The following is an 82,984-nucleotide window of genomic DNA, read 5'->3' as shown; positions in this document are numbered from 1 at the left end:
TTCATTTGCAGGGGATTATATGGAGTATATTGCAAGAATTAAGGAGATAGATGGAAAACGTGCTTTAATAGAGGTTCGTTCCTTCAAGATCATCGAAGTTCCTAAGAATCCACCATTTCCAAGTTCCATAGATGTACTACCCGATCCACCCTTATCAACAGTAGTTCAGTTTGTATACGAAGCGTATTAAAATATATATAGTAGATAGCTTTTGTAGAAGGTAATTATACAATTTGCTCAATAAATATATAGGGAACTCTGAAAAGATTTCCCTATATATATTTATATAAATACTTTACTATTTAGATTTATCCATCTTAACTACTGGGATTATTACTTTGGTAATATGCTCGTCTACATTATTAACATCTAGGGGAGATATAATAAATTCTTCTGAGATATTACCAGCAATTTTATATCCATTTCTATTGATCCACTGTATTAATTTAATATGTGTATTAGCAATATTAGAATAATTACCTATATGAGTGGTAGTAGCCGCAGTAAAACCTCCAAATTTTCTATAATTATCGGCATTAATATTATTACTCCCAGGAGGATCAATCAATATACCAAATTCAATTTCTGAGTCCATAAATAAAAACTGTTCAAGGGGGTTTGAATGATATGTAACTATAATTAATCCCTTACTCTTTAAGTGTAGTTTATTACACAAATTAACAATCTCCACCCATCTCTTTATAGAAACTTCTGAGTTTGAATATTTCTTCATAACTTCTTTAGTATATAATAAGTCCATTTCAGGAATTTCTTCTATTTGTATATTCCGTCTATTGTCTACAACATTATCAATAGAACAGTAAGATATTAAATCAACACCTTCTTTAAGGCGTTCTAAAAAAGTATGCCCGTCATGGTAGATATTTTGAAGGGTGTTTATTTCTTCAGATATCTCTAGTAATTTAAGTTCAATACTCTTCCTTAGAGTTTCAGCGCTATTATCGTTTATTATTTCTTGAATCCTTTTAAGCTTAAATCCATACATTCTTAACTTACGAATTATACATAGTGTTATCATTTGGTCTTTACTATAATATCGATATTTACTACCTTCATCTCTGAATTCAGGTACAACCAATCTAATATCATCATAATATCGTAATGTTTTTTTAGGAACATTACAAATTTCTTCCACTTCACCTATTGAATATCTATTACCCTTTTTCATCTAAAATGTCCCCCTAGATATTTACTGATTTTATTAAGATATATAATGTTATTGATTGAGGAAATTGCATATGCGAATATCATCCTTAATTTGAATATTTAAGATATAGCATATTTGGTGGTATACCTTTGGAGATTTTCAAACTATATATAGTGGATGTTTTTTGTAGGAAGTAATTATGCAATTTGCTTCATTATAAAAAAAGTTCAATAGTTAAATAATATACATTTATTATAATTATAACAAGTATCTATATAAAGATTCAATAGAAAATATGGCATTAGAAGTCATTGGGTGGGGTTAACATATAAATATATTTTTTGAAAATCTCCAAAGCCATCCTTCGTGTATTATGGAATTATGTCAAGTAAGAGTTATGCAATTTCCTCAATATTCTAGAATTCACAAATTATTAAGGAAAAACTAGAAGGGAACCTATGACAATTAAGAGAACTATACAATAATAGATAGAATGTAGTTTTTAGAGAAAGTTAGGTATATATATGATTAATATAAAGTGGAATATAATCTGTACTATTATTGCACTAATGATTTTTTTATTCATAGAAAACAATTGGATTACTGTAACAAATTATATTATAGAGATAAAAAAGCTTCCTCGTGAATATGAAGAATTTAGGATAATACATCTCTCTGATATACATAATAAGATATTTGGTCAGAATAATTTAGTCAACATCATAAAAAAAAGAAATCCTAATATAATAGTGATCACAGGTGATTTGATTGATAGGAGACGTTACAATAAAGCTGCTGCCATAGGATTACTTGAGAAACTCCTAGATATGGCTCCCATATACTATGTAACGGGAAATCATGAATGGTGGTCAGGAAAATATGGGGAATTAAAAAGGAGTATTGAGGGTTTAGGAGTACATATTCTTAGTGATGATAAGGCTGAGATTAAATATGGGAACAAAATATTAAATATCATAGGAATTGATGATCCAGCAAAATATTATGAAGAATACTCAAAGCCCCATAATGGGTATAAAATAACAAATGAAAAAATTGATATTTTACTAGAAAATATAAATGAAGAACAGGTTACGATATTATTGTCACATAGACCAGAATTGTTTGAATTGTATAAAGAGAAAAATATTGATTTGATTCTATGTGGACATGCCCACGGGGGACAAATAAGACTTCCCTTTATAGGAGGTATAATAGCTCCTAATCAAGGATTATTTCCAAAATATGATGGTGGGAAATACAATTATAATGAAGTAAATATGATTGTAAATAGAGGATTAGGGAATAGTATAGCACCAATAAGAGTATTCAATAAACCGGAAGTGGGAGTCATCACATTAAAAAAGAAATAAAAGTGGGAAGGATATGAAAAACAGCTTATAGTAGATAACTATTATGAAAATGAATATAACAGAAAAGAGAGATATGAATATGAAAAAATATGGATTAATACTTATATCAGCTACTTTGATTTAAAGGGTTGAATTGATAATGATCAATATTCGATCTGTAGTGGAAGGGGTAAGGAGGATGAACTGTATATGAAGAGACTTAAATTGTTATTTTTTTCGCTATCGCCATTTGTTATAGGATATTTACTTAATTATGCAATGATAAAATATGATTGGTATGGGACGATAATCTCAATTATTGGTATCCTATTTTGTACATACTGGTTTTTTCTAGGATATAAATCCTATGATTATGTAAAAACAACTAGAGAATCGATTTTACTGGGTAATTGCTTTGCCATTATTAGTATGATTTTAATCATATTTCAGGTGGTATTTATGGGGCAATTTATGCTTAATGTGGTTGGATCTGCACCTCAGATGTTCTACTTACCAATAATAAGAGTGAGTTCATGGCTAGAAGAAAATTTACTATTTTTCATTTCAATTCATGATATGGTATTTACATTTATAGTATCCTTTGTTTTAATGATTGGAATATATTATACTGGTTACTCGATGAGGTTGAAAAAGAAAGGATGAAACCTTTTATAGCATTTAAATGGATTTACGATGATTTAAATCAGGTTAAAATGGCATAACAAACAATAATGTCATAACATTATTGTGGTTATATTTAAAAGAATAGGAGAATAAAATATGAGGATACTATCAATAATTGCTGCTATAGTTGCTTGTATAACTATAATATTGTTAACAGTTTTTGAAAAAAAAGAAAAGATAAAGCAAGGAACTATGATCTATAGAATAATTGAAATTATAGGTATGTATATTCCCATACTAGTGATTTCTGGATACTATGGCTATATGAAAACAGATACATTAAGGGAAACCATAATTGTAATAGGTGGAATATATATATGTCTTGCCCTATGGACCCTATTTCTTGGACTATGGAGAATGAAAAAATATAATTATATCATGTTTCCCATTGTAATATTAAGCTGCTACTTTATTTTAAACTTCATTACCCCTTATATGTTAGCCAGTTTAGAGAGCCGATTGTTATTAGGATTTGTAGGCGCTACATTGGGAACTTCGGTAGTGAATAATAAATATAAAGGAAGATTAATTATTTCTGGAATAATAGTTGGTTTAATTATAATAACGGCACCGACTAATTATCTAAAGGATTTTAAAAATAATAGTAAGGTCGAAAATATATCTTTTGAGTATGTAGAAAACCTTGGCTATGATATTACTGATAATGATAAAGTAATTATATTTGATAAGTCCACTAAAAATAATCCAATTCGCTTATGGCTGGTTAGGAAAAAGCCAGATGAGGATTGGACGCTTATGAGACATATTAAAATGACTTATTCTAATGGAGAAATTATAGAATTCAAGGTGGAAAAAGACCTTTCAAAGGAAGAAAAATAGCATGATTGATTCTACATACTTATTAATACAAATATTGCTTTGGAGACAAGAATTAGTTAAAATAGCTAAATGGAGGTTGACATGAATATATCTATTGAACGTGCATGTATTGATGATGCCTTAAAATTAATAGAAGTCCAAAATAAATGTTTTTATGATGATTATCTTTTATACGGCGAATGCCCTTCCTATAATGAGTCTAAAGAAGCTATAATAAGACAAATAGAAAATCGCATTGTATATAAGATTATTATTGATAGAGAAATAGTAGGAGATATTATAGTTCGTAAAAGAGAAAATAACAATTATTATCTAAGAGTTATATCTGTTATCCCCAAATTCCAGAGTCTAGGCATAGGGTCTAAAGCTATTGAATACATTGAGAAAGATAACCTTGATGCATTAGAGTGGGAACTCATTACCCCCCATAAAAGTTATCGTAATCATCATTTTTATGAAAAGATGGGCTATATAAAGATTGGTGAAATAGTACATTCTGATGTACTTACATTATGGCAATATAAAAAGCAAATGACTAAAGGATGATAATTATGAAAAGTGATATTAATCAGTTAAAATCAAGGGGTTATGTTGAAGATGAAGACCTTTTAAAATATGGATATGAAAGTAAAGAAGAACTATACAAATTATTGCAATCTAAGACTCCTATAGAAAGAACAATTGCATCAAAATTATTGATTAAGTATAAAGATACAGAGACAATGCTGGCTTTGATAAAAGCACTATCTAAGGAAAAAAAGCTGTATACAAAGATAGCTTTATCAGAGTCAGTAAGTGTATATGGCGAAAAAGCAAGTGAAGTATTGATCAAACATTTGGGGCTAGTAGGTAAAAATCAGCATGGGACACTTCCAAAAAAGAAATTTGGCAAAAATAATTATCCCCTACCAAGGGATATAATAGCTAGAACGATATGTAAGATAGGAACACCGGCATTAAAACATTTGAGATTATGCTTAAAAACCGGAGAATATCATCAGATACTTGAGGCTATTGATGCAATCGGTTTTATATCCTTTTATGAACATAATGAAGAAAGTTTTGATGATTTAATAGATTTATTTGATAGATATGAGTCCGATGATCTCATGATATGGAAACTGATTAGATCATTACAGTCCTTTGCCAATGAAGAAAGTACAAGGATACTAGATAATTATACTCAGTCAAATGTTATACAGCATAAATGGGAAGCAGAAAGAAGTCTAGAACAGATAAGAAGAATTAAAGTTAAAGATAATGGCTAAGATTGATACATAGGGTATAGGGTTTGGAGCTATGAAAACAATTTGCGGATAAAAAATAGTAACATATAGTAAAAGATAATAGAAAGAGTGATTGTAGATGATGGAAATATTCCTAATGCTGCTTGGATTTGGATATTTGATATACAAGATTGCTATTGAAATACCCAGAGATATAAAAAGAGTAGAGGAAAAAGTAGATATTTTAAAGCTACATTTACAGGAGATTAGCATCAAGATGGACAAAATAAATGATCGAGGAGGAAATAAGTGATTATCTATAGAGGGGCGAAGAAGAGTGAAAAAAATTTATTATATATTACTAGTTATCGGTGTAGCTATATTTTTCATTGGCTGTAATGAAAGTAAAGGAATCAACAATGGGCTTGAACCTATAAATATTGATATGAAGTATGGGGCAGATATTTCTGATGATGTTAAGCAGCTGTTGATATCCTATTTGAGAGATAAGGAAAATATCAAAGGAGATATTGGAAATTCAATAGATGTAAAGGAAATTAAAGTCGACTTATTTAGTAAGGAAAAAAAGATTCAATTGTATGAAGTGGTACTTGATTATGCTTGGTTACATGGCATTGTTGTTTTAAAAGATAATGAGATCATGGGTCTTTTATCGGGAATGACAAACAACGGATTGTTTTTAGGAGACTTAGATAATGATAATAATTATGAAATGGTTTATAGTACTGAAATCGGTTCAGGTATCATTAGAAATATAATTAAAGTAATGAAAATTGATAATGGACAGATATATTATATAGATATATACGAAGATAATAAGAGGATTGCAATATTACCAAACAAGTCAGACCAAAGATTATATATTCATTGGAATTACTTTGATCTGGATAGAATAGCAGAGGAGCCCATAGGGTATTTGAAGCTTAAAGATAATAAATTAATCATTGAAGGAGCCAACTGACATAGGAGGTGTTCTTATGGATTTATCAAATTGCCTACAATATACACATGAATATGAGGTGATGGGATGATTGGTTTAGCTTTAAAAACTACATTGTTATTTGCTACAGGGATTTTGCTAATGAGAATAATGGGAAAATCTGCAATTACTCAATTAACCCCCTATGATTTAATGGCTATAATAATTATTGGAACCGTTGTTGCTGAACCTTTAATTAGTACAAAACTAAAACCAACATTATTCGTATTAGGGGTTTTAGTAGCTTTGTATATGATATTTTCAAAACTATCATTAAACCAGTTTTTTAATAAGATATTATTAGGTAGACCTACTATTTTAATAAAGCATGGAAAAATTATTGAAGAAAATATTGAAAAAGAAAAAATTTCTTTAATTCAATTGACAGCAATGCTTAGAGTAAACGGCTATCCAAAGCTTGAAGAAGTGGAATATGCCATATTGGAGCCCACGGGGGAGGTCAGCATTCTTCCCAAAGGGGAAGTAAGGAGCGTTACAACTTCGGATTTAAATATAAAAACAAAATACGAAGGACTTCCTATCGGAGTGATTATTGATGGAAAGGTACAGGTAAGAAATCTACTACTTATAAATAAAGATGAAGAGTGGCTTCAAGGTAAATTAAAGGAGGAGGGTATAGGAGATATAAAGGATGTAATATATGCATATGCCAGTGATGAAACAGAGGATGTAGTTTTTGATATTAGAGGAAAATAATCCAGAATAAAAATTCTATTTAAATGCCTAGGATGTTTTTTTGTATACTTTTAAAAAGATATTGAACTTATAGAAATGAAATTATATAATGTTTATATATTCCTAAAATAACAAATTTTCTAAATATATTTACTGCAGTGAATATTGAACTTAGATTATTCATAGAAAATTTAAAACAAAATAATATACGTCTCTTCGAGTCTTTTTATCTAAGGGTTATTAGTCTATGATTTCAAGACCGATAGGGTACAATTGGAAACGGTTGTGCCTCCCAGTGTGGAAAGAAGAGATCGTGGTAAGGTACTGCTAAAATAATATGCAAATATTGTTTTGGTTTAGTTTACTATGATCAAATGAATAGAAACCATTAATAAATATACATTTTGATTTTTCAAATATCCAATTTCTTTAGGATATTTGAGAGAACAAAAGGTAAAATATTTTTTGGGATTTCCATAGCACCTTCTTTTTAATAAACTACTGGGATGTCACCGTTAATAAGGTTTATTAACAAGGGAGGTTTTTTTATGTCTAATGCTCACTTCAAAGTAAGAAAACCAGAAAATGAACCAGTACGATCCTATACTAAACAAAGCAGTGAAAGAGCTAGTCTTATGGCAAAAATTGAGGAATTAAAACAGAAACAAATTGAAATTCCCCTAATAATAGGTAGAAAAGAAGTATATACAGGTAATACACAAGAATGTGTGATCCCCCATAATAAAAATCATGTACTTGCTACTTATCATATGGCAGGTGAAAAAGAGATCCAAGCAGCAATTGAGGCAGCCTTGGATGCAAAAAAGCAGTGGGATAAGGTACCTTGGCAGCATAAGGCATCTATATTTTTGAAAGCGGCAGAGCTGCTGGCTGGACCGTGGAGATATACCCTTAATGCGGCAACTATGTTAGGACAAAGTAAAACAGCTCACCAAGCAGAAATCGATTCAGCCTGCGAGTTCATAGATTTTCTTAGATTTAATACTCATTTTATGTCAGAAATCTATAATGATCAGTTGGTTTCTACAAATGAGAGCTGGAATAGGATAGAGTACAGAGCCCTTGAAGGCTTTGTTTTCTCCGTAACTCCATTTAATTTCACAGCTATAGGAGGCAATTTGGCGGTGTCACCAGCTTTAATGGGCAATGTAGTGCTTTGGAAGCCATCGAGAACATCAGTCTATTCTAATTATTTTGTAATGAAATTATTGCAAGAAGCAGGATTGCCGGATGGTGTAATAAATTTCATTCCAAGCTCAGGAAGCTTAATTGGGAATGTAGTATTTAATAGCGAATGGCTTGCAGGCATACATTTTACAGGATCTACAGGAGTATTTAATACTATGTGGAAGACTATTGGTAAAAATATAGATAAGTATAGATCATATCCTAAGATTGTTGGAGAAACAGGAGGAAAGGATTTTGTTTTTGCCCATAGGCTTGCTAATATTAATAAGCTTGTTACTGCTTTAATAAGGGGGGCATTTGAATATCAGGGACAAAAGTGTTCAGCTGCTTCACGTGCTTACATACCTAAAAGCATATGGTCCGTTGTAAAATGTAAATTGATTAGTGAAGCTGCTACCATTAAAATAGGAGATGTAGAAGATTTTACTAATTTTATGGGTGCAGTTATAGATAAAAATTCATTTGATAATATTAAAGCATACATTGATTTTGCTCAAAATTCCAATGAAGCTGAGATTATTTGGGGAGGAGAATGCTATGACAGCGTAGGATATTTTATTGAACCTACAATCATAGTTACAACAAATCCATACTTCAAAACAATGACAGAGGAAATCTTCGGGCCTGTGCTTACTATATATGTCTATGATGACGAGAAGTTTGAAGAGACCCTTGAAATATGTAATGAATCAACTCCATATGCATTAACAGGTGCAATTTTTTCCCAGGATAGAATGGCCTTAATTGAGATGGAAAATATACTTAACTATGCAGCAGGAAATTTATACATCAATGATAAACCTACGGGGGCCGTCGTAGGACAGCAGCCATTTGGGGGAGGAAGAGCTTCAGGAACAAATGATAAGGCTGGAAGCAAGCTCAACCTACTAAGGTGGACAAATCCAAGGGTGATAAAGGAAACCTTTGATTCCGCCAATGATTATAGATACAAGTTTATGGAAGATATGTAAAGTAAATATATTATTATGATTTAGAGAATAGCATGGAAATTACCCTGCTATTCTTTTTTATATTATATAGGACGCAGTTATAAATCTACATACTGAGAATCCTTTTACGCTCCTCCTACAAATTTAAATAGAAAGAGGACAAAACGGGTTTGTAAGGGGAGCTAAAAGGAAACCTTGGTGATACTTTTAGTATTAATGCATCCTACCATTGTTTGAGTTTTCAACAATTTTTTTATATAAAGGATTATCACCCATATGCTCTCCAAGATAAGATAAAAGCTTTTCTGTATCATTTTTAAAGTATTCTAGCATTTTATCGGCAATATGGTCTATGACTTCGGGTTCTTCACATTCAGATACTACTTCAAATATCTCCGAGATGTTTTGGGCAAGCTGTGGGGCTTGATCACTTTGTGATTTATTACCTGGAACTATATTATTTTCTGCCATATATTTTACTGCGTCACAGAGGATCCAGCCTGTCCCCTCAACTGTTTTCATAAGATTATGTAGATGCTTTTGGTGTTCTGTTTTACCTACAGTCATGAAATATCTCCTTCCATAAAGTAAATTATATTAAATTTATTTTCCAATAAACATTTGGGTAAAAATCTTTCCGTATTTAGATCCTTCCTTTATACCTATACCTATGTGGGTAAAGTTTGCATTAAGTATGTTCTTTTTATGTCCTTCGGAATTCATTAAAGCGGTATGAGCATTTTTGACAGCAGCGTTTCCAGCTATATTTTCTCCAGCGTAAATATATTTTATCCCAAAGTTTTTTAGCATCTCAAAGGGACTACCATATGTGGGGGAATAATGGCTAAAATAGCTATTATCTATCATATCCTGGGACTTATTTCTAGCAACGTTACAAAGCTCTAAATCTACCTTTAAGGGGTCTAGACCTCGTTTTGATCTTTCGGCATTGACAAGCCTAACCATTTCCTGCTCATTAGGAGTTAATTTCTTAATATTAGAGTTTTGACCTTGTAGACTTGGCTTTTCCACTATGGGTTTTACCTCATTAGGATCAATCGCTCCAATCTTGCCATTGTCAAGAATGATAATATACCATTTACCTACTAAACCTGCCACATCTAAAACCATATCTTTTTTTACTGTTGTTACAACGGGAAAAGTTGTAGAGTTGCCGTTTCTAATATAAGCATTGTCTACGGAAACCTTTACCTTTTCAACATTTCCCTTTTTAAACATGGAAGATGCCTCTGGATTTAATGGCTTTTCCTGGGGGGATCTTACACAACCTCCAAGGAAAAGTAATAAAGCCAAACAGAAAATAAGCTTTGATAATTTAATTTTTCTCATAGAACCACCTCAAAATATATTATTTCCTGTTGTACTCAAAAAATGTATAAAGTCCTGTTTTTTACTTAGTATAGAAGTAGAAAACAGGGCTTTAAAGTATTCTAAATTATATTTTATATTTTCTAAGTTCAGCCTTTAAATTCAGAGTAAGTTTTTCTAGTTGCCCAACATAATCAAGCAGTTCAGTTATTTTATATGAGTATTCAGTAACACTGGCACTCATTTCCTCAGAAGAAGCAGAATTTTCTTCAGCAATAGCAGCCAAAGAGTGGATATTTTGGAATACTTCTGAGATTTTTTTAGTTTCATATGTAAGGTTATCAACTAGCTTTACAATACCATCTGATACGTCATTTATTTGCATAGTTGCATTTTTATTATCCTTAGCAACAACTTGAAGGGTCTGACTACTTTCTTCTAATTGCTCAAATTGATTGGCAACTTGATTAACCATATCCCTTACTTCCATTGTGAATTCATTTAAACTGCCATTTATTGTTTTTACTGCGATCTTGGAATCCTCCGCCAACTTTCTAATTTCATCAGCCACTACTGTAAAACCTCTACCCATTTCGCCGGCTCTAGCCGCTTCTATGGCTGCATTGAGTGCTAAAAGATTAGTTTGTTCAGATATTTGTTCTACGGCTATTACAATGCTGATTATATCCTGTACTTTATTAGACAATTCTTCACCTTGCTTATTAACAGCTCCAAAATTATCCTTGACGCTTAAAAGCATATTTGATACATCATGAAGTTCCTTATAGGATTTTTCTATATCATCTACAGCTTTTTCAAGCTGTTCTTTTCTAACACTTTCTTCCCCTGCCAGATTATTTAAGGTTTCGATATTTTCATTCAATACATAAACTGATTTTTCGGTTTCTTCGGCTTGATGAACAGCGCCATTTGCAACCTCATGGACGGCGTTTGCTATACCTTCAGATACATCCTTCATACTATTAGCAATACCTGAAAAGGTTTTGGTGAAGTTATATACATCATCCATTCCACCTTTGAGATAGATAAAATCTTTCTTTATGGTTCCTTTGATGCTATTAATATCTTCTACATAATTTTCAAATCTATCACCGGTTTTTATTTTTTTATTACCTATAAAATTTAATACTTCAAGCTTGCTTAATTCATCCGTTACAGATTTTAAAGGTGAGATCACAATATTGGAGAATATTAATGTTGAAACAAAAACTACACTTGAAAAAATAATACTCATTATTAGATCTGAGTAACCTGAGCCAATAAAAAGAGTTAAAAAAGATATTATAGTAGTTGGTAAAGCAATTTTTAGAGATAGATTTTTTATGAATCCTAAAGAAAGCATTTTGGATAATGTGAATTTTTTATATTCAGAAGTATCCTTTTCAAGCTTAATTTTTACCTTCATGAAACTTCTACCATCATCATATATGCCCTTTTCTAATACATCTATATTTATTTGTTCATTAAAAAACTTAGCGCTACCTTCTAGTAAACCTAGAAAATAGTCATACATTTTTCGCTTAGATTCATATAATAATTCTATTTCCTTATTCCCCGTTTCGGTGGCAATTATTCTAGGGGGTTTAGCACCTCGTATCATTTTTGTTAGTTGTGAATGAACATCATCCATCATCATTAGAAAGCCCTTTAAACTAAATCGCTCGAAATAGGATGGAAACCATTTACTAAAGGTTTCGATATTTCTTCTTCCCACCTCTCTCCAAATTTCACTGGGTTCTTTACTTAAAGAAGCAGCAATTTCATTGAAAATACCTTTAATTTCTTCGTATTGAATATCTTCAAGGGGAGTAATAATTCGACCAGTATCCCAACCAGCATTAATCAATGCTGAATCTACAACTTCATTGTCAAATAGGTCACGAAGAGTTTTTATCCATGTAGACACTACGGTACCTTTCATTTTTGTCCTCCTTTATTAGAAAAAAATATATATAGAGTAAATTGCATAATTACTTCATACAAAAACCATCTACTATATATAGTTTAAAAATCTCCAAAGGTATACCACCAAATATGCTATATCTTAAATATTCAAATTAAGGATGATATTCGCATATGCAATTCTGCCAAGTTACAGTCATGCAATTTCCTCTATAGATATTATAATATAATATAGTATATATTTGTGACATCAATATAATAAATACCACAAAAAATATTAGATAAACACGAAAGATACAAAATCATTTTTTTAGAAAATACTAGACATTATTTCAATAGATAAGGAAATTATGTAATTTGCTCAGTTATAAATGTATATGAACTTGACATGTAAAAATTGGGAAATTATAATATATATAGATTTCACAAAGTTAAACTTAATCTATATATCCCAAAACATCCAATGTTTCTAGGGAGTTTTGATGTGTATAAATTAGCTGTTTAATTGGAATATCTATGGATAACAAAAAAGAATAATAATTGACGATATAGAGACGACTTAGAGGTATAATATTAGAGTAACGAATATTACTAAATAGTGAATAATTTTAAATGCAAATCATTCTTTACAACTTATATAAACCGTACAATTTTTTAAAAATAAAATTCGAGGAGGAAATATAATGAAAACAGATGTGCAAATTGCTCAAGAGGCCAAAATGTTTCCAATAGTTGAAATAGGCAATAAGCTAAATTTAAGTGAAGATGATTTAGAGCTTTATGGCAAGTATAAAGCGAAGATTTCCTTAGATGTATATGAAAAATTAAAGGACAAGGAAGATGGAAAACTTATACTTGTAACTGCAATCAACCCTACACCAGCGGGTGAAGGGAAGACAACTACAAATGTAGGATTAAGCATGGGCTTAAATAAAATAGGCAAGAAGACAGTAACCACCTTAAGAGAGCCTTCCTTGGGACCTTGCTTTGGAGTTAAGGGTGGAGCAGCAGGGGGAGGATATGCTCAAGTCGTACCAATGGATGATATCAATCTTCACTTTACTGGAGATATTCATGCAATTACAACTGCGAACAATCTCTTAGCGGCTTTAATAGATAACCATATTCATCAAGGAAATAAGTTAAATATTGATCCTAGAAGGGTAACCTGGAAAAGGGCATTAGACATGAACGATAGAGCCTTAAGAAATATAGTAATAGGCTTAGGGGCAAGGGGCAATGGAGTTCCTAGGGAAGATGGATTTGATATTTCAGTTGCTTCTGAGATAATGGCCATACTTTGCCTTGCTATTGATATGGAAGACTTGAAAAATAGACTTTCTAGTATGATAATTGGATATACATACGAAAATGATCCAGTTACTGCAGGCCAGCTTGATGCTACAGGGGCTTTAACGCTACTGCTTAAAGATGCAATTAAGCCTAATCTAGTACAAACTCTAGAAAATACTCCGGCCATACTTCATGGAGGCCCATTTGCAAATATAGCCCATGGCTGTAATTCTGTTGTAGCTACTAAAATGGCTTTAAAGTTAGCTGACTATGTTGTGACTGAGGCAGGTTTTGGAGCTGACTTGGGGGCAGAAAAATTCTTCAATATAAAATGTAGATATGCAGGATTAAAACCGGATGCAGTGGTAATAGTAGCTACCGTAAGAGCCCTTAAAAACCATGGTGGTGTACATAAGACGGAATTAGCAGCAGAAAATCTTGAAGCTTTGGCTGAAGGCTTTGGAAACCTTGAAAAGCATATAGAAAATGTACAAAAATTTGGATTGCCAGTGGTTGTGGCATTAAATAAGTTCCCTACGGATACAGATGAAGAGCTTAAGCTTTTAGAAGATAGATGCAAAGAATTAGGTGCCAATGTTGTATTATCAGATGTATGGGCAAAAGGTGGAGATGGTGGAGTAGAGCTTGCTAAGAAGGTTGTGGAGTTAGTTGAAGCAAAAACTGCAAGCTTTAAACCAATCTATGATCTCGAGATATCGATAAAGGAAAAAATTGAGATTGTGGCTAAAGAAATATATGGTGCCGATGGAGTAGAGTTTTCCTCAAAGGCATTAAAAGAAATAGAAAAGTACGAAAGAATAGGATTAGACAAGCTTCCCGTTTGTATGGCTAAAACACAATATTCATTATCCGATAATCCAAAGCTTTTAGCTAGACCCAAAGGGTTTAAGATAACCGTTAAGGAAGTAAGAGCATCGGCGGGAGCAGGTTTCCTTGTGGTTCTTACTGGAAATATAATGACTATGCCTGGACTACCAAAGGTGCCAGCAGCAAATAGGATGGATATATTATCCGACGGAGAGATAGTAGGACTATTCTAGATAGAAAAGGCTAATATATTGGAACCAGGTAATTGTTGTGACATACACAATAATCGCCTGGTTTTTTTGAAGTTTTTTACGGATAAAGGGTATACAAATTTAGTTGTATATACTAAGTATAGGTATAAAATAAATGACAAAACATGACGAACTTAGACAAAGGATAATTCCTTATTGTATGGAATAAAGAAATGTAGAAAGAATAAGTATTAAATTTTGTACATGCATTATAGAATTTACTTATTGAGGAAATTGAATAATTGTAACTTGGGAAGTGTTGACTTAATGAATAAAGATATATTTAAAAAAATAGTATTAGTTTCCATAGGAACAACACTGATGGGACAAGTTTATATAAATCCCTTTAATTCAGATTTCAGAATATCCATAGGTATAGCCATTCTTATGTTTCTATTGGTAAAATTTCAAGATATATCGATTTTATTGACTACTTGTTGTACTGCTGTTTTTGTTTTTACCTTTAGATTTACGATTGATCTTATACAATTAAATGGAGCTTTAAGCATTTATGATATTGCTTTGAAGCATCTCCCCTCAGCAGTATTTTACATAGTATTTGGCTTTGCCCTGTATCAGTTAAATATAAGGAGATATAAAGAACAGCCTGTTTTCTTTATATTTTTAGTTGGAATCTCAGATATACTTTCAAATATTTCCGAAGTAGCGGTAAGACAGGAGTTCACAAAGAATTCAATAGAAATTATTTTAACCAGTATATTCACAGCAGGGTTTCTAAGAGCAACTATTGCCTTTATATTGTTTTCCAGTGTTAAAGCCTATAATATGCTTGTACTAAAGGAAGAGCATCAAGAGAGATATCATAATCTGATTCTACTTACCGCCAAGATGAAGGCAGAAATATTTTTCCTTAAGAAGACAATGCAGGATATAGAACAGGCAATGGAAAGGAGCTATTCCATATATACAGAGTTAAAGGATATAAAGGGTGATTTAGATAAAGAATATACTAATAGGCTAAGGGGGAGAATTTTAAATCTATCAAAGGATATACATGAAATCAAAAAAGATAATCAAAGGGTCGTATCGGGTATAGAGCGGTTGTTTCCAAAAGAAGAGAAGGAAAATTCAATCAAAGTATCAACCATTTTTCAGATGCTTAGTGGTAATACCATGAGGTATATTGAGGACATAGGAAAAGAAATTAATATAATAACGGATTATACGAATAATTTAAAAATAAAAGATTACTATGCAATCATATCAGTAATAAATAATCTTATAAGTAATAGCATAGATGCTATCCCCCATAATGGATATATAAAGATTTCTCAGTACACAGAAAAGGATTATGTAATATTTAAAATTATGGATTCAGGCATAGGAATAGGAAAAGAAGATATTGAAGTTGTTTTTCAGCCAGGTTTTTCTACAAAGTTTGATAGGAAAACTGGTCATATGTCTACGGGATTAGGGCTTACACATGTTAAGCATATTGTGGAAAACTACTTTGGAGGAAAAATTGAGATCGCTTCAAATATGGGACAAGGCACCAGTTTTATTATTTCTATTCCGATGAGTAAAGTAATTGGGAAGGAGGCTAATTAATGAAGCCATCATTTTATATTGTTGATGATGACCCGGGAATAAGAAGAATACTTTTAAATATTATTGATAATTATCGTCTTGGCTATGTTGTAGGTGAGGCAGAGGATGGGAATAGGGCCATAGCTCAGATAGGAGAAATGCTGCCGGATATAGCACTGGTAGACTTACTACTACCTTCGGTGGATGGAATAGAAATCGTCAAAGAAAGTAAAGAGAAAAATTTAAACACTCAGTTCATAATGATTTCTGAGGTGACATCTAAGGATATGATAGGTGATGCTTATCAAAATGGAATTGAGTACTTTATAAACAAGCCCATTAATGTTATAGAAGTGGTATCTATTATTAAAAAAGCTATTGAAACCTTAAATTTGAGGAAGGCCCTATCGGTTATAGGTAAAACAATGGAAAAAAGCAATTATAGTTTTTTTACAGACAATAAGCATAGAACAAAGGAAGTAAATAATGTGGTGGGGAATGAGACTAGGGATGAAATAACAAAAGTGTTTTTAGATATAGGGATTTTAGGCGAATCGGGAAGTAATGATCTAATGAATATGATTGAAATGATTATTGAAGAAAGAAGAATTCTAGGAGTAAAGTTTCATAGATATAAAACCGGTGATTTATATAGAAAATTAAATAATAAATATAAAGATGAAAATAAATCATCGGTTTCTATCAAGGGGATTGAGCAAAGAGTTAGAAGAGTTATACAATCGTCCTTAGAAAATATTTCGAGTTTAGGTATAGAGGACTATGGGAATATGAAGTTTGAGAAATATTCCACGTCACTTTTTGACTTTACTGAGGTAAAAAAACAAATGGATTTTATAAGAAAAAAGTCACAATATAAAGGAAAAATAAATGTAAAGAAATTTATTGAGGGATTAATAAGTCATATATCAAACTAATCTTAAATTATAGGAATATTAATTGGAAAGGCGCCATGGTGGCGTCTTTTTTGACGAAAGTATTAAAAATGGAAAATTCAGAAAAGTCCATGGCGTTTTGGTCGTTATGTGTAGTAAAACGTAGTTGCCGCCATATAATTTAAAAAGAAGTTAAAAAACTAAATTTGGGAGGAAGAGATGAAGAATAGAAGGAGTCTTACAACTAAAATTTTCATGGGCCTCATTACAGGACTTATTACAGGACTTATTCTTTATAACATAAAGGGTAATACGTTTGTAGATCAGTATGTTGTGGGCTTTTTATTCTATTTAGTTGGGAAGGTATTTATCAATTCTATCAAGATGATGGTTGTACCCTTAGTGTTTGTTTCATTGACAGTAGGTGCGGCTTCGGTTGGAGATATAAAAAAACTTAGTAGAATAGGTTCAAAAACACTTGGATTCTATATTGTTACCACAGCTGTAGCTATAACAATAGCAATTACACTAGCTTTAGTTATACAACCGGGAGTAGGGTTTAATCTACCTAGTGATGCCGAATACGTAGCTAAGGAAGCCCCAAAGCTAGTTGATGTTTTGATAGATATGATTCCAAAGAATCCGATAGATTCCCTAGCAAATGGAAATATGCTTCAGATTATAGTGTTTTCTATACTATTAGGGACAGCTATTACTGCACTTGGAGGTAAAGCTATTAAAGTTAGAGAAGGCTTTGAAGCCTTGGGAGAAGTGATTCTTAAGCTAGTTATGCTTATTATGAATCTTGCTCCATATGGTGTGTTTGCATTAGTAGCTGAAACCTTCTTTGAGCTTGGATATGATGCCATGCCTCCATTGCTCAAATATATGGGCTGTGTATTGTTAGCACTATTGATTCATGCTGTCTTAACATATCAGGGTTTATTATTTGCATTTACTAGATTAAATCCCATTAAATTTTTAAAGAACTTTTCACCGGCTATTATGGTATCATTCTCAACAGCAAGTTCGTCTTCCACTCTTCCAGTAACTATGGAAACAGCTGAGTTAAGGCTGGGGGTTTCAAAATCTGTATCTTCATTTACTTTACCTCTTGGGGCTACTATTAATATGGATGGTACAGCAATTATGCAGGGTGTCGCCACAGTGTTTCTTGCACAGGCCTACGGCCTATCCCTTGGAATAGGAGATTTATTGACAGTGGTTTTAACGGCTACACTTGCATCCATTGGAACCGCAGGGGTACCCGGTGTTGGATTGATAATGCTTTCCATGGTACTTTCGCAAATTGGCATACCCGTTGAAGGTATAGCAATCATAATGGGTATTGACAGAATACTAGATATGTGTAGAACGGCAATAAATGTGACCGGTGATGCTGCATGTACTTTGATTATAGCTAAGCAGGAGGGTGAGTTAAACCTAGCCATATATAATGCTAAAAATAGAAAAAGCCATTCTTGGATATCAAGTTGATCTCCAGGAACTTAAGTAGGAAGTTATATGTCTAGATTAAAGCTTTGACTGGATTCTCTATGCTTTGAAATCAGTTCAATGGGGAGATAATGATGTGAAAGAATAAATATAAAATAAAGGATATTTATCTGTAAGAATATAAAAAAATAAAATATCCTATTTATTGAAATAGGATATTTTATGATAAAATTCATTTTGAATTTTGTATTGTAATACTAAAGTTTTATCTGATTTATGATTAAAGGATTTTGTATGCTGTATAGGTAGTAATATTGAAATCGATAAAACTAAAGGTATGAGTAATTTAATTTTCTTCATCTATATCCCCCATTCCGAGTTTAAATTATTATGTGAGGAAATTGCATAACTCTTACTTGGCTAAACCTAATATGGGAATAACTTAAAGTCTATACTAAAATCCCTATAGATGGTTTTCATAGAAAGTAATTATGCAATTTGCTCATGTGTCAAATTTCAATTTACTTTTATTTATAATTAGTTTCTCACATTATTCTTTTTATATGTTAGAAATAGTAGGGGGATATGGAGAAATTTTTAATTTTTTAAAATTTCAGAAGGATAATTTCCTTATATGTAGAATATAGATATTAAGAAAACGTTACCAAATTTCTTGGCAATGCTATAGGGATTGCACCGAAAGGTGCTTATTTTTTTGTCTTTTTTTCCTTAACTTTTCTTTCTATATCATCGCTAAAGCTAACATGTTCATCGGTAAAGCTTAATCCTACCCCTACACCTTCTCTATTATGGACAGTTGGATTCTTTTTGCCAACAATACCTTTTCTATTTTTCCTAGTCATAAGAAACCTCCTCAAAATATTTAGTATTTTTCCATATATTTATTATGGGTAAAGAAGTATAATTATATGCTAAAAAAATAAGGAATATGTTTTATGTCTAGCTCCATTCTTATGGAAGAGCTTAAAAGAATCTCTATAACTAACATTCAGCATGTAACCTATCATTTAAAAACGTTTTAATCCTTTAGCTTTACAATATCTCTACATTTCCATCCAATTTATATATGACATCCTTTCTTTCAACAATAATTGTAATTTTTTCAAGTAACTCATCATCATTTTTAATATTTTTAAGTAGTTCCCTTGATGGATTTATAGCTATAGGATGTCCCAGCATTTTCAGCATGGAATAATCACCATTGGTATCTCCATAGGAGTAGCTTTCACTTAAATCAATATTATATTTGTTCACGAATTCCATTATAGCTTTGTGCTTGCTTTCCGAATCCCACATTTGAATGATTTCACCAGTAAAGTTATTGTTTTCATCTATTATGTATTGTGTTCCTCTATAATTGGTGACCTTGTATTTTTCTGCCATCCTTTGTACTAAATAGGCAGGACTTCCAGAAATAAAAAATATCTTATGATTCTGAGACTTATGCCAAGCGATTCTAGCTCTAGTATATCTATATACTTTATCTCCTTTAAGATCTATAACCTGGTTATTAATGAATTCCATGTGGCTTTTATTTAAACCCTTTATAGATTTAATATAAATTTGTGCTAGTTCTAACAAGTAATCATCAAAATTTCCACGCCTCTTTTGCCAGTCATAGTAAGTATGCTTTACATGATTATGCCATAGTGCAGGGTCTACTACTTCATATTTTAATAATTTTTTAAAATGCTCAATCATAAGGGAGTTCCTATATAAGGTTCCATCAATATCTAAAAAAGCACCTATATTTGTCATAAAATCACCTCTGAATAATATTGTAACAAAATTTTTTAAAAAAAATAGAATATGTAGTAAAAAAAGAAATAAAAATTTCTTCCAAAAATGATTAGTTATTAAAAAAAATGGTATTAATTAAATATACATATTCATATCCAAAATCCCTTTATAATACATATACAAATATATTAATATATATCCCCCTAGGTATATTTCTTTAAACTAAAATTGAAAATATTCACAGAAATTATTTGAAAATTATAAATCAAGCTTAAATAGGGACAGTGTATATAGGGTTTTCATAGCATAACTTAACTGTTTAACTGGAATATCTATAGGAAATTTGAGATGTAATTTGTTATATTTTATTATATGTTTTAAAATTTAACGAGGGGTGATGCTTCATGTTAATTGCAATGATCTATGCTCTTATAATGACAGTCTTCATTGGTTTCATAATTGAGAATTTTAAGCTCAGCTTTGATCTTAGAAAAGTAGAATCGATTAATTTAAAAATACAAAACATTATTTCTAAGATACTTTTAGATAAAAAATACTTTGATATATTCATTGTAAATGATATAAGAAAGGTTTTTAATGAAGAATTCCTTAATACAAATATGTTAGATAAATATGAATTATATAAAATAAATGATTCCAAAATAAAAGTAAGATATTCTAAGGGATATGTAATAGAAGAATTAGAAATATTAGCTTCTGAGGGAGAAGTTCAATTAATAGAGATAAATAAAGAGGTCATGGAATAATAGAAATCCGCGAAATTATTAAAAAAAGCAATAATTGAAAAACATTGTCAAAATGTTTAAAGCCATTAAACTAGGGTAAGTATAAAATACCACCCCCTTTTAAATGTTAATTTTATTAATATCCATCCACTAGCTCCTTTTAATGGGGGCTGTATCAAAAGCTAATTCCTTTAATTCAGCCCCCGGGATTTTTCAGAATGAATAAAGTTCTTCGTTATTCTGAAAAATCCCATTAGTTTTGTTTAGTTTAGAGTATTTATAGGAAGGTTAAAAAAAGTACAATTTAATTTTCTATAAATAATCTTGGTTTAATATATTCATCACATTGTTTATTATTCTTGCTGTTATTCCCCATATTATATGCTTATCATATTCGTAAAATGATATAGGATATTTGCCAGATCTGAAATTATAAACTTTGCCATTTTGAATTTTTTCAAAGGGAAAGTCCTCTGACATTTGTAGATTATTCTTCACAAAGTATGTTTCCGGTGAGTTGTTTACGAAAAAGTCCATGGGTACTGTGAAAATGGAACCTACCTCATCCAGATTAAAATTAATATTTTTGATATCTATATTTTTTATAAAACCCACAAATGGATATATTATTAAATTGAAAGGAGTTACTATGTAGTCAGTTTGTCCAATTATTTCTATATCCGATTCCTTTATATTTAATTCCTCACAAGTTTCTCTTATTGCGGATTGTAAAGGGGATTCATTCTCTTCAATTTTTCCACCTGGAAAGCAAATTTCTCCCGGTTGAGTTTTTAAACTTTCAGATCTTACTTCAAATAAAAGATGAATATTGTCATTTACATATATTAATGGAATCAATACCCCATAGGATTTATAATTACCTTCAGGAACAGGCTTTCTTGATTTCAGTTTATTATATATATTGTCTAGTTGCATAGAACCACCTCGATTAGTCATATTGTATATAAATATCTCTATTATTATAACATTTACATGAGGAAATTGCATAACTCTTACTTAAAACTCTTTATAGTATAAATCTAAAGTTTATATATACATTTCAGAATGTATATATATTTATATTATAGTCTAAAATACAAAAAGAGATTATTTTTGGAGGTGCTTATATGACAAATATGGATCACTTAAGTGTAATGAGTATCAGTATAGACCATAGAACTAACTCTGCCCCAAGGGTGCAAGAAATTTTAACAGAGCATGGGGAACTTATATTAGGTAGATTTGGGATACACGATCCTAGAGAAGAAAATACTGGTTTAATCACAGTTAACTTAAGGGGAGAACGAAGACGAATAAATAATATGATGGATGAATTAAAGGGCTTGGATGGTGTAAAAGTAAATCATATGGAAGCATAAATAAAGGTGCCTGTAGGCATCTTTATAGTTCTGAGTTGTAAGCTCTAAGGTTGGGATCATTCTTATAGGTTTTTTAGATAAAAAATTTTATTGTAAATCTACTAGTAATAGTGATTATACAAAACAAAGCAGTTCCATCAGGAACTGCTTAATTTACGATTGATAATTGGTAAAATATGTAAAAGTTTTTTAAGTAACCTTTTGACAATAGTATATACTAAAAATGCCATTATGGCAAGAAAAAGTTAGAAAAACTAAGAAAAATATAGGTTTGAAAATCTTACTATTGGTGTTAGCATTGACTTAAATTAATTGACGTTTTACGTTATTTTAAGTTTATTCATAAATTATATATAATTATTGGTACTTATTAAAGTTTAGGAGGATAAAGTATGTTAGCTAATAAGCATCCCGATTATATTGGGGAGAAAGATTATTTAAAGGATACATGCGGGTGTATAGATAAAGAAGGGATTTATTTACAGGAAGAGATACAAACATATAAAAACCAATTAGAAGGATTTAGAAAATTATCCGGGGGAGGATACAGCAACGAATATGAAATAACCAGTCATTTGTACGAGATAAATGCTAAAAAATTGGGGCTGCTTAAAAGAGCTAAAAACAAACCCTATTTTGGTAGAATAGATTTTCGACAATTGGGTAAAGATGAATTTGAACCATTCTATATTGGAAAAACTAGTCTTGTAAGAAGGGAAGATGATAAAAGGCTAATAATAGATTGGAGGGCTCCCATAGCAGGCTTATACTATAGTGGAGAGCTTGGTGAAGCCATGTATACAGCACCACAAGGCTTAATAATGGGAGATTTAGAACTAAAAAGACAATATGAAATTGAAGATAGACAGCTGGTTAATATATTTGATAAGGGCTTAACTCCAATGGATGAGTTTCTACAGAAGGCTCTGTGGCAAAAGAAGGACAATAGGTTAAAGGACATTGTCACGACAATACAGGGTGAACAGAATGATATTATACGGGCTGATAAAGGGGATGTAGTTATAGTACAGGGGGTTGCAGGGAGTGGGAAAACCACAATAGTTCTTCATAGAATTGCTTATCTAATGTATACCTATAAGGATATCTTAAAACCTGAAAATATTCTCATTATTGTACCGAATAATCTTTTTTTAAATTATATAGGCGATGTATTACCGGATTTGGGGGTAGAAGAAATTACTCAATCTACCTTTGAAGATATTGCAGTAAAGCTTCTAGAAGGAGAATATACATTTGTAGATAGTGAAGACAAGCTTTTAAAATTGTTAGATTATGATTCGTTTTCTTTTCATCAAAGGCGCAATATTAAGTTCTTTTCATCCTTTAAGGGTTCAACTCTTTTTAAAGAAATACTCGATAATTTTCTTGAAGACTTTATAAATACCTTGGTTCCACCAATTGATCTTAAAATAAATGACTATATTATTTATTCCTACACTGATATAAAAAAAATGTTCTATAAAGACTATAGCTATCTTCCTGTTTCATCAAGAATAGAAAGAATACGAAAATATTTTAAACAGACTTTAAATGAAAGGATAGATAGCTTAAAGGATAGGATTAATGGAAAATATAATGGGCTTGTTAGTGAAATAAAGAAACTTAGAAGTGATGAGAAAGAGCTAAGAAAAAAGCTTATAGAAATATATGATGAAAGGGATAGGCTTTTAAATTCAATAGATAGCAATATACAACCATCCATAGCTAAGTATTTTAAAATGTGGGGAGATATAAAAACAGAAGATTTGTATAGGGAGCTGTTGACTGATTACGCTCACCTAGATAAATACTGTAACGGGGAACTAGAGGAAGGGCATATAAATTTTATTATAGAGTATTCTAAAAGGATTTTTGATGGTGAATATTTTGAGAGAGAAGATTTACCTCCATTATTATATATGAAAAATAAATTGATGGGATTAAGCTTGAAAAAAAGATTCAGCCATATAGTCATTGATGAGGCCCAAGATTATAGTCCTCTACAAATGATGATCCTAAAGGAACTAAGTTCAAATAATTCCTTTACTATAGTCGGAGATCTATCCCAAGGGATTCACTCATATAGAGGTATAGATAATTGGAATGATATAATTAATAATGTGTTTAAAAATAGAAAAATAAATTATTTAACCATAAAAAAATGTTATAGGTCCACTATGGAAATAATGAATTTTGCAAATGAAGTAATAAGAAAATTAAATAAACCGGATATTACTTTGGCGGAGCCTGTCCTTAGGGCTGGAGAAAAGCCCTATATTATCCAAAAAGAAAGTAAAGAAGCAATTATAAATGAAATGGCTAAAAATATAGGAATACTACAGAATGAAGGGCATAGGTCAATTGCCATCATATGCAAGACCAGTATCCATAGTAATGAAGTTTATAAAAAAATAAATAAATTTCAGGTAAGGGATGTTCAGTTAATTATCCACAAGGATATAGAATATAAAGGTGGGGTAGTTATTATTCCGTCATATTTAGCTAAGGGATTAGAGTTCGATGCAGTAATGGTATATGATTGTTCTAAGGATATATATTTTAATGATGAACTCCATACAAAGCTATTTTATGTTGCAATAACAAGGGCACTGCACAAACTTTATATTTATTATAGAGAAGAACCCTCTGAGCTTATAAAGGGTATAAATGAAAATTACTATAACTTATTATAATAACCATGGTGACTATAGAAAACTATTTTATTTAAAAATTATGTTACAATAATAATTGGGATAACATTATATAGGAGGAAGAAATGATTAAAAGATTTGCTTCGTATTATAAGCCCCATAAAAAGCTTTTTATATTGGATATGATTTGTGCAATAGTTGTTGCAGCATTGGACTTAGTTTTTCCGATGTTTTCGAGAAGTTTTATAGATGATTTTATACCTAATGGTAAAATTAGATTAATAATTACCTTTACTATATTGATTATAGCAATGTATATTATTAGAATGATTTGTCAATTTATAATGCAATACTGGGGACATGTTATGGGATCGAGGATTGAGTTTGATATGCGAAAGGATTTATTTAAGCATATTCAGATTTTACCCTTTAAATATTTTGATGACAATAAAACTGGGCAAATTATGTCTAGACTTGTGGGAGATTTAAGGGAGATTGCTGAGACTGCCCATCATGGGCCAGAGGATATATTTATAGCTTCGATTATGATTATTGGGAGCTTTATAATTTTACTTAAAATTAATGTGATATTAACCCTAGTGGTATTTTTATTTGTTATATTACTTATATTATTTACTATCAACAAAAGAAAAGCTATGGCAATAGCCTTTAGAAATGTAAGAAGAAATCATGCGGATATAAATGCACAGTTGGAAAATAGTATTTCAGGTATAAGGCTTTCAAAATCCTTTGCAAATGAAGAATTTGAGATGGATAAATTTGAAATTAATAATATGGCATATAGAGAGTCCTGGACATTTGCTTATAAAGCTATGGGTGTTTTTTCATCGGGAACTCATTTTTTAGCGGATATGCTTAATGTAGTAGTTATTTCACTGGGGGGCATATTGAAATACTATGATATGATTAGTATGGGAGATTTAGTCGCATATCTTTTATACATGGCATTTATGCTTAGGCCCGTTAGAAGACTTATTCAATTTACTCAACAATTTCAATCTGGGATTGCGGGTTTTGAAAGATTTGTTGAATTAATGAATGTACAGTCAGACATAATTGATGGGGAAAATGCAATAGACTTAAAGAATCCAAAGGGAGAAATCAAATTTATCAATACATATTTTAGATATGGGGACAAGGATGAATGGGTATTAGAGGATGTGAACCTAAAGATCGATTCGGGAAAAACTATTGCCCTAGTAGGGCCTTCCGGTGTAGGCAAGACAACTATATCAAACTTGATACCTAGATTTTATGAAGCTCAAAAAGGAGATATCATAATTGACAACACAAATATTAAAGATATAAAATTACATTCCCTAAGAAAAAATATTGGTTTTGTCCAGCAGGATGTATTTATTTTCTGGGGAACAATAAGGGAAAATATACTGTATGGTAACCCCGATGCTACGGATAGGGAGATTGTAGAGGCCGCTAGAAAGGCAAATATACATGAGTTTATAATGGATCTTAAGAATGGATACGATACTATAGTTGGAGAACGAGGAGTAAAGCTTTCCGGTGGACAAAAACAAAGGATTGCTATAGCCAGGGTGTTTTTAAAGAATCCTCCTATATTGATATTAGATGAAGCCACATCATCCCTAGATAATGCTACGGAGCTTGCCATTCAGAAATCTATTGAGCATCTAGCTAAGGATAGAACAACCATTATCATAGCCCACAGATTATCTACTATAAAGAATGCCGATGAAATTTTAGTCCTCACTGACAACGGTATTAAGGAAAAGGGAAGCCATGAAGAATTAATTAAGCTTGAGGGGATTTATTGGGAGCTGTATAAGGCACAGTTTAAAGGACATATTCCACATATCATAAAATAATGGGGTGGTAGTCAATGAAGCATATTTTTGTTGTAGATGACGAGAAAAACATAAGGGAGCTTGTTAAGAAGTATCTTGAAAAAGAAGGCTATAAAGTAACACTTTTTGAAAATGGAATGAATTTATTAAGTAAAACCAAAGAGCTATGCCCGGATCTAATAGTTCTTGATATAATGATGCCTGGTATAGATGGTATAGAGCTTTGTAAAGAGATTAGAAAGACAAGCGATATTCCCATAATATTTATATCCGCCAAGGACGAAGAATTTGATAGGATATTAGGCTTAGAGATTGGCGGGGATGATTATCTTTCAAAGCCATTTAGTCCAAGGGAACTAGTTGTTAGAATAAAAAATATTTTCCGTCGGATGGGGAAAAATGAAAGGCTTGAAGAGGTAATAAAGTCAAAGGATATAGTTATCGATATAAAAAGAAGAACTGCGGAAAAAGATGGTAAAGAATTAAAGTTAACCACAAAGGAATATGAACTTATTGAGTTTCTCATTAAAAATAAAAATATTCCCTTTACAAGGGAGCAATTAATAGAAAATGTTTGGGGCTATGATTATTTAGGTGATCTAAGAGTAATTGATGACTTAGTAAAGAGAATAAGAAAGAAACTAAAAAATGTGGATTCTCATCTTGAGATAAGTACGGTGTGGGGATATGGATATAAAATTAGTGAGTAAAAGAGGGAAAATAGGGAAGAAGCTTATATTAAGCTATATGTTAGTTTTAATCATAGCCTTTTTAGTAGTTGGAGTTACCTTTAAGAGTATATTGACAAATTATCTAGTAGATCAAGCTAAAAAAGAACTTTTAGTGGAGGGTAAAAAGATTGCTCAAAATCTATCAAGAATACCTTTTCGGAGAGAAAGGATCAAAGAAAAGTTAGCAAATAACAGGTCTTTACAGATTTTAGGACGGCATATAGACGCTAGGATTATAGTTTTGGACAATGATGGGAATACAATATATACGAGTTTCAATGGTAGTGACAAAAAAATGTTAGCAATGCTTAGAAAAGCAGAAGAGTTTGAAGAAAAGGGGTATGTCACTGTTAAAGTGCCCATAAAGGGAAATAACAGCAGAAATATGGGTTATGTTGTATTGCTGACAAGGGTAATGGAATTAAATGGACTAAATAGTGTAAGGCTTCGTATGCTTTTGAAAAGCTTTTTAGTTGCAGCAGGGGTTGCCCTTATTGTCAGCTTATTTTTAGAAAGAAGTTTAGTTAAACCATTGATGAGGCTTAGAAACAAAATGAATAATTTCTCAGTTAAAAACTTTGATGAAAAAATATATATTAACACTAATGATGAAATAGAAGAATTGGCTAATAGCTTTAATATTATGGCTAATAAGCTAAAGAGTTATGATGAGCGGCAGAGAAGGTTTCTTCAGAATGCTTCCCATGAGCTTAAGACCCCCCTTATGTCCATCCAGGGCTATGCAGAGGGAATTAAGGATGGCGTAATAGAAGGAGACGATATAAATCAAAGTCTAGATATTATTATTGAAGAGAGTCAAAGAATGAAAAAATTAGTAGATGAAATTATTTATTTAACTAAGCTTGAAAATGTGGAGGAGATATTTGAGCTTAAAGAAGTTGACTTAGTTCAGATTGCAAATAATGCTATAAAGACCGTTAAATCATTGGCATTAGATAAGGGAATAGAAATACGTTTAGAAGCTGAAGGCGTAAAACTAGGCAACTATGACGAGGAAAAAATGAAAAGAGCCTTCATAAATCTAGTAGGAAATGGGATCAGATATGGAAATAGGATAGTATTTGTTAAAATAGAAGATGTGAGAAAATATACATTAATAGAAGTAATGGACGATGGACAAGGCTTTAAGAACGATGAAGAAAAAAAGATATTTGATAGATTTTATAAGGGTAAAAAAGGCGGAAGTGGAATAGGATTGGCAATAACCAAAGCAATAGTCGAAGGCCATGGAGGAACTATTTATGCCTATAACCATGAAAACCTTGGGGCGGCCTTTAGAATTAAGATACCTAAATCATAGGAAAGAGGAAACAAAATGAAACGTCTGGATGTAATTATAATAGCTGTAATAATTGTCATTTCCATAGCTTCATTAGGTGTTTTGAAAATATTTAATGATAAAAGCTATGAAGAAAAATACGTGCATATTTATGTGGATGGAGAATTGATAAAGACAATCCCCCTTGATGCTGCATCGGATGGGGAAGAATTTACTGTTAAAACTGAGCTAGGTATAAATATTATCAAAATTGAAAATGGAATGGTTGGAATAGTAGATGCGGATTGTCCCGATAAAATTTGTGTTAAAGACGGGCCCATAAGTAAACCAGGAGAAATACTTGTTTGTTTACCCCATAAGGTCGTTGTGGAGATAAAAGGGCATAGCAAAGGGGAAGTTGATGGGTTATCCTATTAGGGTGATAGAAGAAAATAGACTTTTTTACCCTAATAGGAGAAAACGGGGTTTGTAAAGGGAACCAAGGGGAAACCTCAGGGACTGCTTTTGTTCCCTAGGTTTTATTGGCGTACATTTATAAGATTTTTAATATAATCTATATCATTAAACAAATCCTTTAAATAACTATCTCCACAAAAATTAACTAAAAGCTCTAAATTTATAATCCCACTATAATTATTTTGTAATAAAAAATCAATCTGTTCTTTGAAATCAATATCACTTTTTTTAAGGGAAATATGGGATATTGACTTTTTTATATCTATTCCATGGATATGGCTATAGATTATATTTTCATAAAAGGCATTATCAAGGGGGGCTTTTCCCGGGTAATAATTAAATGAATCATGGCATATATCAAGGCATACACCTAGCTGAGAACCCTTGAATTCACTGGATATATATACTATATCCTCTCTAGAACTTCCGATTGCAGCTTCATTTTTGTTAAGTGTTTCTATAGCTAATTCAAGCTGAATATTTTTTTTATCTAAGAAATTCAAATACCAGTCAAGGAAGCTAAGGGTATTATAAAGAGCTTTTTCCTTGTTTGCGGGGTCTTTATAAACTGCTCCATGGATGGTTAATATAGATGGCTTGCATATAATACTTTGCATATCAGAAATAATAGATACTAAGGATTCATATTTACATTTGATATCTTTCCTGTATTCATTAAAATTCATTATTTCATATAGGAAATCATGGGCAAAGTATGGAACGTGATAATTTGTTTCAATATTTAGTTCATCACAAAGCTTCGCTATTTCACAATAGTTACTTCCAGGTAATATTGTTTTATCTGGACTAACTTCTATACTTGAAGCACCCATTTCATTTGTTTTAAATAGTAATTCATTAGGTGGGATTCTATCAAAAATTTTTTCATCTAGAGTAAATCCTATATTCATATTGAACCTCCAAATTATTTGATTGTATATAAAAAATTATCATAATGATATTATCTAATATTAAATAGACTTTGGCAAACCCTTATAGAATTTAAAACTTACTATTTGACCTAGGATATTTTTGGAATATATAATCTAATATAGATTTATGCTTAAAAAGAGGAGAGATTATTTTGATATTGATGATAGATAACTACGATTCCTTCACCTATAACCTTGTTCAGTATCTAGAATGCTTAAAGGAAGATGTTTTAGTTTATAGAAATGATGGGATAGATATAGATGAAATCCATAGGTTGAGACCACAGATGATAGTTTTATCACCAGGGCCATGTACACCTAATGAATCGGGAGTATGTATGGATGTAGTGCAGGAATTTAAAGGAAAAATTCCTATACTAGGTATATGTTTAGGACACCAGACTATTGGACAAGTATTTGGTGGAAAAGTTATAAAGGCTATTCAACCGGTTCATGGAAAGGTACATCCTATAAGACATACAAATAAGGGGGTATTTAAAGGATTAAATGATCCCCTTAAGGTTACGAGATATCATTCATTGGTTTTAGAAAGACAGAGTCTGCCAGAGTGCTTTGAAATAACTGCTGAAACCTTTGAAGGAGAAATAATGGGAATAAGGCACAAAGAATATTTGATAGAGGGTGTTCAATTCCATCCAGAAGCAATACTTACAGAAATGGGAATGGAGCTTTTAGAAAATTTCTTAAGGGAAGCTAAAAAGTTTATGATAAGCAGGTGAGCATATGATGAAGAAATTTATAATTGAAGAAATTGAAACAGATCTTAATAGCTTTGAGCTTTATTCTTTATTTAAAGATCATTCCTACAGTTTTTTCTTAGATAGTGGAATGGATCATGACTACTTGGGAAAATATTCTTTTATTGGGTTCGATCCCTTTATAGTCTTTAAATCTAAAGACGAAAATATTGATATTATAGAAGATAAAGAAATCAAGAGTTTTAAGGGCAATCCCTTTGCTCAATTAAATAAATTACTGGCTAAATATGATATGAACTATAAATGTGACCTTCCCTTTATTGGAGGAGTCGTTGGGTACTTTGGTTATGATCTATGTCACCAGATAGAGAAACTTCCAAGAACAGCAGTGGATGATGTAGATATACCCGATTGTTTTTTAGGGTTTTATGATGGTATTGTTATAATCGATCATAGAAGAAACAAGGTCTTTGTGGCTTCACTTGGAATAAAGGATGAAGCTAGAAAGGTTATAGATCCCATAATTAAAACAATTAAAGCTGGGGAAGGCAAAAGAATTAACATAAATATTGAATATGAGGAAAATAGAAAGGATTTCAAATCGAATTTTACTAGAGAGAGCTATATTAAAGCCCTTGAAAAGTTGAAGAATTATATAAAATGTGGAGATATATACCAAGCAAATCTCACTCAAAGATTTGAATGTGGATTAGATACTAGTCCCTATGAGCTTTATGGAAAGCTTAGAACCATAAATCCAGCTCCCTTTGCGAGCTTTATAGATTTTGGTGAAGGACACATTGTAAGCAGTTCCCCTGAAAGATTTATAAGGATCAAAGATAAAAGAGTTGAAACCAGACCCATAAAGGGAACAAGACCAAGGGGTAAAAACTCAGATGAGGATATAAGAAATAGAAAAGAGCTATTGTCCAGTGAAAAGGATAAAGCTGAGCTTCTCATGATAGTTGATCTTGAAAGAAATGATTTAGGGAGGATATCTAAAACGGGAACCGTGGAGGTAACACAGCTTTTTCATTTAGAAGAGTATCCCACGGTATACCACTTGGTATCAACAGTGATTGGGGAGATGAAGGATGAATGCCAAATAATAGATGTTATTACTTCTACCTTTCCCGGTGGATCAATTACTGGAGCCCCTAAGATTAGAGCAATGGAAATAATAGATGAACTGGAACCAACCCAAAGAAATGTTTATACTGGGTCTATTGGATATATAGGATTTAACGGTGAAATAGACCTTAATATAGTTATCAGAACTATACTATGTAAAAATGGGAAAGCATATTTTCAGGTAGGAGGAGGAATAGTTTGGGATTCCAATCCAGAGCTAGAATATGAAGAAACCCTCCACAAGGCAAAGGCCTTAATGATGGCATTGAATAGTAAATAGATTTGAATTGGAAGTGTTATTATGTATACATGCTTAAATGGGAAATTAATTCATATTGATAACGTCCATATATCACCACTCAATGAAGGCTTTTCTTATGGCTATGGACTTTTTGAAACCATTAAGGTTTATGAAGGAAAAATATTTTTTCTAAAAGAGCATATAGAAAGAATGGAAAAGGGAATTGATATTCTGAAACTTAGATTTATATACAATGAAGACATTATAAAAGGTTACTGTGAGGAGTTAATTAAAAAAAACAAACTGAGAAATGGTGGTTTGAAAATTTCCTATTTTAAAAACAATAATGACCCTTGCCTTTTAATTACTACTAGGCAAAATAACTATACGGAGGAGAACTACAAAAAAGGATTTAAGCTTTGCTTTGCTGATATTAGAAGAAACCCCTACTCTCCTATTGTTTATATTAAGTCCAATAACTACTTAGAAAATCTATTGGAGAGGCAAAGAGCTAAGGAAAGGGGATTTGATGAATCCATATTTTTAAATATAAATCAAAGGGTTTGCGAGGGAACCATATCTAATGTTTTCTTTATTAAAAACAAAACAGTTTATACACCTAGTATTGAGTGTGGCATTTTATCTGGAATACTTAGGGATAAGGTTATTAAGATAATAAATAATCTTGAGTTAAAGCTGGCAATCGGTGAATATGAAAAACGGGATATATACACTGCCGATGAAATCTTTCTAACTAATTCATTGATGGATATTATGCCTGTAGGTTTACTGGAAGATAAAGAATTTGACTTGAAAATTAATGGATTCACCATGGAGTTGATGAAAGAAATGAAGGCACTTTACAATTTAGAATTGTACAAATGAGGATTTCTAAATATTTAGAAATAAAATAATAATTGGACATTGACAGCCATATATAGAAAAGGTATGATTATACTATATTAATAACATCAGTGAAGAAAATATATCTATATAAATCCATAATTTGTATATAATTTGATTCAAATATGAAAATTAAGTGTTAAATTAGATTAATTGATAATATGGTGTTATAAACTTCGGATTTGGAGAGTAGAATATGAAAAAAATAAAGAAAAGGGATCAAGAGTATATAAAACAAAATAACTTAAAAATGATTCTAGATATTATTAGGAATAGACGCTCTATATCCAGGGCAGAAATTGTTAAGATAACAAACATGAGTCCCACTTCTGTTAGTAGAATTGTTGGGAAGTTGATTGATTTAGGATTAGTTAGAGAAACAGAAACCTCCTCGGGGGGAGTTGGAAGAAAAGCAATTCTATTAGATTTAAATTTAGAATCTGTGATAACCATAGGTGTATATATCAACAAGCATATTATTAATGTGGGAATTGTAAATTTTGGAGGTGAAATCTTATACAAGAATAAGATTGAACTTAACCCCAAGGATATATGTTCAGATACACTAATAGATAAAGCCTGTAGTCTTATTAGTGATACCATTAAGAATTCTAAAATAGATTCCTCGAAGATTATAGGTATAGGTGTTAGCTTGCCTGGTATCATTAACTCTAAGAATGGTGAGGTTGTTTTTTCAGCACCTTTAGGCTGGGAAAACGTAAACGTGGCACAAGCCATTGAGGGGAAACTAAATATTAAAACAATAGTAGATAATGATGTAAAGCTGGAGGCTTTAGCTGAAAGTTTGTATGGAGTAGGAAAAAATTCAGGAAAGACGGCTTTGGTTAACTTTGGAAGGGGTGTTGGATCAGCCCTAATAATAGATGGTGAAATATTCAGAGGCGTGACAAATATCGCAGGAGAAATAGGACATATAACCATTGATCCAAACGGGATTTTATGTGAGTGTGGAAGACGTGGATGCCTTCAAACATTTATAGTTGAAGATAATCTAATTGAAGAAGCAAATAAAGTAAGAAAGATAGTTGATGTAAAAGAAATATTTAAGGCGGCAAGTATTGGAGAAAGTTGGGCAGAAAGCATTTTAGAGCGTGCTGTAACATACATGTGTATAACTATCAATAATATAGTTTGTATGTATAACCCCGACACTATAGTTTTAAGAGGAAGTTTAGTTGAAGCATATCCAGAAATAATCAAAGAAGTTGAGGAAAAATGTAAAACATCTATTTGGGCCCCTCTTAGAGGAACTTTTAAAATATTGTATTCCGAGTTAAAAAGTGAGTCGGATATTATTGGGCCAGCGATCCTAGCTTTAGATGTTTGTTTGAGTCTGGATATTTAAAAATTTACATATGTATAAATTGAAGTTTTGACTAGAGGCTTTATAAGGTTTGGCTTTAGACTATTTACTTATATTTTCTATAGGGATTTTAGTATAGACTTTAACTTATACTATGAGGACCCTATACTCAATATTTATATTAAAATGACATAGTTTATTTTGATATTAAATATAGAAAATTTAGGTTTTAGTAGCATATATTATAAATGATGTATACAGGAGGTGAAATTAAAAAAGCTGCAACATGATAGGTTGAAATTAAAATAATTCAGAGGGATAACAAGAAATAAACTTCTGAAACACAATGTTTTCGTTAATTCTATGAACATTACTGAAGAAATTTAGAGGGGGACTTGTTTATGAAAAAACTAATTGCTTTATTTATGGTAATTATATTGTCTATTTCCGTTGTTGCATGTTCTAGCAATAACCAAGAAGTAGCTAAGGCACCGGAAGAGACAAAGGAAAACACAGCAGCAGAAAATGAAGATGTTAATATGACAATAGCAGTTAATGCCGAAATTATTTCCCTTGATCCACACGATATATCAGATACTTTATCAGGATCAGCAGCTAGTACAATGTATGAGTCACTATATGACTATAAGCTAGATATGACTTTAGAGCCTACTTTAGCTACAAGCTATGAAGTGTCTGAGGATGGACTGGAATATACCTTCCATATAAGAGAAGGAGTTACATTCCATGATGGAACTGCACTTAATGCAGAGGCCGTTAAATCTAACTTTGATAGAATTAGCAATAAAGATAATAACTTAAGAAGACGTAGAAGTCTTTTACATGTTGTTAGTACAGAAGTAATAGACGAATATACATTACTAATTAAATTAGATACTCCATTTGCACCAATGCTTAATAGAATTGCATCTATTTCAATAATTAGTCCAACTGCCCTTGAGAAGTATGGAAATGATGGAATTATTACCAACCCAGTTGGAACTGGTCCATATGTATTTGAAAAGTGGACTCCAGGAGATAAGATGGTTGTAAGAACCAACAAAAACTATTGGAGAGAAGGACCAAAGATTGATACCCTTACATTCAAACCTGTTGTTGAGAATGGTGCTAGAATAGCAATGTTACAAACAGGTGAGGCGGATTATATCTATCCAATGCCTACAGAGCAAGTTAAGGCTGTGGAAGGTGACAAGAATATAGAAATAATAGAAGGCCCTTCTACTATCGCAAGATTCACATTCTTAAATATGTCAAAGGATATTTTTTCAAATGTAAAGGTTAGACAAGCTATTAACCATGCTATAGATAAAAAAGCTTATGCTAAAGTTGTTAAGTCTGGTTATGCAGTACCACTTACTTCCCATGTACCTTCAACTATAAACTATCATGTAGCTCAGCCAGAGTATGAATATGACTTAGAAAAAGCTAAGAAGCTTATGGCTGAGGCAGGATATCCAGATGGATTTAAAACTCATATTTGGGCTCCAAACGATACTGAAAATATGAAAGGTATGCAGTTTATAAGTCAGCAATTAGCTCAGATAGGTATAGAGGTAGAAGTTGTTCCAATGGAAGAGGGAACTCTATCAGAGTCTATTTATTCACCTCAAACTCCAGAGGAATCTAAAGTTAATATGTGGTATGTAAGCTGGTCAGCTTTTGATTTCGATGGTGCAACTACTAAATTATTCCATAGTGCTAATATACCTCCAACAGCTCCTAATGTATCATACTACATGAGCCCTAAGGCAGATGAACTTATTGATGCAGGTGCTACAGAGGTAGATCCTGAAAAAAGAGCTAAAATATATGAAGAACTACAACAAGTTATCTGGAATGATGCACCATGGATATTCATGGGATCAGATGTATTATTATCAGCTAAGAGAAATACTACACAAGGAATCTTCGTTGATCCAAGTGGCGGCATAAAAGCTATAGACGCAGCTACTAGTAAATAGTGAATAAAATTAAGAGTAGTTAAAGCAATTTAACTGCTCTTTAAATTTCAATAGAGAGTGGGGGAAAAAGTGAAACAATATGTCCTAAAAAGACTTTTAAATATAATTCCCTTAATGATAGTGGTATCAATTATAATATTTATGTTTATTCATTTGATACCAGGGGATCCGGCTAGGATTGTAGCAGGACAAAAAGCAACTTTAGAAGAGATAGAGATAATGAGAGAACAGCTAGGTCTAAATGATCCTTATATTGTACAATATAAGAATTTTATGGTTGGAATATTGACAGGTAATTGGGGAAAATCAATTAAAACAGGACTACCGGTTTGGGAAGTCATAATGCCAAGGATGAAACCTACTTTAATTCTTGCGATATTCTCTATAGTATGGTCTGTGATTGCAGGAATAAGTATAGGTGTAGTATCTGCTATTAAGCGTGGAAAATTAATTGACTATATCGTTATGATCGCTGCATCATCGGGTATATCCCTTCCACTTTTTTGGCTAGGTCTTATGCTTATGCAAATATTCTCAGTAAAGCTTGGTTGGTTTCCCACAACAGGAGTAGATTCACTTTCAAGCTATGTATTACCTTCAATCACATTAGGTGCAGGTATTACAGCTATGATAGCACGTTACACCAGATCATCAATGATTGAAATATTAAAGGAAAATTACATTAGGACATCTAGGGCAAAGGGATTGAGCGAATTTATTGTTATAAATAAGCATGCCCTTAGAAATTCCCTTGTAGATGTAATAACCATAGTGGGGCTACAGTTTGGCTTTCTATTAGCAGGATCAGTACTAATAGAAACGGTTTTTGCAATACCTGGACTTGGACGACTACTCATAGATTCAATATTATTTAGAGATTATACAGTTGTTCAAACTGTTATGCTGATATTTACATTTCAGTTTATTATAATTAATTTAATTGTGGATGTGCTTTATGGAGTAGCTAATCCGAAGATTAGATATCAATAAGGAGAAATGATTATGGAAGAAGTTAAATATGAAGATTTTAAAATAGAAAATCCTATAAAGGAGTTTTCAAGGAAGTTTTTTAAAAAGAAGTCTGCCGTGGTATCCCTAGGCTTCATAATTTTTCTATTAATTTTAGCTGTTTTTCAGCCTACACCATATGATATCTCTGCGACTGATTATGACAATTTGTTGAGCCCTCCAAATTCAGAACATTTATTTGGCACTGATGAATATGGTAGAGATGTATTCAGTCGCATTATCACAGGGACGAGATTATCATTATCCGTTGCATTAACAGCTGTTACTACAGGTGCTATTATTGGTTCTATCCTAGGAATTATTGCAGGCTATTATGGAGGCTTATTAGAGAGTCTAATAATGAGATTCTGTGATATTTTATTCTCATTTCCAGGTCTTCTATTGGCCATAGGCATTGTTGCCATAATAGGACCAGGCTTAACCAATGTGGTTATAGCAATATCAATCTATGGTATACCAACCTTTACTAGGATTATTAGAAGTTCTACATTATCAATAAAGGAGCTTCTATATATAGAAGCTAGTAGATCAATTGGTGTAAGCGACACTAGACTATTGGTAAAACATGTTTTCCCTGGCACTCTACCATCACTTATAGTTGCTTATACAATGAGAATGGGTACTGCTATTATATCCGCAGCTTCCCTTAGTTTTCTAGGGTTTGGAGCAAGTCCGACTAATCCTGACTGGGGTGCTATGTTATCAACGGGTAGAGATTATATTGGAGTTTCACCACATATGTTATTATATCCAGGACTTATGATATTTTTTACAGTGTTAGCTTTTAATTTATTGGGTGATGGGCTCAGAGACACTCTAGACCCTAAACTAGATTAAGGAGGGGAAATGGTGTCAGAAAAATTATTAGATGTAAAGAATTTAAAAACAGAATTTCATACGGATAAAGGAAGCCTCGTTGCAGTAAATGATGTATCTTTTTATGTAAAAAAGGAAGAAATTGTTGGACTTGTTGGTGAGTCCGGCAGTGGGAAATCGGTTACATCCTTATCTGTTTTAGGACTATTACCGGAGAATGGTAATGTAGCAGCTGGGGAGATATTATTAGAAAATAAAGATTTATTAAAAATGAATAAACATGAAATTAAAAACATTAGGGGTAGAGATGTAGCCATGATTTTTCAAGATCCTATGTCATCCCTTAATCCGGTATTAAAAATTGGTGAACAGCTTATGGAGTGTACAAAGCTTCATTTGAAATATGATAATAGTAGGGCAAGAGAACATGCTATCGACATGATAAAGCGGGTGGGAATACCTGTTCCAGAAGATGTGATGAATAGATATCCTCATCAACTATCAGGTGGTATGTCTCAAAGAATAATGATAGCCATGGCAATGTCCTGTAATCCCAAGTTGTTAATTGCAGATGAACCTACAACAGCCCTAGATGTTACAATTCAAGCACAAGTTATGGAGCTAATGGTGGAGTTAAAAGAAAAAAATAAAATTGGGGTATTACTTATTACCCATGATTTAGGTGTAGTTGCTGAAATGTGTGACAGAGTGATGGTTATGTATTGTGGTAGGATTGTAGAGATGGCTGACGTTGTTACTTTATTCAGCAATCCATTACATCCCTATACTAAGGGATTAATCGCATCTGTACCTAGAATAGGAAGAAATGTAGATGAATTACCATATATTGCTGGTAGAGTTCCTGATTTGTCTCAAATGCCAAAGGGATGTAAATTTGCGCCAAGATGTAGTCAAGCAATGGAAATATGCCATAGAGAAGAGCCTAAGCTTACTGCTGTAGGTGATAATAGGCAGTGTCGTTGTCATCTAATACAGGGGAGGAGTGAGACTAATGAGTAATCCTCTTATTCAATTAAAGGATATTTATAAGACGTTTCTGGCATCAAAGACATTATTTGGAGAGAACAAATATGTACATGCTTTAAATGGGGTTTCTCTTGATATAAAAAGTGGCGAGACTCTTTCTATTGTAGGTGAAAGTGGATGCGGCAAGAGTACCATGGGTAGAATCCTTAATAAACTATTAAATGCAGATTCTGGAGAAGTTTGGTTTGAAAATCAGAATATAACCGATTATTCGCCTACACAAATGAGACCTATTAGGAAAAAGATGCAAATGGTTTTTCAAGATCCATACGGTAGTCTTAATCCTAGAATGAAAATTAAAGATATAGTAGGGGAACCCTTATTGGTACATACGGATATGTCCAAAAAGGAAAGATACGATACTGTTATAAAGCTTCTGGAAACCGTAGGACTTAATGAAAGACATGCACAGGGCTATGCCCATGAGTTTTCAGGTGGACAAAGACAGAGGATAGGTATAGCTAGGGCATTAACAGTTAATCCCCAACTCATAATTGCCGATGAGCCTGTATCAGCTCTTGATGTTTCAATACAAGCCCAGGTAATAAATATATTTAAGAGGCTACAAAAAGAATTTAATTTAACTTATTTATTTATATCCCATGACTTAAGTGTAGTAGAGATGATATCCGATAGGATTGGTGTAATGTATCTTGGATATTTGGTGGAAATAACCACTAAGGAAAAACTATATAAGAATCCATTACATCCCTATACACAAGCATTATTATCGGCTGTACCTATTGCAGATCCTACCCATAAAAGACAGCGTATAATATTAAAGGGGGATATACCTAGTCCTATTGATATGCCGAAGGGGTGTCCTTTTAGTACTAGATGTATGTATGCAAAGGATGAATGTTTTAAAACAATGCCACCTCTTTTGGAAGTCGAGCCTGGACATAAAGTTGCATGTCATTTAAAGACATCATAATGAATGGAGGATGAATTATAATGAAGAGAATCTTAATTGCAGGGATGCATCACGAATCAAATTCCTTTAATCCAATAACAGCTGGTGAAAAAGATTTTAATGTGACATATGGAAACGATGTTTTTAATAATCTACGCAGAAACAACTCATTAACAGGAATTATAGAGACTTTACAGGGAAAAGGATATGAAATAATTCCCACTGTATTTGCTAGAGCAGTTCCTAATGGTGAGATAGATCATGATTTCTATATGAAGATAAAAAACGAGATTATAAAGAGAGCAAAGGCAGCTCAAAAAGAGGCTCCCCTAGATGCTATAACCCTTTCTTTACATGGATCTATGAGAGTTAAGGGGCAAGGAGAGGCAGAAGGATATTTTCTGGAAGAATTAAGGAGTATATTTCCCGATATACCTATCTTTTCTTCCCTTGATATGCACACCACTATGACTAAAAGAATGCATGATAATTGTGATGGTTTTGTAGGATATAAATGTGCCCCCCATACCGATTGCTTTGAGACAGGTGAACATGCTGCAAAGATGACAATAGATGCCCTTGAGAATAATGTTAATGCAAAATCAGCTTGGGTTAGGGTGCCAATTTTGATTGCTGGAGAACAGTCGTCAACTAATGTGGAGCCAATGATAGAACTTATAGAAGCACTCAGAGAATGTGAGAAAAAAGAAGGTGTGTTGGCCGCTTCATATTTAATGGGTTTTCCTTGGGCGGATAACGAAGATAGTTCTATTGCTGTTTACGTAGTTGCAGATGGCGACCATGAGCTAGCTCAAAAAGAAGCAGTAAGATTGGCACAGCTTATTTGGTCTAAAAAGGATGATTTTTGTTTCCATACAGAAACATATCATGAAAAGGAAGCTTTAGATGTTGCCTTTGAGGCCGTAAAAGAAGGTAAACTACCTATTTATATCTCTGATTCTGGAGACAATCCAACCGCTGGGGCATCTTCTGATTGTACTGATTTTTTAAAATTAATTATGTCCGATGATAGGACCAATAACCTCAAAAAACCTGTAATATATGGTGGAATATATGACCCAATAGCTACAAAACAATGTGAGGGACGAGTAGGTGAGGATATAACACTTACATTCGGTGCAAAATTTGATACAGTGACTACATCTCCTATTACTGCAACTGGAACAGTCAAGGCTTATATTAAGGATTGGTCTAGGGAAGGAATGATTAAAGGAGATTTGGCGTTGTTTAGTAGCTGTGGAGTGGATATAGTAATTGCTGAGGCCCATGTGGGATATACATTACCTGAGATGTTTACGGATTTAGGAGTTGATCCTAAAGAGGCAGAAATAGTAGTTTGTAAACTTGGATATCTTACACATCAGCAGAGCTTAGTAGCTAAACGTAGTATAATGGCACTTACTAAGGGAAGTACAAATGAAGATTTAAAAACCCTTGATTATAGAAAAGTCAAGAGACCAATATTTCCATTAGATAGTGACTTTGAATATAACGCCTTGGATAATTTGATACCACAGGGGGTATAAGCCTATGATATTAGAAGTATGTGTTGACTCTTATACATCTATGATGACAGCTAAAGATGCCGGAGCTGATAGGATAGAATTATGTTCTGCCCTAAATATAGGTGGATTGACACCAAGCTATGGGCTAATGCAGAGAGCAAAGGAAATTAAAGATATAGAAGTTTTTGTCATGATACGTCCTCGCAGTGGAGATTTTTTATACGATAATAATGAGTTTGAAACAATGAAGCAGGATATCAGTATTGCAAAACAAATTGGATTTGATGGTATTGTCACTGGTATTTTATTGTCTGATGGTAGGATAGATATTGATAGGATGAGGGAACTTGTAAAGGTTGCATACCCCCTTAAGGTAGTGCTTCATAGAGCCTTCGATGATGCAAAAAATCCTATAGAAGATATTCCTAGTCTTATTGAAATGGGAATATGCAGAATTCTCACATCAGGACAAGGGTCAAATGCGTTAAAGGGTGCAGATTACATCGCAAAGATACAAGAAAAGTTTGGCGACTCCATAACCATTATGCCCGGTTGTGGAATAAATGCTGGCAATATAAAAGAGATGTATAAAATAACCAAATGTACTCATTACCATTTGTCCGGCAAGGTGAATGTTGGTAGTCAAATGGAATATAGAGAGTGTATTAAAAGAATGGATACTCCGGAGAGTGAATTTGTGGTGGAAAGAGCAGATTATGATCTCATCAAGAAGGCAAGGGATATTATTGATAATATAAAAAATGATATGGCGGGAGCAAGTAAAGTTTAGATTATAACTTATATATTTATTGGAGGAGTTGCATGAGAAAGGTAGCTTGTTTTGACATCGGAGGTACTTTTATTAAGTATGGAGTGGTAAATGAGCAAGGAGAGATTCTAGCTAAATCAAAATTAAACACACCAAGGAATAATTGTAAAGAAGAAATACCAAAATTAATTATAAAGCAAATAAATGAATTAAATAAGTATCATAATATTAATTCTGTAGGTATCAGTACTGCTGGCAAGGTTGACAGTAAAAATGGAGAAATAATATTTGCAAGTGAAAATTTACCAGGATATACGGGCACAAAGCTTTCCAAAGAAGTAAAAATTAAAACTGGACTGGAGTGTTTTGTCGAGAATGATGTAAATTCTGCAGCGTTAGCAGAGAGTTGGAAGGGTGCAGGCAAGGGGGTAAGTACCTTTGTATGTATTACCCTTGGAACTGGAGTAGGTGGAGCTATAATAATCAATGATGAGCTTTACCAAGGAGTTATGGGAGGCTCGGGAGAAGTAGGGCACATGATCATTAATGAATCCGGAGATGATTGCAACTGTGGCAGCAAAGGCTGTTTTGAGAGATATGCCTCCACCGCTGCATTGATAAGAAACTATACATTAAAGTCAGGTCTATCTGAACAAAGTTTGAGCGGTAAGGATATTTTTAATAAAATTAAAAATGGTGATGAGAGGGCAATAGAATCATATAAAGAATTTTTAAATCATATTGTTACAGGTCTTGTTAATATAACCCATATATTTGATCCAGGGCTTATTGTTTTAGGGGGAGGAATCTCTGACCAAGGGAAGCCATTTCTTGATGATATAAATGAATTGTTTAAAGAACGTGTTATGCCCTCATATGGAGAATATACAAGAATTGTTCAAGCCCAGCTTGGAAATGATGCAGGTATTTTAGGAGCATGTTATATTGCATTGAATCATAATAAAGAAGTTTGAATCCGATATGGTGGATAGCTTTCGGTACGATAAAAATGTAAGCGCAAGACATCAAAATAATGATGTTTAGCACTTACACTTTTTTTATGCAAAAAATTTGTTGGTTTAATTAATAATATAAATGTCATTCAATTCAATATTATGTTTGACCCCAATTATTTTAAAGATGTATAATCAAGTGAGGAAATTGCATAACTCTTACTTGGCAGAATTACATATACGAATATCATCCTTGATTTAATTGCTTAAGATATAAGCATATTTGATGGTATAGCTTTGAGGATTTTAAAACTACATGTAGTAGATGGTTTTTATAGAAAGTAATTATGCAATTTGCTCAAGTGTAAATACTTTGGAATAATATAAACATTGCAGATTAAGTAAATATAAAATATAGGGGAAGAAAGCTTTATAGGGTGATGTATATGGAAACGGAAAAAATATTTTATGAGAAACTAAATTGTATTTTAAAGGGAGAAAATGTTTTAAGCATACTTATGATAGGTGCAGGAGTAAAGATAGAAAATGAATATTTAGATACCTTGAGGGATATAGATCTTTTTGTTATTACAGATGAAGACTATGAATTTGAAAGGGAAGTGATTAGGATAGAGGGTGTATCATTTGATATATCCTATATGTCCTTGAAATCATTTGAAAAAGCTATTAACGATGAAATCCCCTTCTTAATAAATTCCCTACAAAGTTATAAATTTGTATATAATACTAATAAGAATTTAATAAAGCTTTTAGAAAAGATAAAACATATATATATGAGGGGACCAAAAAAATTAGAGAAGGATGAAATAGATTATATAAGATTCAAGCTCTATCAAAATTTTGAGGATATATTAAATAGAAAAAAAGATGTATTAAGTGTAAAATTTTTAATGAATAATCTTTACTATAATGCTTTAACTTCCTATTATAAGCTTCACGGTTATTGGATACCAAAGGACAAAAAAATATTAAAAAGCATACAAAAATTTGACTATATTATATATAATTTATGTATAGAGTTTATTAAAGAAGAAGAGGTAAATGAAAAGCTTAAAATACTTAATGAAATAATTGATTATGTACTGGAGCCCTATGGTGGAGTTATAAAAGTTTGGAAAAGAAACAGGTTTCTATTAATATGAAGTGGAGAGAGGGAAAAATATGGACAAGCAGAGAATTGAAAAGGCAGTTAAAGAAATTTTAGCAGCTATTGGAGAAAATCCTGATAGAGAGGGATTGAAGGATACACCAAAAAGGATTGCAAATATGTATGAGGAAATATTTGCTGGATTAAATGAAGATCCGGGTAAGCATCTGGAAATATATTTTCAAGATGAGAAGCATGAAGAGCTAGTTTTGGTAAAGGATATCCCATTTTATTCAATGTGTGAGCATCATTTTGCTCCTTTTTTCGGGAAGGCCCATGTCGGATATCTACCTAAAAATGGCAAGCTTACTGGACTTAGCAAGCTTGCAAGAGTCGTTGAAACCGTTGCTAGAAGACCACAGCTTCAAGAAAGGCTTACTGCAACTATTGCAGAAACCATTGTGGAAAAGCTTGACCCCCATGGCGTGATAGTTGTTGTAGAGGCAGAGCATATGTGTATGACCATGAGGGGTATAAAAAAATCGGGATCAAAAACTGTAACCTCCGCAGTGAGAGGATTATTCAATAAGGATGCCAAAGCCAGGGCAGAAGCTATGTCATTGATAAATTTCGGTAGATAATGGGGGATAAAATGAGAAATATAAATTATAAATTCCATAGAAGAATAGATATAAAATGTGGCAAGCATGAATTGAAGCTAGGCAGCCGTACCTTTATAATGGGTATATTAAATGCTACCCCGGATTCCTTTTCAGATGGTGGAGAGTATATTGATGTAGAGAAAGCCATAAAACATGCTAAGGAAATGGTCATGGAAGGAGCCCATATAATTGATATTGGAGGAGAATCCACACGACCTGGGTCTAAGGAAGTAGATGGGGAGGAAGAATTGAGAAGAGTACTTCCCATTGTAAAAAGGCTTGTTAAAGAGGTAGATGTACCTATATCAGTAGACACCTATAAAGCTCAGGTAGCAGAGAAAGCTTTAGGAGCCGGTGCCCATATTATTAATGATGTTTGGGGTCTACAAAGAGACCCAGACTTAGCATCAGTAGTAGCTAAGTATAATGCTGTAGTTGTTGCAATGCATAATCAAAATGGTACTGAATATAAAAATGATATTATGGAAGAAATTTGTGGTTTTTTAAAAAAGTCCATAGATATAGCTTTAAAAGCTGGCGTGAAAAGGGAAAACATAATATTAGATCCAGGTATAGGGTTTGGGAAGACTCCTGAGCAGAATATGGTGGTTATGTCTAGGCTTGGAGAGCTTAATGATTTAGGTTATCCAACTTTGCTAGGCACGTCAAGAAAGTCAATGATTGGTAAAATACTTGATCTGCCACCAAAGGAAAGAGTTGAAGGTACACTTGCTACTACAGTAATGGGAATAATGCAAGGTATGGATATAGTAAGGGTACACGATATAAAAGAAAATGTAAGAACAGCTAAGGTTACTGATGCTATCATAAGGAGATTTTAATATGGATAAGATAATAATGAAAAATCTAGCCTTTTTTGGATATCATGGTGTTTTGCAGGAAGAAAACACATTGGGGCAAAAATTTTTTGTGGATATAGAGATCTTTGTGGATTTAAGGAAGGCTGGTTTGAGTGACCGAGTAGAGGACACAGTACATTATGGAGAAGTCTATGAAAAGGTTAAGGACATTGTGGAAAATAAAAGATTCAAACTTATAGAAGCATTGGCTGAAAACATAGCTAAGACCATATTGGAGGATTTTTTAACAGTAAATGAGATTTGTGTCAAGATCAGAAAACCTGAAGCTCCAGTAAAGGGAATATTTGACTATTTTGCAGTAGAAATAAGGAGAATAAGAAATGCATAAAGCTTATTTGGGTCTTGGAAGTAATATAGGTGAAAAGAAAGAAAATATTGATAGTGCCGTGGACATGCTTAAACAGCATAAATCAATAGAGGTCAAAAATATTTCTTCGTACTATGAAACAGAACCCGTGGGATATGAGGATCAAGACTGGTTTGTAAATGTAGTTGTGGAAATAGAAACGAATTTGGAGCCCTATCAACTTTTAGAATTTTGCGGCTCTATTGAGGAAAAACTAAAAAGAAAAAGAATAATCAGATGGGGACCAAGAACTATAGATGTTGATATATTAGTATATGAAGGATTTACATCCCAAGATGAAAGGCTTACTTTACCCCATCCACGCATGACGGAGAGAGCCTTTGTAATGGTTCCACTATATGAGATTGCACCAAATATTGATATTAACAATGAAAATATAAAGCAGATACTAAAAAATTTAGAAGGGGAAGAAATAAGGAAGATTGATTATGATAGATAAAAGAATCCTAAATGGAGAACAAGTGATAGTCAAGGTGGGAAAATTAAATATTGGAGGAAATAATCCTCCGGTTATGATAGCCGGGCCCTGTGCGGTGGAATCCAAAGAGCAGGTTATGGAAACTGCTTTAGCCCTTAAAGAAGTTGGAGTGGATATATTAAGGGGAGGGGTTTTTAAGCCTAGGACTAGTCCCTATGCATTTCAAGGACTTGGTTTAAAGGGCCTTGAATATTTAAAGTTGGCAGGAGAAAGGATAGGAACTCCCATCATAACGGAGCTTATGGATGGGAAGAATTTGGATGCCATCGTTGAATATTCCGATGTTATTCAAATAGGATCAAGGAATATGTATAACTATTCCCTATTAAAAGAAGTCGGAAAAATTAGTAAGCCCGTTCTTTTAAAGAGGGGAATGAGTGCTTCTATAAAGGAATGGGTAATGGCTGCTGAGTATATAGCTGCTTATGGAAATAAAAATATCATACTTTGTGAAAGAGGCATAAGAACCTTTGAGGTTTATACAAGAAATACACTAGATTTAGCTGCTGTCCCTATTATGAAAGGGGAAACAGGATTGCCAATTATAGTAGACCCAAGTCATGGAACGGGGCGTAAAGAACTCATTATGCCCATGTCAAAGGCTGCCTTGGCCTGTGGAGCAAATGGTTTAATGATAGAAGTACATATCGATCCCCAGAATGCTTTAAGCGATGGACAACAATCCATTAAACCAGAAGAATATAAGGAAATTTTTTCAGAATTAAATAAAGACTGATATAAATGGAGAAATTCCATAAAAAATGTTGTTTATCCATATATGACTTTTGAGATTGTAAAACTATATATAGGGTTTTTTACAAAAGATAATTATGCAATTTGGTCAAATAATAAGATGTCTATCTTTACGATAATAAAGATAGACATCTTATTTTGTCATTTTATTTAATACTACATGAAGGTATCACCATAATATTTTTTGTGTTAATAAATCTTCCTATACTTGTGGGCTTATATTTTGGTTAAATTTTTACTTTTCTCTGCCGCAGTTTTTACTTCTTCTAGGGAACCCCCTATGGATGCTTGTATGGACGCAGCAATACTGCCCTCTACAATTGGAGCATCTGCTATGACTATCCTTTTCCCCATATTGTCTTCCAATAGGTCAAAAGCAAGCTCAGTACTCATAATGGCACTTCCTAAGTCTACAAGCACCAAAACTCCTTCTTCACTATATACTTTTTCAATAGCTTCCATAATTTTTGTAGCATTTGTTCCAATTCTTCCATCCTCGGACCCGCCTGCGGCCTCAATTTTGACCTTGTCAGCCATTTGACTACAAAGCTCTACAATACCCTTAGCTATTTTTTCACTATGTGAAACAATTACCATTCCTATCATTTTCAGAACTCCCTTATCTTAAAGTATCTGATATTGTTTTTAGAATTAGATAACTAGAAGTTGCACCGGGATCTTGATGGCCTAAGCTTCTTTCTCCCAAATAACTAGCTCTTCCCTTTGTAGCAATAATATGTTTTGTTCTTTCAACACCTTTATAAGCGGCACCAGCAGCTTCATTAAATGCAATAGATAATTCTTGCCCTTGTTCTAAGGATTCCTTCAATGCTTCATATGCTGGAATTAATGCATCAAGCATTGTTTTTTCTCCTATATGAGCTTTTCCCCTCATTACAACCCCTTTAATAGCTTCATCAAACATTTTTATAATTGTTTCCTTACCCAATTCAGTTTTGCCCTTAGCTATTGTTGATGCCTTCAAAAATGCAGTTCCATACAAGGGGCCGGATGCCCCTCCAATCGTAGATATTAGGGTCATAGCCGTAACTTTTAAAATCTCTCCACAATCATCGGTCTTTAGTCCTTCTAGTTTCTTTGATACGGCAGTAAATCCTTTATTCATATTAATGCCATGATCTCCATCCCCTATAGCGGCATCTAATTCGGTCAATAGTTCTTTGTTTTCATGAATTTTTATAGCAATATTTCTTAATATCTTTATAAGCGATTCTGTCGTGATCATATATGCCATGCCTCCTCGGTTAGTGATTATCCATAGGAATTCAAATCAAAGTTTTGACTGGAATCCCTATAATATAGTCTATCAGCAAATTATTATCTTTTAATCATTATATTTGCTTAAATGCTGGGGTGTTTGCTTTTTCATCTAATAATTCCTTTAATTCACCATCAACCCTTAATAATGATATAGAAAATCCTGCCATTTCAATTGAAGTCATATAATTGCCAACCATAGTTTTATAGGTTTTTATCCCTCTTTCTTTCAATATTTTATCTACCTCATTATTTATGATATATAGTTCCATAAGAGGTGTTCCTCCCAAACCATTTACCAAAACAGCAACCTCTCCATTTTCATTGATTTGCATATCCTTTAATATTTTATCCATTAAATGTGCTGCAATCTCCTTGGCATTCTTTATTTCATCCCTATGGGTTCCAGGTTCACCATGTATTCCTAATCCGATTTCCATCTCATTTTCCGATAATTCAAAGCCTGGTTTTCCAGCTGCTGGTATGGTGCAAGGTGTTAAAGCCATTCCCATAGACCTTACATTTTTTATAACCTTTTCTGCAATTCGTTTTACTTCAGTTAATTCCAATCCTTTTTCCGCAGCAGCTCCAGCAATCTTATGTACAAAAACAGTTCCTGCAATTCCTCGCCTGCCAGTGGTATAGGTGCTATCTTCAACAGCTACATCATCGTTCACAACAACACTTTCCACTTTAATTCCCTCGGCATCAGCTAATTCCACAGCCATTTCAAAATTCATAACATCCCCTGTATAATTTTTGATAACTAAAAGTACTCCCTTTCCTTGATCAACGGCTTTCACCGCTTCAAATACTTGGTCTGGGGTTGGAGAGGTAAAGACTTCTCCTGCTATAGCTGCATCTAGCATCCCTTCCCCTACAAATCCTCCATGAGAGGGTTCATGTCCACTTCCTCCTCCGCTGACTAAAGTTACTTTTTCCCTTAGATTAGTTCTAACTAATACGTCAAAGCCTTCTACTCTTTTTACATACTGGGGATGTGCCTTTACAATCCCTTCTAACATTTCGTTTACCACATTTTCAGGGTTATTAATAATTTTTTTCAAAATTCATTCCTCCTATCTATTCTATATTGTTATAAATAATAAAGCCACATGTTTAGCCATTAGATGAAACTTCATAACTCTGATTTGGCTAAGCCTAATATGGGAATATAATCCTTAATTTAATTACTTAAGATATAAGCATATTTGATGGTATGGTTTTTTGGCTTTTAAAACTATATATAGTAGATGATTTCTGTAGAAAGTAATTGAGCAAATTGCATAATTACTTTCTATAAAAACCATCTACTACATGTAGTTTAAAAATCTTCAAAGCTACACCACCAAATATACTATATCTTAAATATTCAAATTAAGGATGATATTCGCATATGCAATTGTGCCAAGTAAGAGTTATGCAATTTCCTCAATTATACAATTTGCTCATTTGCTTATCTTCTTTTAAATTATATGCTTATCCTTTTTTCATTATTCTTTAGCTAAATAACTTTAAAGTTTTGTTCCACAATACCTCCCATTACTGGCCCCTTTTTATTATTTATACTTTTTGTAGTATTGTGTATTCTTTTGATGAATGATAAAATTTACTTATGTAGTTAAAAAATATAAAATTATACATTCAAGCAAATAATTATGTATTTATTTAAAGAATTAACTTTTATTAAAAAATTTATTTATTGAGCCGTTTAAAAGTAAGCAAGCGGAAACCAAGGGGAATAGAAATAAATGTGTTAATTAAGATATGAAGATTTCACCTTTGCCTTAAGGTATTTATCAAAAGTATGAATATAGGTTTAGTAAATATTTGGGAGGGAAAACATATGGTATCCCAAGATAGAATGAATATATTAATAGTTGATGATATACCAGAAAACCTGTTTATTTTGGAAAGTATACTTGAGAGTTTAGACCTGAATATAGTTAAAGCGGCATCTGGAAATGAGGCCCTAGGTCTATTGCTTGAGTATGACTTCGCACTTGTATTATTGGATGTACAAATGCCCGATATGGATGGCTTTAAAACCGCAGAGCTTATGAGAGACAGTGAAAGTACTAGGTATATCCCTATTATATTTGTTACCGCTATAAACAAGAATCAAAAGTGTATGTTTAAGGGATACGAAATAGGTGCAGTAGATTATCTTTTTAAGCCAATAGATCCCTTAATATTAAAAAGCAAAGTAAAGGTATTTATTGAGCTTCAAAAACAGAAACAACTACTTGAAGAGCAAAAAAGAGTGTTGGAAGAAAAGGTTAATGAATTATCATTACTTCAAGAACTCAATTATGAGCTAGAACATATATCAACTATTGATGTGCTAACCGGTGTTTCAAATCGACGGAGTTTTGAAACTACTATTCAGACTGAATGGGAAAGAGCAATACGCAGAAATATACCTTTATCGCTGATTATGATCGATATAGACCACTTTAAGGCATTTAATGATTATTATGGACATCAAGTGGGGGATAAGTGCATTAGACAGGTGGCAAAGTCCATTGCTTCATCTGTCCGAAGACCCGGGGATTTTGTTGCTAGGTATGGTGGTGAAGAATTTGTTGTGATATTGCCTGAGACGGATAAGGAAGGAGCTTTTACGGTGGCAGAAAGGATACGAAATAGTGTTGAAGCCTTGGCTATAAAGCATGGGAGTTCCTGTGTTTTTGAATATGTTACTATTAGTTTAGGGATATCGACATTATTTCCTGAAAAATATCATTCTGCTGAAGAGCTTATAAGACGGGCAGATAGATCACTCTTCCAGGCTAAATACTTTGGGCGTAATAGGGTTGCAAGATAAAAATTTAAAAAATAAATTAATGACTAGTTATTGGAAGAGGGATTGTCTCAAAGGACAATCCCTTTAATTCAGCCTGTTTTAAATATATTTAAATATTTTTATTTATCAAAAAAATTAGACATATAAAAAAAATTGTATTATCATATATTATAGAAATGTATTATATCTTAGCATGTAAAAATATCTTTTATATGAGAGGTGGAGTCTTATGCAATTGGAGCAAGTTAAAAAACAATTCCATGAAACACTTGAAAAAATTAAAGCCTACAATCATTCCATGTCACTTATATATTGGGATGGAGCTACGGGCGCACCAAAAAAAGGCGTGGATAATCGATCGAAAATACTAGGGATATTGGCTGGAGAAGTTTTCAAACTTACTACTTCCAATGATACAAAGGAATGTTTAATTGTTTTGGAAAAACATGCCCATGAGCTTGATGACGTAACTAATGCTATTGTGAAAGAAGTTCGTAAGGATTATGATAAACTCACAAAAATTCCCGCCGAGGAATATAGAGCATATGCAGAATTAAAAGGTAAGGCTAATGTAGTATGGGAAGAGGCTAAAAATAAATCGGACTTCTCAATATTCCAGCCTTATTTAGAAAAGCTTATCGGCTATTTAAGGAAATTTGTTGAGTATAGGGGATATAAAGATCATCCATATAATACTCTTTTAGATGATTATGAACCGGGAATGACTACTGAAAAATTAGATAAATTTTTTGGGGAATTGAAGGAGAATATTGTTCCGTTAGTAAAGAAAATACAAAATAGTGATAAAAAAATTAAAGCAGACTTTTTAACAAATTCATATTCTCCAAAGAAACAAGAAGAGTTTTCACAATACCTTCTTAGCAAAATAAATTTTGATAAAGATGCAGGAATTATGAAGGAAAGTGAACATCCATTTACTATAAATTTCACTAAAAATGATGTAAGGATTACAACTCATTATTTTGAGGACAACTTTACATCGGCTATATTTAGTACTGTCCATGAAGGTGGGCATGCCCTTTATGAACAAAACATAGGGGAAAATATAGCTGAAACAATTTTAGGGACTGGAACTTCCATGGGAATCCATGAGTCCCAATCTAGGATGTATGAAAATGTTTTTGGACGGAATATAAATTTTTGGAAATATTTTTATCCTAAGTTAGTGGAAATATTCCCAAATCAGCTTTCAAATGTATCATTAAATGAATTTTATGAAGCTATAAATAAAATAGAAAATTCTTTAATCAGAATAGAAGCAGATGAACTCACTTATTCATTACATATTATGGTTCGTTATGAAATAGAAAAAATGCTTATTGAAGGCAATATAGAGGTAAAAGACCTGCCTAAAATATGGAATGAAAAAATGGAAGAATATTTGGGTATCACACCTGCAAATGATGAAATGGGAGTCCTTCAAGATGTTCATTGGTCAGATGGTCTTTTTGGGTATTTTCCTTCATATGCATTAGGTAATGCATATGCTTCACAATTTGAATATACTATGAGAAAAACCTTAGATATAGATAGACTTCTTGTTAATGGTGAATTTAACAAGATACAAGAATGGTTAAGAGAAAACATACATAAGTATGGTTGTTTGAAAAAGCCTAATGAGATTGTTAAGGATGTTACTGGGGAAGAGCTTAATCCAAAATATTTTATTCAATATTTAGAAGATAAATATAATAGATTATATAATTTATAGTATATTTTGTAGTATAATTTATTAAAGGAGTTTGATTCTATTTAGAATTAAGCTCCTTTAAATTATATATGAAGAGAGTAATTGAAAGTATACAGGAATTAACTACTATATAGAATATACTTACAAATCCTTAAACCATAAATAATTTAAATAGGAGAATTGAGGGATAAGATGGATGATATAAAAATATTAGTTGTAGATGATGAAGCAGAAATTTTAAATTTATTGATTAAATATCTTGAGAGAGAAGGATATAATGTTGATGCCGCTTCTGATGGACAAGAAGGGTTAATGCTTTTTAGAAAAAATAAGTATCACTTGATCATTTTAGATGTTATGATGCCTAAAATTGACGGTATAGAGCTTTGCAAAAGACTTAGAAATGAAACTAATGTACCAATAGTTATGCTGACGGCTAAGGATGATGAGATTGATAAAGTTCTAGGGCTGAGGATTGGGGCAGATGATTATATAACAAAACCATTCAGTATGACGGAATTCGTTGCAAGGATAAATGCCCATTTAAGAAGATATTTAGTATTAAGTGCGGGGGTCAATTCCCATAATAAATCTACCTTGGTTTTCGGTGATTTGAAGATCAACCTAAAAAGCTATGCAGTATATCGAGGAAAAAAGGAGATTCAGCTTACAGCAAAGGAATTTGAGTTATTAAAATTTTTTGCCAATAATCCTAATCAGGTATTTACAAAGGCTCAGATATTCAAAAATGTTTGGGATGATACATTTATAGAAGATGATAATACGGTAATGGTATATATAAGAAGACTAAGAAAAAAGATCGAAGAAAATCCAGAAAAACCAAGTTTTGTTCAAACCGTATGGGGAATTGGTTATAAATTTATAGGAGAATGATGCCATGAAAGGAATAGACAGAGTTTGTATTATTATAAATTGGATGGTATTGTTGCTTTCATGTGTTATATTTGGTTTACTTTATTTTTCTAATATTGTAAACCTATATATAACCCTACTAAACGGTTTGTTAATACTTGTATCCTTGGTCAAGCTTTGTATAAATTATAAAGGAATCAGCAAGATTAACAGGATTAACCAGCAATTAGACAGAGTTATTTCTGGAAATCTTAATACAAGGATACTAGTTAGACAGGATGGACTTATTTCCCAGATTGCATGTAGATTTAATAGAGTGATAGAAATACTACAGACTACAAGGGAAAATCAAATTATTGTTGAAGAATCCAGAAGAAAATTAATGTCTAATATATCCCATGATATTAGGACGCCTTTAACCTCCATAATAGGATATGTGGAAGCATTGAAGGATGGGGTCGCTACTAGCGAAGAGGAAAGGCTAGAGTATCTAGATATAATTTCTGCTAAATCAAGAAATTTAAAACAATTAATAGATGAAATTTTTTATATGGCGAAATTAGACTCCGATGATATAGAAATGAATTTTGAGGTACAGGATGTTTCCGAAATAATAAGGGAATGCATAATAGAGTTTCTACCAGAAATCAATAAAAAAGAAATTGAATTAAGGGTTAACGTGCCAGAAAGTAAGACATTGGTATATGGGGACAAGCTCAGTATCACAAGAATTTTTAATAATATAATAAAAAATGCCATTCAGTATGGCGAAGAGGGTAGGGTTTTGGGAATAGACCTTGTAGCTACTAAAACAAATTATGAGATTAATATATGGGATAAAGGAGCAGGAATCGAAGAGGAACATTTGCCCTATATATTTGATCGTCTATATATAAAGGATAAGGCCCGTAAGAAGGCATTAGGAAGTAGTGGTCTTGGCCTTGCAATAGTGAGGAAACTAATAGAAAAGCATGAAGGAAAGATATGGGTAGAAAGTAAGCCCTATGAAAAAACTGCGTTTATTTTTACTATTCCTAAGTTATAAATAGTTTAGGGTAAATCTTAACTTATACACATCAAAAATCCCTAGAAACATCGGATATTTTGAAATGTATAAATTAAGTTTAACTTTTGGAAATCCATATGAAGAAATCATTTTTAGAAATATACGTATAAAAATGAAGGAGATCTTAAATGAGGTTTTGTTTAAATAAAAAAAATATACTTATTTTATTATTTATACTTTTAGGAGCAGTATTGACCTTTTCGTCATCATCCCTTTTACAAAAAGAATATCCATTAGGTGAAAAGGGAGTTCTAGATTTGACCAATTGGGATTTAAAAAGGGATGGAACCGTAAGGCTTGATGGAGAGTGGGAGTTTTACTGGAATCAGCTATTAACCTATGATGATTTTTATGGAAATAATAGGATATACAAACCCAGTGGATATTTTAAAGTTCCAAAAGTATGGAATAGGTACGAAATTAATGGGGAAAAACTTCCAGCACTAGGATATGGAACATATAGGTTAAAGGTAAAAGTAGATGATGCAGAGGATTTAAAGGGATTGAAGATATTGACTATGTCTACATCCTACAAACTAATGATTGATGATAAGATTGTTGCTCAAAGTGGTATTGTAGGCGAGGAGAGGGAATCTTCTAAATCCGAATATAATCCTCAAATTGCCTTGTTCAATACTAATTCAAAGGATTTTGATATAATTATCCAGGTGTCAAATTATACTTATTCTAAAGGAGGAATTTGGCATTCAATTGTTTTTGGAACCAGTGAACAAATAATAAATATGAGGGAAGCTTCGGCTAGAAGAGAGATGTTTCTTTTTGGAATAATGCTGATTATATTATTCTATCATATAGCAATTTACTGGCTCCATAGAAAAAATAAATCGGTTTTATATTTTATTCTAATACTCTTTATATTTACTATAAGAATACTTTTTACTGGAGAATATTTCATAACGAAAATTATTCCGGGAATGGATTTTAATTACATAGTTTTCATTGAATATATGACAAATTATTGGGGACCTACAATATGGATGATGTTTGTTTGTAGTATTTTTCCAAAGGAGTTTTCAAAAAAAGTCCTATGGGCTTCGGTTTTCATCTCCCTGGTTTTTACAATTATTACGGTATTTACAAATATTAAGGTTTATACAAGTCTTTTGATTTATCTTGAAATTTTAGCAGCTGTTATGTTTATCTATACACTATACTGTACTTTTATTGCAGCACTTAAGAGAAAAGAAGAAGGAGTTTTATTATTTATAGGGATGATTATTATTTTAGCTGCATTTATTAATGATGTTTTATATTTTAGAAATATTATTAAAAGCTATCCTGGGGGAGTATTCGGATTTTCAATGGCTTTAATTACATTTATTCATGCTTATATTCTGGCAGAAAGATTTTCAGATGCCTTTAATGAGGTTGAAAAATTATCTGATGAAATGATTTCATTGAATAATCTTAAGGATGAATTTCTTGAAAATACATCCCATGAGTTAAGAACACCCCTTCATGGAATTATTAATATTACTGAATCCATATTACAATGTGAAGAGGGTCATTTATCCTCGAAGCAAAGGGAGAATCTATCTTTAATTACACTAAGTGGTAAAAGGCTCGCCAATCTAGTAAATGATATATTGGATTATTCAAAATTAAAATATGATGACATAAAACTCAATAAAAAAAGTGTTGATATACAAAAGACTGTTCAAATGGTTTTAGATGTGTACAGGTATATTGCTGTAAACAAGTCCATTAAATTTAACAATAACATTCCAGAAAATATACCTTTGATTTTTGCTGATGAACAAAGAGTAACCCAGATAGTCTATAATTTTATAGAGAATGCCATAAAGTTTATACCCCAAGGGGAGATAACTATCTCGGCAATTGAAAATAATAATATGCTAGAGATATATGTTGAAGATACGGGGATTGGTATACCTGAGGATAAATTAGAGGATATTTTTAAATCCTTTGAACAAGTCCAAAATTCACTAATGAGGGGATATAGTGAAACGGGATTAGGACTGAGTATCACCAAATATCTTGTAGAAATGCATGGGGGAAAAATATGGGTTGAATCAAAGCCGGGAAAAGGTTCAAAATTTATATTTAGTATGCCAATAAGCAATGGGATAAGCGTGGATATTGATAAAGATATTAAAGGCGAGGGGATATCCATGAATAACAATATGTATTCTCAATATACTAATACCCAAGGAATATTACATCAAGAAGGAGAATTTACCATTTTGATTGTGGATGATGACTATATAAATTTACAATCTCTTGTTAATATATTGTCTACGGAGAAGTATTCTATAATTCCCGTTGCAGATGGAATTGAAGCCTTGGATTTGATTTCAGAGAACAGAACAATAGACCTAGTGATCCTTGACGTTATGATGCCTAAAATATCAGGCTTTGAAGTGTGTAAGAAGATCAGGGAAGAAAATTCACTTTATGATCTTCCAGTGATTATGTTAACGTCTCAAAGTAATCCCAAAGCTATTTTAGCAGGACTTGAAGTTGGAGCAAATGATTTTTTGCTTAAGCCCTTTGCTATTAGTGAATTAAAGGCCCGTGTAAAGACTCTTTTACAGTTGAAGAAATCTGTACAACATGCCTTAAATTCTGAAATGGCTTTTTTACAAGCCCAAATAAAACCTCATTTTTTATATAATGCATTAAACACCATCATATCATTTTGCTGGACTGATGGTGAAAAAGCAGGAGAACTCCTTTTGGAATTAAGTAATTATTTGCGGAGTAGTTTTGAATTCAATAATATGGACAAGTTTATTTATATAGAAAAAGAAATTGAGTTTATAGAATCCTATTTAGCTATTGAAAAAGCCCGGTTTGAAGAAAAATTGAATTGTCATTTTGATTTTGAAGAACAGGATCTTAATTTTATGATTCCTACTCTTTTATTGCAACCCATAGTGGAAAATGCCATAAAGCATGGAGTGCTGCAGAATGAAAATGGCGGGGATATAAATATTACTATAAGACATAAAGAAGAATTTATTATATTAAAGGTGATGGATAATGGGGTGGGAATTCCTAAGGAAAAATTATTAAGTATAAGCCGTGACGAAGGAGAAAATACAAGGGTTGGTATTAAAAATATAAATAAGAGGATGAAACGTATTTATGGATATGGAATAGATATTGAAAGCGAGGTTGGAAAGGGAACAGTAGTAACTATAAAGATTCCAAAGCAAAGAGGTGAGAGTTTTGCTTAAAACTATACTAGTTGACGATGAGAGACCCGCATTAAGGGTTTTAAAGCGAATACTTGAGCAATACGATTATATTGATATTGTAGGAGAATATACAGATGTATTTGAGGCAATTGAAAGAATCAGAAATGACTGGATTGATACGATTTTCCTAGATGTAGATATGCCTAAAATGAAGGGTGTGGATGCTGCAAACAAGATATTAAAAATAAATAATATGATAGATATTATATTTGTTACCGCTTATAATAATTATGCCGTTGATGCCTTTGAATTTGGTGCAACAGATTATATTATGAAACCAATATCTAAAAAAAGGCTGGACAAGACAATGCAGAGAATTTTAGAAAAGCATACTGTTAAAAGGACTATTGACAAGTTATCTGTAGAAGCAAAGACAGATTATTTAACTGGTTTGTATAATAGAAGATTTATGCTGGAAAAAATAGACGGAATTATAAAATACAAAAATAAAAACCAATGCTTTTCTTTAATAATCTCAGATATTGATTATTTTAAAAGGGTTAACGACATTTATGGACACAATTGTGGGGACTTTGTTATTAAATCAGTGTCAAAATTAATGCTTGAAATAATTAGAAAAGAAGATATATTGGTAAGATGGGGAGGAGAAGAGTTTGTAATTATACTTCCTAATACAAATTTAAAAGAAACAAAAATAGTAGCTGAAAAGATAAGAAAAGAAATTGAAAATTATAAAATCCATTATGATTCTTTTGATTTTTCTATAACAATGACCTTTGGTATTGCATCATATGATCAGGAAAAAGCGATAGAGGAGATTATAGATAACGCTGATAAAGCTTTGAATGAAGGAAAAGCAAAGGGTAAAAATTGCGTTGTAGTTGCAAATACCTAGTTATTGTAGCAAAGGGGTGGATATATGCTTAAGACTATACTTGTAGACGATGAAAGACCTGCATTAAAGGCTTTAGAATACCAGCTCAAGCAGTATAAAGAAATTGAAATAGTAGGAGGCTATATTGATATAACTTTGGCCTTTGAGAAGATGAGAAAAGAAAGTATAGATTTAGTATTTTTAGATATTGAAATGCCAAAAATGAAGGGAATTGAGGCAGCAAAGAAAGCACTGGCGATAAATAGTGATATGCAGATTGTATTCATCACTGCCTATGATGGGTACGCTGTCGATGCCTTTGAAGTAGATGCAGTTGACTATATAATGAAGCCAGTACTTAAAAGAAGGCTCGATAGAACTATTGAGAGAATAAAGAAAAGGCATTCATCACCTTTGAAAGTAAATGACAGACAACAAGTAAATAAAATTTTATGTCTTGGAAATTTTGAATGGATTAATAATTCTCAGCTTGTAAAATGGCGTACTTCAAAGACAAAGGAACTCATCGCATATCTTGTACACCATGAAGGTGAGCTTATACATAGAGATAAGATTATCGAGGACCTATGGCCGGATAAAGAGATAGAAAAGGCTACTAAACTGCTTCATACAAGTGTTTATAATATAAGAAGATCTTTAAAATCAATAGGGATAAAAGAAGGAATTTTATATTCACACGAAATGTATAGATTAAATGTTCCAGATATCTATTGTGATATTTATGAGTTTCGTAAAATTGCAAATAAGAAAATAGAAGTGGGAGTAAAAAACATAAAAGAATATAAAGCAATAGTAGAATCATATCGTGGAGATTATTTTGAATCAAGCGACTATTTATGGGCAAAGGATGACAAGACGCAGATAAGCCAACTATATATTGATATATTAAAGGAAATTTCTAAATACTATACTGTCCAAAGACAATATAATCAAGCAATTATATATTTAAGAAAGATACTTGATAAAAATTATTATATAGAAGAAGTTCATAAATGCCTTCTTGATATTTATAAAAATACAGGGGATAATATTCTGTTTCATGACCATTATAGGGAGATGAAAAAAATTTTTAATGATGAGTTGGGGGTAGAACTAAGTCTTATATAAAGTAGGATACAACTTAGATGCTGATATAAATAGCATCTTTTTTTTGTTGAAAAAGACCCTATTTGTCGGAAATTGTTTAGAAATTGTTGAGAAATTGTTGAGAATAAAGTAGTATAATATATTAAAATATATTATTATGTCAATAGGTAGTAGGGATTATAATTGTAAAAGAGGAGGTATATAATGAAGTGTTTCAATAAAAAAAGCACTTATGCTATAAGTTTATTAGCAATTTTCATTTTACTAATTCAAATTTTTTCACCTTTTCTTGAGATGAAAGTTTTTGCTGATGAAAATTTAGTTAGGGATGAAGGAAGTGAAGTAGTTAATAAACCAGCTGGAGAAGGTACTCCTTTAGAAGGAAGTAAGACTATTGAAGATAGTCAACCTAGTGGAGAAAGTATTTCCCTAGAAGAAGGTAAGACTATTGAGGATAGTGAGCCTGGTAGAGAAAGTACTCCTTTAGAAGGAAGTAAGACTATTGAGGATAGTGAGCCTAGTGGAGAAAGTATTCCCACAGAAGGAAGTAAATCTACTGAAGAAGGTGAAACAGATGAAAGTAATTTTACTTCCGAGGATAAGAAAGATATTGATGGTGAAACAACTCCTTCCATATTTCCCAAAGCAGCTATATTTACTAAAAGCTCTGAAGAGAGTAGGGATAGCAAAGGACCCGGGGTTTCTTTATCCGTAGTAGGCGATAAAACTACAATTTCACCGGGAGAGGATATTACTGTTAGACTAGATTATTCTGTTTCTAGTACAAAGAACACTTTTTATAATGTGGAGCTTTCATATACTCTACCTCGAGGTGCGGAATACCAATCAGTGACTAGATCAGGTCATGTTACAAATCCCGTTGGTGATGATAATATTTATAATCCTGCTACGAGAACGGCCACCTTTACTTTAGGGGATAAGGCTGGAGGTAATCCAACTAAATTTCCATCGGGGAAAAGTGGATATGTGTATATTACTTTTAAATATCCTAGTCCAAGTATACATCCCGATGGTAAGACTATTGATTTAAATAAAGCCGTAATTAAGGGAAATTTTAATAGTTTAGAGGGCGAACTTAGGACAACCTATAGTGACATTTGGAGTTTAACTTATAACCTTGCGGACAGCTGGGTCATCACTAAGGATGGACCAGCTAAGGCCACGATTTCTAAGAGTCCGAAACAAACTGAGCTATTTGTAGATTATACTATTAGCTTAAAGAAGGGAAATATTGATTTAAAGGATGTAGAAGTAGTAGATACATTACCTAAGAATGCAAGCTTTGTATCATCAAATCCTAAATCCTTTGGACAGCTTATTAATGAAGATGGTATTACGAAGGTAACTTGGAAGCTAAAGGATGTCCCTGCCCAACAAACTACATCTATAACCCTTAGATTAAAGTTTCCTATTATTAGAAATGCTGGTGATGTGGGGGTTACAGATGGGGACTCCCGAACAAATTCAGTTACCGTAACGGGCTATCCCATTGATATGAATAGTAGTGGTGAAATAGTTAAATCGTCTAGGCCTATAAACTTTAAAAAATCATCGGATAATGTAACTACTAGTTTTGTTAAATCAACAGCTTCATGGGGCGTTGATATAAATGGACCTACCGAGGTTATGCTTACGGAGGATCCTAGAGTAACAAAGGTTGAAGCGGCCTATAATTTATCTTTTTTAGATGGGGATATCAATTTAAAAGACGTCAATTTAGTATATGAGTTACCAGCTGATGCAAGCTATGTAAGTTCAGATGGGGGAATATATGATAGAGATTCTCGCACGGTAATATGGCATTTTAATGATGTTATTGCAGGAAATTCTCCTACTACAAGGGTCGTTGTGGAATATAATATTGATAGAAGTCAAGATCATAGTGCAGGTGGAGTTTATCATAATCAGATTCGTAGAAATACAGTTACAGCAACCGGGTATCCTATAAAAATAGAAGATGGACAAGAGGTTGCCGATACAACACCAATAATCTTTGATCCAGCCAGCAATTATGTAGATACTAAATTTATTAAATCTAATGAGAAGTGGTATATAGATAAAACTGGGCCAGCTACATTTACTATACCCAATGATACTTCAACTCTTACTAGTGAAATAACATATAAAATTCATATAAAGACCACTGGTAAAGGGAACTATAATATACCTTTAAAAGAGATAAAGTTGGTAGATACATTACCTCAATTTGCAGAATACGTATCTGGTTCTGCAAATATTGACCCAAAAACAATAGATGGAGATAAAATTACTTGGGTGCTTAATGATATATCGCCAAAGAGTACATCTGTCATAGAGTATAGTGTGAAATACCCTATCGATAGAAACGGACAAGAAGGTGGGGTAACAGGAATAAAGGTGGGAGATAAGCTTACAAACAATGTTTTAGTAGATGAGGCTTATCCTATAGATGAAAACGGAGATAAAGCTTCCGAAGAAATTACTTTTAGTCCCAATAATGATACTGTAGAAAGTACATTTATAAGTCCTAATGTTCCTCAACCAAAGCTTAGGTTAAATATACGGGATTATAATAAAAAGAAAAGGAATAAAAACTTTGATATTGATGATGATGTAATATATTTAATCAACTTTGATAATATGACACATAATGGGCATACCCTATATAATGTAGTTGTGACCGATGAAACCTTATCCCATAAGATAGATTTTTCTGAGATTAATTTGGGTAAGTCTTCTTCATCCCTAGATTTTACATTCGAGTATAAGACGAATGAAAGGGATTGGAAAGCATATGGTTCTGGATACAATACTTCTAGTGACAATGTTATTTCTATAAATGATTTAAAATCAGATGATTCATGGTCAGCCAGTGAACGTATCACAGGTGTTAGAATAGGATATGCTACCATTCCACCGGGATTTGGATTCTTAGATCAAAAGCAAATTGAACTTGTAGGAAAAGTAAACGCCTCTTCAGATGATAATTCAGATATTGAAAACGAAGCGAAGCTAGAATATAGGCATAAGGATTTTGATGGGGAGTCAGACATAATAAAATTATCAGATAACGTACAGTTTAAAGTTCTTCATGATACAGCTTGGATTTCTGTATTGAATAAGCAAAAGCTTGGAACTAACGAAAATTATAAACATTATGCGTCTGAAAAAGTATCGTTCAAAGTGGTAGCTACGAATCATGGTAGATTAGCAACCGCTAGTTTAAATAATCCTATAATTGTTGATGTGATACCCGAAGGTCTTGAGTATATAAGTAATAGCGATGGGCAGGATGTTTGGGAGAAAAATTGGAATAGTCTTAACCCTGGGGTTCCAAAACCAAATTTTGAGAAATTCTATAACTATCCTAATATGGGAGAAACTACTTTGAAATGGTATTGGAATACTGGTAATAGTTATAACCTAGAACCAGAACATAGCATTAATATAAAGTATGATTTGAAAATTAAAAGCTATGCTCATGTAGGTGAGCATTTCAATAAACTTTATATGATGAGTATGGGTAAATACAAGGCTAATTCAAATATTGGGGTTGAAGGGGATAGCACAGATTTAGACAAAGATAGCAATACTCTTAATCGTTTAGTTGGAGATGATGCAAAAATAATCGTAAGAGAAACTCCCTCCATTGATTCTTATAAATGGGTCAAGGGTGAGTTAGATGATTTTGGTGACCATGATGGCAACGAAGAAAATAACTATAACAGATATCCAGATCAAGGAAGGACTGTTCCTGGGGGTTCAGCAGATTATAAGTTAGAGGTCTTTAATGCAGGTAATGTATATGTTAACGATATTGAAATTATAGATATTCTTCCCCATAGAGGAGATACCGCTGTTTTAAATCCAAATGATCCAAGAGAATCACAGTGGAGGCCATATTTAATAGAAGCTCTTACTAAAGGGGAATTACAAATTGTCAAAGATATTTATGGTAATATGTCTTCCGCCAATTTGAAAGTTGAATACAGTACTGCTTCAGACCCTATTCGTAATAATGGGAAAATAGGTACCCAAGCTCCTAACTGGTCTGTTACACCACCAGATGATATTACAAGTGTAAGATCTTTGAGATTTGTAATAGATGGCTTTAATGATTCAAGAGGGCTAAAACCAGGTAGTACGATTGTACTAAAGTGGAAAATGAGGGCTCCAGTAGCTGCACCTACGGATAGGGAAGTTGCTTGGAACTCCATTAGTATGATAGCCACTGATGAGAATGGAACTTTAGATCCAAATGAACCATTGATGGTAGGCATAGGTGTAGAAACAAATCCATATGGAGAAATAGGTAATTTTGTATGGTTTGATAAAAATACTGATGGTTTACAAAATGATGGATATGATGATCAATCGGCAGGGATCAATGGTGTTAAAGTAAATTTACATAGATATGATGCTGGAACTGAAAGCTGGCCTAAAGTGGATTGGACTTTGACAGGATATGATGATGATGGAAACCCTGGATATTATCTATTTCCGGCTTTGGAACCAGGTAGATACTATGTAACCTTCGAGATACCAGATTATTACACAATAACAAATAATGATGCTGGAAATGATGCTGAGGATTCAGATGGAATTTTAAAAGGTGGGGTAATACGTACACAAGAAATTAAAATAATTATAGATGATAATGATGATGATACCCGTGTGATTCATAATGTAGATCTAGGTTTAAAAAATTTAAGGCCGGATTTAGTGCCTAGCATAATTATAGATAAGAAGGCTATAGGATATAAAAAAACCAACGGAGATATAGTTTCCTTTGCTGGCACAGAAACTCTATTCGATGAAAAAAATAATTGTATAAAAAAACCTGTGAATAAAAATGAAACCATACTATATAAAATAGGGATTAAGAATAATGGTTCTGTTCCTCTTCACAATATCAAGCTTGAGGATGTTATGAAAAATAATGGGTTTAAGTTTACGAAAGCCCTATTTACAGATGGGAATTCAAATAATATTGTATTTAGTTCAATAAGTAAAGATTCAAATATAATATCTCAACAAGGTACTCATAATACCCTGACTATCAATGAGTTGAATGTAGGTGAAAAATACGAATTCAATGCAGAATATATAGTTTTAGAATCCGATGTGAATGGTGACCCTGTTAAAAATACGCTGAAAGTGTGGGCAAATGAGCTTAAGGATAAAACAAATCCTGAAAATCCTCCAAACAAGGAAATAGAAGAAACCGTGGATATAGGAGCGCTACGTTTAGAAAAGACGGTATCAGCAATCAAAAAGAATGGTACCGATAGCTTTGTAGCCGTTTCATCTCAACAAGATCTTGGAGTGGAAAAGGATGACACTATAAGGTATAAGATTATTGCCCATAATGATGGAAGTATAGCTTTAAAAGATGTGTCCATTACTGATGTGATGTTAAACTTAAATAATCATATCATTACTTCCATACCAGCCGGTGGACAAGTAATTGTTGAGGGAGTAAATGGTGAGAAAGGCTACAATACAGAGTATAGAGTAACTGGAGATGAAGGTGATCCCTTCACAAATACAGTGACTGCAAGGGAAACCAACAATATTCGATATAGTGTGTCGGATAAAAAGACTGTTTATTTTAAAGGACTTAAAGTTGAAAAATCAGTTACAAGGGTTAATAATAAGGAAGTACCTACAGAATATAATGAAAAATCAATAGATGGTAATTATATTGTTAGGATAGGAGATAAAATAGAATATACTATAACTCTTACAAATACCGACGAGGCTACCCTTAAGAATGTTACTGTTACAAAGGATATTCTTGAGAATTCAAATACGAGGCGAGACATGGTATCCTCAATAATTGATGATAATCCATCAATTAAAGATCTGAAGCAAGGAGAATCTAAAACCTATAGGCTTGTTTACACGGTATCTAATACTGATATTGGATCAGAGGAAAACACTAAACCTATTATGAATCAAGCTTGGGGAAAAAGTATATATACAAGTGAAAAACCTTCAGAGATTGTATATGTGGATATAGCTGACCTAGCAATAGATAAAAAAGCAAACAAAACGGCATGCTACGAAGGAGAAATAGTTGATTATACAATTATTTTAACAAACAAAGGCACTATACCACTTACTAATATTAAAGTAAAAGATGCTATGCTTAATGACATAAGGCAAGATGGAAAGATACTAGAGAGTGAGACTATCACCATATCTGAGGAAAAAGGTAGTGAAACAGCTATTGAAAAGCCTTCAGAGCTAAGGAAAGAGAAATGGTTTATTGTAGGGGGACTAGCTAAGGATGCTAGTGTCACACTAACTGGAAGCTATAGAGTAACAAAAGAAGATTTAGCTAAGGGTAAAATAGAAAACATAGCAACGGCAGTTAGTAGTGAAACAGAAGAAATAGCCGATACTTCAACTGTTACAGTAAGAAGGAAATCTTCAGGTGGAAGTGGTGGAAGTGGAGGAAGTGGAGGAAGTGGCGGTTCAAATAAGGATAAAGACAAAGATACAACAGAGAAACCAAAACCGGAGTCACAGCCTGAACCACAGCCAACTCCAGATCCTCAACCGGTGCCAGAGCCTGAACCACAACCGCAACCAGAGCCCGAGCCAGTTGAAATACCTGAAGAACCAGAGGAGACTGGAAAAATTGTAAAGGATACAGAGGATATACCTACATATATACCACCAAGGGATAAAGAGGTAGTAGAAATAGTTGAGCAGCCTGAACATGGAACAGTAAAAAAGGACGACAGTGGAAATCTAAAATATATTCCAAAGGATGGCTATAAAGGACCAGATAAATTCAAGGTTAAAATTAAGGATGAAGATGGTAATGAATTAATTATTGAAATTGAGATTCCCGATGAGGATATACCACAGGGTACCATTACTGTATTACCTCAAACAGGCGAAGGAAGACACTATCCCTATTACTTATTTGGATTAGCAGTTCTTTTGTTAGGAGTATTCATGAATTTCAAAGAATTTGTTAAAAGATTTAATCTATAGAATAAAAAGAGGGAGTCTCAAGGGACAATCTCTTGAGATATCCCCTTTTTATATATATTTCTGTAACAAGAAATAACCCCAATAAAAATAAGCTTTAGGTGTTTAAACCTAAAGCTTATTTTTTATTTGTATTGAGCTAATATTGGCTGTTTATAGTATACTCATTGGATTTTTTCTCAAAGGAATAGTCCATATTATTTTTAAATAAGGTATTGTCATATGTAGTGTCTACAGTAATCCATTTGTTACTATCCTCTAGGTATACTTGATTCCATGCATGATATGTAGATATGTCATTTTTATTACCCTTAACATATTTAGTAGGTACACCAACACTTCGAAGCATAACGGCGTAAAGACTAGCAAAGTCTGAACATATGCCTGATTTACTGTTGAAGATAGCTTCCGTATTAGGATTATAACTATTGTCAATGGAGTCTATTTTGTTGTAATCATATTTGAAATTTTTCACTATATATTCATAAATCCCAAAGGCTTTTTCCTTATTAGAAGTCATTCCTTTAGTTAATTCCTTGGCTTTTTTGATGGACACCATATTTTCATTCCAGTTCAACATTTGACTTTGATTTAGATAAACCTTTGTGGGATCATCTATTGTGACATTAATCTTTCTAGCAGATATGCTTTTGTATTTATTGTCAGCTGTATTTTCTAAAATAGCAACAATGTATTCTCCATTTCCAAAGGTTAAGGGATATTGACTAAAGGTCTTCAAGTCATAAAATGATTTTTGGGAATCTTTTTCAATCATTATTTTAATTTTTTTGTTTTCGGTGTTTTTGTAAGTAACCTTTAATACGCCCTTATTGGCATCTGATAAATCAAAATCATCATTGGCAGCATAGGCAAAGCTGCAGCTTAAAATAATAGTAATTAATACAAAAATTATTTTTTTAAACAAAATAATCTCTCCTTTCGGTAACTGGCTGTCATCATACACTGGTATGGAAGACCCTATAGTTTTGCGTCCCAAGCTTTCACCTGGTTTGCCATTATCGTTGAAAAGATTTTCAATCTATAGAAATCGCAATAAATCTTTTACATTTTGCTCCCTACAATATCCCTAAAACATTGGCTATTGTAAGAATCAAAATGTAGATTTATTAGTGCGTTCTATACAGATAATCTAATCATTAAATTTTATTTAATATAATTATACCACTTTTTCTATATTTAAAACAGCGCTACAAGTAGGTCTTTGGAACTAAAAAAGTTATTCAACCATTTCACCTTTTATGATTAATCTGGTAGGAGGGTTTTTTTCGTATAAAGGGTGACAGGTGACCAAAGTGATTTCCCTTTTATTTTTTATACTATTTAATACCCAAGTATCCTCTGCATTAACTATAATCTTTTCTTTGATTATGTATGAATAATGATTATTTTCCAAGTCAATGACTTCTAAATAATCCCCTATGATAAGCTCATCTAATCTATTAAAGTTTCTACCAAAGGCATGGCTTCTATGACCAGCTATAGCATAATTACCAGTCTCCCAGGGCTTACCTGTACCATCTATGCTTGAAATCGAAAAATCTAGATTCCTTTTAGTTGCTCCCCTTAGGATGGGTAGAGACAAGGATATTTTTTCTATCTTTAATATTCCTTCCATATGGGACTTAATAAATTCTTGACGTTTTTTTATAATGGCTTCCTTTTTTTTTCTTTCTATTTCCTGTGATTGTTTTTGTTCATTTTTTAATTTTATAATAAGTTTTTTCTCTGATAGTAGGCCATCAGAAGATACATTGTTTTCAGAATAGTGAGATTTATTCACTAGAATGTTAGAAGCTATTTCGTTATTTTCTGATGATACATCGTTATCTATTACCTGTAGGCTTTCTTCCCAAAGAGATATTAATTTATTTTGTTTATAGGATATATACCTATCCTTTATCTTGGGATAAAGGATAATAGAAACACCTAAAAAAATAAGTAGTATAGATATGAACTTTTTATTTATATATTTCATCTTTTACTCCTAAAAATTTTGTTATGGCATTATGCATGATAGATTTTTCCCCAGTAACTCCCAAGCTGATCCTTGACCCTATTGCATTATGTGGGCACGTACTTATACAATCTCCACATCTGATACATTCAGTAGCATTTGGATTTTCATAGGGCCTTACATCCATCTTACATTTAGTAAAGCATAGACCACAATTTGTACATTTATCTTTATCTAACTCATATCTATAAACACTTATAGAGTTGAAAAAACCATATATTGCTCCAAGTGGACATATGACTTTACAAAATGGTCTAAAGCTTATTATAGACATGATTATTGTCCCAATCAATAAGAAAATCTTCCAGAAAAATAGGCTGCCTATACTTGCTCTAAGAGAAGGATTCATCGATACCAATGGAATTCCACCCTCCAAAGTTCCAGCGGGACAAATATATTTACAAAAAGTGGGGTCTCCTAAACCTACATTATTTGTCCATACAATGGGAAGGAGTATTACAAATATAACTAAAATCACATATTTTAGATATCTAAATACCTTGGGAATCCTAAACTTGGGGGAAGGAATCCTATGAAGCAATTCCTGGATCAAACCAAAGGGACAAAGCCATCCACATATAAACCTTCCCATTAAAGTACCAAATAGCATTATTGTACCAATAACGTAAAAGGATACTTTATACTTAAAGCTTCCTAAAACGGCTTGTAATGAACCAATAGGACAAGATCCTAGTGCGCCGGGACATGAATAACAATTCAATCCTGGTACACATAGCTTTTTTAATTGGCCCCTATAGATTTTTCCTTGGGCAAACCCCTTTAGGTTGGCATTTGTTATAAATGCACTTAGGATTTGTATCAATTTTCTGTTGAATTTAGCCAATTCCAATACACTCCAAACATATATTTATTGCCTTTGTAAACATAACTGATATTTCCCCACGGGTTATTCCTATAATTATAAATATAATACTTAACATCAATAAACCAATTCTTAATTTAGACATGAAAATCATCCTACTTCATATTTTTTATAAGATTATCAATTATTTCTTTATACTTTTCATAACTTCTACTTCCAGACACAAGGGTTTTTAGAATATTGCCCTCTGAATCTACAAAAATAGTATATGGTACATAATCAAAATAACTAAGGACTTCTTTACTTAAAACGTCATCGGCTAGAATATTTGTATATTCTACCTTGGTTTGACTTACAATGCTTGCGGCCTCCTTAGTATCTTGTCCTAGCCTAATATCACTTACAATGCCTATTAAATTGAAGTTTTCACCTTTATATTCAGTATATATCTTTTGTAGATCCGGCATTTCTTCTATGCATGGACCACAGAATGTACCCCATACATTTATCATTGTTATTTTATGATTTTTGAATATATCATTTGATATTTCGTTACCTTTAATATCATAAGTATTAAATGAAGATATGACATTGCCTGCAATTGGGTTTTTGTCTAAGTTTTCTTCATTACTTACTGCATTATTACCTCCATTAGAACATCCAGCAGCAAATAACATAAGCATACACAAAATAAAAATAAAGCTTCTTTTCATTTTAAAACATCCTTTCTTAATTAATTCATTTATTATATTTTACCAAATAAAACTTAAACTGAACCTAATATAATGTTAAATCAATATTAAATATATTCTATTTTGAAATGAAAAATCACTTTTGTTGCAAATGTATATTTTTACCGGAAGTATAATTATACATTTGATATGTATAGAGTTAAGAAAACATTTTCCTAGGAAAATAAGAAAAATATTGGATTTTAAGGATAATAATATCGGAAAAATATTGAATTGTATGAATAAATATGATACAATCTGATATAACGGAATTTTCAAAAAAATGCATAATTTAAATTAGATTCTTGCAAAATTGATTTTGTAATAGGGAGAGGATGGTAAGGAATATGAGTGAAAATGGATTTCCCGAAGGACAGGGACTTTATAATCCAAATATGGAAAAGGATAGCTGTGGTGTTGGTTTTATAACAAATATTAAGGGGAAAAGGTCCCATTATATACTTAAACAAGGACTGCAGATTTTAAAGAGTTTGAAGCATCGAGGTGCCGTTGGGGCGGATGCAAGCACTGGAGATGGATCGGGGATCATGTTTCAAATACCCCATAGATTTTTTAAAAAAGAGACGGAGGGTATAGGTATAGATTTATCTCAAGTTGGAGACTATGCTGTGGGAATGATTTTCCTTCCTAGACAACCAAATGCACGATTGTATTGTGAAGGAGTATTTGAACGGGTGCTTAAGGAGGAAAAACAAAAACTTCTGGGCTGGAGAATAGTACCAGTAAATGAAAATGCATGTGGGGAATCCGCTAGAGCCACAAGACCAATGATTATGCAGGTCTTCATTGATAGAAATGGTCAAGCAAGGGATTTATTTGAAAGAAAACTATATGTTGTTAGAAAACAAGTAGAAAAAATTATAAGAGATACAAATAAGCCATATACCGAGAGCTTTTATGTCTGCAGTTTATCTAGTAGTACAATAGTATACAAAGGTCAGATATTAGGTTACATGCTTGAAGATTTTTATGTGGATCTATTAGATGATAGTATTGAAACAGCAATAGCTGTAGTCCATGAAAGATATAGTACAAATACCTTTCCATCTTGGAAGCTTGCACAACCATTCCGTTATATTGCCCACAATGGGGAGATAAATACCATTAGAGGTAATATTAATTGGATGAATGCCAGGGAGGGGGTAATGCATTCTAAATTATTTAAGGAAGATTCTAGTAAAGTTTTGCCTGTAATCGAACCCGGTGGCAGTGATTCTGCATCCCTCGACAATGCCCTAGAGATTTTTGGAATAAATGGACATTCCTTGGAAAATGTACTAATGATGTTAATACCTGAGGCATGGCAAAATGATGTGGATATGGAAAGGGAAAAAAGAGGATTTTATGAATACCATGCAAGGGTGATGGAGCCCTGGGATGGGCCTGCCACAGTTGCATTCTGTGATGGTGTCAAGGTTGGGGTAAAGGTAGATAGGAATGGACTTAGACCAGCTCGCTATTTAGTTACTAAGGATGATTTTGTAATTATGGCATCAGAAGCCGGGGTGGTAGATGTACCGGAAAAAATGGTGGTTGAAAAGGGATGTATAGAGCCAGGAAAGCTATTTTTAATAGATACAGAAAAAGGTAAAATCCTTTACGATAATGAAGTTAAGCTCCCTTTATCTAAAAGAGAATCCTTTGCTGATTGGGCTGCCAGGAATAGGATGCTTTTAAATGATATAAAGCAGTCCGTTGAATTAGAAAAAATGAATTATGAAACCCTACATAAGAAATTATTAGTATTTGGATACACAAAGGAGGAATTAGAAAAGGTTATTGCATATATGGGTGAAAAGGGTAAAGAGCCCATCGGATCAATGGGTATAGATATACCACTTGCCGTATTGTCTGAGCGTCCCCAGCTTTTATTCAATTATTTTAAACAAAAATTTGCTCAGGTAACTAATCCATCAATTGATCCCATTAGAGAAGAAATGATAATGTCCCTAGTCCAATTTATTGGAAGTCATGGAAGCCTATTAGATGAAATTGAAACGGAGAATGACAATAAATATATAAGAATTGAACAACCTATTTTTAAAAATGATGAAATTGAAAATATGAGTAGACTCAACACAAGGGATTTTAAAGCTATTACAATTCCCATGGTATTTCAAGCAGATCATGAGAGAAATGGTTTAAAAGAGGCGTTGGATTATTTGTGCAAACGTGCTGAAGAAAATGTTAAGCTTGGATACAATATACTCATTCTAAGCGATAGAAACGAAGACATGTATAATGCACCAATACCAAGTCTCCTAGCTTTGAGTGCCGTACACCATTACTTGGTTAGAAAAAAATTAAGGACATCTGTGGATTTAATCGTAGAAGCGGGAGATGTTAGGGATGTTATGCATATAGCATTATTGATAGGGTTTGGGGCAAAAGCTGTTAATCCATATATGGCCTTTGAATCAATTGGTTACATGGTGGAAAATAATAAATATATTACTAATGTTAAAAATATAGATCAGGCCTATGATAATTATATTGATGCAATCTGTTCAGGAATTTTAAAAATAATATCAAGAATTGGAATTTCAACATTGCAAAGTTATTGTGGGGCTCAAATTTTTGAGGCCATAGGTATAGATCAAGATGTAATCGATGAATATTTCACTGGTACACCTGCTGTAATTTCAGGGATTGGGTTAGAAGTCATTTCCCGTGAAGTATTATTAAGACATGCTTCGGCATATCATCAGTTCAAGAATTTGGATATTGGAGGAGAAATCCATTGGAATAAGGAGGGAGAATATCATATATTTACTCCTAAAGCAACAAATATGTTGAGAAAGGCTTGTATAGAAAATGATTTTAGTAGTTATAGGGAATATGCTTGTAAAGCCAATGAAGAAAACGAAAGGGCATTGACGATTCGTGGATTGCTACAATTTAAGGAGAGAAAAAGCATACCCATAGAGGATGTTGAACCTGTTTCAGATATTTTAAAGAGATTTACCATTTCGGGAATGTCCTTTGGGTCACTGAGTAAAGAAGCCCATGAGACTTTAGCCATGGCAATGAATAGAATAGGAGCAACAAGCAATGCCGGTGAGGGAGGGGAAGATCCTAGTAGATATAGGCTTAGGACGAATGGAGAAGATGCTAATAGTGCGGTTAAACAGGTCGCGTCGGGTAGATTTGGGGTGACTGCCAACTATCTTGTGAATTGCAAGGAAATACAAATAAAGATCGCCCAAGGAGCAAAACCTGGAGAAGGAGGACATTTACCAGGTAATAAAGTGACTGTAGAAATAGCAAAGGTACGACATTCAGCCCCAGGAATAGATCTAATATCCCCACCACCCCACCATGATATTTATTCAATAGAAGATTTATCTCAATTAATCTTTGATTTGAAGAATGCCAATCCAAAAGCTAAAATAAGCGTTAAGCTAGTATCTCAAATTGGTGTTGGAACAGTTGCGGCTGGTGTAGCAAAGGGGCATGCTGATAAAGTTTTAGTAAGTGGACACGATGGAGGTACCGGTGCTTCGCCTATTAGTTCCATGAAATATGTTGGACTTCCTTGGGAATTAGGGCTTGCCGAAACTCAACAGACCCTATTATTAAATGATTTAAGGAGTAGGATTACTGTACAGGTTGATGGCAAGCTTAGAACTGGTAGAGATATAGCTATTGCTACATTGTTAGGGGCAGAGGAATATGGTTTTGCCACTTCGGCATTAGTAGCCTGTGGCTGCGTTATGTGTAGACAATGTCATATGAACAAGTGCCCCATGGGAATAGCAACTCAGGACTATAATTTACGTAAGAAGTTTAAGGGGCAACCAGAACATTTGATTAATTACTTTACATTTGTTGCACAGGAAATGCGACAGATAATGGCTCAGCTTGGGTTTAAAAAAGTTGATGAGATGGTTGGAAGAGTCGATGCCTTAGAGGTTAGAAAAAGTGATAAATATAAGATAAAACAATGTGATTTATCTCCTATTCTATATAAACCTGAGTTGCCATCCAGAATTGTACAAAGATGCATCATAGATCAGGATCATAAGCTAGAAAATGTTTTAGACAGGCAGTTGATTGAAAATTCCATGGTAGCAATAGAAAATGGAATAAAAGTAGAGCATTCATTGATGATAAAGAATACTAATCGTGCTGTTGGAACAATGTTGAGTGGTGAGATTGCAAAAAAATATGGAGACGAAGGATTAGATGAAGATACTATTAAAATAATTGCTGTAGGTTCAGCCGGTCAAAGCTTTGGAGCCTTTGCAATAAAAGGATTAACTCTTATTCTTCAGGGAGATGCAAATGACTACCTTGGAAAAGGGTTATCAGGTGGGAAAATCATATTGGTACCCCCTAGGGAAGCCATATATAGGGCTAATGAAAACATCATTGCAGGAAATACATTGTTTTATGGTGCTACTTCCGGTGAAGCATATATTTCGGGAAGAGTTGGTCAAAGATTTTGTGTGCGTAATAGTGGGGTTACAGCGGTTGTAGAAGGCATTGGAGACCATGGATGTGAATACATGACAGGAGGCATAGTTGTTATACTAGGATCAACGGGTAAAAACTTTGGAGCTGGCATGAGTGGTGGAGTAGCCTATGTGTTAGATGAGAATGATGAGTTTAAAAACAAATGTAACACACAAATCGTTGAAATTGAATCTTTGGCTAATTTACGAGATATTACGAAGGTTAAAAAGCTAGTTAGTAGACATTATCAGCATACCGGTAGCTTAAGGGCAAAAGAGATATTGGATAGTTGGGACTATTATGAAAAGAAATTTGTGAGAGTCAGTTCTCAGGCCTATAGAAAGCGTCTGGAGTCAATATGTTAAAGCAGTGAAAGGGACAGTTATATGTCCCTCAGGCTGCCTAACAACCCGAATTTCTTCGTTGTTGCTTCACCCAAGAACCCTTACGTATGTCTGTATACGCTACGGCCTCTCGGTTTCAGCACGCCTCAAACTTCGAATTGTTAGGCAGCCTGCCATCTTGTTTACTTTGTCAACAATCTGAGGGACAGTTAGATGTCCCTTTTATTTTTTTTGAAAGGTATTTTCAAACCATTATAGAATAAATATATAGTCTAGAACGATTATCTAGAAATATAATGACTTTGGGGGTATAGAATATGAAGGTAATAGATTTTCACTGTGACACCATTCTAAAATTAATGGAGGACAAGGATAAACTTGAGCTGAAAAAGAATAAGTTTCATATAGATATTGAAAAGCTAAAAAAGGGTAATTCGATGTCCCAGTTCTTCGCTTTGTATGTTGATTTAGCTAGGGAAGGAGACCCCTTAGAGATTTGTTTAGAAATGGCCGATAAATTTTATATTGAACTTGAAAAAAATAAAGGGGAAATGGAAATTGCAACAAATTATAATCAATTGATGGAAAACTATAATAAAGGAAGGATTTCTGCATTTTTAACCATTGAAGAGGGGGGTGTATTAAAGGGAAAACTACATAATCTTAGGAACCTATATAGATTAGGGGTGAGATTAATTACATTGACATGGAATTATCCCAATGAAATAGGCTATCCAAACTGCGAAAAACAATATATGGAAAAGGGATTAACTGCTTTTGGGGAAGAAGTAGTATATGAGATGAATAAACTAGGTATGCTTATCGATGTATCCCATTTATCGGATAAAGGATTTTATGACGTGGCAAAGCTTTCTTCTAAACCCTTTATAGCATCACATTCTAATGCTCGATCCGTGACTAATCACTCAAGAAACTTAACTGATGATATGATAAAAATATTGGCAAATAAGGGTGGAGTAACAGGACTAAACTATGCAAAATATTTTTTAAGCGAAGTATCTAGTTGCAGTATAGATGATATGGTTCGTCATGTAAAACACATAATCAATATTGGTGGTATAGATGTTATGGCACTAGGGTCAGATTTCGATGGCATGACGCCAAGTACAGAGATAGAAGATTTTTGTGATGTCCTAAAGCTTATAGATGCTTTGAAAAAAAGCGGTTTAACTGAAAGTGAAATAGAAAAAATATGTTATAAAAATGCATTAAGGATCATTAAAGAGGTTATTTAGTAGGTGATAAAGATAAACAACTTAAAGGTTTAATATATTGTTGTATGCTTTGATCTATTGATAATAGAAATATTTTTTAAAAAAATAAATATAAAAATTATAATTACTAGCTTTGTATTTATAATTATAGGGAGCTTGAATATATTTATGATCATGCTTGCGGATATTAGTGATAAAATATATGATATGCTGAAAAACAAAAGTGGTTTATAAGAAGAAAAATCACCATGTTTTAAGAAGTAAAAGCTTGTGAATATTAATAGGCTCCCTAATAGAATTCCAAAAACAAATATGCAATTAATAGTAAATATTGAAAAATTGATAATATTAGTAGAAAATAATTTTGAAGCACCAATATTAAGTATATTATCTATGATGGGACTTAAATAGTAGTTAATAATATTATTACTACTTTTATGGACAATATAGAAGTGGAATTTAATAGCTTGAATGATTACGTATATAGAAGTTATTAAAAATAGGAGTCTTAGGATTAAACAAAGAAAGATTTTTTCGTATAACTTTATTGATTTAAGAAAATATTGTGAATTATATTTTTCTTTGATTGTTGAGAATATTGTTCTTAATATTTTCACTTGGGTCTTAAGAATATGAAGAATAATTAATATGCCGAATACAAATATGATCAACTTAATCATTTGAAGGTTCTGTTTTTCAAAAACCCTGCAATCAATAATTTTATAATTTGATTGTGACTTTCCCATCTTGTCCAGTAGTTTTACAACAGCTTTTTCATTTTGAATTGAGTTATATTCATTTGAAATTGATATTTGTAAGCATGGTATTGTAATATCTTCATTTATAGTGAAAATTGTTTTTAAAGGAATATAAATTTGGGGTTCTTTTCCCTTGAATAGTTTAGAAAGAAAAGAATCTCTTTCTTTGTTAATACCCACAATTTTAAAATCTTCATTCATAATACTTATATTCATACCTATGATATCCGTACTCTTAAATAATTTCAATGCTGTTTCTTCTCCTATTACTAAAACCTTTTCTTTGTTTGACTCTTGCTTTTCTGTTAAAAAGCTTCCTTTTACAATATGGATATCTGCAAAACGTTTATAGCAGGAATTAACGGCTAATGCTTTAGTATATATGGTATTTGAATTAGCTTTAATATCTGTTGTAAAGGGAAGTGTAAATAAAGTTTCATTATATTTTACTTTATCTGTAAACTGGGCAACTTCATTTTCTGTAAATCCAATATTTTTATTATTTATATAATTATCCTTGGTTTCTATAATTAACCTATTTGATCCTATTGAACCTAAAAGCTCAACCGTATCTTGATTTATACCTTCTATAAAAAAGCTGCAAAGAAGAACAATGGATACCCCAAGGAATTGAAGAAGGTTCCAAATTTTTATGTTTTTCATGTTGTTCACTTCCTTTGAATAGGTCTAACTCTACTGCCTTCGTGAATAGGCTTATCGTAGTCGTATATAATACTGGTTGAGCTATCTACTCCATTAATAATTGAAGTATTTAGATTATCACTATCATCAATGGTTACATATTCCTTTTTTACATAGTATTCCTTTCCCAATGCCCCTTCTCTTTCTTCCACTAAAAATACGAAATTACCACTATTGTCTTTACCTAATGCAGTATTAGGTATAAGGGTATTAAAGGACTTAGATTTCTTAATTATTCGATATTTAAGTTTTTCTTCACCTAGAAAATCCTTTTCATCTATTTCACATATAAGCTCTTTGTTATTACTTTTATTAACGATTTTTTTAATTGATGCATCAATAGCCTTGTTCCTTGATTTTAAAAGGATAGATACTGGATCTCCGACCTCAATGTAGTTTCCATCGGTATGTTCAATATGTGCGGAAAAAATGAAGCCTTTGTCAGGATTTACGATTAAGCATATGGGTTGATTATTCAGGGCTAATTCCCCATTTTGGTAATACAATTCCTTAATAATACCATTGCATGGAGATATAAGCATCTCCTCTTTATTTTGTTTATCCACCTTCAATTGTTGAATCTGTATATCATATTTTAGGGCTTCAATGTCCTTTGCATGTTTTAATAGATAGGCTTGTTCTTTTTCTTTAGCCGACTCAAGCTGTAGCTTTTTTTGTTCATACTCAAGCCTTGATTTTTCTAGACTATATTGGGCTTCCTTTAGGTTTTCTGAGTTCTCGACACCTAACCCATGAAGCTGTTTCTTTTGATCGAAAATCCTTTGTGAATTTTCAAAGTCCTTCATGGCTTTTTTTACCTCAAATTGAAGGGTATTTACTTCAGAATTTGTAGTATCCAATAATAATTTTTTTAATTTTGTTTTTAAAGCTTCTAATCTGATTTCTTCCTCCCCTAAACCTTGTTGTAAAGCTTCATTATGAAGGATTGCAATAGTTTGCCCCTTTTTAATATTATCCCCAATCTCAACCTCAAGTTTTTTTATTTTTTTTGTAGTGCTAGTATATATTTTTAAGGCTTCTTCTGGAACTATAGTTCCAAATCCACTCATTTCATAGGTTAGAATTCCCGAATGTGGTTGGGATACAATCACATTTGGAAGGGAAAGATTCTGTACAGTCTTTGAAAAAAAAGTAATAATAAGCATTGAGCTAAAAAAAATGATAATAACCTTTCTAATTATTTTTTGTCTTCTTACATCATTATTTTTTTCATAATATTCCATGGGGTACCTCCAAATATAGGCTTACTATAATGTATATATTCACTCTTTAAGATATAGGGTAATAATTTAAGGCTTAGAATTAGTATCTACTTTATGCCAGAATTAAGCTGTATTCCTTCAACAAGATAACATTCCCAGTATAAAAACATCAATAGGGGAGGGAGCATGTATATAGTTGATGCGGCGAAGGCACAATGAAGATCTTTCTTTCCGATAATTGATAAGTAAGTAGATAAAGGCCTTTTCATGGCATCATCTATGAATAATATAGGTTGTTCCACCATGTTCCAGTAATCAATAAATAGAAGGATACTAAGGGATGCGATTGCAGGCTTCAGCATGGGTAGTATTATATGAATAAAAATTCCAAAATGTCCTGCTCCATCTACGCTGGCGGCCTCAATACATTCCTTTGGGATGTAGTTCATGAATTGTTTCATTAGGAATACTCCAAAGGGAGCAAATATTGCTGGCAAAATCAATGCTGCATATGTATTTGTAATCCCTAACTTATCCACAACTAAATAATTTGGAACAAGTGTAACCTGAAAGGGCATCATCATTGTGATCACATAAAGAAAAAACAATTTATCTCTACCTTTAAATGATATTTTACAAAACACATAGGCTGCAATGGATGAAACAAGTACTTGACCGATTATAATTGCCGCAACAATTCCTGTGGAGTTCCAAAACATTCTTAGGAAAAATGATTGGCGAAAAAGTATATTTATATATTGCTTAAAACTTAACATATCGGGAATCAATTTTATTTTCATATATTCATGACTATTTTGGTTATTATGGTTGCCAGTAATAAAAGAATAGCTATCGCATATCTCTTGGGGTTCCATAAACGAATTCACAAAAATTGCAAGTATCGGGTATATAAAAGATAGTGACATAAGGATCAACAAAAAATAAATCATGAAATTTTTAATGGGTTTTTTATGTATTAACTTATTTAGCTGTAGGAGCATAACAGCACTTCCCTTTGTATTATTTTAAAAAGCTACTATATTTATTTTCATATTTGAATAATATATATATTAAAATCCCTAATACAATGGCCATGATATATGCGGCAGCACTTAACTTTTGATAATCAAGGGATGTGAAAACATTGTTCATATAATGCTGCATTGTATAAATACTTTCATGGGGATAGGGTCCAGCTAGGAGATAAACTTCCTTGAATATCTTAAATGAATTTATAATGGATAAAACCAAAACAAAGAATATAACAGGAGTAAGATAGGGGATGGTAATATATATAAACTTCTTAAAGCTACCTGCCCCTTCCATATCTGCCGCTTCATAATATTCCTTAGGAATTTTTAAAAGGCCTCCTAAGAATACAACCATACAATAACCTATATTTTTCCACGCATACAGAAGAACCATAACTAATCTTGCTTTACTTGAATTTAACCAATCTATAGGAGAAAAGCCTAAAGAAGCAAGGGTTCCATTTAATGCTCCATCACTATGGAAGAGAATATTCCATATCAGTACTACGGATGCTGTTGGAATAACCATTGGGGCTATAAATGCTGATCTAAAAATACTCCTGCTATTTATTTTTTTATTTAACAAAGTTGCAAGAAGTAATCCTAAAAGCATTGTAATTGGCACAGCAAATAAAGCAAAATATACGGTGTTGACCGCGGCCATTAGAAATAAATTATTTGATAATAAATCCCTGTAGTTCTTTAAACCTACAAAGCTCCCGTTTACGCAATGATCTAGCAAAGAGTACCATCCACAACTCAAAAATGGGATTATATAAAATAGAGAAAACCCTGCCAAGCTTGGAAACAGAAGGATAAATATTATTAACCTTCTGTTTGATTTGAATTTCATTGGTTAGTGACTCCTTTATTATTCATTTAAATACATTTCAATCTTTCGTTGTATGATCTGTGCCGTTTCTTCGACGGATTTATTTCCATTAAAAAAGCCCTCTGTTTCCTCATTCAGAATTTTTTGTATTTGAATATTATAGGTATTGCAATTATTTAGTTTAGGGATAATCTTGTCTAGTTTTTCAATATTATCATTTAGTTGTTTTCTAAATTCTTCCCGTGATGAGACCTTATATCCATAAACATCACCAAATTCATTTAGACTCTTTTCAACTTCCGATAAATAGGATTGAACTTTATTTTCCCTTGCTTTTTTGCATATTGGGATTCCAAAAAGCTTTTCATAGCTTTGGACTTCTTCTGAAAGAAGAAATTTAATAAACTCCCATGCTTCTTCTTTGCATTTCGTATTACTATTTATTCCATACATATCCGATGTACTAAATGTATATTGGTCCTTATCAGAATTGGGATATTTATAGAAGCTGATTTCCTCCGCGTTCATAAATCCATTACCAAATAAAATAACAAAATCATCAATTGTATAGGGCAGAAAAGCAAATCCACCATCACGTGTAGAAAATTCTGTGACGTTGGGATTAACAAAGGCTCCACTGCATATAGTTTTGCATGTTTTAAGTAAATCCATAAATTCCTGGGACTTAAAATACGCCGCTTTGTTTTCGTAATCGATAAAGTCCCTTGTGGTTGAATTTATCATGTAGCCAAACATTTTTTCCGGTGCTATAGTCGGCATTCCATACATGTCAATTTTCCCATCTCCGTCAACATCCCTTGTAGTTT

The 82,984-nt window shown here is 32.5% G+C and carries 71 protein-coding genes and 2 riboswitches (1 of these 73 running past the window's edge); of the genes, 49 read left to right on the top strand and 22 right to left on the bottom strand.

The genetic code is table 11. The features are described 5' to 3' along the window. Positions 1–190 (top strand): acyl-CoA hydrolase (locus N4A68_06650; GenBank protein MCT4563987.1); only part of this gene is annotated, 190 nt, incomplete at its 5' end. Positions 191–298: 108 nt separating this feature from the next. On the opposite strand, the gene N4A68_06645 is transcribed toward N4A68_06650, so the two are convergent. Further along, positions 299–1,189 carry a MerR family transcriptional regulator gene (locus tag N4A68_06645; GenBank protein ID MCT4563986.1) on the bottom strand — a complete coding sequence of 297 codons (891 nt, stop codon included), beginning with the start codon at positions 1,187–1,189 and terminating at the stop codon, positions 299–301. Positions 1,190–1,692: 503 nt separating this feature from the next. On the opposite strand from N4A68_06645, the gene N4A68_06640 reads away from it, so the two are divergent. From N4A68_06640 to pruA, 9 genes are all read left to right on the top strand, one after another. Further along, positions 1,693–2,538: a metallophosphoesterase gene (locus N4A68_06640; protein MCT4563985.1), complete on the top strand. Its 846-nt coding sequence runs from the start codon at positions 1,693–1,695 to the stop codon at positions 2,536–2,538. Between the two features lie 189 nt (positions 2,539–2,727). Beyond that, complete coding sequence (locus N4A68_06635) at positions 2,728–3,180, top strand: hypothetical protein (GenBank protein ID MCT4563984.1); 453 nt, start codon at positions 2,728–2,730, stop codon at positions 3,178–3,180. Positions 3,181–3,297: 117 nt separating this feature from the next. After that, positions 3,298–4,041, top strand: coding sequence for a hypothetical protein (locus tag N4A68_06630; protein MCT4563983.1), 744 nt, complete (start codon positions 3,298–3,300; stop codon positions 4,039–4,041). Between the two features lie 81 nt (positions 4,042–4,122). Continuing rightward, on the top strand, positions 4,123–4,587 hold the full coding sequence (locus N4A68_06625) for a GNAT family N-acetyltransferase (protein ID MCT4563982.1): 465 nt from the start codon (positions 4,123–4,125) through the stop codon (positions 4,585–4,587). Between the two features lie 5 nt (positions 4,588–4,592). Further along, positions 4,593–5,309: a hypothetical protein gene (locus N4A68_06620; protein MCT4563981.1), complete on the top strand. Its 717-nt coding sequence runs from the start codon at positions 4,593–4,595 to the stop codon at positions 5,307–5,309. A 97-nt stretch (positions 5,310–5,406) separates the two neighbouring features. Beyond that, positions 5,407–5,580 (top strand): hypothetical protein, encoded by a 174-nt coding sequence (locus tag N4A68_06615; GenBank protein MCT4563980.1) that lies wholly within the window; start codon positions 5,407–5,409, stop codon positions 5,578–5,580. Positions 5,581–5,604: 24 nt separating this feature from the next. Continuing rightward, positions 5,605–6,249: a hypothetical protein gene (locus tag N4A68_06610; protein ID MCT4563979.1), complete on the top strand. Its 645-nt coding sequence runs from the start codon at positions 5,605–5,607 to the stop codon at positions 6,247–6,249. Between the two features lie 66 nt (positions 6,250–6,315). Further along, complete coding sequence (locus tag N4A68_06605; protein ID MCT4563978.1) at positions 6,316–6,984, top strand: DUF421 domain-containing protein; 669 nt, start codon at positions 6,316–6,318, stop codon at positions 6,982–6,984. A 181-nt stretch (positions 6,985–7,165) separates the two neighbouring features. Further along, a riboswitch (molybdenum cofactor riboswitch) is annotated at positions 7,166–7,287 on the top strand. 224 nt (positions 7,288–7,511) lie between these two features. Further along, on the top strand, positions 7,512–9,143 hold the full coding sequence (pruA, locus tag N4A68_06600) for an L-glutamate gamma-semialdehyde dehydrogenase (protein MCT4563977.1): 1,632 nt from the start codon (positions 7,512–7,514) through the stop codon (positions 9,141–9,143). Between the two features lie 192 nt (positions 9,144–9,335). Here the strand turns inward: pruA and N4A68_06595 are convergent, their stop codons facing one another. From N4A68_06595 to N4A68_06585, 3 genes are all read right to left on the bottom strand, one after another. After that, positions 9,336–9,689 (bottom strand): hypothetical protein, encoded by a 354-nt coding sequence (locus tag N4A68_06595; protein MCT4563976.1) that lies wholly within the window; start codon positions 9,687–9,689, stop codon positions 9,336–9,338. Between the two features lie 36 nt (positions 9,690–9,725). Continuing rightward, a complete protein-coding gene (locus N4A68_06590) occupies positions 9,726–10,472 on the bottom strand; it encodes a CAP domain-containing protein (GenBank protein MCT4563975.1) in 747 nt (248 codons plus the stop codon). 106 nt (positions 10,473–10,578) lie between these two features. After that, a complete protein-coding gene (locus N4A68_06585) occupies positions 10,579–12,393 on the bottom strand; it encodes a heme NO-binding domain-containing protein (protein MCT4563974.1) in 1,815 nt (604 codons plus the stop codon). Positions 12,394–13,057: 664 nt separating this feature from the next. Between N4A68_06585 and N4A68_06580 the strand changes: the two genes are divergently transcribed. The 4 genes from N4A68_06580 (at position 13,058) to N4A68_06565 (ending at position 18,684) form a co-directional block, all read left to right on the top strand. Beyond that, positions 13,058–14,728: a formate--tetrahydrofolate ligase gene (locus N4A68_06580; GenBank protein ID MCT4563973.1), complete on the top strand. Its 1,671-nt coding sequence runs from the start codon at positions 13,058–13,060 to the stop codon at positions 14,726–14,728. A 285-nt stretch (positions 14,729–15,013) separates the two neighbouring features. Beyond that, positions 15,014–16,315, top strand: a complete 1,302-nt coding sequence (locus N4A68_06575) for a sensor histidine kinase (protein ID MCT4563972.1) — start codon at positions 15,014–15,016, stop codon at positions 16,313–16,315. Next, a complete protein-coding gene (locus N4A68_06570) occupies positions 16,315–17,229 on the top strand; it encodes a response regulator (protein ID MCT4563971.1) in 915 nt (304 codons plus the stop codon). Before N4A68_06575 ends, N4A68_06570 begins: the two co-directional genes overlap by 1 nt. Positions 17,230–17,406: 177 nt before the next feature. Next, positions 17,407–18,684: a dicarboxylate/amino acid:cation symporter gene (locus N4A68_06565; GenBank protein MCT4563970.1), complete on the top strand. Its 1,278-nt coding sequence runs from the start codon at positions 17,407–17,409 to the stop codon at positions 18,682–18,684. 156 nt (positions 18,685–18,840) lie between these two features. On the opposite strand, the gene N4A68_06560 is transcribed toward N4A68_06565, so the two are convergent. The 3 genes from N4A68_06560 to N4A68_06550 form a co-directional block, all read right to left on the bottom strand. Continuing rightward, complete coding sequence (locus tag N4A68_06560; protein MCT4563969.1) at positions 18,841–19,002, bottom strand: hypothetical protein; 162 nt, start codon at positions 19,000–19,002, stop codon at positions 18,841–18,843. A 347-nt stretch (positions 19,003–19,349) separates the two neighbouring features. Continuing rightward, positions 19,350–19,505, bottom strand: a complete 156-nt coding sequence (locus N4A68_06555) for a hypothetical protein (protein ID MCT4563968.1) — start codon at positions 19,503–19,505, stop codon at positions 19,350–19,352. 190 nt (positions 19,506–19,695) lie between these two features. Further along, positions 19,696–20,421 carry an HAD-IB family hydrolase gene (locus tag N4A68_06550; GenBank protein ID MCT4563967.1) on the bottom strand — a complete coding sequence of 242 codons (726 nt, stop codon included), beginning with the start codon at positions 20,419–20,421 and terminating at the stop codon, positions 19,696–19,698. Positions 20,422–20,807: 386 nt separating this feature from the next. On the opposite strand from N4A68_06550, the gene N4A68_06545 reads away from it, so the two are divergent. Then, positions 20,808–21,170 carry a hypothetical protein gene (locus tag N4A68_06545; GenBank protein MCT4563966.1) on the top strand — a complete coding sequence of 121 codons (363 nt, stop codon included), beginning with the start codon at positions 20,808–20,810 and terminating at the stop codon, positions 21,168–21,170. A 291-nt stretch (positions 21,171–21,461) separates the two neighbouring features. Here the strand turns inward: N4A68_06545 and N4A68_06540 are convergent, their stop codons facing one another. Further along, positions 21,462–22,085 carry a CoA pyrophosphatase gene (locus tag N4A68_06540; GenBank protein ID MCT4563965.1) on the bottom strand — a complete coding sequence of 208 codons (624 nt, stop codon included), beginning with the start codon at positions 22,083–22,085 and terminating at the stop codon, positions 21,462–21,464. 191 nt (positions 22,086–22,276) lie between these two features. Here N4A68_06540 and N4A68_06535 point away from each other — a divergent pair, with 191 nt between their 5' ends. The 6 genes from N4A68_06535 (at position 22,277) to N4A68_06510 (ending at position 29,471) form a co-directional block, all read left to right on the top strand. Next, complete coding sequence (locus tag N4A68_06535; GenBank protein ID MCT4563964.1) at positions 22,277–22,528, top strand: hypothetical protein; 252 nt, start codon at positions 22,277–22,279, stop codon at positions 22,526–22,528. Positions 22,529–22,920: 392 nt separating this feature from the next. Then, positions 22,921–25,221: a UvrD-helicase domain-containing protein gene (locus tag N4A68_06530; protein MCT4563963.1), complete on the top strand. Its 2,301-nt coding sequence runs from the start codon at positions 22,921–22,923 to the stop codon at positions 25,219–25,221. A gap of 83 nt (positions 25,222–25,304) precedes the next feature. Further along, positions 25,305–27,044: an ABC transporter ATP-binding protein/permease gene (locus N4A68_06525; GenBank protein ID MCT4563962.1), complete on the top strand. Its 1,740-nt coding sequence runs from the start codon at positions 25,305–25,307 to the stop codon at positions 27,042–27,044. A gap of 14 nt (positions 27,045–27,058) precedes the next feature. Beyond that, on the top strand, positions 27,059–27,733 hold the full coding sequence (locus N4A68_06520) for a response regulator transcription factor (protein MCT4563961.1): 675 nt from the start codon (positions 27,059–27,061) through the stop codon (positions 27,731–27,733). Further along, the gene (locus N4A68_06515; protein MCT4563960.1) at positions 27,711–29,075 is read left to right on the top strand and encodes a HAMP domain-containing histidine kinase; all 1,365 of its coding nucleotides are present in this window, start codon (positions 27,711–27,713) and stop codon (positions 29,073–29,075) included. The genes N4A68_06520 and N4A68_06515 overlap by 23 nt, the downstream gene beginning before the upstream one ends. A gap of 15 nt (positions 29,076–29,090) precedes the next feature. Continuing rightward, positions 29,091–29,471, top strand: coding sequence for a NusG domain II-containing protein (locus tag N4A68_06510; GenBank protein ID MCT4563959.1), 381 nt, complete (start codon positions 29,091–29,093; stop codon positions 29,469–29,471). A gap of 101 nt (positions 29,472–29,572) precedes the next feature. On the opposite strand, the gene N4A68_06505 is transcribed toward N4A68_06510, so the two are convergent. After that, a complete protein-coding gene (locus N4A68_06505) occupies positions 29,573–30,421 on the bottom strand; it encodes a sugar phosphate isomerase/epimerase (GenBank protein MCT4563958.1) in 849 nt (282 codons plus the stop codon). 173 nt (positions 30,422–30,594) lie between these two features. On the opposite strand from N4A68_06505, the gene N4A68_06500 reads away from it, so the two are divergent. The 18 genes from N4A68_06500 to aroF all read left to right on the top strand — a co-directional run bounded on the left by N4A68_06500 (position 30,595) and on the right by aroF (position 48,027). Beyond that, positions 30,595–31,182, top strand: coding sequence for an aminodeoxychorismate/anthranilate synthase component II (locus N4A68_06500; protein MCT4563957.1), 588 nt, complete (start codon positions 30,595–30,597; stop codon positions 31,180–31,182). A gap of 4 nt (positions 31,183–31,186) precedes the next feature. Further along, positions 31,187–32,572: an aminodeoxychorismate synthase component I gene (gene pabB, locus N4A68_06495; GenBank protein MCT4563956.1), complete on the top strand. Its 1,386-nt coding sequence runs from the start codon at positions 31,187–31,189 to the stop codon at positions 32,570–32,572. Positions 32,573–32,593: 21 nt separating this feature from the next. Continuing rightward, positions 32,594–33,418: an aminotransferase class IV gene (locus tag N4A68_06490; protein MCT4563955.1), complete on the top strand. Its 825-nt coding sequence runs from the start codon at positions 32,594–32,596 to the stop codon at positions 33,416–33,418. Positions 33,419–33,632: 214 nt separating this feature from the next. Further along, entirely contained in the window at positions 33,633–34,802 is a 1,170-nt protein-coding gene (locus tag N4A68_06485) for an ROK family transcriptional regulator (protein ID MCT4563954.1), read from the top strand. A 359-nt stretch (positions 34,803–35,161) separates the two neighbouring features. Beyond that, entirely contained in the window at positions 35,162–36,742 is a 1,581-nt protein-coding gene (locus tag N4A68_06480; GenBank protein ID MCT4563953.1) for a glutathione ABC transporter substrate-binding protein, read from the top strand. A 69-nt stretch (positions 36,743–36,811) separates the two neighbouring features. Further along, positions 36,812–37,732 carry an ABC transporter permease subunit gene (locus N4A68_06475; GenBank protein ID MCT4563952.1) on the top strand — a complete coding sequence of 307 codons (921 nt, stop codon included), beginning with the start codon at positions 36,812–36,814 and terminating at the stop codon, positions 37,730–37,732. A 12-nt stretch (positions 37,733–37,744) separates the two neighbouring features. Then, complete coding sequence (locus tag N4A68_06470) at positions 37,745–38,608, top strand: ABC transporter permease subunit (protein ID MCT4563951.1); 864 nt, start codon at positions 37,745–37,747, stop codon at positions 38,606–38,608. 9 nt (positions 38,609–38,617) lie between these two features. After that, on the top strand, positions 38,618–39,607 hold the full coding sequence (locus N4A68_06465) for an ABC transporter ATP-binding protein (protein ID MCT4563950.1): 990 nt from the start codon (positions 38,618–38,620) through the stop codon (positions 39,605–39,607). Continuing rightward, positions 39,600–40,568, top strand: a complete 969-nt coding sequence (locus N4A68_06460) for a dipeptide ABC transporter ATP-binding protein (protein MCT4563949.1) — start codon at positions 39,600–39,602, stop codon at positions 40,566–40,568. The genes N4A68_06465 and N4A68_06460 overlap by 8 nt, the downstream gene beginning before the upstream one ends. Positions 40,569–40,588: 20 nt before the next feature. Beyond that, positions 40,589–42,094, top strand: a complete 1,506-nt coding sequence (locus N4A68_06455) for a M81 family metallopeptidase (protein ID MCT4563948.1) — start codon at positions 40,589–40,591, stop codon at positions 42,092–42,094. A gap of 4 nt (positions 42,095–42,098) precedes the next feature. After that, positions 42,099–42,863 (top strand): copper homeostasis protein CutC, encoded by a 765-nt coding sequence (locus tag N4A68_06450; protein MCT4563947.1) that lies wholly within the window; start codon positions 42,099–42,101, stop codon positions 42,861–42,863. Between the two features lie 32 nt (positions 42,864–42,895). Further along, a complete protein-coding gene (locus N4A68_06445; GenBank protein MCT4563946.1) occupies positions 42,896–43,816 on the top strand; it encodes an ROK family protein in 921 nt (306 codons plus the stop codon). Between the two features lie 425 nt (positions 43,817–44,241). Beyond that, positions 44,242–44,958 (top strand): hypothetical protein, encoded by a 717-nt coding sequence (locus tag N4A68_06440; GenBank protein ID MCT4563945.1) that lies wholly within the window; start codon positions 44,242–44,244, stop codon positions 44,956–44,958. A 19-nt stretch (positions 44,959–44,977) separates the two neighbouring features. Beyond that, positions 44,978–45,544 (top strand): GTP cyclohydrolase I FolE, encoded by a 567-nt coding sequence (gene folE / locus N4A68_06435; GenBank protein ID MCT4563944.1) that lies wholly within the window; start codon positions 44,978–44,980, stop codon positions 45,542–45,544. 11 nt (positions 45,545–45,555) lie between these two features. After that, positions 45,556–46,407 carry a dihydropteroate synthase gene (gene folP / locus N4A68_06430; protein MCT4563943.1) on the top strand — a complete coding sequence of 284 codons (852 nt, stop codon included), beginning with the start codon at positions 45,556–45,558 and terminating at the stop codon, positions 46,405–46,407. A gap of 1 nt (position 46,408) precedes the next feature. Beyond that, a complete protein-coding gene (gene folB, locus N4A68_06425) occupies positions 46,409–46,774 on the top strand; it encodes a dihydroneopterin aldolase (protein MCT4563942.1) in 366 nt (121 codons plus the stop codon). Further along, positions 46,767–47,252, top strand: a complete 486-nt coding sequence (gene folK / locus N4A68_06420; protein MCT4563941.1) for a 2-amino-4-hydroxy-6-hydroxymethyldihydropteridine diphosphokinase — start codon at positions 46,767–46,769, stop codon at positions 47,250–47,252. The genes folB and folK overlap by 8 nt, the downstream gene beginning before the upstream one ends. Then, positions 47,242–48,027 carry a 3-deoxy-7-phosphoheptulonate synthase gene (gene aroF, locus N4A68_06415; protein ID MCT4563940.1) on the top strand — a complete coding sequence of 262 codons (786 nt, stop codon included), beginning with the start codon at positions 47,242–47,244 and terminating at the stop codon, positions 48,025–48,027. The genes folK and aroF overlap by 11 nt, the downstream gene beginning before the upstream one ends. A 233-nt stretch (positions 48,028–48,260) precedes the next feature. Here aroF and dhaM read toward each other — a convergent pair whose 3' ends face one another. The 3 genes from dhaM to dhaK form a co-directional block, all read right to left on the bottom strand. Beyond that, positions 48,261–48,650, bottom strand: a complete 390-nt coding sequence (dhaM, locus tag N4A68_06410; GenBank protein ID MCT4563939.1) for a dihydroxyacetone kinase phosphoryl donor subunit DhaM — start codon at positions 48,648–48,650, stop codon at positions 48,261–48,263. 13 nt (positions 48,651–48,663) lie between these two features. Further along, a complete protein-coding gene (gene dhaL, locus N4A68_06405; GenBank protein MCT4563938.1) occupies positions 48,664–49,290 on the bottom strand; it encodes a dihydroxyacetone kinase subunit DhaL in 627 nt (208 codons plus the stop codon). Between the two features lie 106 nt (positions 49,291–49,396). After that, positions 49,397–50,389: a dihydroxyacetone kinase subunit DhaK gene (gene dhaK / locus N4A68_06400; GenBank protein ID MCT4563937.1), complete on the bottom strand. Its 993-nt coding sequence runs from the start codon at positions 50,387–50,389 to the stop codon at positions 49,397–49,399. A 779-nt stretch (positions 50,390–51,168) separates the two neighbouring features. Between dhaK and N4A68_06395 the strand changes: the two genes are divergently transcribed. The 8 genes from N4A68_06395 to N4A68_06360 all read left to right on the top strand — a co-directional run bounded on the left by N4A68_06395 (position 51,169) and on the right by N4A68_06360 (position 67,970). Then, positions 51,169–52,149, top strand: coding sequence for a diguanylate cyclase (locus N4A68_06395; protein MCT4563936.1), 981 nt, complete (start codon positions 51,169–51,171; stop codon positions 52,147–52,149). Positions 52,150–52,357: 208 nt separating this feature from the next. Then, positions 52,358–53,860, top strand: a complete 1,503-nt coding sequence (locus N4A68_06390) for a carboxypeptidase M32 (GenBank protein ID MCT4563935.1) — start codon at positions 52,358–52,360, stop codon at positions 53,858–53,860. A 171-nt stretch (positions 53,861–54,031) separates the two neighbouring features. Then, positions 54,032–54,733, top strand: coding sequence for a response regulator transcription factor (locus N4A68_06385; GenBank protein ID MCT4563934.1), 702 nt, complete (start codon positions 54,032–54,034; stop codon positions 54,731–54,733). A gap of 4 nt (positions 54,734–54,737) precedes the next feature. Continuing rightward, complete coding sequence (locus tag N4A68_06380; protein MCT4563933.1) at positions 54,738–55,757, top strand: HAMP domain-containing histidine kinase; 1,020 nt, start codon at positions 54,738–54,740, stop codon at positions 55,755–55,757. Positions 55,758–55,906: 149 nt separating this feature from the next. Further along, complete coding sequence (locus N4A68_06375) at positions 55,907–58,999, top strand: ATP-binding protein (protein MCT4563932.1); 3,093 nt, start codon at positions 55,907–55,909, stop codon at positions 58,997–58,999. Beyond that, positions 58,992–59,876: a diguanylate cyclase gene (locus N4A68_06370; protein ID MCT4563931.1), complete on the top strand. Its 885-nt coding sequence runs from the start codon at positions 58,992–58,994 to the stop codon at positions 59,874–59,876. Before N4A68_06375 ends, N4A68_06370 begins: the two co-directional genes overlap by 8 nt. Before the next feature lie 24 nt (positions 59,877–59,900). Then, positions 59,901–60,983, top strand: coding sequence for a response regulator (locus N4A68_06365; GenBank protein MCT4563930.1), 1,083 nt, complete (start codon positions 59,901–59,903; stop codon positions 60,981–60,983). Positions 60,984–61,166: 183 nt separating this feature from the next. Then, a complete protein-coding gene (locus N4A68_06360; protein MCT4563929.1) occupies positions 61,167–67,970 on the top strand; it encodes an Ig-like domain-containing protein in 6,804 nt (2,267 codons plus the stop codon). Positions 67,971–68,106: 136 nt separating this feature from the next. Here N4A68_06360 and N4A68_06355 read toward each other — a convergent pair whose 3' ends face one another. From N4A68_06355 to N4A68_06335, 5 genes are all read right to left on the bottom strand, one after another. Further along, complete coding sequence (locus N4A68_06355) at positions 68,107–68,892, bottom strand: transglutaminase-like domain-containing protein (protein ID MCT4563928.1); 786 nt, start codon at positions 68,890–68,892, stop codon at positions 68,107–68,109. 13 nt (positions 68,893–68,905) lie between these two features. Next, positions 68,906–68,992, bottom strand: a riboswitch (cyclic di-GMP riboswitch). Positions 68,993–69,204: 212 nt separating this feature from the next. Then, complete coding sequence (locus tag N4A68_06350) at positions 69,205–69,963, bottom strand: class D sortase (GenBank protein ID MCT4563927.1); 759 nt, start codon at positions 69,961–69,963, stop codon at positions 69,205–69,207. After that, the gene (locus N4A68_06345; protein ID MCT4563926.1) at positions 69,947–70,846 is read right to left on the bottom strand and encodes a 4Fe-4S binding protein; all 900 of its coding nucleotides are present in this window, start codon (positions 70,844–70,846) and stop codon (positions 69,947–69,949) included. The genes N4A68_06350 and N4A68_06345 overlap by 17 nt, the downstream gene beginning before the upstream one ends. Continuing rightward, positions 70,839–70,970 carry a CD1871A family CXXC motif-containing protein gene (locus N4A68_06340; GenBank protein MCT4563925.1) on the bottom strand — a complete coding sequence of 44 codons (132 nt, stop codon included), beginning with the start codon at positions 70,968–70,970 and terminating at the stop codon, positions 70,839–70,841. Before N4A68_06340 ends, N4A68_06345 begins: the two co-directional genes overlap by 8 nt. A 10-nt stretch (positions 70,971–70,980) precedes the next feature. Next, positions 70,981–71,538, bottom strand: a complete 558-nt coding sequence (locus tag N4A68_06335; protein MCT4563924.1) for a TlpA family protein disulfide reductase — start codon at positions 71,536–71,538, stop codon at positions 70,981–70,983. Positions 71,539–71,903: 365 nt separating this feature from the next. Here N4A68_06335 and gltB point away from each other — a divergent pair, with 365 nt between their 5' ends. Both gltB and N4A68_06325 read left to right on the top strand, forming a co-directional pair. After that, complete coding sequence (gene gltB, locus N4A68_06330; protein ID MCT4563923.1) at positions 71,904–76,397, top strand: glutamate synthase large subunit; 4,494 nt, start codon at positions 71,904–71,906, stop codon at positions 76,395–76,397. Positions 76,398–76,693: 296 nt separating this feature from the next. Further along, the gene (locus N4A68_06325) at positions 76,694–77,632 is read left to right on the top strand and encodes a dipeptidase (GenBank protein MCT4563922.1); all 939 of its coding nucleotides are present in this window, start codon (positions 76,694–76,696) and stop codon (positions 77,630–77,632) included. Between the two features lie 29 nt (positions 77,633–77,661). Here N4A68_06325 and N4A68_06320 read toward each other — a convergent pair whose 3' ends face one another. The 5 genes from N4A68_06320 to N4A68_06300 form a co-directional block, all read right to left on the bottom strand. Beyond that, complete coding sequence (locus tag N4A68_06320) at positions 77,662–79,032, bottom strand: ABC transporter permease (GenBank protein ID MCT4563921.1); 1,371 nt, start codon at positions 79,030–79,032, stop codon at positions 77,662–77,664. A gap of 5 nt (positions 79,033–79,037) precedes the next feature. After that, complete coding sequence (locus tag N4A68_06315; GenBank protein ID MCT4563920.1) at positions 79,038–80,315, bottom strand: hypothetical protein; 1,278 nt, start codon at positions 80,313–80,315, stop codon at positions 79,038–79,040. Positions 80,316–80,401: 86 nt separating this feature from the next. Then, entirely contained in the window at positions 80,402–81,244 is an 843-nt protein-coding gene (locus N4A68_06310) for a carbohydrate ABC transporter permease (protein ID MCT4563919.1), read from the bottom strand. A 70-nt stretch (positions 81,245–81,314) separates the two neighbouring features. Further along, positions 81,315–82,178, bottom strand: a complete 864-nt coding sequence (locus N4A68_06305; protein ID MCT4563918.1) for a sugar ABC transporter permease — start codon at positions 82,176–82,178, stop codon at positions 81,315–81,317. Between the two features lie 18 nt (positions 82,179–82,196). Further along, positions 82,197–82,984 carry the end of an extracellular solute-binding protein gene (locus tag N4A68_06300; protein ID MCT4563917.1) on the bottom strand. Its footprint extends 2,557 nt past the window's final position, so 788 of the gene's 3,345 nt are visible here — the last part of the coding sequence; its start codon lies off the right edge, out of view; its stop codon occupies positions 82,197–82,199.

This window comes from Maledivibacter sp. (assembly GCA_025210375.1).
Lineage (GTDB): Bacteria > Bacillota > Clostridia > Peptostreptococcales > Caminicellaceae > JAOASB01.
Note: the sequence above shows the minus strand (reverse complement) of the source record. Positions and strands in the feature narration are given on the sequence as shown.

Excerpts from the sequence above, each read along its gene's own strand:
- N4A68_06460 (MCT4563949.1), top strand. The coding sequence starts at position 39,600 with ATGAGTAATCCTCTTATTCAATTAAAGGATATTTATAAGACGTTTCTG.
- N4A68_06490 (MCT4563955.1), top strand. The coding sequence starts at position 32,594 with ATGTATACATGCTTAAATGGGAAATTAATTCATATTGATAACGTCCAT.
- N4A68_06590 (MCT4563975.1), bottom strand. The coding sequence starts at position 10,472 with ATGAGAAAAATTAAATTATCAAAGCTTATTTTCTGTTTGGCTTTATTA.
- N4A68_06520 (MCT4563961.1), top strand. The coding sequence starts at position 27,059 with ATGAAGCATATTTTTGTTGTAGATGACGAGAAAAACATAAGGGAGCTT.
- N4A68_06325 (MCT4563922.1), top strand. The coding sequence starts at position 76,694 with ATGAAGGTAATAGATTTTCACTGTGACACCATTCTAAAATTAATGGAG.
- N4A68_06535 (MCT4563964.1), top strand. The coding sequence starts at position 22,277 with ATGACAAATATGGATCACTTAAGTGTAATGAGTATCAGTATAGACCAT.
- N4A68_06395 (MCT4563936.1), top strand. The coding sequence starts at position 51,169 with ATGGTATCCCAAGATAGAATGAATATATTAATAGTTGATGATATACCA.
- N4A68_06575 (MCT4563972.1), top strand. The coding sequence starts at position 15,014 with ATGAATAAAGATATATTTAAAAAAATAGTATTAGTTTCCATAGGAACA.
- N4A68_06470 (MCT4563951.1), top strand. The coding sequence starts at position 37,745 with ATGGAAGAAGTTAAATATGAAGATTTTAAAATAGAAAATCCTATAAAG.
- folK (MCT4563941.1), top strand. The coding sequence starts at position 46,767 with ATGCATAAAGCTTATTTGGGTCTTGGAAGTAATATAGGTGAAAAGAAA.
- gltB (MCT4563923.1), top strand. The coding sequence starts at position 71,904 with ATGAGTGAAAATGGATTTCCCGAAGGACAGGGACTTTATAATCCAAAT.
- dhaL (MCT4563938.1), bottom strand. The coding sequence starts at position 49,290 with ATGATCACGACAGAATCGCTTATAAAGATATTAAGAAATATTGCTATA.
- folB (MCT4563942.1), top strand. The coding sequence starts at position 46,409 with ATGGATAAGATAATAATGAAAAATCTAGCCTTTTTTGGATATCATGGT.
- N4A68_06615 (MCT4563980.1), top strand. The coding sequence starts at position 5,407 with ATGATGGAAATATTCCTAATGCTGCTTGGATTTGGATATTTGATATAC.
- N4A68_06445 (MCT4563946.1), top strand. The coding sequence starts at position 42,896 with ATGAGAAAGGTAGCTTGTTTTGACATCGGAGGTACTTTTATTAAGTAT.
- N4A68_06360 (MCT4563929.1), top strand. The coding sequence starts at position 61,167 with ATGAAGTGTTTCAATAAAAAAAGCACTTATGCTATAAGTTTATTAGCA.
- N4A68_06505 (MCT4563958.1), bottom strand. The coding sequence starts at position 30,421 with ATGAATATAGGATTTACTCTAGATGAAAAAATTTTTGATAGAATCCCA.
- N4A68_06485 (MCT4563954.1), top strand. The coding sequence starts at position 33,633 with ATGAAAAAAATAAAGAAAAGGGATCAAGAGTATATAAAACAAAATAAC.
- N4A68_06620 (MCT4563981.1), top strand. The coding sequence starts at position 4,593 with ATGAAAAGTGATATTAATCAGTTAAAATCAAGGGGTTATGTTGAAGAT.
- N4A68_06560 (MCT4563969.1), bottom strand. The coding sequence starts at position 19,002 with ATGAAGAAAATTAAATTACTCATACCTTTAGTTTTATCGATTTCAATA.
- N4A68_06540 (MCT4563965.1), bottom strand. The coding sequence starts at position 22,085 with ATGCAACTAGACAATATATATAATAAACTGAAATCAAGAAAGCCTGTT.
- N4A68_06315 (MCT4563920.1), bottom strand. The coding sequence starts at position 80,315 with ATGGAATATTATGAAAAAAATAATGATGTAAGAAGACAAAAAATAATT.
- folE (MCT4563944.1), top strand. The coding sequence starts at position 44,978 with ATGGACAAGCAGAGAATTGAAAAGGCAGTTAAAGAAATTTTAGCAGCT.
- N4A68_06580 (MCT4563973.1), top strand. The coding sequence starts at position 13,058 with ATGAAAACAGATGTGCAAATTGCTCAAGAGGCCAAAATGTTTCCAATA.
- N4A68_06465 (MCT4563950.1), top strand. The coding sequence starts at position 38,618 with ATGGTGTCAGAAAAATTATTAGATGTAAAGAATTTAAAAACAGAATTT.
- aroF (MCT4563940.1), top strand. The coding sequence starts at position 47,242 with ATGATAGATAAAAGAATCCTAAATGGAGAACAAGTGATAGTCAAGGTG.
- N4A68_06365 (MCT4563930.1), top strand. The coding sequence starts at position 59,901 with ATGCTTAAGACTATACTTGTAGACGATGAAAGACCTGCATTAAAGGCT.
- N4A68_06550 (MCT4563967.1), bottom strand. The coding sequence starts at position 20,421 with ATGACAAATATAGGTGCTTTTTTAGATATTGATGGAACCTTATATAGG.
- N4A68_06350 (MCT4563927.1), bottom strand. The coding sequence starts at position 69,963 with ATGAAATATATAAATAAAAAGTTCATATCTATACTACTTATTTTTTTA.
- N4A68_06320 (MCT4563921.1), bottom strand. The coding sequence starts at position 79,032 with ATGAAAAACATAAAAATTTGGAACCTTCTTCAATTCCTTGGGGTATCC.
- N4A68_06305 (MCT4563918.1), bottom strand. The coding sequence starts at position 82,178 with ATGAAATTCAAATCAAACAGAAGGTTAATAATATTTATCCTTCTGTTT.
- N4A68_06555 (MCT4563968.1), bottom strand. The coding sequence starts at position 19,505 with ATGACTAGGAAAAATAGAAAAGGTATTGTTGGCAAAAAGAATCCAACT.
- N4A68_06605 (MCT4563978.1), top strand. The coding sequence starts at position 6,316 with ATGATTGGTTTAGCTTTAAAAACTACATTGTTATTTGCTACAGGGATT.
- N4A68_06530 (MCT4563963.1), top strand. The coding sequence starts at position 22,921 with ATGTTAGCTAATAAGCATCCCGATTATATTGGGGAGAAAGATTATTTA.
- dhaM (MCT4563939.1), bottom strand. The coding sequence starts at position 48,650 with ATGATAGGAATGGTAATTGTTTCACATAGTGAAAAAATAGCTAAGGGT.
- N4A68_06545 (MCT4563966.1), top strand. The coding sequence starts at position 20,808 with ATGTTAATTGCAATGATCTATGCTCTTATAATGACAGTCTTCATTGGT.
- N4A68_06385 (MCT4563934.1), top strand. The coding sequence starts at position 54,032 with ATGGATGATATAAAAATATTAGTTGTAGATGATGAAGCAGAAATTTTA.
- N4A68_06595 (MCT4563976.1), bottom strand. The coding sequence starts at position 9,689 with ATGACTGTAGGTAAAACAGAACACCAAAAGCATCTACATAATCTTATG.
- N4A68_06570 (MCT4563971.1), top strand. The coding sequence starts at position 16,315 with ATGAAGCCATCATTTTATATTGTTGATGATGACCCGGGAATAAGAAGA.
- N4A68_06585 (MCT4563974.1), bottom strand. The coding sequence starts at position 12,393 with ATGAAAGGTACCGTAGTGTCTACATGGATAAAAACTCTTCGTGACCTA.
- N4A68_06625 (MCT4563982.1), top strand. The coding sequence starts at position 4,123 with ATGAATATATCTATTGAACGTGCATGTATTGATGATGCCTTAAAATTA.
- N4A68_06510 (MCT4563959.1), top strand. The coding sequence starts at position 29,091 with ATGAAACGTCTGGATGTAATTATAATAGCTGTAATAATTGTCATTTCC.
- N4A68_06310 (MCT4563919.1), bottom strand. The coding sequence starts at position 81,244 with ATGATTTATTTTTTGTTGATCCTTATGTCACTATCTTTTATATACCCG.
- N4A68_06335 (MCT4563924.1), bottom strand. The coding sequence starts at position 71,538 with ATGAAAAGAAGCTTTATTTTTATTTTGTGTATGCTTATGTTATTTGCT.
- N4A68_06480 (MCT4563953.1), top strand. The coding sequence starts at position 35,162 with ATGAAAAAACTAATTGCTTTATTTATGGTAATTATATTGTCTATTTCC.
- pruA (MCT4563977.1), top strand. The coding sequence starts at position 7,512 with ATGTCTAATGCTCACTTCAAAGTAAGAAAACCAGAAAATGAACCAGTA.
- pabB (MCT4563956.1), top strand. The coding sequence starts at position 31,187 with ATGATGAAGAAATTTATAATTGAAGAAATTGAAACAGATCTTAATAGC.
- N4A68_06525 (MCT4563962.1), top strand. The coding sequence starts at position 25,305 with ATGATTAAAAGATTTGCTTCGTATTATAAGCCCCATAAAAAGCTTTTT.
- N4A68_06515 (MCT4563960.1), top strand. The coding sequence starts at position 27,711 with ATGGATATAAAATTAGTGAGTAAAAGAGGGAAAATAGGGAAGAAGCTT.
- N4A68_06565 (MCT4563970.1), top strand. The coding sequence starts at position 17,407 with ATGAAGAATAGAAGGAGTCTTACAACTAAAATTTTCATGGGCCTCATT.
- N4A68_06450 (MCT4563947.1), top strand. The coding sequence starts at position 42,099 with ATGATATTAGAAGTATGTGTTGACTCTTATACATCTATGATGACAGCT.
- N4A68_06635 (MCT4563984.1), top strand. The coding sequence starts at position 2,728 with ATGAAGAGACTTAAATTGTTATTTTTTTCGCTATCGCCATTTGTTATA.
- N4A68_06340 (MCT4563925.1), bottom strand. The coding sequence starts at position 70,970 with ATGTCTAAATTAAGAATTGGTTTATTGATGTTAAGTATTATATTTATA.
- folP (MCT4563943.1), top strand. The coding sequence starts at position 45,556 with ATGAGAAATATAAATTATAAATTCCATAGAAGAATAGATATAAAATGT.
- N4A68_06645 (MCT4563986.1), bottom strand. The coding sequence starts at position 1,189 with ATGAAAAAGGGTAATAGATATTCAATAGGTGAAGTGGAAGAAATTTGT.
- N4A68_06455 (MCT4563948.1), top strand. The coding sequence starts at position 40,589 with ATGAAGAGAATCTTAATTGCAGGGATGCATCACGAATCAAATTCCTTT.
- N4A68_06375 (MCT4563932.1), top strand. The coding sequence starts at position 55,907 with ATGAGGTTTTGTTTAAATAAAAAAAATATACTTATTTTATTATTTATA.
- N4A68_06630 (MCT4563983.1), top strand. The coding sequence starts at position 3,298 with ATGAGGATACTATCAATAATTGCTGCTATAGTTGCTTGTATAACTATA.
- N4A68_06380 (MCT4563933.1), top strand. The coding sequence starts at position 54,738 with ATGAAAGGAATAGACAGAGTTTGTATTATTATAAATTGGATGGTATTG.
- N4A68_06640 (MCT4563985.1), top strand. The coding sequence starts at position 1,693 with ATGATTAATATAAAGTGGAATATAATCTGTACTATTATTGCACTAATG.
- N4A68_06390 (MCT4563935.1), top strand. The coding sequence starts at position 52,358 with ATGCAATTGGAGCAAGTTAAAAAACAATTCCATGAAACACTTGAAAAA.
- N4A68_06440 (MCT4563945.1), top strand. The coding sequence starts at position 44,242 with ATGGAAACGGAAAAAATATTTTATGAGAAACTAAATTGTATTTTAAAG.